Consider the following 114,020-nt stretch of genomic DNA (forward strand, 5'->3'; position numbering starts at 1 on the left):
ACGTGGTCAAGGAGATCGCCGCCGACTGTGACGTGGTGATCGTGGTCGGCTCGCGCAACTCGTCCAACTCGGTGCGGCTGGTCGAGGTGGCGGTGGACGCGGGCGCCCGGGCCGGCTACCTGGTCGACTACGCCTCGGAGATCTCCGACGATTGGCTGGCCGGGGCCAGCACGGTCGGCCTGACCTCCGGAGCGAGCGTCCCCGACGACCTGGTGATGGAGGTGCTCGACCATCTCGCCGCGCGGGGCTTCACCGACGTGACCGAGGTGACCACGGCCGACGAGCGGCTGACCTTCTCGCTGCCGCAGGACCTCAGGCGCGACATGAAGGCCGCGGCGGCCAAGGCGGCGGCCGAGCAGGCGAGCCCGCTCGCGGCGAGCGCCGCCAACGGCTGACCGGCCGGGCGGCGTGGCGCGGAACGGGCGGCCCGGCGTACGCGTCGAATCTGCCATGACGACGCGGTGGATGGTCGGTGCGGTGCTGGCTGCCGGGCTGACCTTCGGGGCGTGCGCGGACTCCGGCTCGACGCCGCCGAACGGATCGGGAGGAAGTCCGGTGACCGTGTCCCCCTCGCCAGACCCGGCCTCGTCAGGCCCGTCAGGCCCGTCAGGCCCGTCCGGTCCGTCCGGCCCTGGTCCGACCAGCCCCGGCGGTCCGAGCGCGGATCCGACCGCTCCGACCAGACCACCGCGCGGCGGGGCGGCGCCGGGCGGTACGACCACGCTGCGCGGGACGGTCCAGGCCGGGGTCGAACCCAACTGCCTGCTGCTGGACGGCTATCTGCTGGTCGGTGGCCCGCGGGACGTGCTCACCGCCGGAGCCCGGGTGACGGTCGTCGGCGAGGTACGCCCCAATCTGATGACCACCTGCCAGCAGGGCACCCCGTTCCAGGTCCAGAGCGCCACCCGGGGCTGACCGCCCGGAGGGGCTGACCGCCAGGAAATGGACGGGAGCCGCATGGGAGGTACGGCGGCCGTTCCGGCTCGGAGGCATATGCCCGGTGAGCGTGATACCACCATGTCATCACGATGACTCGGTGGTATCACGCTCGAGCGAGATACCGGTCCTGGGCGGGCCGACGCCGGATGTCCGGGAGGCCGGATGTCCGGGAGGCCGGTCAGCGGCGGCGGGGTACCCAGTAGAGGATCTGGCCCGCGAGCAATGCGGGGTGGACGTCGGGCAGTTCCCGCAGGGCACGGGCGAGCTGGGCACCGAGGTACACCATCAGGCCGACCCGGTCATTCCGGAAGGCGGTCACGAGCGCCAGTCGCGCTGCTGGCACGGCCAGGGAATCCCGCAGGCGCGACAGCGGTACGACGGGTGCGCCGGGACATGCCGGCGCCAACGCTCCTGCGGCCCGATCACGCCTACCCCCGACCGACCCGCTCGCCACGTCGGGCGCGGTACTCCCCGGCCCGGGTCAGGCTGCCCGCCCGCATGTTGGACAGCCGCGGGTGCGACCCGACCTGGGCGTCCGGATCGTGGGCTGTTACTACCCCGCCATGGGCAGTAACAGCCCACGGTCGGGCGGGCCGGCGGTTGCGCATCCGCTCCCTGGCCGGCGTGGACGTGTCGACGTGCACCGGCCCGGGTGCCTTCGCACGGACTGCCGCCCGGTACTCCGCATTGGACAGCGGCGGCGTGGGCGGTGGCTGGTAGGGCATCGGGACGAGTTCGACCGAGTCGGGACAGCGCCAACGCGACCCGCATCGGCAGTACCGCCAGAACCGGCGCCAGCCCGACGGTGACGCTGGAGTACGAGCAACACGCCACCATGGTCCGAAGCTTCGAGCTGACGGTGGTTCCTGGGCTGCTCCAGACAGCAAGGACCGGCAGGGGCCAGCGCTGGCGTTCGGGCCGATCGCCTGGCGCGCGTTCCTCGACGGGGTGGCCCGGCGACGGTAGTAACCCCAGACGTCGAACGGGGTCCGTCCCGGGCTGGGACGGACCCCGTTCGGTGCAGTGGATCGTCGAGGTCAGTTCACCGCGTCGACCTTCACCAGGGCGTTGCCGACCACGGCACCGTCCACGGTGACGACCTTCATCTCGCCGGAGAGCTGCCGGCCGGCGGCCGGAACCGTCAGCGCGGTCACCGAACCGGTGATGGTCGTCGTGTCCTGGTACGCCAGCGATTCGTAGGTCGCCGGCACGGACAGGTTGCCGAGGGCGGGGGAGAAGAACACGTCCCGGTAGTCGAGCTGGGTGGTACCGGCCGGCACCGAGTACCCCTCGACCTCGATCTCGTAGGTCCCGGCCGCCGGATTGGCCAGCGAGACGGACTCCTCCGAGTCACCGTCGGCGTCGAACGCCACCCGTACGCCGTCCTTGTAGACGTAGAGGTCGAGGTCGGCACCGGGGTCACTGGTGTTGCCGATCGCCACGTCGAGCCGGCTGGCCCCAGCCGGCACCGCCACCTCGTAGCTCAGCACCTCGTGGTGCCCGATGCTCGGCCGCGCCTCCACGGTGCTGCCGAGCGGCCCGCCCGAGCCGGTGACGACGACCGGACCGAACTGGTTGGTCAGCTCCCAGTCGACCGGGGTGGGCTCCCCGGCCTGCACGCTGAGCAGCTCGGTCTCGTCCGGGGTGACCTCGACGCCCTGCACCCGGGCCTGGATCTGGTACGGGTTGCCGAGCAGCGGCGACGTACGCCGGGACTCGACTTCGATCTCCCAGACGCCCGGGATCGGGTTGTCGTACGACCGCTCGTCCGGCTTGCAGGCGGCCACATCGGAGAAGTTGGTGAAGCAGGCCGTGCTCACGGTGTTGTCCACCGGGATGCCCCACGGGTTGATCGCGATGAACCGGGTCTGCGAGCCGGGGGCGATGCCGGTCAGGTTTACCTGCAACGATCCGGCACCCTCCGGCACCGTGACGAAGTACGTCTTGAACAGGTTGCGGTCCACGTTGCCGCCGGCCGAGAAGGAGAAGTTCTTCTTCTTCGGCACCTCGGCGACCGTCACGACGTTCATGAACTCGAAGTCCACCGCCGGGGTCGCCGGGTCGTCGACCTCGACGATCGCGCTGTGCGCCCCGACGCCCGCCTTCGCCTCGACGCTGAACGTCACCGTCTTGCCCAGCGGCAGGTCCAGGTGCTCCGGCAGGTTGCCGAAGACGTTGCCGGTGTCGCCGACCAGCCGCAGGTCGTGCCGGACGGTCCCCTTCGGCCCGCTGTTCCGGGTCACCTTCACCTTGTAGGTCTTCGCCGCGTTCGGCTTCTGCCCGCCGGCGCCGACGGCGCACCGGTTGTAGATGCCGGTGCCCCGGTACGGGGTGGCCAGCAGGTCCGCCAGCGGCGTGCAGACCGGGGCGTCGACCGTGTAGCCCCGGGTCTCCAGCGCGGCACCCGCCAGCAGTTGCCAGGCGGCCGGTACGTTGAGCTGCCCGTTGCCCTGGCCGTGCGCCGGTACCCCGTCGATCCAGGATGCCGACGAGTAGATCGCCCGGCGCAGCGCGGCGGTGGTGACCAGCTTGCGGTTCGCCTTGGCGGCCGAGAGCAACAGCGCGATGCCGCCGGTCACCTGCGGGGCGGACATCGACGTACCGTTGATCATCTGGTAGCCCGGCGGCAGCGGGTAGCCCGCCTCGGCCACCGGGTTGCCCGGCAGCCAGAGCGGGGTGGTGGAGATCGCCGACCCCGGTGCGGTGATGTTCGGCTTGAACCCGCCGTCCTCACGCGGGCCGCGCGCGGAGAAGTAGAGGAGCTGGTACGGCGTGCGGGTCTCCGAGCCGTAGTTGGCCAGGTAGCTCTCCTGGCTGATCCCGGCGGCGACGCTGACGATGTCGCTGACCGTGGAGGGGTCGCCGATGGTGTTGATGCCGGGGCCGTCGTTGCCGGCCGAGAAGACGAGCTGCACCCCGAGTTCGTTGACGATCCGGTTGTAGAGTTCTGCGCGCAGGTCGCTGCCGTCGTTCATCGACCCGAGGCCGCCGATCGAGATGTTGACCACGTCCACGTCGCGGTTGACCACCAACTCGACCATGCCGTCGGTGAGCGCGGCGAAGGTGCAGCCGCCGCCCCAGGTGCAGGCGCGGGCGGAGACCAGCTTCGCGCCGGGCGCCCCACCGTCCAGGTTGGCGTTGCCGAACATGTCGTTCGCGGCGGTGATGCCGGCGACGTGCGAGCCGTGCGAGTCCTCGACCACCCCGATGTTGACGAAGTCGTACGCCCCCGGCAGGCCGGCCGGGGTGGTGTCCACGTCCTCGCGGAACTCGACCACGAACGGGGTCTGGTCGCGTACCGGGGTGTCCGGCTTGTCGGTGCCGAAGTGGCCCACGTCGTAGCGCTCGGCGTACGGGCGCATCACCGCGTCGTCGGTGAAGTCCCGGTTTCCGTTGGCGTCGACCCGGATGTCGTGGCTCGTCGGGTCGTAGAGGATGCCGAACAGGTCCGTGGTGTCGCCGTCCCGGTTGATGTCACCGGCCGGGGCGCTCCCGGCGGTGATGGACTCGGCGAACCGGTTGATCCGGTACGTCCCGGCCGGCGCCGTCCAGGCGGCACCCGCGTAGCTGAAGCTCGGGCCGGTCACCTGGTCACGCATGATCCGCCAGGTGGCGTCCCCGTCGAAGATGGGGTCGGTGGCGGTGAACCAGTCGACGATCTTGCGCTCGCCGGTCGAGGTGGTCTGCAACGACGGGTGGTCCAGGTCGACCCCGGTGTCCATGATGCCGATCGTGACGCCCCGGCCGTCCCAGCTCGGATGCGCGGCCTTGAAGTCCACCGCCCCGATCTCGTGGGTCGGCATGTACGGGTTCCGGGCCGGCGTGTCGGCTCCGGGACCGGACACCGCCGCCTTGGCCCGCGCCTGTGCCCGGGCCGGCGTGGGGGTCGGCTCGGGCTCCGGCAGCTTGACCTTGTCGTCCAGGTCCGCCGCCGCGACGCCGGGCAGCGCCGCGGCGGCCGGCACGGCCGAGGTGGGTACGCTGGCGCGGACGTAACCGACCTGGTCGGCCCGCTTGGCGATGATGCCGCCGAGCTTGCGCAGCCCGGCGACGACGGCGGCCGACCGGCCCTTGTCGGCCGCGATGAGCAGCGTCACCCGGGATTCCTTGCGGGACTTCGCCTCGGCGAGCAGTTCCAGGTCGCGCGGGCCCAGGGTGTCGGTGGGACCGGACTTCAGGGTTTCGGGGGCGGCGGTCGGATCGGCGCTCGCCGGGGTGGCACCGGTGGCCAGGGTCAGGCCGCTCAGGACCACGACCGAGGCGAGTACCCCGGCGGAGGTCCGTCGGCGCCAGGCACGGGATCTACTCACGTTCATGTCCTTCGGGAGAACAGGCCCTACAGCGCAGGGCACACGTGACCGGAATCCTCGGTCGCCGTGCACATGCCTGTCACTATCGCGCTCCGCGTTGTGACCACCCCGTGATCTGAGTGGACCGATCGGCGCGGTAGCTGGGCGGATCGGCGTCGATGACCGGCTGAACGCCGGTTCCGATTCGGACGGTCAGAGCTGGGTCGGCCGGGGAATCTCCAGGTGCCGCGCGCTCGGCGGATCGACCAGCTCGGGCGCCTGCGGCTGGCGTGGCGCGGTCTCCACCTGCGGCGGCGCCGGCAGGTCGTCGCCGGCCACGCCCAGCTCGGCGAGCTTGCGCGCGCTGACGAGTACCCGGGCCTCCAGCGAACCCACCGCCCGGTTGTACGCGGTCACCGCCCCGCCGAGCGCCCCGCCCAGCTTGGCGACGTGCTCGCCGAGGGTGCCGAGCCGGCCGTACAGCTCGCGGGCCAGCGCGTGCACCGCCACCGCGTTGCGGGCCAGCGCCTCCTGCCGCCACGAGTAGGCGACGGTACGCAGCAGCGCCACCAGGGTCGCCGGGGTGGCCAGCACCACGTTGCGGGCGAACGCGTGCTCCAGCAGCGTCGGGTCGCGTTGCAGCGCCACGTCGAGGAACGGGTCCGCCGGCACGAAGAGCACCACGAACTCCGGGGACTGGTCGAAGGCGGCCCAGTAGGACTTGGCGGCCAGCGCGTCGACGTGTGCCCGCAGGTGCCGGGCGTGCGCGTCCAGGTGCCGGTCCCGGCCCTGCTCGTCCCGGGCCTCCATGGCGGTCAGGTACGCGTCGAACGGTGCCTTCGCGTCCACCACCACCGAGCGGCCGCCGTGCAGCCGGACCACCAGGTCGGGGCGGACCACCTGGTGCTCGGTCGCCGCGGTCACCTGCTCGGCGAAGTCGCAGTGCTCCAGCATGCCGGCCGCCTCCACCACCCGGCGGAGCTGGTGCTCGCCCCAGCGGCCGCGTACCTGCGGGGCGCGCAGCGCGGCGACGAGCTGCTTGGTCTCGGTACGCAGCTCGCCGGAGACCGCCGTCATCGCGCGGACCTGCTCGCGCAGCTCGGCGTACGCGTCGACCCGGTCGTGCTCCAGCTCGGCGACCCGCTGCTCGTAGCGGCGCAGGGTCTCGTGCAGCGGCGCCACCGCCCGGGCCACCGCCTCCTGGGACTGGGCGGTCGCCTCGTAGGAGAGCGCCCGCATCGACTGCTCCAGCCGGCCCTCGCCCTCCCGGGTGGCCCGCAGGGTCGCGTCCAGCCGGGCGATCTCGGCGGTCGACCGTGCGGTCGCGGCCAGCCAGCCGATCGCCCCGCCCGCGACGAGGCAGACGATCACCACGGCCACGGTCGAGAGGTCCACCTCACAGAGCATGCCAGGCGCCCGGCGCAGCGGCGCGAGTACTCGCCGGTGGTGGTGGGTACCGTGGGGTGATGGGCGAGGTGTTCTGGTTCCTGCTGCTGGTGGTGCTGCTCGGCGGTGCTGTCCTCTGGTGGCGTCGCGAGCGCGCCGCCCGGCAGGCCCGGGAACTCGCCGACGCGCGGGCCGAGGCCGGTCGCTGGTACGAGCGGCTGGGCGGGCAGTTGATGAACCTGCACGGCACCGAACCGGCGGTCCGGCAGGCGCTGGCCGACGCCGGGGAGCGCTACAACGCCGCCGGTGCCCAGCTCGAACAGGCGCGCAGCGTCCGGCAGTACGAGCTGGCTCGGGAGACCGCCCTGGAGGGGCTGGCGTACGTCCGGGCGGCCCGGGTGGCGCTCGGCATCGATCCGGGGCCGGAACTGCCGCCGCTGGCCGCCGCCCGGGGCGTCGGTGCGGTCACCGTGCCCAGGGAGGTGCAGGTCCAGGGCGAGACGTTCCGGGCCGGGCCGGACCCCGGGGCGGGGACGCCCTACTACTACCCCGGTGGGCGGATGCAGGGCCGGCCGGTGCCGGCCGGCTGGTATTCGACGCCGTGGTGGAAGACCGGCCTGGCGGCCGGTGCCGGGGTGCTCGGCGGCGTGCTGATCGCCGACGCCCTCTTCTCACCCGCCTTCGCCGATCCGGGGTACGGCTCCGATGCCGGCTACCAGGAGGGCGTCGCCGACGGCGCGGATGACGGCGGCGCGGGCGGGGCGGCGGATCCCGGTGCCGGTGATTTCGGCGGCGGGGATTTCGGCGGCGGAGACTTCGGCGGCGGTGGAGACTTTTAGCGGTACGACCGGATTGTCCCGGGGGTCTGTCCGGTCTTCGGGCTAACCGTCCGGCGGATGGTAGGGCTGACGGGATGGTCCTTGCGAGGGCCAGCCGGCAGAGTCGTCAACTGTGAGCGTTGACGTGGAGACCGTAGGGAGGCGCCGGCTGGTGATTGCCGGACGCTGGCTGACCAGCCTGGCTGTGGCGGGACTCGGGGTCGTGGTGGTGACCGTGACCGCACAGTCGATCGACCGGTTCCACTGGTGGGCCGGCTTCGTGCTGGTACCCGGAGCCCTGATCGCGGCGTCCGGCGGACCCCTGCTGGCCCGCGGCGGCGGGCGCGCGTTCGTCGGATACCTGCTGGCCTGCGTCGGCGGACTGGTCTTCGCGGTCGGCGCGATGCTGATGCTGGGGGTGATGGGGCGCGGCTGGCCGTTCATGATCACCCTTCCGGCGCTGGCCGTCGCCGGCACCTATCACTGGCGGTCGCCGGATCCGCTGCCCCGGGCGTTCCACCGCACGGTCGCGATGCTGGCGCTGAACACCGCCGCGCTCGGGATCACGTTCCTGCTGCTGGTCAACGACGCGGTGGACTTCGGCTCGACCGGCTGGTGGGGCGGCTTCATGATGGTCGGCGGCGTGATCATCCTGGCCAACGGGCTGGAACTGCTCCGGCACCGGATCCAGTACCGGGCCCAGGCCGTCACCCTGGCCGTCGGCCCGGCGGTGATCGCCTTCCTGCTCGGCCTGCGCTTCCTGCGCGACTGGCCGTTCCAGTTCTGAGCCGGGCGCCGTCCTCCAGCGGACCGGTCAGCGCTCGTCACCCGGGCGTACGATGCCCGCCTCGTAGGCGAAGACCACCACCTGGACCCGGTCCCGCAGGCCGAGCTTGCCGAGGATCCGCCCGACATGGGTCTTCACGGTCGCCTCGGAGACGGTGAGCAGCCCGGCGATCTCGGCGTTGGACCGGCCCCGGGCCACCTCCACCAGCACCTCCCGTTCCCGGTCGGTCAGCCGGTGCAGCCGCTCGTCGACCGGGGACCGCCCGGTGGACGGGTCCGGCAGGTGTGCGGCGAAGGCGTCGATCAGCCGCCGGGTCACGCTGGGCGCCACCACCGCGTCGCCGGCCGCCACCGCCCGGATCCCGGTGAGCAGGTCCGGCGGGGGTACGTCCTTGAGCAGGAACCCGCTCGCCCCGGCCCGCAGCGCGGCGAAGACGTACTCGTCGAGGTTGAACGTGGTGAGCACGAGGATCCGGGCCGGGGCGCCGGACTCGATGATCTGCCGGGTCGCCTCGATGCCGTCCAGCACCGGCATCCGGACGTCCATCAGCACCACGTCCGGGCGGAGCGTACGGGTCATCGAGACGCCCTGCGCACCGTCGCCGGCCTCGCCGACCACCGCCAGGTCGGGCTGGCTCTCCAGCACCATCCGGAAGCCCAGCCGGAGTAGCGGCTGGTCGTCGACGAGCAGCACCCGGATGGTCACGCCGCCTCCCCACCCCGCCCGGTCAGCTCGGCCGCCCGGGTCACGTCGTCTCCTCGTCGTCGAGCCGCAGCCGGGCCCGTACCCGCCAGCCGGGGCCGTCGGACCGGGGCCCGGCCTCGACCTCCCCGCCGTACGCGGCGGCCCGCTCGATCATCCCAGCCAACCCGTGCCCACCGCTCGACGCCTCGGCGGTACGCCCGGCGCCGTCGTCGAGGATCTCCAGGTGCAGGCCGTCCGGCCGGGAGTACAGCCGGATCTGCACCTCGGCGGCCGGGCCGGCGTGCTTGAGGGTGTTGGTGAGCGCCTCCTGGACGATCCGGTAGACGGCGAGCCCGGCGCCCGGACCGCAGGCCAGCGGCGCGTCGTGCACGGTCAGCCCGACCCGGAGCCCGGCGGTGCGGACCTGCGCGACCAGCGAATCCAGGTCGCCGAGGCCCGGCTGTGGCGCCCGGCCGACCGCCTCGTCGCGGAGCAGCCCCAGCAGCCGGCGCATCTCGCCGAGCGCCTGCCGACCGGTCGCCGACACCTGGGCCATGGTCTCGGCGGCCCGCTGTGGAGCCGTACCGGCGGCGTAGCTGGCGCCGTCGGCCAGCGCCACCATCACGGCGAGGTTGTGCGCCACGATGTCGTGCAGGTCCCGGGCGATCCGGGCCCGCTCGGCGGCGACGGCGAGCCGGGCCCGCTGGTCCCGTTCCCGTTCCAGCCGGCGGGCCCGCTCCTCCAGTTCGGCCAGGTAGGCCCGGCGGATCCGCACCGTCACCCCGAGCAGCACGGTCGCGGCGAGCCCGCAGGTGATGAAGCCGAGTGAGGTCCAGTTCGGCCCGCCCGGCAGCAGGAGTACGACCGCCGGGATCTCGGTCGCCGCGACGATCGGCCAGACGTGGCGCTGCGGGCGGTACCGGGCGACGGTGTAGATCGCCACCGCGACGACGAGTTCCGGGTGGACCCCGTTGACCCGGATGCCGACCAGCACCGCCGAGACGATCGCGAGGCCGTACACCGCCCAGCAGACCAGGACCGGGGCCTGCCGGCGCCAGACCAGCGGGGCGTGCACGGCGACGAACCAGAGCCAGGCGTCCACTCCGGTGCCGGCCAGCGCCACCGGTCCGCTGGCCAGCCCGAGCAGCAGGACCAGGCCGGCGTCGACCCACCGGGGATGCCGCCGGAGCAGGTCAGACATCCACGCCGGGGTCGTCCGTGCCAGCGGGAGCGTGCCGGGCACGGCGAGCTATCCGTCCCGCCGACGCAGCACGGCGACCCCGCCGAGCAGCAGCAGGCCGGCCCAGCCCACCAGCACCGCGCTGGCCGGGGCGGGCGCCAGCATCTCGATCGGGCTGCCGTCACCGTGCAGGCTGTACATCGCCTGACCGGCGAGGGCCGGTACGTATTTCAACACCGCCTCCTCCCGGTCGCCCGGCAGCACCGGCCCGAGCAGTGCCGGTACGACCATCAGTAGTACCACCAGCGCGGTGATCGCCCCGGCGGTGTGCCGAAGCATCGCACCGAGGCCGAGCCCGAGCAGCCCCATCAGCACCGCCGATCCGGCCGCTCCGGCGATCGCGCGGGGAACCCCGGGATCGCCCAGCGATGCGCCGTCCGGCCCCAGCCCGGCCTGGCAGGTCAGGAACGCGGCGAGGCAGGTGACCGCGAGAACCGGTGCGGTGACCCCGGTCAGGGCGACCGCCTTGGCGGCGAGCACCGGCCAGCGCCGGGGTACGGCGGTCAGGGTGGCCCGGATCGCGCCGGTGCCGTACTCGCCGGAGATCTGTAGCACCCCGAAGACGCCGATCACCAGCATCAGGAAGTCCATCGGCAGGAACGCCATCGCGACCGCGTCGGCCACGGACGGGGCCGGCTCGCCGGACTGCACCGAGCGGCGTACGCCGTAGCCGATCGCGCCGGCCAGCCCCACCGCGAGCAGCAGCACCGTACCCAGGGTCAGCCAGGTGGAGCGGAGCGAGCGGAGCTTCGTCCACTCCGACCGGACCACCCTGGTGAACGTGATCCTCACCGGTACTCCACCGCCTCCCGGGTCAACTCCATGTACGCCTCCTCCAGCGACGCCCGGCGCGGGGTCAGCTCGTGCACGGCCAGCCCGCCGGCCAGGGCCAGGTCGCCGATCCGCTCGGCGGCCAGCCCGGCGGCCTGGAACACGCCCGGCTCGACCCCGGTCAGCGCGGCACCGTGCGCGGTGAGCAGTTCAGCCAGCTCGGTGGCGTGCGGCGAGCGCACCAGCACGCTGCCGACGGCGACCCGGGCGATCAGGTCCGCGACCGTGGTGTCGGCGAGCAGTCGCCCCCGACCGATGATCACCAGGTGTTCGGCGGTGACCGCCATCTCGCTCATCAGGTGGCTGGAGACCAGCACGGTACGTCCCTCGGCGGCCAGCCCCTTGAGCAGGTTGCGTACCCAGAGCACCCCGTCCGGGTCGAGCCCGTTGACCGGCTCGTCCAGCATCACCACCGCCGGGTCGCCGAGCAGTGCGGTGGCGATCCCGAGCCGCTGGCCCATCCCGAGCGAGAAGCCGCCGGCCCGCCGGTCCGCCACGACGGTCAGCCCGACCGTCTCCAGCACCTCGTCGACCCGCCGCCGGCCGATCCCGTGGGTCTGGGCCAGCGCCAGCAGGTGGTTGCGGGCACTCCGTCCCCGGTGCACCGCTTTGGCGTCGAGCAGCGTACCGACCTGGCACAGCGGCGCGGGGTGGTCGCGGTAGGGGCGACCGGCCACCGTCACCGTCCCGCCGGTCGGCCGGTCCAGCCCCACGATCATCCGCATGGTGGTGGACTTGCCGGCTCCGTTCGGCCCGAGGAACCCGGTGACCTGGCCGGGTTTCACGGCGAACGACAGTTCGTCGACGGCGAGGGTTCCGCCGTAGCGCTTGGTCAGCGCCTGCACCTCAATCATGACTCCGACGCTAGGCGCGGCCGGGCCGCCCGCCGACCGCCGCGAGGCTGGTCGTCGACGCCCCGACCGTACGCCGGAAGTCGTATGTGATGCTGCTAGCGGCGGAGCCGCCAGGTGAGGCCGTGGCCGTACGGGTAGCGGACCGTCGCCGGGTCGGCCGGGTCCGGCACGCTGACCGGGAGCTTGCCGCGCGGTGCGACCTCTCCGGCGAGTACCCGGGTCAGCGCCTCCATCGACGCCAACGTGTAGCCGAACGTGACGAGCTGGGTCGGCACGTCGGGGAAGTGCCCGACGTCGTACGCGTCCCGCACCGCGACCACCACCACTGGCTTGCCGGTGGCGGCCAGCGCGTGCACCAGCTTCTGCTGCCGGGCGTTCGGGTCGGTGACCGTGGTGTCGAAGGCCTTCTGGGTCAGCACGATCGTCAGGTCGTTGGCCTGGGCCGCCGCCACCGCCTCGGCGATCTTCGCGTCGTTCGGCAGCCCGGTCGGCAGCACGCTGGTCCGGTTGCCCCGGGCGGCCAGCCCGGCGGCGAGGGTGCCGACGTTGTCGAAGGCGCTGGAGTTCCAGCCGGTGACCAGCACCGACCGGTCGGCCCTCGGCAGCGGCAGCAGCTTGGCGTCGTTGCGCACCGCGGTCACGGTACGGTCGGTGATCTTCCGCAGCTCGGCCTGGTGGGCAGGCTGCCCGACCACCCGAACGGCGGCGTCCGGGTCGACCGGCGGCACCCCGTCGAGTACGCCCCGGCGCTGCTTGAGGGTGAGGAGCCGGCGTACCGACTGGTCGATCCGGGCCTCGGTGAGTTCACCGGAGGCGACGGCGGCGAGTACGGAGTTGACCGCCAGGTCGAGGTTCGGCGGCATCAGCAGCAGGTCGGCACCGGCCTTGAGGGCGAGTACCGGGACGCGGTCGTCGCCGTACTGCTGGCGTACCCCGGCCATGCCGAGCGAGTCGGTCACCACCACGCCCCGGAAGCCGAGCCGCTCCCGGAGCAGCCCGGTGAGGATCGGCGCGGAGAGCGTGGCCGGGTTGCCGGAGTCGTCCAGCGACGGTACGACGATGTGCGCCGTCATGATCGTGTCGACTCCGGCCGCGATGGCGGCCCGGAACGGCGGTTCGTCGAGCCGCTGCCACTCGTCCCGGGTGTGGTGGATCACCGGCAGCGCGGTGTGGCTGTCGTCCCGGGTGTCGCCGTGCCCGGGGAAGTGCTTGGCGGCCACGCTGACCCCGGCACCGGCCTGGAAGCCGACCACCTGGGCGGCGGTCATCCCGGCCACCAGCAGCGGGTCGGAGCCGAAGGAGCGTACCCCGATCACCGGGTTGGCCGGGTTGACGTTGACGTCGGCCGACGGCGCCCACGCCTGCTGGATGCCGACGGCCGCCAGCTCCCGCCCGGTGATCCGGGCGGCGGTGTACGCGTCGACCAGGCTGCGCCCGGCGCCGAGCGCCATGTTGCCGGGGAAGAGGGTGGCCGGAGCCGGCAGCCGCTGCACGATGCCGTGCTCCTGGTCGGTGGAGATGAGCAGCGGGATCCGGGGGCCGTTGGCGGCGGCGCTCGCCTGGAGCCCGTTGGAGAGCGTGGCGATCTGCCGGGGTGAGTCGAGATTGTGCGACCAGGAGAAGTAGATGACCCCGCCGAGGTGGTATTTCGCGACCACCTCGGCACCGGTCTCCACTCCGTACGCCTGGCGGTTGGCGGTGGCGTCGGCCGCGCTCGGCGCGGTGGCGGAGCCGCCGTAGACGTAGGTGGCGAAGAGCTGGCCGACCTTCTCCGGGAGGCTCATCCGGGCGATCAGCCGGTCCACCGGGGACGGTGTGCCCCGGGTGGACGGTGCGGCCTGGGCGGGCGGGCTGGCGCCGCCGGCGACGAGCAGGGCGATCGCGGCGCTTGCTGCCAGTAGCCGGGTCCGCATGGCACCTCCAGGTGATTCATCCGACTCTGTAAATTAGTCGCCCCCACGGTGAAGGGCAAGAAGCTTCTGTGTTATTGCCAATGGCGAAGGAAACCTTCATTCTGGTCGTGCTCGATGACCGGCACGGAGGTGGTGGCGATGCGTCGTCGGAGGATCGGCACCGGACTCCTCGGTGCCGGAGTCGGCACGGTGGTCCTTTTCGCGGCCCTGGCCGTACCGCCCCCGGCGACCGCCGGACCGAAAGTCGGCCAGGCGGTGACCGGTCCCAAGGTGGGCCAGGCAGTGCCCGGGGGCCGCAGCGGAGGATGGCAGAGCGGGCCGCCGACCGTCGAGCCCGGCGATGTCCGGTTCGCCCGGCGCACGCTGCGGGCCGGCCGGCCGCAGGAGGTCGGCCTGCTGCCCGAGTACGTCGACCGGCTGCGCACCGACGCCGAGGCGTACCTGACGCCGACCCCGGACCACCCCACCTTCCCGACGTACGCCGGAGCCGTGCTGCTGGCCGCCAAGGACGGGGTGGTGGTCCGGCACGAGGCGGTCGGCACGGCGGTGAAGTACAGCGAGGTCGGGCCGGCACCCGGGCGGATCGGTGTCGAGTTGCCGGCCGACCAGCAGATCCCGATGCGCAAGGACACCATCTTCGACCTCGCCTCGATCTCCAAGCTCTTCACCACCGTGGTGGCGCTGCGCCAGGTCGAGCGCGGCACCGTCGAGCTGGACGCGCCGGTGGTGCGCTACCTGCCGGAGTTCGCCGCCGGTGGCAAGGAGGCGGTGACCGTACGGATGCTGCTCACCCACACCGGCGGGCTGCCCGCGTTCGCGCCACTGTGGAGCAGCTACCCGACCCCGGAGGAGCGGGAGGCGGCCGCCCTGGCCACCCCGTTCGCCGCCGGTGCCAGCCCCGGCAACCAGTACGTCTACTCCGACCTCGGGCTGATCGCGCTCGGCGTACTCGTGGAGCGGGCGACCGGCCGCCCGCTGGAGCAGCTCGTCGCCAGCGAGGTGACCGGGCCGCTGCGGATGGTCGACACCGGCTACAACCCGGCACCGGCGCTCCGGCACCGGATCGCGGCCACCGAATACCAGCCGTACGCGAACCGTGGCATGGTCTGGGGCGAGGTGCACGACGAGAACGCCTGGGCACTCGGCGGGGTGGCCGGGCACGCCGGCCTCTTCTCCACCGCCGCCGACCTGGCCATCTTCTGCCAGATGTTGCTGAACGGCGGCGAATACCGGGGTGCCCGGATCCTCCGCGAGTCCACGGTCCGGGACATGCTGGTCAACTACAACGCACGCCTGGAGAGCCGCTATCCGGAGAGCGACCGGGGGCTCGGGGTCGAGCTGCACAAGCACTGGTACATGTCCGGGCTCGCCTCGCCGGTCGCGTTCGGGCACACCGGGTTCACCGGCACCTCGATCGTGATCGACCCGCTGTCGCACACCTTCCTGATCCTGCTGACCAACCGGGTACACCCGGATCGGAACTGGGGCAGCAACAACGTCGCCCGGCGGGCGCTGGCCCGCGACCTGGCGTACGCGACTCCGGTCCGGCCGCCGATGGGCGGCACCGCCTGGCGCGCGGACGACCTCGACGGCGGCAGCGTCACCCTCAGCGCGCCGCTGCGCCGCGCCGCCGGCCGCGCGGCGGTGGCCAGCTTCCAACTCTGGTACGACACCGAGCCGCGCTACGACCTGCTGCACTTCCAGACCTCGGCCGACGGCGGCGAGACCTGGGCACCGGTCGACGTGACCCTGGTCGGCCCGACCGGGCGGTGGACCGCCGAGGGCTCGGTCACCGGCTACGGCGGCCGGCGCTGGTGGCAGGCGTTCGCGGAACTGCCGGCCGGCACCACCGACCTGCGCTGGAGCTACACCACGGACGGCACTTCCCGAGGCCGCGGCGTGTACGTCGACGGCCTGCTCGTGGTCGGCACCAACGGCCTGCTCTTCTCCGGTGAGGGCAGCGACGCGACCCGCTTCACCGCCACGGGCTGGACCCCGTCGAGTCGTTAGTCAGGGGGCCGGCCTCGCCGAGGGTCAGATCGGGATTACGGGCAGTTCGGCGCCGCCCTTGTCGCCGTAACGCTCGGGCTCGGCGGTGAGCACGTAGGCGCGTGGGGTTGGGATATCCGCCGGCGGGACTGTCGAGCTGCCCCGCCTGTGCGCCCACCGTCCCGGGCTGTCCGAGCCCCGACCCCCGCCGGCCGGTCGACCCGGACCGCCTCGCCATGCGCCGTCTCGGCCCAACCCGACTCTCCGTGCCCCGTCTGTGCACCCAGCTCGACAGTCCGCGCACCAGCTACCCCCTGGTCGGCCGTCGGTCGTCCATCCTGGTCGGCCGCCCGGCGGTGCCGGCGCTAGGGCGCGGAGACAGCCTGCCGGCTCAGACTGGTGGCGTCCCGGTTCAGAGCCGGGCGGCAACCTGCTTGCCGAGTGCGGCGAACTTGCTCTGCGGAATGACCGACGGGCCGGAGAGCACCACCAACCGCAGCTCCTGCTGGTACGGCACGGCGAAGGCCAGCACCCGGGCGCCGTCGACCGTGTACGCCACCGCGTCCGCCCCGACGCCGTCGACCCGGGTCGTCTTGGCCTGGCTGCCCTCGCCGATGGCGTCGATCGTCTCGGTCACGGTGTCGGCGCGGTCGGGGAACGCCGTCGCGACCAGCGACAGCGCCTCGCGGTTGCCGTCCTGGTAGGCGCAGGTGTAGCGGGTGGTTTCGTCCTCGACGGGCGGCGCTTCGGTGGCCTTGAGCTTGGTCTGGTCGGAGCCGCCCAGGGTTTTCACCACCGCATCGGCCGGAAGCAGTTCGCAGGCCGAGGTGATCTCTTTGAGCCGGGCCGGCGCGCTGGCGGTTGCCTTCGCGCCGGGCGAGGAGGCCGCGTCGACCGGACCGCCGAACGTGGCGGGTTCGCCGTCGCCACCGCAGCCGCTGGCGGAGAGCACGGCCAGCGCGGCGATGGTCAGCGAGACGGAACGGCGGGCATTCTTCGCGGAGGGCAACGGTTTCTCCTTACAAATTCATTGCGGTTGAGCGGACGTCTGGAAAGGCCGTGCCGGGATTCTGGCGACGCCGGCCTGCCCCATGTGATGCGTGAGGAGTTGACGTTTCTGCTTCCATTGGCCAGGCAACGGTGTCGGCTCCGGATGTGCCGGTCCGAGTGGCGAGCCTAGCCTCTGACCTGCTAGTGGGTGAGATGCCGTGGCCGACGGTGATGGATCCTCGATAGGTGGCGACCCGCTGCGGACGCCGGCGGTTTCGACTCGCGTCTCCGATTTTCAAGCCGGGGAACACATTCGCAGCGAAATTTGGCCGGCTTTTGTTACATCGACTTGCCGTACGGCACGGCGGACATTTCTCACTGTTTCCGTCGGCCCCGGCCGCGGCTCGGTGCAGCAAGATCAATCTGTGTCCGACACGACCGCGTCACGCCGGACCCCCACCCCACCGGAGGTACAGCGCATGTCATCGAGGTTGTCCCGCCACAGCAGTCAGCCAGCCACCACCCGATCCGGCACGGCTGGTGCCGCCGCGTCAACGTCCGGACCCGACGCCGCCGTCAGCCAGCTCAAGCGCCGCCTCGCGGTGGCCGCCGCCCTGCTCGTCGGCGTACCAGGGGCGGTCGCGATGACCAGCGGGCCGGTCGCCGCCCAGCCCCTCCAGTCGCACTGTGGGACGGAGACCGGCAACAAGCCCGTCGAGGGCTTCATCAGCCACGACGAACTGCGGCGCAGCCTTGCGCAGATCGAGCAGACCAGCGGGGGCAAGGTCGCCGTCGACGTCGCCGGTCTGTCCAACCAGGGGCGGGAGATCTGGACCGCCCGGGTCGGCGAGGGCGACACCGTGGTCCTGATCCAGAGCCAGATCCACGGCAACGAGATGAACGGCACCGTCGCGCTGCTGGAGACGCTCAAGAAGCTGGGCGACAGCTCCGCCCGCTCCGCGGAGATCCGCAAGGCCGTCACCGTGGTCGCCGTGCCGAGGCTCAACGCCGACGGCGGCGAGCTGGACACCCGGCAGAACGCGACGAGCTGGGACGATGTCGTCGCCGACTTCCCGCAGTTGGCGGGGGTCCAGCCGGCGTGGAACTACAACTCCCGGCTCGGCGGGTTCGACGTGAACCGCGACTTCAACCCGGACCTCGACTACGTTCCCCAGCCGGGCGACTTCCCCGGCAACAGCGCCTCGGTCGGCTGGTACGTGACCCCCGAGGCGCAGACCGTCCGCGAGGTCTACCGTGGCCTGGAGCGGGAGTTCGGCACCGTGGACGTCTTCGTCGACCTGCACAACCAGGCGCCCTGCTACACCGGTGAGGGGATGGACGACTTCACCACGCTCTCCATCTCGGGGCGTTTCATCACCGACCCGGCACAGCACGGCAACTGGCCCAAGTTCGACTACGACGCGTCCCGGCGGATCAACGTCGCCGCGTACGACGCCATGCAGGGCGGGAACTCGCCGCAGAGCAAGGTGACGCGCTATCCGCAGGACACGAACCTGCCCGGTACCGCACTGGGCTCGTTCGCCCTCCGGGGCAGCGCGACCATCCTGTTCGAGACGCGGGGCCAGACCCAGTCCTGGAGCCAGAAGCAGAACGGCATGTTGAACAAGCAGATCGAGGTCGGGATGTTCGGCATCATCGACGCCGTCACCGACGGCACGCTGGCCGGCCTCGACCCGGCGCGCTACGAGTCGATTCCGGAGCGGATGAACGTCCCGCAGGACTGACGAGGCGGAGCTGACGACCGGAACGAACTGGCGTCCCGGCCTCCCGTGGGGGCGGCGCCGGACGCGGCTGGTCGCCCGAGCGCGTCGAACGCTGGTGGACCGAGCTGCTCACCCGGGAACTGCTCGGCTAGAAGGCGCAGGCGATGACGAGTTCCGGGGTGCGGTCGGGGAGGAAGTCGAGCTTGCCGATCCGGCCCGCCGCCTTCAGGTCACCGGCGATGCTGGCCAACTGCTCCAGCATCGCCGCCGGCCCGAGCGCCTCGGCCAGCGGCACCTCGGTACGCATCGACACCTTCCGTTCCGACTTCGCCCGGCGTACCTGGGTCAGCGCCGCGCCGGCCAGCTCCAGCAGGTCCGGGTCGCCGTCGGCGGCCACCCGCTGGATCTCGTACGTCGTCGGCCACGGCGAGCGGTGCACCGAGCCGTACCGCCACCAGGACCAGACCTCCTCGGTGACGTACGGCAGGAACGGGGCGAACAGCCGCAGCAGCGTGGAGAGGGCGGCCGCCAGCGCGGCCCGGGCCGACTCGGCACCCGGACCCTCGCCGTAGGCCCGCTCCTTCACCAACTCGATGTAGTCGTCGCAGAACCGCCAGAAGAACGCCTCGGTGACCTGCATCGCCTCGGTGTGGTCGTACCGGTCGAAGGCGGCGGTGGCGGTGGCGACCACAGTGGAGAGTCCGGCGAGCATCGACCGGTCCAGCGGCTCGGTCGCCGGCGCCCGCAGGGCGTCGCCGGCACCGAGGCCGAGTGCGAACCTGGACGCGTTGAGCAGCTTGGTGGCGAGCCGCCGGCCGATCCGGATCTGGCCCGGGTCGAACGCCAGGTCGGTGCCGGGCCGCCCGTTCGCCGCCCAGTAGCGGACCGCGTCCGGGCCGTGCTCCTCCAGCAGCCCCATCGGAGTCTGCACGTTCCCCTTGGACTTGGACATCTTCTTGCGGTCCGGGTCGAGGATCCAGCCGGAGAGCACCGCGTCCCGCCAGGGCAGCACCCCGGCCTCCAGGTGCGCGCGCACGACGGTCGCGAACAACCAGGTACGGATGATCTCCTGCCCCTGCGGCCGCAGATCCATCGGGAAGACCCGGGCGTACAGGTCGGGATCGTCGAGCCAGCCGCCGACGATCTGCGGGGTCAGCGACGAGGTGGCCCAGGTGTCCATCACGTCCGGGTCGGCCATGAAACCGCCCGGCCGGCCGCGCTGCGACTCGGTGTATCCGGCCGGGGTGTCGGAGGTCGGATCGACGGGCAGCACGGCCTCGTCCGGCGTGAGAGGCTGGTCGTAATCCGGCTCGCCAGCGTCGTCGAGCCGGTACCAGATCGGGAACGGCACGCCGAAATAGCGCTGCCGGCTGATCAGCCAGTCCCCGGTCAGCCCGCTCACCCAGTGCTCGTAGCGGTGCCGCATGTGGGCCGGCACCCAGTTCAGCTCGTGTCCACGATCGAGCAGTGCGGCCCGCAGTTCGGCGTCCCGACCACCGTTGCGCAGATACCACTGCCGGGTGGAGATGATCTCCAGCGGGCTGTCGCCCTTCTCGTAGAACTTCACCGGATGCGTGACCGGCCTCGGCTCGCCGACCAGGTCGCCGGAGGCGGCCAGCAGTTCGACCATCCGCCGCCGGGCCGCGTTGACCTTCAGGCCGGCGAGTCCGGCGTACGGGTCCGGGTCGACCCCTAGCGGTGGCTCGGGCAGCAGCCGGCCGTCCCGGCCGATCACCACCCGGGTCGGCAGCCGCAACTCCCGCCACCAGGTCACGTCGGCCAGGTCACCGAAGGTGCAGGTCATCACCAGACCGGTGCCCTTGGCCGGATCCGCCAGCGGGTGGGCGTAGACGGTCACCTCGGTGCCGAACAGCGGGGTGCGGACGGTGCCGCCGACCAGGTCGGCGTACCGCTCGTCGTCGGGGTGGCAGACCAGCGCCACGCAGGCCGGCAGCAGCTCGGGGCGGGTGGTCTCGATGTGGACGTACGGGTCGTCGCGGCCGGGGCCGGGACCGATCGGGGTACCGGCGCTGCCCGGCCCGGACGCCAGCACCTCGAACCGGATCCGGTGGTACGCCCCCGGCCGCTCCCGGTCCTCCAGCTCCGCCTGGGCCACCGCCGTGCCGAAGCCGACGTCCCAGAGCGCGGGCGCCTCGGCGGAGTACGCCTCACCCCTGGCCAGGTTCCGCAGGAACGCCCGCTGCGCGGTGGCCCGGGCGGTCGGGCCGATCGTGGTGTACGTCAGCGACCAGTCCACCGACAGCCCGAGGCGCCGCCACAGCTCCTCGTAGACCTGCTCGTCCTCGGCGGTCAGCGTGGCGCACAGCTCCACGAAGTTGCGCCGTGAGATCGCCACCGGGTTTTTCCGGGCCTCCTCGCCGACCGGCCGCCCGGGCGGCTGCCACTGCGGGTCGTACGGCAGGCTCGGGTCACAGGCGACGCCGTAGACGTTCTGCACCCGGCGCTCGGTGGGTAGGCCGTTGTCGTCCCAGCCCATCGGATAGAAGACCGTCCGGCCGCGCATCCGCTGGAACCGGGCCACCGTGTCGGTGTGGGTGTACGAGAAGACGTGCCCCATGTGCAGTTCGCCGGATACGGTCGGCGGGGGAGTGTCGATCGCGTACACGTCCGACCGGCTCTTCGTCCGGTCGAAGGCGTACGTCCCCTCCTCCTGCCACCGGTGGGCCCACTTCTCGGCCAGCCCGTCCAGGCTCGGCCGCTCCGGGACGCCGGTGCGCTGGTGCCGCTCCGTATCCGTCATCTGGCCGATGGTACGGGAGACGGCCGGCCGGACGACCGGGATTTCCACACCGCCGGCCCGCTGCCGGACTGTTATTCCGCGGCCCCGCCGGACAGTGCCCCGGCCGGCTCGCCCGGCGGTGATTCCGCCGGCCACTCCCCGGACACGAACGACCGGACCAGGGCGGCGTGCGACAGCGGGGTGCCCAGGTCGGCGACGTCGGCGTTGGTGGTGTAGTCCAGCAGCACCAGATCCCGGTCGGCGGAGAGCCGACGCAGCTCGGCGACCAGGTCGGCCGCGGGATGCTCCAGCACCCACCGGTACGCCGGCAGGTAGATCAGGCGCCGGGCCTCCGCGTAGCCCAGCAGTCGGTCGCCGGTCAGCCCGGCCCGGTGCCCCCGCACCGGCCCGTAGCGGCGCACCGTCCGCTTCAGGCCCTTCATCGTGGTCACGCCGAGCCGGCCCGGATCGACGTCGGCACCGGCGAAGACCTTGAGCGCCTGCCAGATCCCCTCCACGGACTCGCCGGAAACGCCGGGCGAGAACGGCACCGGGATGCCGCCGTGCGGATAGAACGGGCTCAGCCGCACCCAAGGGTCGGGCCCGCGCGAGGTCACGTCGAGCACCAACGCGCCTGGCGCCGCCGCCTCGATGGTCGCGGCGGAGCGCCGCCGGCTCAGCACCCCTATCGCCATGGACTCTCCCTCCGGCCGATGGCACGCCGCCGGCCCGACGTGACCACGAACTCTGGTCGCCCCGCATCCTGCCGCCCGGGTACGACATCCCGCCCTGCCGATCCGCCGGATACCGTGGACGCCGTGATTCCCGACGCGCTGGCCCGCAACGTACGGCAGGTGTGGGGGTCGGACGGCGTCCGCTGGCTCGCCGAACTGCCCCGGGTGCTCGCCGAGGTGGCCGCCGACTGGGAGTTGACCGTCGGCGAGCCGTACGACCTGTCGTTCCACTACGTCACCGGGGTGACCTGTGCCGACGGCCGGCCGGCGGTGCTGAAGCTGGGTGTACCGAGCGGGGAGTCGCTGCGTACCGAGGCACCGGCGCTGGCCGCGTTCGCCGGCCGGGGCGCCGTACGCCTGCTCCGCGCCGACCTCGACCGGGGTGCCCTGCTGCTGGAGCGGGCCGAGCCCGGCTGGCGGCTGCGTGACCTGGTGCCCGGCCGGGACGCCGAGGCGACCTCGGTGGCGGCGGAGGTGCTGCGCCGGCTCGCCGTACCGCCGCCGGCCGACTGCCCGCTGCCCGACCTTTCGACCTATGGCGCCGGCTTCGACGAGTACCTGGCGGTGCACGGCGACGGCGGGCCGCTGCCGGCCGACCTCGTCGCCCGAGCCGGCGGCCTGATGCGCGAGCTGTGCGCCTCGGCGACCGGACGGGTGGTGCTGCACGGCGACCTGCACCACGACAACATCCTGCGCGCGGAGCGCGAACCGTGGCTCGCCATCGACCCGCACGGGCTGGTCGGCGATCCCGGGTTCGAGGTCGGCGCGCTGCTCTACAACCCCGAGCCGGACGACCGGGACCCGGCGTTGACCGCCCTGGTGCCGGCCCGGGTCGAACAGCTCGCCGACCTGCTGGCGATGCCGGTGGACCGGGTGGTCGGCTGGGGCTTCGTCATGGCGGTGCTCTCGGACGTCTGGACGGCCGAGGAGTGGAAACCGGGCGACCCGTCGCCGGCCAGCCGGGCCCTGGACGTCGCCCGCCTACTGCTGCCCCGGCTGAGCTGAGCACGCTGCTGTCCCGGCTGAGCCGGGTACGGCGTCAGCGGCGCAGGCTGAGGCGGAACTCGCAACCGTCGCCGTCGGGTCCCGGTGAGCGCAGCGTGAGGTCGCCGCCGTGCGCCAGTGCGATCTGCCGGGCGATCGCCAGGCCGAGACCGGTGCCGGGGACATCCCGCCGGCCACGCCAGAAACGCTGGAAGACGTGCTCCTGCTCGTCGGCCGGGACGCCCGGGCCGTGGTCGGTGACCAGTACGGCCACTTCGGAGTCGGTGGCCTCGACGTCGACCCGTACCGTCGAGCCGGCCGGGGCGTACCGGATCGCGTTGTCGACGAGGTTGGTGACGGCACGCCGTACCGTCGGTTCGTCCACCGCGCAGCTCGCGTCCGGCGGCCCGCCGGCCGAGAGCCGGATCCCCCGCTTCGCGGCCAGTACGCCGGCGTCCTCCAGTACCCGGCCGACGATGGCGGTCAGTTCGGCCGGCTGCCGGTCGAGGACGCGGGCCCGGCCGCGGGCATCCACCAGGAGTTCGTCGAGAGTCGCCCGCAGCCGTACCGCCGCGGTCCGGGACCGTTCGAGTCCCTTCCGGTACACCTCGACGGTGGGCTCTGGATGGGTGAGCAGCACCTCGGCATTGGTGACCAGGACGGCCAGCGGGATCCGCAGTTCGTGGCTGGTCTCCTCGATGAGCTGCCGCTGGGTGTCGGCGGCCCGCTCCAGCCGGTCGAGCATCGCGTCGAAGCTCGCGGCGAGCGACACCAGCTCGGTCGGGCCCTGGTCGAGCCCGGTACGCCGGCTCAGGTCCGCTCCCTCGATCTCCTCGACGACCCGCCGGATCCGGTCGATCGGGCCGACCGCCCGGCCGGCCCACCACCAGGCCAGTCCGGCGGCGACCGGGGCGAGGGCGAGAACCGTCCAGGTGACCCAGCCGGACCGGTCGGTGGTGGTGTGCTCGACGGGTTCCGCACCGATCAGCGCCTGCGTCGTCGTCTCGGTGTCGGTCACCAGGGTCACGCCGAACAGCAGCAGGACCGGTACGTAACTGGCCAGGAAGCCGAGCACCGCGAGTCGTACCCGCAGCGAGCGCCAGCCGCGGCTCACGACGGTTCCGCCAGCTGGTAACCGACGCCGGTGATGGTGACGATCGGCGCCGGCTCGCCGAGTTTCCGGCGCAACCGGCTGAGGATCACCCGGACCGACGAGGTGAACGGGTTGGCGTGCGCGTCCCAGACGTGTTCCAGCAGCTCCTCGGCGGAGAGCACCCGGCCGGGATGGTGCATGAAGTAGCGCAGCAGCGAGAACTCCCGGGCGGTCAGCCCGAGTTCGGTGCCGGCCCGCCACGCCCGGTGCGCGGCCAGGTCCAGGGTCAGGTCGCCGACCCGCAGCGTCGAGCCGGGTACGTCGCCCCGGCGCCCGAGCGCCCGCAGCCGGGCAACCAGTTCGGCGAAGTGGAACGGCTTCACCAGGTAGTCGTCCGCACCCGCGTCGAGCCCGGCTACCCGGTCCGTCACCGAGTCCCGGGCGGTCAGCACCAGGCAGCGCCGGGGCCGGTGCAGCTCCGGATCCCGGCCGAGCCGCCGGACGAGGTCGAGCCCGTCCCCGTCCGGCAGCCCCAGGTCGAGACAGGCGACGTCGTAGCCGGTGATCCGGAGCAGCTCCTCGGCGTCGGCGTAGCTGGTCGCCAGGTCGACCGCGTACGACTCGTTGCGCAGGCCGAGGGCGACCACCTCGGCGAGATCGGGGTCGTCCTCGACCAGCAGGATGCGCATGGCGTGGCTCCTCGGAGCGGGACCGGGGCCGGTCAGCCGGCCAGCTTGGCGACGTACGGGCCGCCCGGTCCGGTGACGGTCAGCCGGCCTGCGGCGAACTCGACGACCACCTCCGGGCCGCTGCCGGTCGGGTCGTCGGGACGGTAGCGGCCGGCACCGGCCGAGGTGAGGGTGAGGGTCGGCGGTCCGGTGTCCACCTCGGCGGCCTCGACCCCGCCCTCCTGGTTGACCGCGAACCACCCGAGGACCGTCCGGGAGTCAGTGCTGACGGAGACATAGCTGTGCAGCTCGCCGTCCCGGACGACGGTGCCGCCGGGAGTGATGCCGGTGATCCGCCCGAACGCGGCCTCCAGTGCCTTGCGTTCCTTGCGGCCCTCCTGAGTCTTCCCGTCGAGTAGCCCCAGCACCCGCTCCTCGTGCCGCCGCAGCTCGTCGGCGGAGACGCCGCGCGGCGGGAAGAGCGCGGCAACGGCGTCGGCACCGCTCGCGGAGATCGAGATCTGGTTGCCGGCGGCGGTCACCTCGAACCCACCTCCCGTCTCCAGCCGGTACTTCCCGACGGTAGTGGCCGGGGCGGTGCCGCCGGAGGGCGGGCTGGGCGTCGGCAGCGGAGCGCCGGCGAGCAGGGCCGGGCCCACCTTTTCGAGCAGCTTCTCGGCGCTCACCTCGGGCCGGTTGGACGCCATCGCGATCACCCGCTCGCCCTCGGGTACCCACACCACCACGGCGTTGTGGCCGATGTCGCCACCCCCACCCGCGGTGGTCAGGAACGGCTTGCCGTACACGGAGGCGCCGTACGCCACCCAGCCGGGCGTCTCCGATCGGCCCTTGCCCAGGTCGTACCCCGGGGTGCCGATCGCCTGCACCGACGCGGCCGAGACGAGCCGGCCGGTGAAGAGCGCGTGGGTCCAGGCCGCCAGGTCCCGAGTGGTCATCGCCAGCCCGCCGTTGCCGTCGACCGCCCAGTGCGGTCCGGAGAAATCTCCCGACTCACCGGTCTGGCCGCCGTCGAGCCGGCCGACAGCGCGAGGACCCGGCGCGGCCGGCTGGCCATCCCAGAATCCGCCGGCGACCCGGCCGTCGGGCAGCGGCAGGATCTCCGCCATGGTGTAGTCCCGGTAGCTCCGGCCGGAGACCTTCTCGATCACGAGGGCCAGCAGGGTGTAGCCGGCGTTCGAGTAGACGTAACCGGTGCCCGGCGCGAACGCCAGCTTCAGGCCGCCGATCGCCGACAGCGCTCCGGCCCGGTCCAGCGGCTTGTGGTCGGTGCCGTGCGTGCCGTTCAGCCCACTGGTGTGCAGCAGGAGTTGCCGGACGGTCACCCCGGCCACCGGACCGGTCAGCTCCGGCAGGATGCTGCCGACCCGGTCGTCGAGCGCCAGCTTGCGGTCGTCCGCCAGTCGGAACACGGTGGCGGCGGTGAACGCCTTGGTGACCGAGCCGATGCTGAAGACGGTATCGACCGTGTTCGGGGTGCCGGCGGCCTCGTCCGCCGATCCGTAGCTGGCCAGGCAGTCGAAGCGCCCACCGGTCGAAATCGCGATCGAGCCGCTGAACCCGGCCCGAGCCCATGCGCCGAAGGCGGCGTCGATGCGGCCGTCGCAGCGGGCACCGGTGGCAGCCGGAGAACCCGGCTCGAACTCCGGCGGACCGCTCTTGGCAGTGCAGGCGGCCAGCGACACCGCGATCATCGCCACCGCGATGAACCTGAAGTGCTTGGTCATGGGCCGAAGCTAGGAGTACCGGTGCGAACCTGAGGTAAACGAGGTGGCCGGGATCGCCCCGCCACAGCGGCGGGACCGCCCGGCCGGCGGTCGGGAGGTCCGGCGGCGGTCAGCGTCGGACCGTGGCGTCCGCCGGACTGCGACGGGCCGGGTCGGAGGCTCACTGGAGCAGCGAGTCGCACCACTGCCGGTGCAGCGCCGCGTACCGGCCGCCTCGGGCGATCAGCGACTCCGGCGGACCGTCCTCGACCACCCGGCCGCCGTCCAGCACCAGCACCCGGTCCGCGATTTCCACTGTGGATAACCGGTGGGCGATGACGATCGCGGTCCGGTCGGCGAGGATGGTCCGCAGGGCCCGCTGCACCAGCCGCTCGCTCGGGATGTCCAGCGACGAGGTGGCCTCGTCCAGGATCAGCACCGCCGGGTCGGCGAGGAACGCCCGGGCGAACGCGACGAGCTGCCGCTGCCCGGCGGAGAGCCGGCCGCCGCGCCGGTGCACGTCGGTTGCGTACCCGGCAGGCAGCGCGGCGATGAAGTCGTGCGCGCCGATCGCGTCCGCCGCCGCGACCACGTCCTCGTCGTCCGCACCCGGCCGGCCGAACCGGATGTTGTCCGCCACCGATCCGGCGAAGAGATGGTTCTCCTGAGTGACCATGACGACCGCCCGGCGCAGGTCGGCGTCGGCCACGTCGCGCAGGTCGACGCCGTCCAGGGTGACGGTGCCCCGGGTCGGGTCGTAGAACCGGGCGACCAGCTTCGCCACCGTCGACTTCCCGGCCCCGGTCGCGCCGACCAGCGCCACCGTCTGGCCGGCCGGGATCGACAGGCTCAGCTCCGGCAGGACCGGCGTGTCGGCGCGGTAGCCGAAGGTCACCGTGTCCAGTTCGACCGCACCCCGGACCGGGCCGGTCGGCAACGGGCGGGGAGCGGCCGGTTCCGGTACGCCGGGCCGCTCGTCGAGCACCCCGGCCAGCTTCTCCAGCGCTGCCGTGGCGGACTGGAGCGCGTTGTAGAACTGGCTCAACTCCTGCATCGGCTCGAAGAACCGGCGAAGGTAGAGCAGGAACGCGGCGAGTACGCCGATCTCGGCGTGCCCGCCCAGCACCCGCATGCCGCCGTACGCCAGCACCACCGCGATGGTCACGTTGCCGATCACCTTGATCGCCGGGGAGTAGGTGGCGATCAGCCGGAATGCCCGCAGGTTCGCCCGCCGGTGGTCGTCGTTGACGGTGGCGAAGATCTGCTGGTTGCGCGGCTCCCGCCGGAACGCCTGCACCGCCCGGATCCCGCCGAGCGACTCGACGAAGTGGACGATCACCAGCGCGACCGTCTCCCGGGTACGCCGGTAGGCGGACGCGGAGGCGCGGGCGAACCAGCGGGACAGCCAGAGCAGGAACGGGAAGGCGAGCAGGGTCACCGCGGCCAGCGGCAGGTCCAGCCAGAGCAGGACGCCGGCCACCGAGACGATGGAGAGCACGGCGAGCACCAGGTCGTCGATGCCGCCGTCGACCAGCTCGGCGATCGAGTCCATGTCACTGGTCAGCCGGGCCACCAGCCGGCCCGAGGTGTAGCGCTCGTGGAAGCTGACCGACAGCCGCAGGAAGTGGTCGTACACCCGGCGGCGCAGGTCGAGCAGGATGGCCTGGCCGATCCGGGTGGAGAGGGTGAGGAAGCCGCGCTTGCCGGCGTACTCGGCTCCGGCGGCCAGCCCGAACGCGGTCGCCACCGCGACGAGCGGACCGGGGTCACCGGCCCGGAGCGGCCCGATCGCCCGGTCGATACCGAGCATCACCAGGTACGGCCCGGCCATCCCGGCCGCGTTCTGGAGCAGCAGCAGGGCCACCGCCACGCCGATCAACCTGCGGTGCGGCCGGATCAGCGAGCCGAGCAGGACCCGGCTGCGGCTGCGGAGCCTGGCGATGCCCTGCGCGGTGCCGGTCTCGGCGGCGGTCCGGTCCGCCTCCGGGTCGGCGGCGATGCCCCGCCACCGGGCCAGGTCCGGGGTGGTGGCCGTCGTCGGGTCGTCGGCGGACTCCGCCGCCGTCGCGCCGTCGACCGGACCGGCTGCCGTCATGACCTGACGAGTCCCAGGTCGTCGGTGTCCTCGGCCGCCTCGGTGCGGCGGCTGTCCTCGGCCGCCTCGGTGCGGCGGCTGTCGTGGGCGGCTTCGGCGCGACGGGTGGCGGTGGAAGCCTCGGCGGGTCGGCCGTCGCGGGCCGCCTCGGCGGGGCCGGTGTCCTCGGCGGGGCCGGTGTCCTCGGCGGAGAGCACTGCCCGGTACGCGGGCACCTCGCGCAGCAGTTCGGCGTGGGTACCGACGGCGGTGATCCGGCCGTCGGCGAGCAGTGCCACCCGGTCGGCGAGGGCGACGGTCGAGGGCCGGTGCACCACCACCAGTGCGGTGGTGTCCCGGAGCACCCGGGCCAGCGCCCGCTCGACCAGCGCCTCGGTGTGTACGTCCAGCGCCGACAGCGGATCGTCGAGCACCAGCACCCCGGGCCGGCCGAGTACCGCCCGGGCCAGGGCCAACCGTTGCCGTTGCCCGCCGGAGAGGGAGAGCCCCTGCTCGCCGATCCGGGTGTCCAGCCCCCACGGCAGGTCGTACACGAAGTCGGCCTGGGCCACGGCGAGCGCGGCGCGTACCTCGTCGTCGCCCGCGTCGGCCCGGCCCAGGGTGAGGTTCTCCCGGACGGACATCGAGAAGAGCGTGGGCTCCTCGAACGCGATCCCGACCCGGCTGCGCAGCGAGTCGAGCCGGATGTCCCGGATGTCCCGGCCGTCCAGGGTGACCTGGCCGGCGGTGACGTCGTAGAGGCGCGGTACCAGTGACAGCAGGCTGGTCTTGCCGCAGCCGGTGGCGCCGACGATGGCCAGCGTCTCGCCGGGCTGGACCGCCAGGTCGACACCGCGCAGCACCGGAGGCCCCTCTGGATAGCCGAACCACACCCCGTCGAAGCGGAGCGCGCCGCCCCGACCGGCGCCGTCCGGCCCGGCCAGCGCCACCGCGTCCGGCCGGTCGACGACGGTCGGCGGGGTGTCCAGCACCTCGTAGATCCGGTCGGCGGCGGTCATCGCCTCCTGGGCGTTGGCGATGATCCAGGCGAGCGACTCGATCGGCCAGATCAGCATCAGTTGCAGGCTGACGAAGGCGACCAGTCCGCCGATGGTCAGCGAACCCTCCGCGACGGCGACCGCACCAGCCACCAGCACCGCCGCCAGGGTCAGGTTGGGAATCAGGTCGAACTGTGCGGAGGTACGGGCGAGCAGTCGGCCCTTGCCGGTCGCGGTGTCGTGCAGCGTACGGCTGCCGGCCGCGAACCGCCGGGTCATCTCCGGGCGCCGGCCGAACGCCTTGACCGTGCGGATGCCCTGCGCGGACTCCTCGATCAGGGTGGCCAGGTCGCCCTGCTCGTCCTGGAGCCGCCGGGCCGCCAGCAGGTAGGCCCGGGTGAACCGGCGACTCGCCAGGAACAGCGGCACCGCGCCGGCCGCCACCAGCAGCCCGAGGCCCGGGTGCAAGGTGATCAGCAGTGTCACCACGGCGAGGTAGGTGGTGACGTTCACGACGAGGAAGAGCAGCCCGAAGGAGAGGAAGCGCCGGATCACCGAGAGGTCGCTGGTGACCCGGGACAGCAACTGGCCGGACTGCCAGCGGTCGTGGAAGCCGATGTGCAGCCGTTGCAGGTGGGCGTAGATCTCGTGTCCCGGATGGTGGCCTCCATCCCGACCGCCGAGGAGGACTGGGCCCACCGCCGGATGAAGATCAACGCCGCTTCGGCGAGCCCGAGCAGCAGCGCCAGCCCGCCGAGCCGGAGCAGGCCGCCGGGGTCGCGGTGCGCGATCGGGCCGTCCACCGCCCGTTGCACGACCAGCGGTACGGCGATGCTCGCCCCGGTCGCCGCGAACGCCGCGAGCAGCAGCCAGACCAGTTGCACCCGGTACGGGCGGAGGTAGCGCCGCAGCCGCCAGAGGTTGCGGGGCAACGGATTGCCGGGCAGCCGGAGCCGGCGCCGCAACGGTGGCTCAGTGGTGCGCTGCGACGGTTGGTCGGTGGTGTGCCGGGGCGGCGGGTCGGCGGTGCGCTGCGACGGCTGCCCCCTCCGGCGAAGCCCCAGCCGGGCGGGCAGCCGGAAGCCCGGCCGGCCCCGGACCGTGGGCTCGTCGTCACGATCCGGCGCCATGCCATGACGTTAATGGCAAATCCAGCTTCCGGATGAGTCGTGTTGTTGTCACCTGGCGTCGCCGGAACGGGTCCGGCGGGCACCGGTCGGCGGATCGGCGCTGGTCGACGGCTCAGGTGGCGCCCCGCTGCAAAGCGGCGCTCGCGACACACCTGCCGGGCGCGGTGCGCCGCCCGGTCGGTGCTGATCGGCGGCTCAGTGCTGGTGGGCGTACCGGTCGGCGTCGCTCCGCCAGCCGCTCGGCCTGCACCCGGAGGCGTTCGGGGTCGAACCCGGCGGGCGGCGGTGCGGCCAGCACCAGTGTGCGGAGCAGTTCGGCGTACCGCGCGGCGAGCCAGGAGCGGGCCGCGTCGACCCGGTCCGGCTCCGCCGACGGCATCTCCTCCGGTGCCAGGCCGTGCGGCCGGGACCGGCACGGTCCCTGATCGGTGGCCGTCAGTATATTCCGCCGCGACACCCGCATCCGGATGTCGCGGCGGTCGAGCCGGCCTGCTCGGAAACCCTCCGGCTGGTTTCCTTGCGGACGTCCGCCGAGCGCTCGGGCTGACCTGCTGGAGGGACTGCCAGCTGCCTTCTAAGGGACGTCCGCCCGGCGCTCGTGCGCGAGCAGCCAGGTCTTCACCGGCAGCCCCCACCGGAAGCCGCCGAGCCCGCCGTCGGTGCGCAGCACCCGGTGACACGGTACGAAGAGCGCCGCCGCGTTCCGGGCGCAGGCCATCGCCGCGGCCCGGACCGCCCGGGGCCGGCCGGAGAGCTCGGCGAATTCGGTGTAGGTGATCGGCTCGCCCGGCTTGACCTGTCGCAACGTGTTCCAGGCGTGGGCCATGAACTCGCCGTCGGTGTGCTGCACGACCGGTACCGCGTCGATCGCGGTCAGGTCCCCGTCCAAATAGGACCGCACGGCCGCGCTGACCGGGCCGAGTTCGGACCGCTCCCGGACCTCCCGACGCAGTCGGGGGTGCACCAGGCCGAGCAGGTTGGCGCTGTCCGTGGTGAAGCCGGCGGCGTGCACCACGCCCTCCGGGTCGGCGAGGACGGTCAGTGGTCCGGCCGGCGTCTCGATCCGGCCGCTGTACATCTCGTTCACTCTGCTCTCCATAGTCTGATCACCGCGTACGAGCGCCAGGGCCGCCAGCGGCCGGCGTACGCGTCGAGGCTCAACGGGTCGTCGGGGAGGCCGAGCGCCGCGGCGCCCCGGCGTACCCCGAGGTCGGTGGGGAGGAAGACGTCCGGGTCGCCGATCGCCCGCATCGCGACGTAGCCGGCGGTCCAGGCGCCGATGCCGGGCAGCGCGGTCAGCCGGTCGACCAGTTCGGCCCGGTCCGCGCCGGGGTCCAGGTCCAGGTCGCCGGCGGCGACCGCCTCGGCCAGCGCCCGGATCGTCGCCCGCCGGGCGGCCGGCATGCCGAACGCGGAGTCCGGCAGCGCCAGCACCTCCTCGGCGGTCGGAAACGCGCGCAGTCCGGCGGGTCCGGCTGCCTCGGCGGTCGATCCCGCCGGCCCGGCGGTCGATCCCGCCGGCTTGACAGCCGAGTCCGTGGGGACGGCGGTCGGGTCGAGCCGGTCCACCCGGCCGGGCGGGTCAGCGTCCCGGGCCGGGGCGGCCGGCGCGCCGGTGTCGACGGCGGCGGCGAGCCGGGCCAGCACGGTACGCGCTCCGGCGACCGAGACCTGCTGGCCGACGATCGCCCGGACGGCCATCTCGAAGCCGTCCACCGCACGCGGCACCCGGATGCCCGGCTCCTTCGCCACCGCCTCGGCGAACGCCGGATCCGCGCCGAGCACCCCGTCCACCGCCTCCGGGTCGGCGTCCAGGTCGAAGAGGCGGCGGCAGCGGGCCACCGCCGGGGCCAGGTCACGGACGTCGGCGAGCCGGAGGGTGGCGGCGACGTACCCGGGCATCGGGGTCATGGCGATCTCGGCCGGCCCGTTCGGCAGCCGCAGGCCGCGGCGGTACGACCCGGCCTCGACCTCCTCGATCCCCGGTACCGCCCGCAGGGCGAGAAAGTCCAGCAGCGCGTCGGCGTGCAGCGGTGCCCGGTAGGCGAGCCGCAGTGCGATCGTCCCCGGCGTGCCGTTCGAGCCGCCGGGGACCGCCGACGCCGTCGGACCGGAGACGCCGCCCCCGACCGTCGTCCCGGAAGCGCGGCGGGAGCCGGTACCGGCCGAGCGGCGGGCGGCGTCGCGCAGTTGGGACGGTGCCACCGCATACACCTCGCGGATCGTGTCGTTGAACTGCCGTACGCTGCCGAAGCCGGCGGCGAAGGCGATCTCGGCCAACCCGAGGTCGGTCGTCTCGACCAGGATCCGGGCGGTCTGCGCCCGCTGGGCCCGGGCCAGGGCGAGCGGCCCGGCGCCGACCTCCGCGACCAGCATCCGGTGCAGGTGCCGTTCGGTGTAGCCGAGCCGGCCGGCCAGCCCCGGCACCCCCGCCCGGTCGACCACACCGTCGGCGATCAGTCGCATCGCCCGTCCGACGATGTCGGCCCGGACGTTCCACTCCGGCGATCCGGGGGCGGCGTCCGGCCGGCAGCGCCGGCAGGCGCGCAGCCCGGCGCGCTGGGCGGCGGCGGCCGACGGATAGAACCGGACGTTCTGCCGTTTCGGGGTCGTCGCCGGGCAGGACGGCCGGCAGTAGATGCCGGTGGTGGTGACGCCGGTGTAGAACCAGCCGTCGAACCGCTGGTCCCGGCTGTCGACCGCCCGATAGCACCGTTCGAAGTCCAGTTCCATGCCTTCGATGGTGCCGCGTGCCGGGCTCGTTGACTCGCGGGAATCGGACCTGGCCGTGCGTACCCGACCGCCTGGTGGCCGAGGTCACCGTCCGGAGCGGCCGGCGCGCTCCGGACGGTCGGTCAGCGGTGGCCCGGCCGCCGGGTCTCGCCCGTCGCGGTACCGGTCCGGCAGCGTCCGTAGACTTCATCCCGGGCCGGGCCGGTGGACCACACCGGGTCGCCGGAGGCTACGAGAGAGGCAGTCGCGTTCGCATGACTTCACTGACCATCGGCATCGTCGGCCTGCCCAACGTCGGCAAGAGCACCCTGTTCAACGCGCTGACCAAGAACGACGTACTCGCCGCGAACTACCCGTTCGCCACCATCGAGCCGAACGTCGGGGTGGTCGGCCTGCCGGACGAGCGGCTGGACAAGCTCGCCGAGATCCACGGTTCGCAGAAGATCATCCCCGCGCCGGTCTCCTTCGTCGACATCGCCGGCCTGGTCCGGGGCGCGTCGAAGGGCCAGGGCCGGGGCAACGCCTTCCTGGCCAACATCCGGGACGCCGCCGCGATCTGCCAGGTCGTCCGGGTCTTCTCCGACCCCAACGTGGTGCACGTCGACGGCAAGGTCTCGCCCGGCGACGACATCGAGACGATCAACACCGAGCTGATCCTGGCCGACCTCCAGACCATCGAGAAGGCCCTGCCCCGGCTGGAGAAGGAGGCGAAGGTCCGCAAGGACCGGGCCGCCGCCGTCACCGCCGCGAAGAAGGCGGCCGAGCTGCTCGACACCGGAGTCACCCTCTACGCGGGCGCGGCCAACGCCGGGATCGAGGTGGCCGAGCTGCGCGAGCTGCACCTGCTGACCACCAAGCCCTTCCTGTACGTCTTCAACGTCGACGAGGCGGAACTCAACAACGCCGACCTGCTCGACGAGCTGCGACTGCTGGTCGCACCGGCCGAGGCGATCTTCATGGACGCCAAGGTCGAGTCGGAGCTGACCGACCTGCCTCCGGACGAGGCGCGGGAACTGCTGGAGTCGATCGGGCAGTCCGAGCCCGGTCTCGACCAGCTCATCCGGGTCGGCTTCCGCACCCTGGGGTTGCAGACGTATTTGACCGCCGGGCCGAAGGAGGCCCGGGCCTGGACCGTCCCGATCGGGGCAACCGCGCCGGAGGCGGCCGGTGTGATCCACTCCGACTTCCAGCGCGGCTTCATCAAGGCCGAGATCGTCTCGTACGACGACCTGGTCGCCGCCGGCTCGATGGCAGCCGCCAAGGCCGCCGGCCGGGTCCGGATCGAGGGCAAGGACTACGTCATGCAGGACGGCGACGTGGTGGAATTCAGGTTCAACGTCTGACGGGCATTGTCGCCTCGTAACAACACAATTTCCCGGTTACAGGTCCTTCACGAAGCCGAACACGTCGGTGAACGACGACGGCGAGCCGACGATTAGCGAGCCGATGGCCGCCCAAACAGAATGGCGCTACGCCGGTGCTCCCGCTCCCCCGGGATGAGTGCCGGGATCGCGACGGATGCTGCTCCCAGCTGCGTGGATGGCTGGGGTGCTCGCGGGACTTGTCGAGGCAGGCATGATTGCGGATTCACGTTAGAGGCACGGCGTGTCGCCGACTGTCCTTGATTCGACAGTTCCGATGGTTGGTTGGGATCCGGCCGCGATCTCCGTTGTATACCAGATGTCGCGCCCGGGGCCACCGAGTGCGCTGCCGGCGGGGAGAAGATGCCCGCTCATGCGAACGGCCCAGACCTGCCGCTGCGCCGCCGGGGCGATCCGGTCGTAGTGGTAGGCGCCGACGAACCACGGCTCCCGGGGCTGGAGGCGTCGGTGGAGGGTGTGGTGACATGGGTGTCCCACCGCAGGCGGCTTGCGTTCCCAGCCGGTGGCCGATGGCTCGGTCGCCGGGAGAGGCTTATCCCTTGCAGAAAAAGACGCGCAGATCGTAGATAGCTGTCGAGCCTTCGCCGGTGTCCCGTACGGAGAGCATGAGGTGTTCGGCGCAGACCTCGATGTTCTGACCTGATCCGCTGCCGGAGTCGACCCAGACCCTCACCCGGCCGTCCGCCGGCAGTTCTCGCGGCCCGACTACCAGAATCTCCGTCGGTCCGAATGTGGCCACCTGGTCCTCCTCTTCACCTCGGCCCCCGACGCTCGGCGGGGCCACCTTGCGGTGAGTCCGACGTTAACCCAACCTGTTCACCCTGTCCACTGAACGAACAGCATGGACAGGCTGGCCTAGCTGAACAGGTGGAAGCCTGAGTGCGTGATCGATCCGTGGGCGCCACGCTCGTTCGCTGAGCAGGTGGCTGACGCGCTGCGGGCGAAGATAGACAGCGGTGAGTGGCTACCTGGGCACAAGCTTCCGGGTGAGGTGACGTTGGCGCAGACGTACGCCGTTGCGCGCGGCACCGTACGTGCCGCACTCGATGTGCTACGCGAGGAGGGTCGGGTGGTGACCTTCACTGGTCGTGGCACGTTTGTCACGCCCAAGTCAGATTCTTGACGGGTCCAAACCCAGCTCGGCGTCGGGCCGGACGTGCCGAGGATCAGATCCCGCGTACGACCGGATCCAACACCGCGACCAGCAGCTTTGTATCGGCGGTCAAAGACGTCCCGGAAGAGCGCATGGTGGAAGAGCTTTAGGTGTGCGAGGTTGTGGTCGCCCGGGATGGTCTCCTGGGCGATCTCTACCTTACGGATGCTGACGGTCTTGGTTGGACGACGTCCTCACGGCCCGGAAGGCGTACGACGCGGCACGGGAGGCCTGAGCGTCGGCGAGTTCACCCCTGGGTGCCTCCGCTCCGCCAGGCGACCGGTCACGAGATGTAGTGCAGGATCACGTTGTGTACGTGGTGACTCTTCTGGTCGCCACGGAACTCCACCTCGTAGGTGTGGGTGCCGACGTTGATCGCGATGGCGCCGGTGGAGAAGAACGAACCACCCCAGGACTTGTTGCTCACCACGCTCACGCTGGTGATCTTCGAGTACGGGATGCTGGTGATCGCGAACTTCTTGCCGACGAACGACTTGTCCTGGATGATCACGCGTCGGTCGGTCAGCCCGATGAACCCGGTGCCCGTGCCGATGGCGTCGTAGACGGCGATGACCTGTTCCCCGTCGAGCAGGCCGCTCTCGATCTGCTTGAGCTGCTCACGACGGTCATAGGTGACGTTGGCCATGATCCGAGGGTAGGAGGGGCCCGCCACCACCGCACCGCGCCGCTGGCCGCCGCGTCCGAGGAGGACAGGCCGGGCCTCGGCCGGTCAGTTCGGAGCGGTCACCGCGCGGTAGACGTCCTCGATCCGGGCGGCGAGGGTGACCTCACCCTCGGTGATCTCGCTGTCGTCGCGGGGACCGATCCTGATCTGGGTGTGCCCGTCCAGCCGCCGGACCTCCGGGCGGAGATGCAGCGCGTCCGCGATGACCTTTATCCGCTCGGTGAGGGCCGCGTGCTGGGTGTCGTCGAGGATGAGGGTCCTCTTGATCTGCTGTCCCTCGCGGGTCCAGTCGCCCAGTAGGGTGAGTGCGTCGCTCAGGTAGTCGCGGTCCATCCGGCCACCCCACAGAGCACGCATCGCCAAACCTCCCAGGCGTCGTTGCCGGCTTGTGGCCAAATCGTCGCCATCCCGTGTCTCGGTCGGTGCTCCCTAGTCTGTCGCTGGCCGGCTGGTGTGTCCACGTCCACCCTTCCGTCTTCTATTGGCCGGTGGGTCCGGCGCAGCTACCCGAATTCCCGATTGATCTGGCACGCTGGACGCCCGTGCGGACCGATTGGGCGAACGGTAACGACCGGGATGGGCCGACTGGGGGACATTCCGGGCGCGGACGGCGGGAGCCGAAAGTCGTGGTGGGGGCAGCCATCGTGGTTGCCGGCCGGGTACTCGCCTGTGCGCGATCTCACCCGCCGGAGGTGGCCGGCCGGTGGGAGTTCCCGGGCGGCAAGGTCGAGCCGGGCGAGTCCGAGGTCGCCGCGCTGGTCCGGGAGTGTGCCGAGGAGCTGGGCGTACGGGTCGAGATCGGTGACCGGGTCGGCCGGGATGTCCGGATGGGTCATGGCCGCTCGGTGCTCCGGGTCTATCTGGCCGCACTCGTCGACGGGGACCAGCCGCAGCCCCTGGAGCACTCCGAACTGCGCTGGCTGCGCCCGGAAGAGCTGGACAGCGTGCCGTGGCTGCCGGCGGACGTACCGATCGTGGCGGCGCTGCGCCCTGTGCTGGCCGCGTCCTGACCGACCGGCTGGTGCTGAACACCGTCGTCCCGTCGGCCGTCGCCGGACCGGCCCCGGGCGCGGGCCGAACTCACCCTCCGGTGACCTCGGCCCGCGCCACGAGACGGGTCAGTCCTTGTCGCGCGGCTGTGCCGGGTGGCTGTAGTTGAGCCCCTCGGCCGGCAGCGGGAAGGTCACGTCGTCACCGAACGGTGAGGGCGCGGCCGCCTTGTCGAAGGTGAACTCGCTGATCGCCAACCGACCCCGGGAGTCCAGCGGGGGCGCGGTCGGGTGCGGGACCTGCCGGCCCCAGTGCACGCCGTGCTCCGCGCCGGCCTCGGCCTCGGGCTCGTGCGAACCGCCCGCGTGCGAGTGCACCGAGCCGAGTTCGTCCGGGTCGCGCGGGGGCTGGCCCTGCGCGACCTCGTTCTGCTTGCCACGGCGGAAGATCTTGCTACCGAGCCACACAACTGGATCGTACCGTCGGTCGACGACGCGTTCCTTCATTGGGATGATCGCGTTGTCAGTGATCTTGATGTGCTCGGGGCAGACCTCGGTGCAGCACTTGGTGATGTTGCAGTAGCCGAGACCCTGCGACGCCTGGGCGTACTCCTTGCGGTCCGTCTTCGCGTCCAGCGGGTGCATGTCCAGCTCGGCGGCGCGGATGAAGTAGCGCGGCCCGGAGAAGGCGACCTTGTTCTCCTCGTGGTCCCGGACCACGTGGCAGGTGTTCTGGCACAGGAAGCACTCGATGCACTTGCGGAACTCCTGCGACCGCTCGACGTCGACCTGCTGCATCCGGTAGTCACCCGGCTTCAACTCGGTCGGCGGGGCGAACGCCGGGGTCTCCCGGGCCTTCTCGTAGTTGTACGAGACGTCGGTGACCAGGTCCCGGATCACCGGGAAGGTCCGCAGCGGGGTGATGGTGACCGTCTCGTTCTCCTCGAACGTCGACATCCGGGTCATGCAGCCCAGCCGGGGCATGCCGTTGATCTCCATCGAGCAGGAACCGCACTTGCCGGCCTTGCAGTTCCACCGGCAGGCCAGGTCCGGCGCCTCGGTCGCCTGCAACCGGTGAATGACGTCGAGGACCACCTCACCCTCGTTCACCTGCACCTGGTAGTCGGTCAGCTCCCCGCCCGACTCGTCCCCGCGCCAGACCTTGAAGTGGCGGGTGGCGCCGGCCTTGCCGGTGCCACCCGGCGCGTTCTGTGTCGCCATTACTTGGCCGCCTCCTCAGCGTGCGCCTCTGTGGTGAGGGCGTCGAAGTCCGCCAGCTCCTCTTCGGTCAGGTACTTGGCCAGCTCGGTGCGGTCGAAGAGCTGGATCAGCTCGCCCCGCATCTTCGGCAGCGGCTTGTGCTCCAGGCGTACCTTGTCGCCGTCGAGCGAGCAGACCAGGTTGACCGTGCGCCACTGCGGCGCCATGGTCGGGAAGTCCTCCCGGGTGTGGCCACCCCGGGACTCCTCGCGCTCCAGCGCCGCCCGGGCGGTGCACTCCGAGACCACCAGCATGTTGCGCAGGTCCAGCGCCAGGTGCCAGCCGGGGTTGTAGCGGCGACCGCCGGCCGCCGACACCCGGGTCACCCGGTCCCGCAGGTCGGCCAGCTTGACCAGCGACTCCTCCAGCTCGCCCTTGCGCCGGATGATGCCGACCAGGTCGCCCATCACCGCCTGGAGGTCCTGCTGCAACGTGTACGGGTTCTCCCCGCCCTCGCGCTCCAGCGGAGCCAGCGCCCGGTCCACCGCGGCCTCGACGTCCGCCGCCGACACCTTCGGCCGGGCGGCCAGCCCTCCGGCGTACGACGAGGCGTGCTCGCCGGCCCGCTTGCCGAAGACCAGCAGGTCGGAGAGGGAGTTGCCGCCGAGCCGGTTGGAGCCGTGCATGCCGCCGGAGACCTCACCGGCGGCGAAGAGCCCCTGCACGTGTCCGGCCGCCGCGCCGCTGTCCGGGTCGACCTCGACGCCACCCATCACGTAGTGGCAGGTCGGCCCGACCTCCATCGGCTCGGCCGTGATGTCGACGTCGGCCAGCTCCTTGAACTGGTGGTACATCGAGGGCAGCCGGCGGCGTACCTCCTCGGCCGGCAGCCGGCTGGCGATGTCCAGGTAGACGCCGCCGGCCGGCGTACCCCGACCGGCCTTGACCTCGGCGTTGATCGCCCGGGCGACCTCGTCCCGGGGCAGCAGCTCCGGCGGGCGCCGGTTGTTGTCCGGGTCGGTGTACCAGCGGTCCGCCTCCTCCTCGGTCTCCGCGTACTGCTTCCGGAAGACGTCGGGGACGTAGTTGAACATGAACCGCTTGCCCTCGGAGTTCTTCAGCACCCCGCCGTCGCCCCGGACCGACTCGGTGACCAGGATGCCCTTCACCGAGGGCGGCCAGACCATGCCGGTCGGGTGGAACTGGAGGAACTCCATGTTGATCAGCGTGGCGCCGGCCCGCAGCGCCAGCGCGTGCCCGTCCCCGGTGTACTCCCAGGAGTTCGAGGTGACCTTGTAGGACCGGCCGACCCCGCCGGTGGCCAGCACCACGGCCGGGGCCTCGAAGAGGACGAACTCGCCGGACTCCCGGTAGTAGCCGAACGCGCCGGCGATCCGGTCCCCGTCGAGCAGCAGCTCGGTGATGGTGGTCTCGGCGAAGACCTTGATCCGGGCTTCGTAGTCGCCGTGCGCCTTCTTGTCCTCCTGCTGCAACGAGACGATCTTCTGTTGCAGGGTGCGGATCAGCTCCAGGCCGGTCCGGTCGCCGACGTGCGCCAGCCGCGGGTACTCGTGGCCGCCGAAGTTGCGCTGCGAGATCTTCCCGTCCTTGGTGCGGTCGAAGAGCGCACCGTACGTCTCCAGCTCCCAGATCCGCTGCGGCGACTCCTTGGCGTGCAGCTCGGCCATCCGGAAGTTGTTCAGGAACTTGCCGCCCCGCATGGTGTCCCGGAAGTGCACCTGCCAGTTGTCCCGGCTGTTCACGTTCCCCATCGCGGCGGCGGCGCCGCCCTCGGCCATCACGGTGTGGGCCTTGCCGAACAGCGACTTCGAGATGATCGCGGTGCGCTTCCCGGCCAGCCGGGCCTCGATCGCCGCGCGGAGGCCGGCACCACCGGCACCGATGACGACGACGTCGTAGTGGTGTCGTTCGATTCGGGTAGTCATGTCAGAGGCCCTTTAGTTGATGAACCGCAGGTCGTCGAACCAGTTGGCGGAGAGCGCCATGACGTAGAAGTCGGTCAGCGCCAGGGTGCCCAGGGTGATCCAGGCGAGCTGCATGTGCCGGACGTTGAGCTTGGAGACGAACGTCCAGAACCGGTACCGCACCGGGTGCTGGGAGAAGTGCTTCAACCGGCCGCCCGCGATGTGCCGGCAGGAGTGGCAGGAGAGCGTGTACGCCCAGAGCATCACCACGTTGCCGAGCAGGACCAGGTTGCCGAGGCCGAAGCCGAAGCCCTTCGGGCTGTGGAAGGCGAGGACCGCGTCCCAGCTGTTGATCAGCGAGATGATCACGGCAGCGTAGAAGGTGTAGCGGTGCAGGTTCTGGCCGAGCAGCGGGAAGCGGGTCTCGCCGGTGTAGGTCTTGTGCCCGTCCGGGACCGCGCAGGCCGGCGGCGAGAGCCAGAACGACCGGTAGTACGCCTTGCGGTAGTAGTAGCAGGTGAGCCGGAACAGCAGCAGGAACGGCAGGGTCAGCGCGGCGTCTGGGATGATCCACCAGCCGGGGAGCACCCGGCCGAAGTGCGCCGCCTCGGGGATGCAGGCTTCCGTCACGCACGGCGAGTAGAACGGGGTCAGGTAGTGGTAGTCCGCGACCCAGTAGAAGTCGTGCATGAATACCCGCACCGTGGCGTACGTGACCCAGGCGCCGAGTCCGATCACCGTGATCAGTGGAGCGAACCACCAGCGGTCGGTACGCAGGGTTTTTGCCGTGATGGCCGCGCGCTGGCGCACGCTCCCCGGCAGTCCGGCCGGAGGTGGGGCCGTCCTCGTAGTCATCTATGTCTCCCTGACGGGGCCCGGTCTGGCTGACGGGCACGGATGGTGTTCCGGCGGGGCGCGCGGGGGCAGGGGAGGACCCGCAGCCGCGCTACCTGCGTCCGCGTCGGTGCACACGTTACGCCGCACGTTGACGAGCACATGCGCAAGGGAGTCTCGCGGGTTTCCCGCCGATTACGAAAGTCCTGTTCCCGGATCCGGGCGCGGTTGTGCATAACTTCACTCGGTGACGCCCACCGTGCCGGGTACGGCCGGATCGGTGCGGCCGAGCGGGGCGCGGACGATTCGGTTCAGCGGCGGAACGCGAACTGCTGACAGGTCTGGTGCGCTGCCTACAGGTCGGGCGCGCCGAGTCTGCGGGCGGCCGAGGCGCACTCCTCGGGCCCGTGCTGCAACCGGTCCACCACAGGCCGGCCCGCCGGATCGCGCGGCGCGATGAAGAACGCCGGCTCGCCGTTGGTCACCTGCCGGTCTAGTGCGTCCGCGTAACTGGCCCGGGCGTCGACCAGCCGCTGCCAGGACTCGCCACGACCGTCCCGGTCGTCGTCCGGGTCGTCGTCGCGGTCCTCGTTCCACCAGCCGCGTAGTCGCTCGATTTCGGACAGGAACGGCCGTACCGCGGCGTTCTCGTCCCGGATCGCCGCCGCCCGCTCGCCCGGACTTCCGGTGGCACCGGGCGGGGTCAACCGGTTGAGCCGCCTCTCCAGCTCGCGGCAGGCATCCTCGCCCCGGGCCTGGGCCGTCCGCTCGTGGTCGGACTCCCGGGCGAATCGGCCCAGGCCGGCCGCGAACGCGCCGAGGCAGCCGCAGACCAGCAGTACCAGGACCGCCGCACCGGCGATTCCGGCGATGGTCAGCCGGCGGCGCCGCCGGGCGGCCGGGTCGGGCGGACGTCGCTGCCCGGCCGGCTGGTCGGTGCCGGCCGGCGCACCCGGGGGTACGTCGCCGGCCCTGCCCGCCGGCTCGGCCCGGCCCGGGCTGTCAGGCCCGTACCGGGAGCCGGTGCCCGCGTCGTCGGCGGCAGGGGTGGTCGCGTCGTCCGTCACGCCACACAGTGAAGCACCGTGACGCGATCCGGGCATCCCCGCGCGGGGCGACGGGGAGGTTCCGCCGTCCCGGAGACCGGTCAGCCGGAGGCGCCGCCGGTGAAGTTCCACGAGGCCAGCCGGAGTGGCGGCGCCGACCACCACGCGCTGCTGAAGGTCTGGGACTGCAACACCGAGTGCCGGCCGATCCCGAGTACGGCGCCGGGGGCGAGCGCCTGCGGATAGGACTGGGTGAACCGGAAGTTCTGCACTGCGGCGGCCACCTCACCGTCCTCGATCAGCCACACGCCGTTGCGGGTGAGCCCGGTGACGACCAGACTCCTCGGGTCGAGGACCCGGGTGTACCAGAGGTCGGTGACCAGCAGCCCGCGCCGTACCTGGGCGACCAGCGCGGCGGTGTCCGCGTCGACCACCGGCCCGGAGACCTCGCCCGGCCTGGTCACACCGTTCGGCGACGCGGCCGGTGCCAGCCCGAGGTGCAGCGGGACCGCCCCGGTGGCCGCGCCGCCCGGCACGGCGTGCCCGGTCGAGGAGGTGCCGGCCTCGGCGGCGGTCCGCCGATCGTGCGCGACCGTCCGGGTGACGCCGTGCTCGACCAGCGCGACCGGAGTCCGGGGGCTGCCCTCGGCGTCGAACGGCAGCGCCGGTCCGGCCAGCGCGTCGTCCAGCAGCGTGATCGACCGGTCGAACTGTTCCTCCCCCGGCACAGCGAACGAGCGCTGCTCGTTGTACGCCTTTCCGTTGAAGCCGTAGGTCGACAAGTTCTGTAGCAGGTCGGCGACGGCGGTCGGCTCCAGCACCACCTCGTACCGCCCGGGGGGCAGTTCGACGGGGGCGACCCCGGCCCGCGCCTTCACCGACGCCCGCGCGCCGAGTACGCCGCCGGCCAGGTCGGCGAGGCGGAACGAGCCCAGCCGGGCCACCCCGTCCGCGCCACCGCACCGGGCGATCCCGTCCATCGCCGCCTCGGTGCTCCGCCCGGTCACCGCGTGCCCGGCCGTGTTGGCGAACGCCCCGGTCCGCTGCCCGGTACGGCAGTAGCCGGCCGCCTCCAGCCCACCGGCCGTCTCGACGAACTCGCGTACCCGCTCGGCCCGCTGCTCCGGCCCGGCCACGGCGGTGGCCTCGTCCCAGTTGCCGCTCCCGTCCACCGTGGTCGGTGGGGTGAGCCCCGGCCAGCCCGGGTCGGGCGGGCAGTGCCGGACCGCCGCGACGGTACGTTCGACCAGGTCACGCACTCCCTCGGCGCTCACCACCGTGGACGACCCGGTGGCGGTACGCCCGTCGAGGTGCAGCCGCAGCCGCACGGTTGTGACGGCGTCGGCCATGTTCTGGTGGATGAAGGAGTTCGCGAACCTGGTCAGCGCCAGCTCGGCGTGCTCGGTGCCGGCCTCCGCCTCGGCACCCGGCCCGGCGACCTGCCGGACGAGTTCGACGACCTGGCCGGCGAGGTCGAGTGGGGATGTCATCAAGAGCCGCCCGAGAAACCGCTGGCTTCGGCCATGGGGAGGTAAGGGTGGTCCGGTGTGCTGTTGGTTTTTGGCATGGCGTCGACTCCTCTGCGGGGCCGGAACTGTCGGATGGGGCTGGGATGCTCGCGGGTGTGGAAGAGGTGGTGCGGTACACCTTCCGGTTGCGTCCTGGCGCGACTGCGGAGGCCGCGCTGCTTGGCGAGTGGGGGCGGTGTCGTTGGCTGTGGAACGAGGCTGTCCACCAGTACAGAACCGGCCGCAGACCCACCTTTGGCAGGTTGTCGAGGTTGTTGACCGAGGCGCGGGCCCGCTCGTCGTGGCTGCGCGAAGGGTCTCAGGTCGCGCAGCAGCAGACGTTGCGTAGCTACGCTCTGGCCCTTCAGCACTCGTTCAGGGTGAAGGGACGGGGTCGGCCTAGGGTCAAACGGCGTAAGGACGCCGTGCCCAGTCTGGAATACACCAGGCGTGGGTTTTCGGTTCGCGACCGTCGGCTGCGGCTGCCCGGCGGCGTCACCGTTCCGGTCGTCTGGTCTCGCGAGTTGCCGTCCGATCCGAGCAGTGTCCGGGTCTACCGGGACACGCTCGGGCACTGGTACGCCTCCTTCGTCGTGCGCCGTTACATCGTGCCCGCCCCCGATGCCGAGGGTGCGATCGGTGTCGACCGGGGTGTCACCACGACCGCGACAACGACGGACGCGGCCTACGACCTGCCGTACCTCGGCCACCGGAAACGGTGCGCCGCCGAACTCGCCAAACTCCAACGCCGGATGGCCCGCCGCCGGCGGCCCAGGGGTGTGAAGCCGTCGAACGGCTACCTGCGCGCCAAGCGTCAGGCCGCGAAGCTGGCGAAGAAGGCGGCCCGGCAGAACACCCACGACGCCCGCGTCTGGGCGAAGAAAATCGTCGACAACCACGCGACGATCGCGGTCGAGGATTTCAAGCCGACGTTCCTGGCCAGGTCCCGGATGGCGGGCAAGGCTGCTGACGCGGCGATCGGCGCGGCGAAACGGGAACTGGTCGACCGTGGCACGCGGGCGGGCCGGAAGGTGGTGCTGGTGCCGCCCGCCTACACCACGATGACCTGCTCGCAGTACGGTACGAGAGCCAAGCACCGCCTCGGGCTGGGTGTCAGAGTCTTCCGGTGCGACACCTGCGGACACACCGCGGGTCGGGACCGGAACGCCGCGAGGACGATCCTCGCCACGGCAGAACGCGGCCGTGCTGGTGCCGACGACGTGAGACATGCGATCACCTCCTTCCGAGACGGTGCTCGGGTGCGGTCCGAGCCAGAAATCCACCGGCTTCCAGCCAAGGGGAAGCGTTAACGCTGCCTCCATAGCCGCTCACGCTCACGCCGCAGGCTCACCTGTGCTTGTCGTTCGTTCGCGACTGCGGGGCTCGCAGACCCGGCTCACTCCTCGCGCTCACCCGCGTACTCCGACCCGCACGTTCGTGAACCGGGCGGGAGCGGCGGGGTGGCCGGTGTGGCCGATCTGGCCCGGCTGCCCCTTGCCGCAGTTCGGGGTACCCCAGGCGACGGTCTCCGAGGAGAGCATGTCCATCGACCGCCAGAACTGCGGCCCGATCCCGGTGTATGTCGGGTTGCGCAGCATCCGGCCCCGCCGGCCGTTCTTGACCTCCCAGCCGATCTCGCAGCCGAACTGGAAGTTCAGCCGCTTGTCGTCGATCGACCAGGAGCGGTTGAGGTCCATCAGCACGCCGTCGTCGGTGGCCGCGATGATCTCGTCCAGGGTGTGCGGGCCGGGTTCCAGCCCGACGTTCGTCATCCGGACCATCGGCAGTCGGGCCCAGCCGTCGGCCCGGACGCTGCCGGCGTAGTCCAGCCCGGCGATCGCCGCCGAGTCCCGGCCGGCGAGCGTGCCGACCCAGCGCCCCTCCCGGACCGCGTCGCGCTTGGCCGCCGGGGTCCCCTCGTCGTCGAAGCCGAAGCTGCCCAGCGCACCGGGGATGGTCGGGTCGATGGTGACGTTCATCAGCTCGGAGCCGTACCGCAGCGCGCCGAGCTGGTCGAGGTCCAGCCAGGACGTGCCGGCGAAGGCGGCCTCCCAGCCGAGGATCCGGTCGAGTTCGATGGCGTGCCCGACCGACTCGTGGATCTGCAAGGCCATCTGCTCGCCACCGAGGATCAGCGTGGTCTCGCCGGCCGGGCAGAGCGGCGCGGTCACCAGTTCCCGGGCCTCCTCGGCGATCCGGGCGGCGTGCGCGGTCAGGTCGAGCGAGTCGACCAGCTCCCAGCCCTGCGCGCCGTACTGGCCGCGATAGCTGGGGTAGGAGCGGCGCTGCGTCTCGCCGTCGCCGATCACCGTGGCCGAGATCCCCGCCCCGGACTCCCGGACGTGCTGGTCGATCCGGTGGCCCTCGCTGGAGACGAACCACTTGCGGGTGTCCCAGATCTGGTAGAGCCCCTCGGCCAGGTCGGCGCCGTGTTCCCGGGACGTCCCGGTGGCCCGGACCAGCAGGTCGCCCTTGTCCGACAGCGGCACCGAGAGCGGGTCGACCGCGCAGGGCGAACTCCACGACCCGGTGCTGGCCGGCACCGGCAGCAGACTGCTGCCGGGACCGGCGACCCGGCCACTCGCGGCGGCGATCCGCGCGGCCCGCTCACCCGCCGCCCGGGCCGCCGGCTCCGAGAGATCGGGTACGGCGTAGAAGCCCCATCCCGAGCCGACGAGTGCGCGTACCCCGATCCCGGCGCTCTCGTCCTGGGTGACGGACTCGATCTCGCCGTTGCGGGCGGACATCGACTCGTACCGGCGGTGCATCACCCGCGCGTCGGCGTACCGGGCCCCGGCGTCGAGGGCGGCCTGCACCGCCGCCGTCGCCACGTCGAACTCGGCCATCGGCATCTCCTCGCTGGTTCGCCCGTTCGGTGATCCGGCCGGAGCCGAATCCGATCATGGATGACCTTATGCGAGGAGGTGGGGTCAGCGCCCGGTTGACATCCTCTCCGCCCTAAAGGACGGAGATTCCCTCCACGCTGCGCGTGGAACACGCGGCGTCCGGGTGGGTTACCGCTTCCCTGCGGGCCGCCGGGACGAGTCCCGGTCTTACGTGCGCTCCACGGTCGTTTAGGCTCTCCGCCTGTCCGGCGGCGAGCACGTTGATGGCGGCGTTGACGTCCCGGTCGTGGGTGGTCCCGCAGGGGCAGTCCCACCACCGGACGTTCAAGGCCATCTTGTCGTTGATGCGGCCACACTGCGAGCACATGCGGGTGGATGGGAAGAATCGGTCCACCCGGCCGAATGTCCTGCCGTACTTCGCGGCCTTGTACTCCAGCATGGCGGTGAAGCTGGCCCAGCCCGCATCGTGCACGGATTTCGCCAGCCGGGTCCGGCCGAGTCCGGCAACGGCAAGGTCCTCGACGTACACCGCTTGGTTCTCGCGGATGATCGTCGTGGACAGCTTGTGCTGCCAGTCCCGCCGGGTGTCGGCCACGCGGGCGTGCGCCCTGGCGACCAACACGGCGGCCTTCTTGCGGTTCTGACTCCCGCGCCGCTTGCGGGAGAGGGCTTGTTGCAACCGCTTAAGCTTGCGGGCCGCACGGCGCAGAAACCTGGGCGCGGCCACCTTCGTGCCGTCGGACAGGACCGCGAAGTGCGTCAAGCCCAAATCGATGCCGACTTCCGAGTCCAGTTCGGGCAACGGCTCGTCGGTGGTCGAAACGACGAACGAGGCGAAGTACCGCCCGGCGGCGTCGGTGATGATCGCCACGCTCGACGGGTCCGATGGCAACGACCGTGACCAGCGCACCACCACGTCGCCGATCTTCGGCAGTCGTAGGTGGCCGTTGTCGAGGACCTTGAACCGGGAGTTCTTGGTGAAGCGGATCGCCTGCCGGTTGTCCTTGCGGGACCGGAAGCGGGGCGGGGCGACCTTGCGGCCCTTGCGCTTGCCGGTGACCGAGGCGAAGAAGTTACGGTACGCGGTGTTCAGATCGGCCAGGGCCTGCTGCAACACCACGGCCGACACCTCGCCCAGCCACGTCCGCTCCGGGGTCGCCTTGGCTTGCGTGATGACCTGCTTGGACAGCTCGGCGTCCGACACGTACGGCAAGCCCGCCTCGCGGGCCTGCCAGCGCAGCTTGAGACCGTCGTTGAACACCACCCGCGCGCACCCGAAAGCCCGAGCCAGGTCGATCCGCTGGCCGGGAGTCGGGTACACGCGGAACTGGTAACGGAGCTGCACGGGAAGCACCGTACCATGTTGGTCTATGGCTGAGCTTCAAGGCATCCGAACCGGCAGGCACTGCGTTTTCGCGATGCATGTCCACTTGGTTTTCGTGACGAAGTTCCGGCATAAGGTGTTCGCCGACCGGCACCTGACCCGGATGGAGGCGATCATGCGAGACGTGTGCGCCGACTTCGAGGCCGAGCTGGTCGAGTTCAACGGCGAGAACAACCACGTACACCTGCTGGTCAACTTCCCCCCAAAGGTAGCCGTGGCCCGCCTGGTCAACTCACTCAAGGGCGTGTCCTCGCGGCGGCTACGGCAGGAGTTCCCTGACCTGGTACGCCACTACTACCGGGCCAACAAACTCTGGTCCGGTTCGTACTTCGCAGGCTCCGTCGGCGGCGCACCGCGCAGCGTCGTGAAGCAGTACATCGAGCAGCAGAACCGTCCCGGTTAAGGCACTGCTCGGGCCTGGCGGCCCTCCCAGCGCGGGCCTTCACCCCCGGCCTGAAGGCCGGAGCACTGGCCCGCATTCCGGTAGCAGCTCCTCCGGCCGGATTTCCGCCACGACCGGCTCGGCGAGCCGCAGGACGTCACCGGGCTTGGCCACCGCGTGCTCGACGTAGTGCGTGCCGTCTAGACGGTGCAGCCGCAGAGTGCCGGTGTCCTGCTCGACCAGCAGATACCACGGGATCCGGGCGGTGGCGTAGTAGTGCATCTTCAGCACCTTGTCGGTGGCGGCGTTGCTGGGCGAGCTGATCTCGCAGACCAGCCGTACCGCCGTACCGTCAACGACCAGCTCGTCGAAGTCGATCTCGCCGGTGACCACCAGGTCGGGGATCGGAATCCGGCCCGGCTGCAGTCGTACGTTCACCGCCTCCAGCACATGTAGTCCGACGGCACGCACGGCCGGCCGGAGCGCCGCGCGGATCTCGCCGGAAATGTGCTGGTGGCGAGGGGTGGGGGCAGGTGTCACGTGGAGGCTCCCGTCGAAGAGTTCGACGCGATCCCGGGTCTCGCCGAGGGCGAGGTACTCCGCTTCGGTCCACGGCCCGCCGTGCTCGAACACCGCTGCGGTCATGGTCACCTCCGGTCCGTCGTCGCGGTCTTGTCGGTTCGCCTCCCGTACGGCGCCAGTCTGGCACAGCGGTCGGACACGCAGGAGGTGCATCGGGTCACCGTACGTGAGATCGGGGACCTCCTGTCAGCGCGCCTGTCCCGGCATGATGGTGTGGTGGTTGACGGGCCCTTGACCGGCGGGCACAACGCCCGGGAGGTCGTGCGGATCGGCGACACCGTCCGGCGCAGCCGTGGCTCCGGGGCGGGGTTCGCCGCGCAGGTGCTGACCCACCTGGAAGCGGTCGGGTTTCCCTACGCGCCCCGTCACCTGGGGGTCGACGAGTTCGGCAGGGACATTCTCAGCTTCATCCCAGGAGTCACCACCGACCACCCGAGCCAGCGAGCCCCGGGCGCGTACGCGCAGGGCGGGCGGATGCTGCGCGCGTTGCACGACGCCACCGCCGGCCACGCCCTGGCCGGCGCACACGAGTGCGTGATCCACGGCGACCCCGGCCCGTTCAACACCATTTTCCAGTGTGGGCGCCCGGCGGCCTTCATCGACTGGGATTCCTGCCGCCCGGGCCAGCGGCTCGACGATCTCGCCTATCTGGCGTGGACCTGGTGCATCCAGTCACTCGGCAACGTTCCCATCGAGCAGCAGGCGAAGCACCTGCGGGAACTGCGGGACGCGTACGGCCCGGTCGAACCCGAGCAGTTGCTCGACATGATCGTTACGAGGCAGACCCAGATCGCGGAGACGGAGACCGTGAACGCGAGCAACCCCGCGCTCACGCCCACCCGCCGCCACCACGCCACCGCGGCCGTCACCTGGGCGACAAACGACCGCGCCCTCGTGCACCGATACAGGCAAACGCTCCTAACGGCGCTCTCCTAGCCTCCACCCGTCCTCCCGCTAGTTCAGCGAAATAGTCCCTTCCGGCCTGTGCTGAAGGCACTCTTTCCCTGTAACAGTGCGATTCACGGCAGCTAAACGTCTGCTCGCTGCTGGCTCAGTCCGGCGGTCGGTTGTAGTGGTCCATCGTGGCCTTGTTGGTCGAGGCGTCCTGGAAGACCAACTCCCAGGGGCCAGTGTTGATGTCCATGTCCTTGCCGAATCCGACCCACTTGCCGGTCATCCGCCGACCGGTCGGCTCGACCAGCATCTGGATCGCCCCGTGATAGCGCCCGCCACGGTAATAGCCACTCGGGTCGGTCTGCTCGATCCAGGTACCCGTGACGACGCTGCCGTCGATCGTCATGTCGATGGTGAGCGAACCCTCTGCGGTGTTCGGCAGGCTGCGTACCGTCAGTCGGTCGCCGTGCTGCAACACGACCACGTAGTGCTGGCCGACGAACGCCTCGTCCCGTCCGCTGGAGAAGTACTCGTACCGGCTCAGCCAGATGCCTGAGTAGTTGCGGTAGGGACTGCCCTGTGAGGCCGGTGCGGCGGCGGGCATCACCGGAGCGCCGGTCGGCGATGCGAGATCGTGTCCGCCCTGACCGTCTGGCGTCACGCTGGCGTACGCGGCGGCAGTGAAGCCCAGAGACTCGATGGGCAACCCGGTGACCACCTCCAGCGCACGTGCGTAGACGGGCCGGGGGGCAGTGATCGAGCCCGACTCCCAGCGCTGTACAAGTCGCTTGTTGGCGTCGTTGGGCTGGCCGGCTCGACGGCCGGCGTCCTGGAGAGCGCGGGCGAAGTCGTCCTGACTCATCCGCATGCCCAGTCGGACGGCTCGAAGAGCACTGTTCGGCGCGGTCATACGGTCACCGTAACGCCAATGTCGCCGGAATGTCGCCCCAAATGACGCTGGTTCGTCGCTGCCACTGTCGTCGCGCATGGTGATGCAGTGGCCACATTCTGTGTTTGCTGCTGCGTCGGGTGTCCTGCCCGGCGCGAGGTTTGGTGTGGCTCTAGGGCAGGAAGGAGAGGAAGGATGCTGAAGCGAACCCGAGGATGGATCTGGTTGCGGCAGCGCAGAGTGCGTGACTATCGGTGGGACGGGCGTCGGTGGGTACGGGTGCCGGGGCCGAAGCGATGACGACGAAGCCCCCGCACATCAGCCCGCCCGAGATCCCCGAACTGCCCGCCGGGACGCTGCTGCGGCTCCGGTCCGGGGACTGGTACCACATCCACGATCTGCCCTGCACCGCGTACTGCGACATGACGGTGACCAAGGTCCATGCCGGGGTGACCCGGGAGGACGGCGGTCATCTCTGGGTGTGGGTCACCGGCCATGACCATCCGACCTGCTCGTGGTCGTCGGTGGAGCCGCACGCGCCATGCATCGAGTTGATGGTCCGCCTCGACGTGCTCTGCCGACATGCCAGGTGAGCGTCCCTCGCCGGCCGACATCCTGGATGCCGCGCGGCGCGTCATCAGGGCACACCAGAACAACGCGTGTCCGCGCTGCATACCGGGCGGCTGCCCGGCGGACGAGTGGGCGGCGGTGACGCTGTTCGAGGATGCGGTGGCGGCGGGGCCGCGTGGCCCGAAGAGTCTTGACGACGTACGCCGGATCGCCGACCGGATCCGGAGAGACATCGACGGTGCCGAGGTGGCGGGCGGGGTCGACAGGATTGGATCGGACCCATTTGAATAGGGCGATGCACCGGTCCTCCGGCCGAGGAAGCCCGGCGTACCGGGAAGATCGGCACCTGTAGCTTATTTTCGCCCTCTGGACTCTGCTGTAGGTTACCTTCACGCTCCCCGGGGTCGGCGTGGCTCGGGCCGGGCGAGCGGCGGAACGGGTGACCGAGCAGGAAGAGGGAGGGCGCTGGTGGGAACGCCGGCATCAACAGCGTCGTCCGCGCCCCCGACGGACGAGGCGTACCTGCGGGTGCGGGATCTGCGGGTGCGGTTCCGCACCGAGGACGGGGTGGTGCGGGCGGTCGACGGGCTCTCGTTCGCCGTGCAACGGGGTCGCACCCTGGGCATCGTCGGTGAGTCCGGCTCGGGCAAGAGCGTCACCAGCCTCGCCGTGCTCGGGCTGCACGACCCGAGGCGTACGGAGATCAGCGGCGAGATCCTGGTCGGTGGGCGGGACATCGTCGGGTTGCCCGACGCCGAGTGCCGCAAACTGCGCGGCCGGGACATGGCGATGGTCTTTCAGGATCCGCTCTCCGCACTGCATCCCTACTATCCAGTGGGGCGGCAGATCGCCGAGGCGTACCGGGTGCACCATCCCGGTGCCGGCCGCCAAGCCGCCCGGCGACGTGCGGTTGACATGCTGGGCCGGGTCGGCATCCCACAGCCGGAGCGCCGGGTCGACGACTACCCGCACGAGTTTTCCGGCGGGATGCGCCAGCGGGTGATGATCGCGATGGCGCTGGTCAACGACCCCGATCTGCTGGTCGCCGACGAGCCGACCACCGCGCTGGACGTCACCGTGCAGGCGCAGATCCTCGACCTGCTGGCCGACCTGCAGGCCGAGTTCAACTCGGCGATCGTGCTGATCACCCACGACCTCGGGGTGGTCAGCCAGGTCGCCGACGACGTACTCGTGATGTACGCCGGCCGGGCCGTCGAACACGGCAGCGTCGAGCAGGTGCTCCGCCGGCCGCAGCACCCGTACACCTGGGGGTTGCTCTCCAGCGTGCCGTCGTTGCACGGCGACGCGGACGCGGACCTGGTGCCGATCCGGGGCAACCCGCCGAGCCTGATCCACCTGCCGCCCGGCTGCGCGTTCCACCCCCGCTGCCGGTACGCCGACCGGACCGGCGGTCGCTCCTCGACCGAGGTACCCGAGCTGCTGCCGGTGGCCGAGGCCGGTCACCTGGTCGCCTGCCACCTGTCCGAGGCCGACCGGCAGCGGTACTACGCCGACGAGATCGCCCAGGTGGGGGTGGCACCGTGAGCGCGCGGACAGAGGTGGCCTCGGGGCAGCCGGCCGGGGCCGTGGGCGATCCGCTGCTGACCGTGACCGGGCTGACCAAGCACTTCCCGGTGCGCTCCGGGTTGCGCCGTCGTAGCCTGGTGCGCGCGGTCGACGGGCTGGACTTCGAGGTACGGGCGGGGGAGACCCTCGGCCTGGTCGGCGAGTCGGGCTGCGGCAAGACCACCACCGGCCGGCTGCTGGTCCGGCTGCTGGAGCCGACCGCCGGCAAGATCGTCTTCGAGGGGCGGGACATCACGCACGCCTCCCGGGGCGAACTCCGGCCGCTCCGCCAGGACCTCCAGATCATCTTCCAGGACCCGTACGCCTCGCTGAACCCCCGGCACACCGTCGGGCGGATCGTGGCAATGCCGTTGCAGGTCAACGGAGTCGTCCCGCCCGGCGGGGTGCAGCAGCGGGTACGCGAGCTGCTCGAACTGGTCGGGCTGAACCCCGAGCACTACAACCGCTATCCGCACGAGTTCTCGGGCGGCCAGCGGCAGCGGATCGGGATCGCCCGTGCGCTGGCCCTGCGGCCGAAGCTCGTCGTCGCCGACGAGCCGGTCTCCGCGCTGGACGTGTCGATCCAGGCGCAGGTGGTCAACCTGCTCCGCGACCTGCAACGGGAGCTGGATCTCGCCTTCGTCTTCATCGCACACGACCTCGCCGTGGTCCGGCACTTCTGCCAGCGGATCGCCGTGATGTACCTCGGGAAGATCGTCGAGACCGGGGACCGGGTGGAGATCTACCAGCGGCCACGGCATCCGTACACCCGGGCGCTGCTCTCCGCCGTACCGGACGTGACGAAGTTGGGGCCGGCGGGGCGGATCCGGCTCACCGGGGACGTACCGACGCCACTGGATCCGCCGTCCGGCTGCCGGTTCCGGACCCGCTGCTGGAAGGCCCAGGAGATCTGCGCGGCCCAGGAGCCGCCGCTCACCCCGTACCCGGGCGGTGGCGGCGCGGTGGCCTGCCACTTCCCGGAGGAGGGCGATCTTCCGTGAGCGCGAGGAATGAGCCGGGTTTGCGAGTCCCGCAGCGCGAACGAAGGCGAGTACCGTGAGTGAACAGCAGATCGCGGCGCAGGTCGGGGCGGTCGCGGCCGGGGTCGGCCCGGTGCCGCCGGTTCCGGAGGGCGTACCGGACGGCACGCCGCCCGACGGGAGCGTCACCAAGGCGGTCGAGCCGGACGGGTTCGTCGGCCGGTCGCCGGGGCAGCTCGCCTGGCGGCGGTTGCGCCGGGACAGGGTGGCGCTGGTCAGCGGGGTGGTGCTGGTCTTCTTCGTGCTGCTGGCGGCGGCCGCGCCACTGGTGGCCCGGCTCTACGGCAAGGGGCCACAGGAGCGGTTCCCGGAACGCCTGGACCGCAACGGGTTCCCGCTCGGCTACGCCGGGGTCTCCGGTGAGCACTGGTTCGGCATCCAGCCCGGGATCGGCCGGGACATCTTCATCCAGGTGGTCTACGGGCTGCGTACCTCGCTGATGATCGCCTTCACCGCCGCCGTGTTGACGATCGCGCTCGGCGTGGTGATCGGCATCGTCGCCGGGTACGTCGGCGGCTGGGTCGACGCCGTGATCACCTGGATCATCGACCTGGCGCTGGCCTTCCCGTTCTACATCTTCTGCTTCGCGTTCGTGCCGCTGGCGGTCAACCAGTTCTACGGGCCGCGCGACGAGGTGGCGTCCTGGTTCCGACCCGCGCTGCTGGTGTTGATCTTCGTACTCTTCAACTGGACCATCTCCGCCCGGCTGGTCCGGGGACAGGTGCTCTCGCTGCGCGAGCGCGAGTTCGTGGAGGCGGCCCGCGCCTCCGGGGCGGGACTGGGGCACATCCTGTTCCGGCAGCTCCTGCCGAACCTCTGGGCCCCGATCCTGGTGACCTTCTCGCTGAACGTGCCGGCCCTGATCACGGCGGAGGCGGCGCTGTCGTTCCTCGGCATCGGGGTGCTGGAGCCGACTCCCGACCTGGGCCGGCTGATCAACGACAGCGTGCGCTACATCCGGGACGTACCGAGTTTCACCATCGTGGGCGGGACCACGCTGTTCCTGCTGGTGCTGGCGTTCAACCTCTTCGGCGACTCGCTGCGCGACGCGCTCGACCCGAAGTCGAGCAGGTAGGAGGCGTCCGTGCTGCGATTCGTGGTCAAGAAGGTACTGCTGGCGCTGAGCACCCTGCTCGCGGTCAGCGTGATCACCTTCGGGATGTTCTTCGCGGTGCCCAACAACCCGGCCGAGCTGATGTGCGGGGACAGCAAGAACGTGTGCAGCCCGGAGCGGATCGAGATGATCGAACGCCGGATGGGGCTGGACAGGCCGATCCCGGCGCAGTACGGCGAGTTCATGCGGGGCATCTTCGTCGGCCGTACCATCGGCGCCGGCGAGACCGCCCGGGACTGCCCCGCGCCCTGCCTCGGCTTCTCGTTCCGCAACGACGAGCCGGTGACCGGGATCGTCGGGCGTACCCTGCCGGTGACCCTCAGCATCGTCTTCGGCGCGGCCCTGGTCTGGCTGGTGCTGGGCGTCTCGATCGGGATGGTCTCGGCGTTGCGCCGGGGGACCGCCTTCGACAAGCTGGCGGTCGGCACGTCGCTGATCGGCGCCTCCATGCCGATCCTGCTCTTCGGGCCGCTGCTGCTGATCGGCCTAGTCTACGAGACCGGCATCCTGAGCTATCCGCGCTACACCCCGCTGACCGAGAATCCGGTGGCCTGGGCGTCGGCGATGCTGCTGCCCTGGTTCGCGCTCGGCTTCCTCAACTCCGCCACCTACGCCCGACTCTCCCGGGCACAGATGCTCGAGACCCTCTCCGAGGACTTCGTCCGGACCGCGCGGGCCAAGGGACTGTCCAAAATCACCGTGTACGGCCGGCACGCGCTGCGCGCCGCGATCACCCCGATCATCACCATCGCCGGGCTGGACCTCGGCGCCTACCTCGGCGGCACGGTCATCACCGAGACGGTCTTCGGGTTCACCGGGCTCGGCCGGACGGCGCTGAACGCGGCGCTCAACCTGGACATGCCGATCGTGATGGCGACGGTCCTGCTCGCCGCCGTCTTCGTGGTCGCCGCCAACGTCCTGGTCGACGTGCTGTACGCGGTGGTCGACCCCCGGGTCCGACTCGGATGAGCCCAAACGTTGTCCCATCGTTACTGCTATGAAACTTACCTTCAAGTCTGCTTGAGTGAATATTTCCTTCAACAGATCGACGCCGATCCGACCTGCGGGAACGAGACCAGGAGGAATTCCTATGCGACCCAGGCTCGCGGTGGCCGCGACGAGCGCCGCGCTCGTGCTCGCGACCAGTGCGCTGGCCGCCTGCTCGGAGAACACCGGCGAGAACGGTGACTCCGACAACGGCGGCGGCAAGCAGTTCACCAGCTCGATCGCGACCGACCCGAAGGACTCTCAGGGGCCGGCGGCCGAGGTGCCCGGGGCGAAGCCTGGCGGCACCTTGAAGATCATCCAGGAGCAGGATTTCGAGCACCTGGACCCGCAGCGCACCTACACCTTCGCCGGGATGTCGATCCAGCAGATGTTCGTCCGGACGCTGACCGTCTTCAGGGAGGACAGCAACGGCAACGTGCTGCTGGTCGGGGACCTCGCCACCGACGCCGGCAAGGACGTGAACAAGGACTGCAAGACCTGGGAGTACACCCTCAAGGAGGGGGTGAAGTTCGAGGACGGTGCGCCGATCAAGGCGGCCGACGTGGCGTACGGGATCGCCCGCTCCTTCGAGGAGAGCATCGACGGCGGGCCGACGTACATCCAGGAGTGGCTGGCGGACAACCCGACGTACAACGCGACCTACAAGGGGCCGTACACCTCGGGCACCGACAGCGTCCCCGGGCTGACCGTCAAGGATGACCGGACGCTGGTCTTCACCTTCGCCAAGCCGCACTGCGACCTGCCGTTCGCGCTGTCGCTGCCGACCTCGGTGCCGGTGCCGAAGGCCCAGGACACCCGGACCGAGTACGACCGCCGGGTGGTCTCCTCGGGGCCGTACAAGATCAAGGAGTACGTCAAGGACACCCGGTTCGTCCTGGAGCGCAACCCGAACTGGGACCCGAAGACCGACCCGCTGCGGCACGCCTACCCGGACGGCATCGAGGTCGAGATCGGCCCGAACGACACCGCCGCGACCGAGCGGGCGCTCGCCAGCCAGGGCGCCGACCAGTTCGCCGTGGCCTGGGAGGAGGTCCCGCAGGCGCTGGTCAACCAGGTGCTGGGCGACTCCTCGCTCGGTGAGCGGACGCTGCGCAAGACCGCCCCGTCGGTCTGGTACCTGAGCATCAACAACGACCGGATCAAGGACGTCAAGGTCCGCCAGGCCATCGCGTACGCGATCGACAAGCAGGGCATCCTCGCCACCCAGGGCGGCGACGCCGCCGGCAAGCTGACCCACACCCTGCTGGCCGACACCACCATCGGCCGGACGGAATACCCGAACCCGTACGACGGCGGGCCGACCGGCAACCCGGAGAAGGCCAAGGAGCTGCTCGGCGGGCAGAAGCCCAAGCTGGTCTTCATGTCCCGGAGCACGGCCTTCGGTCAGCAGACCGCGCCGATCGTGGAGCAGAGCCTGGAGCGGGCGGGCTTCGACGTCACCGTGCAGTACGTCGAGGACCACAACCCGACCGCCCGGACCCGGGGCAACCCGTACGACATCTACCTGTCGAACTGGGCGGCGGACTGGCCGAGCGCGGTGTCGACCATCCCGGTGCTCTGGGACGGCCGCAAGCTCGGGCCGCAGGGCAACTCCAACGTGTCGTACTTCAACGCCGACGACGTGAACGCCGAGATCGACCGGGTGAGCAACCTGCCGGCCGGCGAGGCGGGTCCGGAGTGGGCCAAGCTCGACCAGATGATCATGGAGAAGTACGTCCCGGTCGTGCCGATCTACCAGGACAACGCCTTCCTGGTGACCGGCGCCAAGGTCGGTGGCCTGATCATCTCAGAGCAGTTCGGCATCCCGGTCTTCTACAACAGCCACATCAAGCAGTAGCCGGGTCCGTGTGGGCCCTCTCCGGTCAAGACCGGAGAGGGCCCGCACGTCTCTGCCCACCGGGCCGACGGCGATTCCGTGGCTGGCGACAGCCGGGAATCGGGGCGGTGGGTCAGCGCCAGCCGTACTTGGCGCGGAGGGCTCGGCCGACCAGGTCGAAGCGGGCCCGGTCCAGCACCGCGCCCTCCCGCCGGATGCTGTCCTCGCGCATCGTCAGGACCCGGTCGAGCCGGATCCAGCTCGGCCGGTTGTCCCGGTCCCACTCGCCGGGGCCGAGGGCGAGCCAGTGCCGCTGGCCGTCCCGCTCGCTCTTGCTGGAGAGCATCAACCCGAAGAGGGTCCGGCTGACCCGCCCGACCACCAGCACCGGGCGGTCCTTGCCCTGGCGCGGATCGTCCTCGTACGACACCCAGGTCCAGACGATCTCGCCCGGATCGGCCTGCCCGTCCAGCTCGGGGGCGTAGACCAGCTCTCGACGCTGCAACGCGGAGACCTGGCGGCGCCGCGCGGGCTGGGCCGGGATGGGACCAGTGGTGCGAGCGGGGGTACGCCGAGCCACCCGGCTGACGGTCGCCGTCACGCCCTTCCAGAGATTCGCCACGGCGGAACCCTACCCGGCGTCGTCACGCCGGTCCGGTCCGCCTCAGCGGGTCGGTGGTGTCCAGTCGGGATCGCGGCCGGCGAAGCCCAGCGCCCGGTCGAACGGCGGTGCGTCCGCCGGCACCGGCACCACCGGCCCGAACAGCCCGTCGCGGCCGGCGACGGGGGTGCCCGGTCAGCCGATCCGCAGCACCAGGTCGCGGAGCCAGACCGACCACCGTGGACTGTCGTGTACCCGTTCCGGCACGAGGTAGCGCTCGTGGTCCACCCGGCGGATCACCTCGTCGCGTACCGGCAGCAGCACGATCTCGACGCTGAACGGGCGTATCGACCGGCCCAGCGACGCTTCGACCTGGCGTACCACGTCGGTGGTGGTCGACGTACCCGGCCCGGGCCGGCCGAACGAGTCGCGTTGCCGGGCGATGTGCCAGTCACGGGCCTCCGGCCAGCGTTCCGCGACCACCCGGCGCAGTGCCGGCCACGGTGCCAGGCCGAGCGGATCCGGAGTGTCGTCGGCGGGCTCCAGGTCGGCGCGCGGTTGCGGACGCTGTCCCGCCGGGTCGACCAGCGAGAGCCACCAGCCGAGCCATTCCGCGCCGGGGACGAAGCCGAGCGAGCTGGCCGGCGCCGGAAGCTCGTCGAGATCCAGCGGGCCGGGCACCAACCGGTGTGCCGGCACCTCGATGCGCTCGCTCGCCCGGATCCACAATGCGCAGTCGACCAGGTAATCCCACCTGCGGATGCCGATCCGCCAGGAGAGCGGGCCTCGCAGTTCCACCGGCGTCTCCTCCCGTCAGCGGCGCCACTGACCAGGGTAGTGAGCCGAACGGGGGATAGGCGGAGGCAAATGAGTGGATGTCGGATCGGCCGATAGGTGGGAGGCGGTGCTGGATCACTGCTCGGGGTCGTACCCCAGATTGGGGCGGAGCCAGCGCTCGATCTCGGCGACCGGCAGACCCCGCCGTGCCGCGTACTCCTCGACCTGGTCCCGCCCGAGCCGGCCGACGGTGAAGTACCGCGACGACGGGTGCGCGAAGAGCAGGCCACTGACGCTGGCGGCCGGGGTCATCGCGTACGACTCGGTCAGGCCCATCCCGAGCGCCTCGGCGTCGAGCAGGTCGAACAGCTCCCGCTTCAGGCTGTGGTCGGGGCTGGCCGGGTAGCCGAGGGCGGGACGGATCCCCCGGAACCGCTCGGCGTGCAGGTCCTCGATCGCCGGGTCGGCGTCCGGCTCGTACCAGTCCCGCCGGGCCCGCAGGTGCAGGTACTCCGCGAACGCCTCGGCGAGCCGGTCGGCCAGCGCCTTGACCATGATCGCCCGGTAGTCGTCGTGCCGTGCCTCGAAGCCGGCGGCCAGCTCCTCGGCGCCGTGGATCGTCACCGCGAAGCCGCCGAGGTGGTCACCGGCCGGGGCGAGATAGTCGGCGAGGCAGCGGTTCGGCCGGCCGGCCGGCTTGGTGGTCTGCTGGCGCAGCATCGGGAAGCGGGCCCCGGCCTCGCCGGTCAGCACGATGTCGTCCCCGTCGGCGTGCGCCGGCCAGAAGCCGTACGACCCGACGGCGGTCAGCGAGCCGTCCGCGATGATCTGGTCGAGCAGGGTGTTGGCGTCGTCGTAGAGTTCCCGGGCCACCGGCTGGTCGAGGATCGCCGGGAACTTCCCCTTCAACTCCCAGGCGAGGAAGAGGAACTGCCAGTCGATCATCTCGCGCAGCGCGGTCAGCTCGGGCCGGACCACGCGTACGCCGGTGAAGGCCGGCACCGGCAGGTCGTCGAAGCCGACCTGTTCGCGGTTGTCCCGGGCCTGGGCGAGGGTGAGCAGGGGTACCCGGTCCCGTCCCTCGTGCTGCTCGCGCAGGCGCTGCTGCTCGGCCCGGTTGCGTACGTCCAGCTCGGCGGCCCGCTCCGGATTGAGCAGGTCGGAGACGACCCCGACCACCCGGGACGCGTCGAGCACGTGCACGGTACTGCCGTCGTACGCCGGGGCGATCCGGACCGCGGTGTGCTGTCGTGAGGTGGTCGCCCCGCCGATCAGCAGCGGCAGGTTCATGCCCCTCCGCCGCATCTCGGTGGCGACCGCCACCATCTCGTCCAGGGACGGGGTGATCAGCCCGGAGAGCCCGATCGCGTCGGCGCCCTCGGCGATCGCGGTGTCGAGGATCTTGGCGGCCGGCACCATCACGCCGAGGTCGACCACGTCGTAGTTGTTGCAGCCCAGCACCACGCCGACGATGTTCTTGCCGATGTCGTGCACGTCGCCCTTGACCGTCGCCAGCACCACCTTGCCCTGGCCGCGGTTGGTGTCGAGCCGGCCCTCCGCCCGGGCCTGCTCCTTCTCCGCCTCCATGTACGGCTCCAGGTAGGCGACCGAGCGCTTCATCACCCGGGCGCTCTTGACCACCTGGGGCAGGAACATCTTGCCGGAGCCGAAGAGGTCGCCGACGATCTTCATGCCGTCCATCAGCGGCCCCTCGATCACGTCGAGCGGGCGGTCGGCCTGCTTGCGCGCCTCCTCGGTGTCGGCCTCGATGAAGTCGACGATGCCGTGCACGAGCGCGTACGACAGGCGCTCGGAGACCGGCGCCTCCCGCCAGGCGAGGTCGACGGTGCGCCGGGTGCCGGAGCCGCTGACCGTGGAGGCGAAGCTGACCAGCCGGTCGGTCGCGTCCGGTCGCCGGTCGAAGAGCACGTCCTCGACGAGTTCCAGCAGGTCGGCGGGGATGTCCTGATAGACGGCGAGCTGACCCGCGTTGACGATGCCCATGTCCAGCCCGGCGCGTACGGCGTGCAGCAGGAACGCCGAGTGCATCGCCTCGCGTACGACGTCGTTGCCGCGGAACGAGAACGACAGGTTGGAGATGCCGCCGCTGGTCCGCGCCCCCGGGCAGCGCTCCTTGATCTGCGGGAGCGCGTCGATGAAGGCTTTGGCGTAGCCGTTGTGCTCGCTGATGCCGGTCGCCACGGCCAGTACGTTCGGGTCGAAGACGATGTCGGAGGGCGCGAACCCGGCCCGCTGGGTGAGCAGGTCGTACGCCCGGGCACAGATCGACACCTTGCGTTCGGCGGTGTCGGCCTGGCCGAGCTCGTCGAAGGCCATCACCACCACCCCGGCGCCGTAGTCGCGGATCCGCCGGGCCTGCTCCAGGAACGCCTCCTCACCCTCCTTGAGGCTGATCGAGTTGACGATCCCCTTGCCCTGTACGCACTTCAGCCCGGCCTCCAGCACGCTCCACCGCGAGCTGTCGATCATGATCGGAATCCGGGCGACCTCGGGCTCGGTGGCGATCAGGTTGAGGAAGGTGGTCATCGCCCGCTCGCTGTCGAGCAGGTCGGCGTCCATGTTCACGTCGAGGATGTTGGCGCCGCCGCGTACCTGCTCCAGCGCCACGTCGACGGCGGCCTGGTAGTCGTCGGCCTCGATCAGCCGGCGGAACCGGGCCGAGCCGGTGACGTTGGTCCGCTCGCCGATCATCACGAAGCCGGTGTCGGGGCCGATGGTGAACGGCTCCAGCCCGCTGAACCGGGTGGCGCTCGGCACCGCCGGCACCGGCCGGGGCGGTTGGCCGGCGACGGCCTCGGCGATCCGGGCGATGTGCTCGGGGCCGGTGCCGCAGCAGCCGCCGACGATGTTGACCATGCCGGCGTCGGCGAACTCCCGGAGCAGCCGGCCGGTCTCCTCGGGCTGCTGGTCGTAGCCGCCGAACGCGTTCGGCAGCCCGGCGTTGGGGTGGCAGGCGACGTAGGTGTCGGCCAGCCGGGCCAGGTCGGCGACGTGCGGGCGCATCTCGGCGGCGCCGAGCGAGCAGTTCACCCCGACCGCCAGCGGCTCGGCGTGCGCGATCGAACTCCAGAACGCCTCGACGGTCTGCCCGGAGAGGGTCCGGCCGCTCAGGTCGACGATGGTTACCGAGATCCACAGCGGCAGGTCCGGCGCGACCTCCCGGGCGGCCGCGATCGCGGCCTTCGCGTTCAGCGTGTCGAAGATCGTCTCGATCAGCAGGATGTCGACGCCGCCGTCGGCCAGCGCCCGGATCTGCTCCGCGTACGCCTCCCGGACGGTGTCGAAGGAGACCGTCCGGAAGGCCGGGTCGTCGACCCGGGGCGAGAGCGAGAGGGTCACGTTCAGCGGCCCGACCGAGCCGGCGACGAACTTGCCGCCCGCCTCGTCGGCCGCCTGCCGGGCGAGTTGGGCGCCGCGCAGGTTCATCTCCGGGACCAGCGCCGCCAGGCCGTAGTCGGCCTGCGCGATGCTCGTCGCGGTGAAGGTGTTCGTCGAGGTGATGTCCGCGCCGGCCGCCAGGTAGCGCCGGTGTACGTCGAGGATGACGTCCGGCCGGGTCAGGTTGAGCAGGTCCGGGTCGCCGGTCACGTCGTGCGAGTGGTTGGCCAGCAGGTCGCCCCGGTAGTCGGCGGGGGTGAGCCCAGCGCCCTGGAGCATCGTGCCCCAGGCGCCGTCCAGCACCACGATCCGCTCGGCGAGCAGGTCCCGCAGTGCTCGGGTGCGCGCCGCCCGCGTGCCGGTGCCGCTCGAAGTCGTACCCGTACCCATTGGCCACCTCCGTCGTGGAACGGAGGCGCCCTTGGAGAAGATCAGTCCTCGGGTCGAGCGTGGCGGGCGTCACCACCCGTTGCAGCGCCTCTCGACCCGGGGATCGAGACTACCGGAAAGGACCCGACGAGGCCGAAATCTTCGCGCAGTGTGGGACGGCGGCGCCGGACCCGGTCTTGACCTGAAGCGCGGTTCAGCTTGCAGGCTTGATCGTCCAACCGGAAGGAGTTTCTCTTGACGATCGACCCGAAAGCCCACCTCCGGCTCGCCCGGCCGACCGGGGATTCCGCCGCGATCGAACGCTTCTACGTCGCCGGGCTCGGCCTGGAGGTGCTGTACCGGGGCTTCGGCAACGGTCCCGGGGAGCACGACCTGGTGATGTTGGGCTGGCCCGGAGCGGGATGGCACCTGGAGATCGTCGGCGGGACCCACCTCACCGTGGCCCCGGCGCCGACCGCCGAGGACCTGCTGGTGCTCTATCTCGCCGGGCCGGTCGACGACGCCCTGGTCGCCCGCCTCGAAGCGGCCGGCGGCCGGCGGGTCTCCCAGGGTCCGTACTGGGATCACTGGGGGGTCACCTTCGAGGACCCGGACGGCTACCGCCTGGTGCTCTGCACCCGCTCCTGGGCGAACGCCGGTGATGGTCGCACTACTTCCGCAAAATAGTGCCCTCGCCGACTCACCTGGCTCACTACTTCGCGGAAACAGCACGATCTTCGCCATCGGGGAGGCGACCCGGACGGACCGGTGCGGGTCAGCGGTCGCCGGTGAGGCGGTCGGCGCGGCCGTTCAGGTAGCGCTGCTGGGCCAGCCCGGTCGCCCGGCGGGCCGCCGCCCGGTACGCCTCGCGGGCCGCGGCCCGGTCTCCGGCCAGCTCCAGCAGGTGTGCCCGGACCGCGTACATCCGGTGGTCGTCGGCGATCCGGTCGTCGGCGGCGAGCCGGTCCAGCAGGTCGAGCCCGGCGCGCGGCCCGGAGGCCATCGCCACCGCCACGGCGTGGTTGAGCGCCACCACCGGATTGGCGGCGATCCGCAGCAGCACCTCGTAGAGCGCGACGATCTGTGGCCAGTCGGTCGCCTCGGCACTGGGCGCCTCGTCGTGCAGGGCCGCGATCGCCGCCTGCACCTGGTACGGCCCGGCCGGCCCGTTCGGCAGCGCCGCGCTGACCAGGGCCACCCCCTCGGCGATCAGCCCGGCGTCCCACCGGCCCCGGTCCTGCTCCGCCATCGGGATCAGCGCGCCGTCCGGACCGGTACGCGCCGGCCGCCGGGCGTCGGTGAGCAGCATCAGTGCCAGCAGCCCGGTCACCTCGGCGTCGTCGGGCAGCATCCGGTGCAGCATCCGGGCCAGCCGGATCGCCTCGGCGGAGAGCTCGGTGCGGTAGAGGGTCGGGCCGGACGTGGTGACGTACCCCTCATTGAAGATCAGGTAGAGCACGTGCAGCACCGCGTCGAGCCGCCCGGCGCGCTCGGCCGCCGGCGGCATCCCGAACGGGATGCCGCTGTCCCTGATCCGCTCTTTGGCCCGGCTGATCCGCCGGGTCATGGTCGACTCCGGCACCAGGAACGCCCGGGCGATCTCCGTGGTGCTCAGGCCGCCGACCGCGCGCAGGGTCAGCGCGATCTGCGAGGCCGCCGAGAGCGCGGGATGGCAGCAGAGGAAGAGGAGTACCAGCGTGTCGTCGGAGTCCGACGGCGCCCGGTCGGCGGCCGGCGCCAGCCACTGCTCGGGGAGTGCCCAGCGTGCCACCCTGTCCTCCCGACGCTGCCGGGCCTGCTCGGCGCGGAGCAGGTCGGTGAGCCGGCGTGCCGCGACGGTGATCAACCACGCCCGGGGATTCTCCGGTACGCCCTCGCCCGGCCACTGCGTGGCGGCGGCGAGCAGCGCCTCCTGCACCGCGTCCTCGGCGGTGTCGAAGTGCCCGTACCGGCGGACCAGCGCGCCGAGGACCTGCGGCGCCAGGTGACGCAGCAGGTCCTCGACGTCGTTTCCCGGCACGCTGCGGCCGCCCTACAGATCCTCGATGCCCTCGGCGATCGGCCGGATGTCGACGTACCACTCGTTGGTCAGGGTCGCGTCCTCCGGGTGCGGCGTTCTCGCCAGCTTCGCCGCGATCTCGGTCGCCCGGTCGAAGCTGTCGCACTCCACGATCGTGTAGCCGGCCAGCACCTCCTGGGTCTCCGGGTACGGCCCGTCGGTCACCACCGGCACCCCGTCGCGCAGTGCGATCCGTCGGGTGTGCACCGGTGCGGTCAGCCCCCGGGCGTCGACGAACTCGCCCGACTCCACCAGGTCGTTGTTCCAGGCCGCCATGAACTCGTGCAGCGCGGCCATGTCCTCCGGCGACCAGGCCGGCGAGCCGTCGCTGCCCTTGCCCGCCATCGCGTCGTAGTCGCGCTGGGATCCGCTCATCATGATCATGTACTTCACGGTGACTCCCTCTCCGGTCGGCACCGCCTCCGGTGCCTGCTCGCTGGAGACGTCGGGGCCGGCGGACGGTTCCGGACATCCGCCCGGGCGGGTTTTCGCTACGCCGGTCCGCCGCTCTGCAGGCCGTCCCAGGACCAGCGGGGGACCGGCAGCTCGGCCGGCACCCGGCTGCCCGGCGGCCCGTACTCGAAGACCTCGTCCACGGCCCACCGCAGATAGCCCAGCAGGCTGGCCCGGAACTCCGGATCCTCGGGAAGCCCCGCGTCCTCGACCGCCTGGGCGAAGCAGCGGACGAACCGGTCGCCCAACTCCGGCTCCATGCCCTGTTCGGCGTGGATGCCGAGCATCGCCGAGTGGCCGCCGTACGACTCCGAATAGCGGGGCGGCCCGCCGAAGACCTCGACCCAGTAGCTGGCCAGCCGGGCCACGTGCTCCGGGTTGCGGTCGGCGTGCGAGAAGGGGTGGTTGAGCACCGGGTCCTGGAGGCAGCGCCGGTGATGCGCGGCGGCAAGTGCCAGGAAGGCCGGCTCGCCGCCGGCGTACTCGTAGATCGAGGGCCGAATCATGGGCGGATTCTCGCACCTCAGCCCGCCGGAACACCGTCCTCGGCCAGGCTGCGCCGCCGGGTACGGGACACCGCGCTCCAGCACCGCCCGGTGGGAACCCGGGCGCCCGCACCGGCCGTCTCAGCGGGATGCGCTCACTGATCCGGGTTACCGGCGGCCTCGCCCCGGCCGTCGCGGCGGTCTGCCTGCTCGGCCTGCTCACCGGCTCGGCACCCGGGTTCCACCCGGGTACGGTGCCGGAGCCGCCGGCCGACCCGGGCACGCTGGTGCTCCAGTTGCGGGAGTGGCGGAGCATGACCGCACCGTACGAGCGGGCGGAACCGCCGGAGTTCACCCTCTACGGTGGCGGCCGGGTGATCGCCGGAGGCCACTGGGAGGGCTCGGTGTACCAGGCCCGCGAGTACGTCCTCGCCCCGGACCGCTACCGGCAGATCTACCGGCTGGCACACGCCGCCGGTCTGGCCCAGGCCCGCCATCTCGACGAGCCGGTGCCCGCCACCGACGGCTCGTTGCTGGTCGTCTCGTTGCGCTCGGCCGGACGGTCGCACACCACCACCATGGTGTCGCCGTCCGAGCGGGACACGGGGGCACGGCGCCGGATAGTGGAGTTCCGCCGGAACGTGCGGGTCCTCGCGCTGCCGGCGGACCGGACCCACGGCGCCGGCTACCGCCCGACCCGGCTGGCCGTACTCGCCACGGGTGGCTGGGGTGCGCCGGGGGACACCAGCCGGTCGCGGCCGTGGCCGGGCCCTGATCTCCTGGCCGGGCTCCGTACCCGGGTCGGTCTCTGCACGCTCCTCGACCCGGCCGGCCCCGACGCCGAGACGGCGACGCTGGTCCGGGCCGCACCGCTGGCGACCCGCTGGCGCAGCGGCGGGCAACTGCTCAGCGTCGCGATCCGCCCGTTGCTGCCCGACGAGTACGACTGCGTCGACCTCGACCGCCGCACCCCGTGACCGACGGCCGGGTGGCCGCAGTGCTCCGGCTCTCGGGCCGTTCCGGTTCCCGGGCCGTTCCGGCTGTTCCGGTTCCCGGGCCGTTCCGGCTGTTCCGGTTCCCGGGCCGTTCCGGCTGTTCCGGTTCCCGGGCCGTTCCGGCTGTTCCGGTTCCCGGGCCGTTCCGGCAGAGGATCCTGCGGTAGGAACCGGCGGGAGCTGCTGCCGTAAGGACCGGCAGGAGGTGCCCCCGGAGGAACCGGCTACAGGTGCTGCCGGAGGAAGTGGAGTTCGAGGGCGAGCAGCCGCTCGGCGGTGCCACCGGCGGCCATGTGGGTGGCACCGGTCAGCGGGATCACCGAGTGCGGGCGGCCGGCGGCCAGCAGCGCGGCGGAGAGCCGCAGGGTGTGCGCGGCCACCACGTTGTCGTCGGCCAGCCCGTGCACCAGCAGGATCGGCCGGACCTCGTCGGGGGTCCGTACCGGCTCGGCGGCGAGTTCCAGCAGCGAGTGGTGGGCGTACACCTCGGGGCTGTCGGACGGTGTCCCGAGATAGCGCTCGGTGTAGGCGGTGTCGTACAGGCTCCAGTCGGTGACCGGCGCGCCGGCGATGGCGCACCGGAACAGGTCGGGCCGGCGCAGTACCGCCAGCGCGGCCAGCCAGCCCCCGAACGACCAGCCCCGGATCGCCACCCGGCCGAGGTCCAGGTCGGGGTGCTTGCCGGCCAGCGCGGTCAGCGCGTCCGCCTGGTCGGCCAGGATCACGTCGGCCAGCCGCCGGTGCACCACCTTCTCGAAGGACGGCGCCACGCCGGGGGTACCCCGGTTGTCGATGGTGACCACGGCGTAGCCGGCGTCGGCCCACCACTGCCGCTCCAGCCACGCCGACCGGGCGGCCACCACCTCCTGATGGCCGGGGCCGCCGTAGACGTCGAGCAGCACCGGCAGCCGGCGGCCGGCGACGTGGTTGCCGGGATAGACCACCGCGGCCGGCAGCCGGCGGTCGGTGACCCGTTCCAGCGCGGGCCGGGGCGCGTACGGCGGGGTCGCGGCGAGCGAGCGCAGCGTGCCCACCTCACGGTCGCCCTGCCACACCGTCCAGGTGCTGCCGGCCGCGTCGAGCGAGCGGGACTGCACCACGAGTACGTCGCCGCCGACCGTCCCGCTGTGCCAGCCCGGGTCGCCGGTCAGCCGCCGGGCGTCGATCCCGCCGGCCCCGATCGCGGTACGCACCCGGAACAGGTGCTGCTGGCTCGGCTCGCCGTCGCTCCCCTCGACCAGCAGGTCGGGGCTGCCGTTGCGGTTCGGCAGCCAGCCGACCACGCGGCGGACGTAGAGCGACGGCGGGGTGAGCAGGGTGCCGTCGGCGAAGAGGCAGCGGGCGTCGTACCCGTCGTGCGCGAGTTCGCCGCCGACCAGTACCCGGCCGTCGGGCAGGTGCCGGGGGGTGCCGGCGACCGGGTCGACCCAGCGCGGGTCGGCGAGTTCGGCGTGCACCTGCGTCTCGCCGGTACGCGGGTCCACCGCCAGCACCAGGCCGTGCTGCTGCAACCGGCGCAGTACGGTGATCAGCGGCCCGGTCTCGGCCCACTCCACCGAGACCAGGTAGGGATAGGTCTCCCGGTCCCAGTGCACGTCGACCCAGCCGCCGTCCAGGTCGAGCAGGTGCAGGCTCACCTCGGCGTTCGGCCCGCCGGAGCGCGGGTACGCCACCGAGCGCGGCGGGCTGGCCGGGTCACCGGGGTCGTGCAGGTGCCAGCGGGGCAGCCGGGACTCGTCGACCCGGGCGGCGAGGATGGAGCGCCCGTCCGGCGCCCACCAGTAGCCCCGGAACCGGTCGAACTCCTCGGCCGCGACGAACTCGGCCAGCCCCCAGGTGACCCCGGCGTCCTCGCCGGCCAGCAGGGTGTCGGTGCCGTCGGAGTCGACCACCCGCAACTGCCCGACCCGGTCACCGTCACCGGCGGCGTCGGTGACGTAGGCCAGCCGCTGGCCGGTCGGGTCGGGTCGGGGGTCGACCACCAGGCCGGCCACGGCGACCTCGACCACGTCGCCGTGCACCAGGTCGGCCCGGAACAGCCGGCCGTCGAGGGCGAAGACCGCGACCCGGGCGGCCGGGTCGGTGGCGTAGGAGGCGATGCCGGAGGCGCTCAGCCGGAGCCGTTCGCGCAGCGCCCGCTCGGTCGAGTTCGGCGCGCCGGCCAGGTCGGTGCCGACGGCCGGCCCGGCACCGGCGGCGCCGGCCGGGTGGGCGCCGGCGGCGGCCGCCGCCAGGTCGGTGGGGTCGGCGACCGGACCGGTCCCGGTCGGGTCGGTGTCGGCCGCCGGGTCGGCGAGCAGGTCGGCGGGGTCGGCGACCAGCCGTTCGGTGCCGTCGGCGACGTCCAGCATCCAGAGCGCGTCGACCGGGTCGGTGGGGCCGCCGGAGCGGAGGAAGACCACCCGCGAGCCGTCGCTCGCCACCGTCACGGCGCGCGGCGCGCCGCGGCTGAACCGGCGGGTACGGGCGGCCAACTCCGGGTAGTCCACATCGTGATCGTAGAGCCGGGCGGTCGGTGATGTGGCGGAGCCGCGCATCGCCGCCCGGTCGGGTACCGGTAGCGGGGTGATCACTCTTCGGAGGCGACGACTAACTCCCTGAGTAGGGTGAGCCGGCCCGGCCGCGTAGAGTTGCCCGGGTGACGAACCCGAACGAGGTGGCCGTCCCGGCCGAGGAAGCCGAGCCGTTCGGTTCCGCCGATCCGGCCCGGCCGGCCCGGCGGCTGCTGCTGGTGCACGCGCATCCCGACGACGAGGCGATCGGCACCGGCGCCACGATGGCGTACTACGCGGCGGCCGGCGCCGGGGTCACCCTGGTCACCTGCACCCTCGGCGAGGAGGGCGAGATCCACGTACCGGCGCTTCACGGGTTGGCCGCCACCGAGGCCGACCAGCTCGGCGGGTACCGGATCACCGAGCTGGCCGCCGCGTGCGCCGCGCTCGGCGTACGGGACCACCGGTTCCTCGGCGGCGCCGGGCGGTACCGCGACTCGGGCATGATGGGGCTGCCCACCAACGACCACCCGCGGGCCTTCTGGCGGGCCGATCTCGACGAGGCGGCCGGCCACCTGGTCGAAATCATGCGCGAGGTGCGCCCGCAGGTAGTGATCACTTACGACCCGAACGGCTTCTACGGGCACCCCGACCACATCCAGGCGCATCGGGTGGCGATGCGGGCGGCCGAACTCGCCACCGCCGGCGGCTTCGGACCGGACAAGATCTACTGGACGGCGATGCCGAGGAGCGTGCTGGAGGCGGGTCTGGCCGCCTTCGCCGACGCCGCCGACAACCCGTTCGCCAGCACCGAGCAGGTCGACGACCTCCCGTTCGGTACTCCGGACGAGCAGATCGCGGCCCGGATCGACGGCACCGACCAGCACGCCGCGAAGGAGGCGGCGATGCGGGCGCACGCCACGCAGATCCCGGACGACTCGTGGCTCTACTCGATCGCCAGCAACTTCGGCGGCGAGTTCATGGGTGTGGAGTACTACACCCTGGCCGTCGGCTCCCGGGGCCCGGGCTTCGGCCCGTACGGCTGGGAGGACGACCTCTTCGCCGGGCTACCGGCGGCGGAGGCGACTGCACCGGTCCCGGCCGGCGATGTCCGGCCCGGTGCGACCGCCGTGGTCCCGACGCCCCCGACCGGTACGCCGGCGGAGGCGGGCGCGCGGTGAGTCTGCCGAGCCCGTCCGTGTCCACCCCGCCGGAGCTGGAGCCCGTCCCCCCGCCGCCCGCCGAGCCGTCGGCGGCGCACCGGGCGGTCGACATGGTGCTGCGGGTGGTCGGTGGCGTGGTCGCGGTGGTGGCCGCGGCGGTCACCGTCGTGCTGGAGCTGATCCTGTCGACGCTCCGGGTGGGCGGTGTGCTGATCGGGGTGTCGGTGCTGGTCACCGTGCTGGCGAACGTGGCGCTGGGCTGGTTCGCGCCCCGGGTGGTGGGGCGGCGCTGGGCGCTCGCGCTGCCCGCCGTCGTCTGGTTCGCCCTGATGGTGGTCGCCGTCGGCGGCACCTCCGAGGGTGACGTGTTGATCGCCGCCAACAACTGGGTCGGGCTGGTGATGATCTTCGCTGGCTCGGTGACCTTCGCGGTCATGGGTTTCCGCATAATCATGAATCCGCGCGGCTCCGAGTCCCCGCAGCTCCGGCTCTGACCCCCGGGGCCGCAACGGCTCCTCCCCGCTCCGATCCGCGCCCGCTCGCACCATGGATCCACTCAGCCACGGGTGGTAGAAATCTGTGGCAGGAAGCCCCCGGACGGGTGGGGGCCCGAGGCCAGAGGACGTGCGATGAAGGAGCGTTGGCTGCCGGTCGGAGTACTCGCGGGCGTGCTGTTCGGGATCAACGTCGTGGCCCGTCTGGTGGCCCGGTTCGGGTTCGGTGACAACACCGAGATACAGGACCGGATCTCGTTGGGCATGTTCGCCGCGATCGGGCTGGTCCTGGCGACCCTCGCGTTCCTCCGGGGGCAGCGCCGTCCGCTGCCCGACTGGAGCGGGGAGATGGCACTCGCCGTACTGGTCGCGATGGTGCTGACCATCTTCGTCGGGCCGTTCATCAGCGGCAGCCAGCCGTTCGCCTCGGGGGCCGGGGCGTTCTTCTCGCAGATCTGGCTCTACGCCGGCTTCACCCTCGGCGGCGCACTCGTCGGCTACCTGCTGCTCACCGCGTTCGGCCGGGACTACCGGTCCCAGTCGCTCAAGCGGTACGCCGAGGCCAAGCAGTCCAAGCCCCGCCGGGTCGTACGCCGCTGACTGGTCAGTGCGGCGCGACCCGGGTCTGGTAGGTGTGGTGCGTGCTGAAGCCGAGCCGCCGGTAGAGCGAGACGGCGGCCTCGTTGCGCTCCTCGACCTGGAGGAACGCCCGGGTCGCACCGAGCCCCGCCGCCCACTCCGCCAGCGCCCGGATCAGGTGCTGGGCCAGCCCCTGCCGCCGGGCCGACGGGACCACCTCGATCAGGCTCAACCCGAGCCAGCGGTGCTGGCCGGTGACCGTGCCCCGGGCCACCGCGATCAACTCCGGCCCGTCGCCCGCGTGGCCGGCGGGCGGCGTGGCGTGGCCGGCGGGTGGGGTGGCGTACAGGTGGGCGAAGCGGACCTGGCGCACGGCGGTGAGGATGTGCCGGGCGGCGGCGGGCAGCTCGGCCGGAGCTCCGGGGTCCGGGGAGCGTCCCGAGCCGCCCGGCGGTCCGGTGCCGGCCGCGTCGAGCCGGGCGTACTGCCGACGCTGTTTCGCCTTGCGCTGGGCGGCCAGGGCGAACCACTCCGGCGAGGGTGTCCCGGCCAGCTCCGGCGCGGGCAGGTCCGGCCGGGCGGGGACGGCGTCCAGGATCGTCGCCAGCGGCGCGGTCTGCACGAGTACCAGCGGCCGGGCCGACCAGCCGCGCTCGTCCAGCGCCGCCCCGACCGGCGCGGCCAGCGGGAGCGGCACGTTGACCATCGCCGGCCGGCCGCGTTCGGCGTACCAGCGCTGCACCGCGTCGATCGCCTCGTCGAGCGGCCGGTCCGGGTCACCCACCGGCAGCGCGGTGTTCGCCCGCCCGGACCAGCCGTCGGCGGTACGCAGCAGCCAGTCGCCGAGCCGTTCGCGTACCGGGGCCGGCCAGGCCTCGTCCGAGGCGAGTTCGAGTTCGACCACCGCCGCCGCGTTCGGGCGCCGGGCCGGCGGCACCCGCTTGGCCCGGTGCACCTCGCGCAGCGGCACCCGGAGCGGCCCGGTCGCGGTGGCCAGAGTGAGATGGGTCTCGGTCAGGTCGACCAGCTCGCCGAGCGCGTCGCTGAACAGGGTGCGTCCGCTCTGATTTCCGACAATCCGGCGAACGACGATCCGGTGTCCCACATCGCGGCGTCCGAGCACGATCGACCCCCTCCCCGGCGACATACTAGGCTCTTACCGTCGCGGTCGATCGCGGCGTGGCTTGCGGAGGAGAAGATCGGTGACCTACATCATCGCCGAGCCGTGCGTGGATGTGCTCGACAAAGCGTGCATCGAGGAGTGCCCGGTCGACTGCATCTACGAAGGCAACCGGATGCTCTACATCCACCCCGACGAGTGCGTGGACTGCGGGGCGTGCGAGCCGGTCTGCCCGGTGGAAGCGATCTTCTACGAAGACGACGTGCCGGAGCAGTGGAAGGACTACACCACCGCCAACTACGAGTTCTTCGAGGACCTCGGCTCGCCCGGTGGCGCCTCCAAGACCGGCAAGATCGAGAAGGACACCCCCTTCGTCGCGGCGCAGCCGCCGCGAGGTGAGCACTGAGCGGCACGACGCCGGTTGCCGGCCGTACGCCCGACGGGGCACGCTCCGGCCGCACCGGCAATCTGCCCGACTTTCCCTGGGACCTGCTCGAACCGGCGAAGGCGCTGGCCGGGCGGCATCCGGACGGGATCGTCGACCTCTCCGTGGGTACCCCGGTCGACCCGGTGCCCGGTGCGATCCGGGCCGCGCTGGCGGCGGCCTCGGACGCGCCCGGCTATCCGCTGACCGCCGGCTCGCAGGCTTTGCGTGCCGCGCTCGCCGAATGGGTGGCCCGGTCCTGCGGGGCCGACCCGGAGACGGTCGGCGTGCTGCCGACCATCGGCTCGAAGGAGCTGGTCGCCTGGCTGCCCACCCTGCTCGGGCTCGGTCCCGGCGACGTGGTGGTGATCCCTCAGGTCTGCTACCCGACGTACGAGGTCGGGGCGTGGCTGGCCGGCGCCGAGGTGGTCCGGGCCGACGCCCTGACCGCGCTCGGCCCGGACCCCCGGGTACGCCTGCTCTGGGTCAACTCGCCGTCCAACCCGACCGGCCGGGTCCTGCCGCCGGAACATCTCCGCAAGGTGGTGGACTGGGCCCGCGAACGCGGCGTCGTGCTGGCCAGCGACGAGTGCTACCTCTCGCTGGGCTGGGAGGAGACGCCGACCTCGATCCTCGACCCGGCGGTCTCCGGCGGCGACCACACCAACCTGCTGGCCGTGCACTCGCTCTCCAAACGTTCCAACCTGGCGGGCTACCGGGCCGGCTTCGTCGCCGGTGACCGGAACATCATCGGCACTCTGCTGGCGGTGCGGAAACATGCCGGGATGATCGTGCCGGCTCCGGTGCAGGCGGCGATGGTCGCGGCGCTCGGCGACGAGACGCACGTGGTCGAGCAGCGCGCCCGATACTCCGCCCGCCGCAAGGTGCTGCGAGACGCGCTGGTCAAGGCCGGTTTCGAGATCACGTACTCCACGGCCGGGCTCTATCTGTGGGCCAGCCGGGGCGAGGACTGCTGGGCCACGGTGGACTGGCTCGCCCGACGGGGCATCCTGGTCGTGCCCGGCGAGCTCTACGGCCCGACCGGCAACCGGCACGTCCGGGTCGCGCTCACCGCGACGGACGAGCGGGTGGCCGCCGCCGCGGACCGGCTGCTCTCCTGATCGACCCCGTCCGGCGAGCGGAGAGCGCTCTCGGAAATGTGCTCGGCACCGCTTGACGGCACGGCAACACGCTCGTAACGATGTATGCACATCTTTCGCGCCTCCGGTGATCGCCGGTGGCGCGAGCCAGAGGGCGTGACACGGCGGACCGCCCGGTCGACGAAGGGACCGGTCCGTGCGTGGGATAACACGATCCTGGCTCGGCGCTGCGCTGAGCCTGCTTCTCGTACTCGTCGGAGTGGCGGTGACACCGCCGGTGGCGAGCGCCGCCCCGGCCTTCACCGTGCTGGTCTTCTCCAAGACCGCCGGCTTCCGGCACGGCTCGATCGGCCCCGGCATCGCGGCCATCCAGCAACTCGGCGCGGCCAACAACTTCGCCGTCGAGGCGACCGAGGACGCCGGGGCGTTCACCGACGCCAACCTGGCCCGGTTCGACGCGGTGGTCTGGCTCTCCACCACCGGGGACGTACTCGACAGCGCGCAGCAGGGCGCCTTCCAGCGCTACATCCAGGCCGGCGGGGGGTACGTCGGGGTGCACGCCGCCTCCGACACCGAGTACGACTGGCCGTGGTACGGCGGGCTGGTCGGGGCGTACTTCGCCTCGCATCCGGCACCGCAGCCGGCCACCCTCAAGGTCGCCGACCGGGTGCACCCGTCCACCCGGACGCTGCCGCTGCGCTGGAACCGCAGCGACGAGTGGTACAACTTCCGGGCCAACCCGCGTGGCAAGGTGCACGTGCTGGCCACGCTGGACGAGACGACGTACACCGGCGGGGGCAACGGGCACGACCACCCGATCGCCTGGTGCCACAACTACGACGGCGGGCGGTCCTGGTACACCGGCGGCGGGCACACCGACGAGTCCTTCGCCGAGCCGCTGTTCCGGACCCACCTGCTCGGCGGGCTGCGCAGCGCGGCCGGGGTCGAGCCCGGGGTCTGCGGTGGCACCGTGGAGAGCAGCTTCCAGCAGGTGACCCTGGCCAAGGGGGTGGCCGAGGTCGGCGAGCCGATGAGCCTGACCGTGCTGCCGGACCGGGGCGTGCTGCACACCGCCCGGGACGGCACGATCCGGCACACCGACGCGGTCGGCAACACCAAGGTCGCCGGCCGGCTCGCCGTCTACACCTCGGACGAGGAGGGTTTGCAGGGCATCAAGGCCGACCCCAACTTCGCCACCAACCGCTGGGTGTACCTCTTCTACGCGCCGCCGTTGAACACCCCGGGCGGCGGCGCCCCGGCCACCGGTACGCCGGCCGACTTCGCGCCGTTCAACGGCGTCAACCGGCTCTCCCGGTTCACCGTACGGGCCGACAACACCCTGGACATGGCGAGCGAGACGCTGGTGCTGGACGTGCCGACCAGCCGGGGGATGTGCTGCCACGTCGGCGGGGACATCGACTTCGACGCCGCCGGAAACCTCTATCTCTCCACCGGCGACGACACCAACCCGTTCGACTCGGCCGGGTTCAGCCCGATCGACGAGCGGCCCGGCCGCAACCCGGCGTTCGACGCCCAGCGGACCTCGGCGAACAGCAACGACCTGCGCGGCAAGGTGCTGCGGATCAAGCCGAACGCGGGCGGTGGCTACACCGTGCCGGCCGGCAACATGTTCGCGCCCGGCACCCCGAACACCCGGCCGGAGATCTACGCGATGGGCTTCCGCAACCCGTTCCGGATGAGCGTCGACAAGGCCACCGGCGCGGTCTACCTCGGTGACTACGGCCCGGACGCGGGCACCGCCGACCCGAACCGGGGACCGGCCGGGCAGGTGGAGTTCGCCCGGATCACCTCGCCCGGCTTCTACGGCTGGCCGTACTGCACTGGCGACAACGACGCGTACAACGAGTTCACCTTCCCGTCCGGGCCGTCGGGGCCGAAGTACAACTGCGCGGGCGGGCCGACCAACGACTCGCCGAACAACACCGGCATCCGCAATCTGCCGGCGGCGGTGCCGGCCTGGCTGCCGTACACCGGGTCGCAGCCGCCGGAGTTCCCGGGTGGTGGGCTCTCCCCGATGGCCGGGCCGGTCTACCGGTACGACCCGAACTCCACCTCCGAGGTGGCCTTCCCGGAGTACTACCACGGCACGTTCTTCGCCGGTGAGTTCGGCCGGCGCTGGATCAGGAACATCGTGCTGGACGAGGCGGGCAAGCCATTCAAGATCAATCCGTTCCCGTGGTCCGGTACCCAGGTGATGGACCTGGAGTTCGGCCCGGACGGTGCGCTCTACGTGCTCGACTACGGCACCGGCTTCTTCAACGGCGACGAGCACTCGGCGGTCTACCGGATCGAGTACGCCCGCAGCGGCCGCGCCCCGAAGCCGGTGGTGGCGGCGACCCCGACCTCCGGGGTGGCGCCGCTGACCGTCAGCTTCTCCTCGGCCGGCACCCTCGACCCGGACGGCGACCCGATCAGCTACGCCTGGGACTTCGACGGCAACGGCAGCACCGACTCCACGGCACCGAACCCGACCTTCACCTACACCACCAACGGCACCCGGAGCGCGACGCTGACCGTCCGGGACTCGACCGGCAAGACCGCCACCGGCAGCGTGGTGATCACGGTTGGCAACACCGCCCCGACGGTCCGGCTGGAGTTGCCGGGCAACGGCCAGACCTTCACCTTCGGCGACACGGTGCCGTTCCGGGTGCTGGTCACCGATCCGCAGGACGGCACCATCGACTGCTCCCGGGTCAAGGTCAGCTATCTGCTCGGGCACGACGCGCACGCACACCTGCTGACCAGCGCACAGGGCTGCACCGGCACGCTGCGTACCGTCGCCGACGGCGAGCATGACACCGCCGCGAACATCTTCGGGGTGGTGGACGCGGAATACACCGACAGCGGTGGGGGCGGGCAGGCGCCGCTGACCACGCACGCGCAGAGCATCCTGCAACCCCGGGTACGCCAGGCCGAGCACTACTCGTCGGCGAACGGCGTACAGACCAGCGCCCCGGGCCAGGCGCACGGCGGCCGGGCGGTCGGCTACATCGACAACGGGGACTGGATCGCGTTCACCCCGTACGACCTGACCGGGGTGCGGTCGTTCTCCGCCCGGGTCGGCGCCAACGTGGGCGGGCACACCCTGGAGTTCCGGATCGGCTCGCCGACCGGACAGGTGATCGGCTCGGCGACGGTTCCCGCCACCGGCGGCTACGGCGAGTTCCGCGACGTCACCGGCGGCATCACCGCACCGGCCGGCACGCACGAGCTGTACCTCGTGTTCCGGGGCACCGGCGGCGGGCTCTACGACATCGACGAGTTCACCCTGCTCGGCGAGGGCGGCGGGCCGGGGCCGGACCCCGAGCCGACCGGCAACCTGGCACTGAACCGGCCGGCGACCGCGTCGAGCGTGCAGGGTGCCGACGTGCCCGCGTCGGCGGCGGTGGACGGCAACCCGGCCACCCGGTGGTCGTCGGCGTTCGCCGACCCGCAGTGGATCACCGTTGACCTCGGGGCGTCGTACCAGCTCAGCCGGGTACGGCTGAACTGGGAGGCGGCGTACGGCAGCGCGTACCAGATCCAGACCTCGACCGACGGCAACGCCTGGACCACCGTGAAGTCGGTGACCGGGGCGGACGGCGGGGTCGACGACCACCCGGGGCTGACCGGCACCGGCCGGTACGTCCGGATCCACGGCACCGCCCGGGGGACCGGCTTCGGCTACTCGCTCTGGGAGGTCGAGGTCTACGGCACCCCGTCCGGCCCGAGCGGCGGCGGCAACCTGCTGCTGAACAAGCCGGCGACCGCGTCCAGCGCGGAAGGTGCCGACGTGCCCGCCTCGGCGGCGGTGGACGGCAACCCGGCCACCCGCTGGTCGTCCGCCTTCACCGATCCACAGTGGATCCGCGTCGACCTCGGCTCGGCGCAGCCGATCGGCCGGGTGAGGCTGCTCTGGGAGGCGGCGTACGGCAGCGCGTACCAGATCCAGACCTCGACCGACGGCAACGCCTGGACCACCGTGAAGTCGGTGACCGGCGGCGACGGCGGCACCGACGAGCACACCGGGCTCGGCGCCACCGGCCGCTACCTGCGGATCAACGGCACCGTCCGGGGCACCGGCTACGGCTACTCGCTCTGGGAACTGGAGGCGTATCCGAGTTGACGGTTCGAGTGTTCGCGTAGCCGCTGACGGGTTCCGGCGGGGCGCCGGATCGCCCGGCCACATCGAGACCTCCCAGGTCTGTGGACCGGCACGGTGCTACCGTCCGGAACCCCTCGGCAGGCATCCACGCACCAACCGCCCGCCGTGCCACTCGACGACCTCGCGCTGTCAGCGGCCGTACGCCTCCAGCAGGCGCAGCCACACCTCGCTGACCGTGGGGAACGCGGGAACGGCGTGCCACAACCGATCCAGCGGCACCTCGCCGACGACCGCGATCGTCGCCGCATGCAGCAGTTCCGCGACGTCCGGACCGACGAGGGTGCAGCCGACGATCACCTGCCGGTCCTCGTCGACGACCATCCGGGCGTTTCCCTGGTAGCCCTCGGCGTGTAGGGCGGATCCCGCGACGGCGGCCAGGTCGTAGTCGACGACCCGGATCCGCAGCCCGGCGGCCTCGGCGGCGGCTGCGGTCAGCCCCACCGACGCGATCTCCGGGTCGGTGAAGACGACCTGCGGCACGGCGCGCTCGTCGGCGGTGGCGACGTGCCGGCCCCACCGGCCGTCCTCGACCGCCTCGCCCCTGGCCCGCGCCACGATGACGTCGCCCACCGCCCGAGCCTGGTACTTGCCCTGATGGGTCAGTAGGGTGCGCCGGTTGACGTCACCGGCGGCGTACAGCCATCCGTCGCCGAGCAACGCCCCGTCGTCGTCGACGACCCGCAACGTGTCGTCGACCGTGAGCCAGGCACCGGGCTTCAGACCGATCCTGTCGAGGCCGATGTCCTGGGTGTTCGGCGTACGGCCGGTCGCGACCAGGATCTCGTCGGCTTCGACCTGCTCGCCGTCGGTGAGCGTGATGTGCACCGCGCCGTCGCCGTCCCGGATCACCGACCCGGCCTCGGCACCGAGGCGCACGACCACACCGGCTTCCCGCAACGACTGCGTGACCCGCTCGCCGACGAACGGCTCCGCCAGGGGCAGCACACCGTCACGGGCCAGCACCGTCACCGTGGATCCGAGACCTGCGAACGCGGTCGCCATCTCCGACGCCACCACGCCACCCCCGATGATGGCGAGCCGACCGGGAATTCCGGTCGCGGCGGCTGCCTCCCGGCTGGTCCAGGGTGCCGCCTCGCGGAGGCCGGGGAGATCCGGGATCAGGGCGCTGCTGCCGGTCGCGACGACGACCGCATGCCGAGCGGTGAGCGAGACGGTCGGGTCGTCCCCGCCGGCCCAGACCTCGACGACCCGGTCGGACCTGATCCGTCCCTGGCCGCGATACAGCGCGATGCCGGCCGAGTCGAGCCAGGACACCTGCCCGCTGTCCGACCAGTTGGAGGTGAAGGAGTCGCGACGGCGCAGCACGGCTGCCGCGTCCAGGTCGCCCGTCACCGCCTCACGCGCTCCGGGCAGCCGACGCGCCGCCCGGAGCGCCGTCGCGCTGCGCAGCAACGCCTTGGTCGGCATGCAGGCCCAGTATGAGCATTCACCACCGACCAGTTCTCGCTCGACGACGGCGGCGGTCAGGCCACCCCGCACGACCCGATCGGCGACGTTCTCCCCGACCGGCCCCGCGCCGATGACGACGACGTCATAGGTAGCGTTTTCCATGTCAGTGCGCCTTGGCGGCGCGGCCGAGGCGGATGGCCGAGATGAGGAAGAAGATGGCGCCGGGGATGGCGTAGCCGATCGCGTTGGTCAGCATCGGGTTCTCTGCGGAGGCACCGGCGATGAACGACCCGCCGGCGAGTACGGAGATGCCACCGCTGATGATCATCGGCCACTGGCCACCCATCCCGCGGCGGGTGACCGCCACGATCAACTGAACCAGTCCGGCCACGATCGCCCAGGCGCCCCACACGCGCAGGACCGCCGGTATGCCGGACGCGCCGGCGATGGCCAGGCCGACCGCGGCGAGCAGGCTGACCGCGACGTTCACGTACAGCAGGGTGGGCGATCCGGTGGCGCGCGACGCGCGGGCGTCGACGACGGCGGCGGCCACGTCGAACAGCGGGTAGAGCACGAGCAGCGCCACGGTGAGCGGGCCGAGGTGCTTGGCGAGCGGGAACATCACGAGGGCCCAGACGATGGCGAACGCGAAGCGGACGAAGTACAGCCGCCGCAGGGTGGACGCCGTCGTCGAGACGGCGGGTGCGGTAACGGTGGTCATGGTGATCCTTTCGGTGGTTACCGAGGGAAACCGCAACTAAGCGGGCACCGCAGTTGAAAACACCACTAGAACGAACGTTCTGTCTCGCTAACCATAGCGACTTCGTGTCGACGTGGCAAGACCGAACGTTCTATCCCTACTATCGGCTCATGGCACCTAGCGAGACCGGCACCCGGCCGTCCGAGGCGCGGCAACGGCTCCTCGACACGGCGACCAGGATCTTCTACGGGGAGGGAATCCACTCGGTTGGCGTCGACCGGATCATCAACGAGGCGAAGGTGACCCGGGCCACTTTCTATCGGCACTTCCCCGGCAAGGAGGACCTTGTCCTTGCCTATCTGCACGCGGCCGATCACGCCATCCGCAGCCAGGTGGAGACGGCCATCACCGCCGGCCTCCCGGCGCCCGACGCCCTCCGGGCCGTCGCAGAGTCGATTGCCCAGAGCATCCAGTCCGCCGGCTTTCGCGGCTGCGCCTTCCTGAACGCCGTGGCCGAGTACCCCGATCCCGACCACCCGGTGCACCAGGCCGTCCTCGCGCATCGGCAGTGGTTCCTCGACACGGTCAACACCTTGATGGCGAACATCCAGGAAACCGAGGCCGAGCCCGCCGCGCAGCACTTCGTGATGCTCCGCGATGGCGCGATGGCGGCCGGCTGCCTGTTCGACCGGGCACTGATCTGCGAGACCTTCCTCCGCGGCGTCGAGGGACTCATCCGGACCCACTCCGCACGCCAGCCGAGCAGGTAGCGGCTCGCCGCGTACCGAGCCGAACCGACTGTGCCGGACTAGGGTGGATAGATGACGGCGCAACCCTTCGTGCTGGTCCGCGGCGAGGTGGTCCGGGAGGTTCCCCCGGAGATCGCCCGCTTCTCGGTGACGGTCGCCGCCCGGGACAAGAACCGCCCGGCGGCACTGTCCCGGCTGGCCGAGCGGTCCGAGGCGGTCCGAGCGCTGGTCGACGAGTACGGCGACGCCATCGAGCGCCGGGAGACCGGCGACCTGTGGGTACGCCCCGAGCTGAAGCGCTCCGGCGAGAAGGTCACCGGGTACGCCGGCAGCGCCACCACCGTCGTCACGGTGACCGACTTCGGGGTGCTCGGCGAGTTGATGCTCCGGCTGGCCGACCAGGACCAGACCAGCGTCGCCGGCCCGTGGTGGGAGCTGCGCCCGGGCAGCCCGGTGCACCGGGAGGCACGGCGGGCCGCCGTCGCCGAGGCGATCGCCCGGGCCCGGGAGTACGCCGACGCGCTCGGCGCCGAGGTGACCGCCCTGCTGCACCTCTCCGACGCCGGCCTGACCGCGCAGCCGCTGATGATGACCCGGGCCGCGCACACCATGGGCTACCGGGCGGCCGGCGGAGCGCCGCCGGAACTCGAACTCGACCCGCAGGTGCAGACCGTGCACGCCACCGTCGAGGCCCGGTTCGCCATCACCCCGCCCCGACTCGCACCGGAATAATGCCGGTGCGCGACGGCGGCGTGCCGCACTAGCCTGCCGCCATGACCGCCGCGACCCGTACCCGAGTCATGCGCCTGCCCCGGAGGGGCCGGAGCTAGGTCGCGCGCCAACCGCCCGCGTCGACGGGCCTCTCGATTCTTCGAGGGGCCCGTTTCGGATGTGTCGGGCCCCTCCCGAGCACCTCTGGAGGAGCGCCATGACCTACCTGACGACACCGATCTACTACGTCAACGACCTGCCGCACGTCGGGCACGCGTACACGACGGTGCTGGCCGACGCGCTGGCGCGCTGGGAGGGGCTCTGCGGCCGGCCGGTCCGGCTGGTCACCGGCACCGACGAGCATGGCGCCAAGGTGCGCCGGGCGGCGGCGGAGGCCGGAATCGCGCCGGCCACGCTCGCCGACCGCACCGCCGGCCGGTTCCGGGCCACCTGGGACCGGCTCGGCATCGGGTACGACGAGTTCGTCCGGACCACCTCGGCCCGGCACCGGGAGACAGTGACCGCACTGCTGACCCGGGTGCACGACGCCGGTCACCTCCGCCCCGGCCGGTACGACGGGCGGTACTGCGTCGGCTGTGAGGCGTACACGACGGAGCCGGTCTGCCCGGTGCACGGCCGGCCGACCGAACTGGTCGGCGAGGAGAACTGGTTCTTCCGGCTCGCCGAGTTCGCCCGGCCGCTGGCCGAGTGGTTCGAGCGGTGTCCGGACGCGGTCCGGCCGGCCAGCCGCCGCAACGAGGCGCTCGGCTGGCTGCGCCGGGGACTTGCCGACTTCTCGATCAGCCGGGCCAACCTGGACTGGGGCATTCCGCTGCCCTGGGACCCGACCCAGGTGACGTACGTCTGGTTCGACGCCCTCGGCAGCTATCTCACCGCCGCCGGCTGGCCGGCGCCGGAGTTCTCCCGCTGGTGGCCGGCCCGGCACGTCATCGGCAAGGACATCCTGCGATTCCACGCGATCTACTGGCCGGCGATCCTGCTCGCCGCCGACCTGCCACTGCCGGAGCGGATCACCGTGCACGGTTTCCTGCTGCAACGCGGCAGCAAGATCGCGAAATCCGGGCAGCGCACCGTCGCCCTGGACGACCTGCTCGACCGGTTCGGCCCGGAGGGGCTCCGCTACCACCTGCTCCGGGACAACCCGGTCGGCCCGGACGGGGAGTTCTCGCCGGCCTCGGTCGAGGCGCGCTACAACGCCGACCTGGCCAACACGCTCGGCAACCTGCTCTCCCGGGTGACCGCGCTGGTGGTGTCCAGGTGCGCCGGGACCGGCCCGGCGCCGAGCCGGCGCTCCCCGCTCGCCCCGGCCGCCGCCCGTGCCGCCGAGGCCAGCGCCCAGGGCTGGGCGGCCGGGCAGCCGTCCGACGCGCTGGCCGCCGCGTGGCGGCTGGTGGCGGCGACCAATTCGTACCTGGTCTCGGCGCAGCCGTGGCGGTTGCCGGCCGACTCGCCCGAGGCGGCCACGGTACTCGGGGACGCGCTGGAGGCGCTGCGGATCGTCGCCGTACTGGCCGCCCCGGCGGTGCCGGAGACCGCCGCGCGGATCTGGCGGCAGATCGGGCTCGACGGGTACGCCCCGCAGGTCCCCGACGACCTGGCCTGGGGCGGATATCCGGGCGGCCACCGGGTCAACCGGGCCGCGCCGCTCTTCCCCCGGCTCGCGGCAGGGGTGCGGTTGCCGGCCGGCGGGGTGGGATAGTTCCCGGGTGCGCCCCGAACCGTTCCGCCACACCCTGGACCAGTTGGTCGCCCGGGCCCGCACGCTGGCGTCGACCGGGCCGCGCCGGCTGCTCGGCATCACCGGCGCGCCCGCGGCGGGCAAGTCGACCCTGGCCGGACTGCTGGTGACGGCGCTGCACGGCATCGCCGAGCTGGTGCCGATGGACGGCTTCCACCTGGCCGAGGCCGAACTGCACCGGCTCGGCCGGCACGCCCGCAAGGGCGCGCCCGACACCTTCGACGGGGCCGGGTTCGTCGCGCTGCTGCGCCGGCTGCGGGCCGGTACCGAGACGGTGTACGCGCCCGAGTTCCGCCGCGAACTGGAGGAGCCGGTCGCCGGGGCGATCCCGGTCCCGCCGTCGGTGCCGCTGGTGGTGGTGGAGGGCAACTACCTGCTGGTGCCCGACCAGCCCTGGGGCGAGGTGCGCGAACTCCTCGACGAGGTGTGGTTCCTCGACCTCGACGAGACCGAGCGGCTGCACCGGCTGACCGAGCGGCACATCGCGTTCGGCCGGGAACCGCTGGAGGCGGCGGCCCGGGCCCGGGGTACCGACCAGCGCAACGCCGAACTCATCGCCGGCACGATCGACCGGGCCGACCTCGTCGTCCGGATGGCACCGTCCAATCCGGCCTGACGCCGCAGGTCCGTTCCGACCTGTCGACATAGGTCCCGGATTGCTCACTGCCCATCGGTCGGTACCACTACCCGGCGGGGTGATGGCGAAGCGCATCGAGGACTGGTAGACCGATCGGCGAAACTGTTTCGACCAGGGGTGTGCAGCCGCCGGCGACGATCGGCAGGGGAGCGACGATCGGCAGGAGAGCCGTGTCAGTTCGGAAACTGTTGGCCGGGTACGCCGGGGTGTACGCCGCGCTGGTGGTCGGCTTCTTCGCCCTGCCGGTGCCGCGTCCGGTGGTGACCGCCGCGTTCGGACTGACCAGCATGGCGGCCGTCGCCATCGGAGTCCGCCGCTACCGGCCGGAGCGCGGGTACGCCTGGTGGCTCTTTGCCGCGGCACTCGGGGTCTTCGCGGCCGGCGACACCGTCTACCTGCTCGCCGCGAACCTGCCGCTCGGCGACTCCCCGGCCGACTCCGGGCTCGTCTCCGACCTCTTCTATCTGGTGATGGTGCCGCTGATCGGCGCCGGGCTGCTCGGGCTGACCCGCTCCACCACCGGGGCCCGGGACCGGTCCGGACTGCTCGACTTCCTGATCTTCACCACCGCCGGTGCCTTCCTGCTCTGGGTACTGGTGATCCGGCCCTACCTGGTCGGTCCGGGGCCGAGCACGTTCGAGCAGTCGGTGCTGGCCGCGTACGCGCTGCTCGACGTGCTGCTGCTGGCCACCACCGTGCGGGTGGCGGTCACCTCGCGGGGCAGCGTCGCCGGGCTGCTGCTGGTCGCGGGCGCGGCCGGGATGCTGGTCTCGGACATCGGCTACGGCGCCGCGCTGCTGCACGGCGAGTGGCAGCCGGGCGGCCCGAACGAGCTGGGCTGGCTCGCCTTCTACGTCGCCTGGGGCGCCGCCGCGCTGCATCCGTCGATGGCGCGGCTGACCGAGCCGGCCGCGCCGCCGGACAGCGAGATCGACAAGACTCACCTGGTCCTGTTGGGCATCGCCGCGACGCTCGCCCCGGCGGTGCTGCTCTTCGAGGTGGTGAACGGGGACGTCCGGGACGGCGCGGTGATCGCCGTGGTCGGCGGGGTGGTCTTCGCCCTGGTGCTGAGCCGGCTCGGCGACGCGGTGGACGGGCACCGGCAGGCGGTGGCCCGGGAGCGGAGCCTGCGGCAGTCCGGCGCCGAACTGGTGGCCGCGACCGACACCGCCGAGGTGCGCCGGGCGGTACGGACCGCGGTGGCCCGGCTGGTGCCCCGGCAGTCCTCGCACCGGATGGTCTTCACGATCAACCACGCGGACGGGGTGCCGGCGGCCGCGGTGAGCATCTGGGGCCCGGGGCTGGCCACACCGGCACCCTTCTATCCGGCCCCGACCGCCGCCGCTGCCCGGCGCAGCCGGCTGCTCCGGATCCGGACCCTGCAACCGGCGCTGGCCGAGCAGCTCCGCGGCTTCGAGACCGTCGTGCTCTGCCCGCTGGTCGGTGACGGCCGGGTCGACGGCGGGGCCAGCGGTGCGCCCCGGGTCGGTGCGCTGCTGGTGGCCACCGACAGCCGGCTGCTGCCGGCGCTGCGGGACTCGCTGGAGGTGCTGGCCGCGCAGGCGGCGATGGCGCTGGAACGGATCAGCCTGGCCCAGGAGATCAACCGCCGGGACAGCGAGGCGTACTTCCGCAGCCTGGTGCAGAACGCGGCGGACGTGATCCTGATCGTCGACGACGACCACCGGGTCCGGTACGCCAGCCCGTCGCTGCGGACCGTGCTCGGGGTCGAGCCGGCCGACTGCACCGACCTGGGCACCGTGCTCTCCCCCGAGGACCAGCTCTCGGTCCCCGCCCTGCTCGACACGGCGCTCGCCGAATCGGACCGCCGAGGGGTCGGCTGGAGCGTACGGCGGCCCGACGGACAGCGGGTGCAGCTCGAGGTGACCTGTCGGGACCTGCGCCGGGACCGGACCGTACGCGGCTTCGTGCTGACGCTGCGGGACATCACCGAGCGGGTCCGGCTGGAGCAGGAGCTGACCCACCGGTCGGTGCACGACGCGCTGACCGGGCTGGCCAACCGGGCCTCCTACCAGGACCAGGTGTACGAGGCGGTGGAGAAGGCCCGGGACGCTGACCGTACCGTCGGCACGCTCTCCATCGACCTCGACGAGTTCACCGCGGTCAACGACACCCATGGGCACGCGATCGGGGACGCGCTGCTGATCGCCGCCGGGCAGCGGCTGCGGGAGATCGTCGGGCCGACCGACCTGGTGGCCCGGCTCGGCGGTGACGAGTTCGCCGTACTGATCCCGGACGCGGACGACCCGGAGCAGGTCGAGCAGGTCGCCGACCACCTGGTCCGGGCGCTCGCCGAACCGCTGGGGGTCGGCGACACCGTGGTCAACGGGTCGGTCAGCGTCGGGGTGGCCACCACCGCCGACGCGAGCGATGCGGGGGAGCTGCTGCAACGCGCCGACCTGGCGCTCTATGTCGCCAAGGGGGCCGGCAAGGGGCGCTGGTGCCGCTACCAGTCGGAGCTGCACACCGCGATCGTGGAGCGGCTGGAGCTGCGGGCCGCGCTGACCGAGGCGGTGCAGAAGCTCAGCTTCTCGGTCGACTACCAGCCGATCGTCGACATGCGGACCGGGGCGGCGGTCGGCTTCGAGGCGCTGGCCCGGTGGCACCATCCGGCTCGGGGGCCGGTGCCGCCGGAGCTCTTCATCGGGCTGGCCGAGGAGACCGGGCTGATCGAGCCGATCGGCGACTACGTGCTGCGCCAGGCGGCCGGTGCGGTGGCCCGGTGGCGCGCCGAGCGGGGCGCGACGGATGCGCCGTACGTGAGCATCAACGTCTCGGCCCGGCAACTGCGTACCCCGGGCTTCGTCGGCACCGTACGCGGGGCGCTGGCCGCCGCCGACGTACCGCCGGACCGGGTGATGCTGGAGATCACCGAGAGCCTGCTGCTGCGGGACCAGGAGCCGGTCTGGGCGGAGCTGTCCGAGCTGCGCTCCCTCGGCCTGCGGGTCGCCATCGACGACTTCGGCACCGGCTTCTCGTCGTTGAGCTACCTCCAGCAGATGCCGGCCGACGTACTCAAGATCGACCGGTCGTTCACCGAGACGGTGGCGTCGTCGCGGCGGCAGCGGCTGCTGGTGGAGGGGATCATCCGGCTGGCCGGCACCCTGGGCCTGGACATCATCGCCGAGGGGGTGGAGACGGAGGCGGTCCGGACCATCCTGCTGGACATGGGCTGCGCCTCCGGGCAGGGCTACCTCTTCGCCCGGCCGTTGCAGGACCACGACGTGCTGCGCTGGCTCGGCGAGGCACCCGCACCCGGCACGGTCCCGAAGCCCCGCCCGTCCGCCGAGTGACGCCGGCCTTCCGCGCCGCGGCGGAGGCGACGGTCAGCCGGCCAGCGGTCGGAGGACCCTGGCCGGGTTGCCGACGGCCAGTACGCCGGCCGGCAGGTCCCGGGTGACCACGCTGCCGGCGCCGACCACGGTGTCCGGGCCGATGGTGACCCCGCCGAGCACGATCACCCCGCCGCCGAGCCAGGCGTTGTCGCCGATGGTGATCGGCCGGGCCGCCTCCCAGCCGGTCCGGCGCTGCTCCGGGTCGAGCGGGTGGTGCGGGGTCAGCAGTTGCACGTTCGGCCCGATCTGCACGTCGGCACCGATCTCGATCGCGGCGACATCCAGTAGTACGGCGTTGACGTTCAGGTACGACCGGTCGCCGACCCGAATCTGGCTGCCGTAGTCGCAGTAGAACGGTGGCCGGACCACCACCTGCTCGCCGACCGCGCCGAGCAGCTCGCGCAGCAGCGCCTCGTGCTGCTCCGGCCGGTCTGCGGCGGTCGAGTTGTAGCGCTGCACGAGCAGGGCGGCGCGCCGGGCCAGTGCGACCAGTTCAGGGTCGTCGGCCCGGTAGAGGTCACCGGCGAGCATCCGCTCCCGCTGCGAGCGTGGATCCGCGCCGACGTCCATTCGGCGGCTCAGTCGTTGGCGTGCAGGGCGGCGTTCAGCTCGATGCCCCGGCCGGTGCGCGGTTTCGCCTCCAGGGCGCCGGTCACCGAGTTGCGCCAGAACAGCAGCCCGTCGACCCCGGACAGCTCGCGGGCCTTGACCACCCGGCCGTCCGGCAGGGTCACCTTCGAGCCGGCCGTGATGTAGCAACCCGCCTCGACCACGCAGTCGTCGCCGAGCGAGATCCCGATCCCGGCGTTGGCGCCGAGCAGGCTCCGCTCGCCGATCCGGACCTTCTCCTTGCCGCCGCCGGAGAGGGTACCCATGATCGAGGCGCCGGCACCGACGTCGGAGCCGTCCCCGACCACCACCCCGGCGACGATCCGGCCCTCCACCATCGAGGCGCCCAGCGTGCCGGCGTTGAAGTTGCAGAAGCCCTCGTGCATCACCGTGGTGCCGCTGGCCAGGTGCGCGCCGAGGCGTACCCGGTCGGCGTCGGCGATCCGGACCCCGGACGGGACCACGTAGTCGGTCATCCGGGGGAACTTGTCGACCCCGTAGACCGCCAGGTGCCGGCCGGCGGCCCGCTCCAGCACCCGCAGCTCGTCGACCCGCTCCGGCGGGCACGGGCCGGCCGAGGTCCAGGCGACGTTGGCCAGCACCCCGAAGATGCCGTCGAGGTTCAGCTCGTTGGGCCGGACCAGGCGGTGGGAGAGGAGGTGCAACCGGAGGTACGCGTCGGAAGCGTCCTTGATCGGGTCGGCCAGCGAGCCGATCTCGGTGACCACCACGGCGGTACGCAGCCCCGGCAGCGCCCGGTCGCCGATCGCGCCCGGCGGCAGGTCGAGTACGTCGGCGCCCTCGCCCGCGACCAGCGGCGACGAACCGAGGCCGAGCTTGCCGGTCGGATACCACGTGTCGAGCACCTGGTCTCCGGCGAGCGTGGCCACTCCGATCCCCCAGGCGGGCTGTGCGGTCGTCACCCGGTTTACCTCTCCGTCATCCGTCTGGCACCTCGGCTCAGCCGTGAGTGTGGAACGTCATTTCCGAGCCTTGGACGCGTCCCGCCGATACGACCTTGACGGTACCGTCTCCCACCATGGAGAACCCGCTCACCCCCGAGGTGTTGGCCGATCCGGTCGCGTTGACCCGCGCCCTGGTCGACATCGAGTCCGTCTCGCGGAACGAGAAGGAGATCGCGGACTGCGTCGAGGAGGTGCTCAGGAACGTCCCGCACCTGACCGTGGCGCGACACAGCAACACGATCATGGCCCGTACGGACCTGGGCCGGGCCCAGCGGGTGGTGCTGGCCGGGCACCTGGACACCGTGCCGTTGAACAACAACTTCCCGTCCAGCGTGCAGGGCGACCTGATCTACGGCTGCGGCACCTCGGACATGAAGTCCGGGGTGGCGTACGCGCTGCACCTGGCGGTGAGCGTGCCCGAGCCCCGGTACGACGTCACCTACTTCTTCTACGAGGCCGAGGAGATCGAGTCCCGCTACAACGGGCTGACCCTGGTCGCGCAGGCGCATCCGGAGTGGCTGACCGCCGACTTCGCGGTGCTGCTGGAGCCGACGCACGGGGTGGTCGAGGCGGGCTGCCAGGGCACCATGCGGGCGATCGTCAGCGCCACCGGCCGGCGGGCGCACTCGGCCCGCTCCTGGAACGGGGTGAACGCGATCCACGGGATCGGCGGGGCGATCAACCGGCTGGCGGCGTACCAGGCCCGGATGGTCACCATCGACGGCTGCGTGTACCGCGAGGGGATGAACGCGGTCCGGATCAGCGGCGGGGTGGCCGGCAACGTGGTACCGGACCTCTGCGAGATGGAGGTGAACTACCGGTTCGCCCCGGACCGGACGGCCGAGCAGGCGGAGGCGCACGTACGCGAGGTCTTCGACGGCTATCAGGTCCGGGTGACGGATTCGGCGCCCGGTGCGCTGCCCGGGCTGACCGCGGCACCGGCCCGGGAGTTCCTGACGGCGGTCGGGGCGGACCCGATCGGCAAGCTCGGCTGGACGGACGTGTCGCGGTTCGCCGCGCTGGGCATCCCGGCGCTCAACTTCGGGCCGGGCGACCCCAACCTGGCGCACGCCCCGGACGAGCACGTCGAGATCGGCAAGATCCGGGACGGCGCGGCCACCCTGCACCGCTGGCTCGCCTCGCACTGACCTCCGCGTCGCGTCGCACGGAGTTTCGGCGTCGCGTCGAAGGTTTGATCCGGTGCCGGCCGGCGGTGGCCCCTTTGCCGCCGGCCGGCACCGGTTTCCCCGTGATATTCGGTCGGCGGACTACCCGTCGACGTGTTGCTGCGTACGCGATTCCTGGTCCGGCCCCGGATCGTCGATGGCGCCGATCGGCGCGGCGTTGCGCGCCATCCGGCGCTCCGCAACCACCGCCCGGATCCGGCGCTGCATCTGCCGTCGAAGTCGGATGATCTCCCCGCTGGTCATCACCGTTGCCCCCCGAAGGTGCGCGGCCGTGATGTGGGCGCCGCGCGTTCCCCCTTGTGAATGGTAAGACGCCCGCCAGCCCCGTTCGGTTGCGTCGACGCTGGATGTTTGTCCCGTGACGTACCGGATCACGCCACCCCGTTCGCGGTCCACCGGATTACCGTGGACCCCATGAACCACAACGAGGGGCGAAACGGCGGCCGGGGTCGGGGACCGGAACGGCATCGGGGTGCGGTCACCCTGCGCCGCGAGGCCATCCCGTTGAGTACGGCCGACCAGCGGCTGCTCGACTCGCGCAGCCGGGGCGACTGGAAGACCAAGGACGCCTGGCGGGCACTGCGCATCCTCTCCGAGTTCGTGGAGGGCTTCGACACCCTGGCCGACCTGCCCCCGGCGGTCAGCGTCTTCGGCTCGGCCCGCAGCAAGCCGGACAGCCCGGAGTGCGTACTCGCCGAAGAGCTGGGCGCGGCGCTCGCCGCCGCCGGCTATGCGGTGATCACCGGCGGCGGGCCGGGTGTGATGGAGGCCGCCAACCGGGGCGCCACCGAGGCGGGCGGGCTGTCGGTCGGGCTCGGTATCGAGTTGCCGTTCGAGCAGGGCATCAACGACTGGGTCGACATGGCAATCGACTTCCGGTACTTCTTCGCCCGCAAGACCATGTTCGTCAAGTACGCCCAGGCGTTCGTGGTGCTGCCCGGCGGCTTCGGCACCCTGGACGAGCTCTTCGAGGCGCTCACCCTGGTGCAGACCGGCAAGGTGACCCGGTTCCCGGTGGTCCTGATGGGCACGGCGTACTGGAGCGGCCTGCTCGACTGGCTCCGGGACACGCTCGCCGCCGACGGCAAGATCGGCCTGGCCGACCTCGAACTGATCATCGTCACGGACGACGTGAACGCGGCCGTCCGGCACATCGTGGAGGCGGACGCGGCGCTCGCGGCCGAGCAGGAGGCGCTCCAGGAGACCGCGATCGCCCAGGCCGAGGCGGCCCAGCAGTCGGCCGCCGGAGGACGCAACTCCCGCTGAACGATCGATCTCCCGGACACGTCCGGCGCGGTGCGGCCCGCCCCCCGGTCCCAATGGGGGCGGGCCGCCGGTCTCTCCGGTTACGACAGGACCCGGATGCTCCCCGGGGAGAAAACCGTGGAGTCGCCGGGCGGCAGGGCGAGCGACGGGAAGCCGGTGCAGAATCCTCCGGTGTAGACCACGATCGTGGCGTCGGTCTGGTTCCGCACGATCGTGTCGGGCGGGAGCGCCCCGTTGATGCTGTGGCAGCCGGCGGGCGGGTTGACCAGGATGGTGCTCGGGCCGGTCGGGCTGCTGATGATGACCCGGCCGGTGGCGGCGAGGCTGGGCGAGGCGGCGAGCCCGAGCGCCGCGCCCGCCACCGCACCGACCACGGCCACCCGGGCCGCCCGGCGCCAGCCGCCTGAGCGACGGGTCGTCGTACGGGACCGCGTCGGTGCCGCTTCCATGGTTTCCATACGGATCCTCCCCAGGGATCGAAGTGCTGCTCGGTGCCCGGCCTTCGCCTATGTGTCAGCTCCGAAGCCGGAGCATCGGCGGTCTTCGTCGGCCGGTCGGCTGGAACGCTACGGCCCGGCGACTTCATTTCGCTTTCAGGTCGCCGACGCCGAGGTGGCGCGGGGGAGCGCGGCGGGCTCGCCGGCGCAAGGCCGGCGGCTCTCGCTTGACAGGCAAGTGACCACTTGCCTATAACTGTGCTCATGGACGCGAACTCCGACCTGTTCAAGGCCATCGGTGACGCGACGCGACGCACCATCCTGGATGAGCTGGCTGACAAGGACGGTCAGACGCTGTTCGAGATCTGCAGCCGGCTCACCATGAAGCACGGCCTGGGCTCCTCGCGCCAGGCCATCTCGCAGCACCTCGCGGTGCTCGAACAGGCCGGGCTGGTGCGCACCCGGCGGCAGGGCCGGTACAAGTTCCACCACCTCGACACGAGCCCGCTGCGCTCGATCGTTGAGCGGTGGCCCATCGACCGAGAGGAACCAAATCCGTGATACGTATCAACCTCACCAGCGTGCTCGTCGACGACCAGGCCAAGGCGCTTGCCTTCTACACCGAGAAGCTGGGGTTCATCAAGAAGACCGACGAGCCCGCCGGCGAGGCCCGCTGGCTCACCGTGGTGTCCCCGGCCAACCCGGACGGTGTCGAGTTGCTGCTGGAGCCGGACGGCCACCCGGCGGCGGGTCCGTTCAAGAGTGCCCTGGTCGCCGACGGTATCCCGTTCACCCAGTTCGCCGTCGACGACGTGTACGCCGAGGTCGAGCGGCTCAAGGGGCTGGGCGTCGAGTTCACCCAGGAGGCGACCGACCTGGGGCCGGTGGTCACCGCCGTCTTCGACGACACCTGTGGAAATCTGATCCAGATCGCCGCCATGAAGTAGTCGCGCACGCCTGCCGCCCCTGCTGCCCGCCCGATTCGGCTTGGAGGGGCCGGGCGGGCGGCCGAGGTTCGGAGGTGGCGATCGCGGCTACTGGTCAGGGAGTCAGGTCGGCCGCTGCCCGCAGGGCCGCGTGCAGGTCGTGGTACCCCGGGCCGAGTGGCTGGGACTGCTCGCGCGGGTACGACCGTCGGGCGTCGGCGGGGCGACGGCGACCTCCGGCACCGGTGAGGGCCGGGAGCTGCTGCGTGCCGTGGGCTAAGGGTGAACGGATCCGGCTGGCCCCCTCGTCCCGGCACCTACGGCCCTTGTCGGGCGAGGCTGTGGTGTTCGCCGGCGGTGACGTCAACGGCCGGGGCGGCGAGGGGCTGGGTCGTCGGCACCGGGACCTGGCTGCTGACCGGTACGTTGACGTTGCCGAGTTGGCCGTAGTTGTTGCGCCCCCAGCCGAGGACCAGGCCGGTGGAGGTGGCGGCGAGGCTGTGGACACTGCCACCGGCGAGCGCCGTGACGGTGGTGCCGGCGGGCAGTGACACGAGCACGGGCGTGCTGCGGTTGGTGATGGTGCCGTCACCGAGCTGGCCGACAATGTTGCTCCCCCAGGCAAGCGCCTGCCCGGTGGAGGTGACCGCCAGACTGTGCAGGAGGCCGGCGGCGAGGCTCGTGACGGTGGTGCCGCCCGGCAGTGACACGGGTACGGGCGTGCTGCGGTTGGTCGTGCTGCCGTCGCCGAGTTGGCCAACGCTGTTGTATCCCCAGGCCAGCACCGGGCCGGCGGCGGTCCGGGCAAGGCTGTGGAACCCGCCGGCGGCCAGGCCGGTCACGGTGGTGCCCGCCGGCAGCGACACCGGCACCGGAATGGGACGGGAGATGGTGGTGCCGTCACCGAGCTGACCGTAGGCGTTGTTCCCCCAGGCGTACACCTGACCGGTGCCGGTCAACCCGAGGCTGTGCACGTTGTAGGCGGCGATGGCGGTGATCGTGACGCCGGCGGGGAGTGACACCGGCACCGGGGTCGTGCGGGAGATGGTCGTGCCGTCGCCGAGCTGTCCCGCGCCGTTGCGTCCCCAGGCGTAGATCTGCCCGGTGTCGGTCAGGGCGAGGCTGTGCGCGAGTCCGGCGGCGACAGCGGTGACCACCGTCCCGGCGGGGAGTGACACCGGCACCGGGGTGGCGCGGGCGGTGGTCGTACCGTCGCCGAGTTGACCGTTACCGTTGGCCCCCCAGCCGAGCACACCGCCGGTGGAGGTGGCCACCAGGCCGTGGTGGTGGCCGGCGGCGACGTCGCCGACCGTGGTGCCGGCCGGCAGCGCGACCCGGCCCGGGGCCCGGTAGTCGAAACTGGAGCCGTTGCCCAGCTGAAAGGATCCGTTTCTTCCCCAGCCCGCCACCGGCGACGGCAGCCGCGACCCGAGCGTCACGTTGAAGGAAGCCCCGGCGGCGATGGCCGTCACCGAGAGGTCGACCGGGAGCGGCGCCACCGTCGGTGTGGAGCTGTCGTCGGTGCCCCAGACGAGCACCTGTCCGGTCGAGGTGAGGCCGAGGCTGTGGCCCCCGGCAGCAACGGCGGTAACGGTGGTGCCGGCCGGGAACGGCACCGGCACCGGCACCGTACGGCCGCTCCCCCACGTCAGTACCTGCCCTGTCGAGGTGAGGGCCAGGCTGTGCGCGTAACTGGCGGCGATCTTGGTGACCGTTGTCCCCGCAGGAAGCGATACCGGCACCGGTGTGGTCCGTTGGGTGGTGGTGCCGTCACCGAGCCGGCCACCGCCGTTGCTGCCCCAGGCCCACAACTGGCCGGTGGAGGTCAGCGCGAGACTGTGTGCGTTCCCGGCCGCGATGGCGACGACCGTCGTGCCGGCGGGTAGCGACACTGGTACCGGCAGGTGGCTTCGCTCGGTGGTGCCGTTGCCGAGTTCGCCGGCGTCGTTGACGCCCCAGGCGTACACCTGCCCGGTGGAGGTCAATGCCAGGCTGTGCCCACCTCCGGCCGAGATGGCGACGACCGTGGTGCCGGCCGGCATGGCCGTCGGAACGGGCCAGGGTTGCGAATCTTCCGCCATGCCGTTGCCGAGTTGCCCGTACTCGTTCGCTCCCCACGCGTATACCTGCCCGGACGAGGTCAGCCCCAAGCTGTGGCGCTCAGCGGCAGAGACCGCGACCGCACTGCCGGCGGGCATGAACGTCAACACCGGAGTGGTCCGTACGAAGTCGCTGCCGTCGCCGAGTTGGCCGAAGGCGTTCTGCCCCCAGCCGTACACCTTCCCGTCGCTGGTGATTGCCAGGCTGTGGGCCCCACCCGAGCTGATCTGGGTGTATGTGGTGCCCGTCGGCAGCAACACGCGCACCGGCAGCGGGCGCGGCGTATCGGTACCGTCGCCCAGTTGGAAGTACTGGTTGGCGCCCCAGGCGAGAACCTCCGCGCCGGTGACCTCCGCTGCGGCCGGTGCCGGCACCGCGATCACCAACCCCACCGCCAGCAGGACCATGCCGAGGTATGGGCCGGCACGCCGGCCAGTCCGGCGGAATCCGATGGTCAGGATGGTGCTGGCACCGGACATGGCACAACTCCCTGCCGAGGCCGTGGCCCAGAGGCGGATCTCTCGGCGGCCTGACCGCCGCGGTTCATGGCATCGAGTCCACGGTCGTCGATGCCCACCCCGAAGCTACTCTGCGCAGTCGCAAGGTCGCAGTCCGTCTAGCAGCCGGCGGTGCACCTCGATCGGCCAACCTCCACAGGCAGACGTCCGGCCCACGGCAGCGGAACGGCGGACAGCGCGCCGCCGCAAACCCTCAGAGGCTGAGCTGCGGACATACGGAGCCGAAGACCCTGGTACGGGACGGTGGTGCGCGCCGACATCCTCGACGCGGCTGGTCGAGAGGCGACAGCTTCGGTTACGCCGGTCGGGCTGCTACGTCGGTGACGAACGCCTGCCAGGCAGTGGGGGTGAAGGTGAGGGTGCCGTTGTCGCGGTGTTTGCTGTCCCGGACGAGTACCCGGCCGGGCAGGTTGTCGGCCACCTCGACACAGTCGCCGCCGTTGGAACTGCTGCGGGTGCTGGTGCGCCACTGGGCGCCGGTCAGGTCAACCATTCTCGTGCCCTCAGGTGTGCAATCGACAGGTCGCGCGGCAGCGCCACCGACCTCAGAGTGTCCCAGGTGCGCCAGAGCGCGGCAACGTCGCTGGTCATCCGCCCCTCCGCCTGGTCGTCCAGGTAGGCGACGTCCGGTCGGTCGTCCAGGCTGGCGATGACGAACGCCCCGGCCTGGCCAGGATGCAGGCCGGCGTGCAGCGGCAGCACGTGCACCATCACGAACGGGCGCCGGGCCATCTCGACCAGATGGTCGAGCTGCGGATGCATGATCTCCGGGGCACCCCGGCGCAGCGCCGCCTCGTCCACCACGAAGACGGCCAGCGGTGGCTTGGGCCGGTCGAAGACCGCCGCCTGGCGTTTGAGCCGGGCCGCCACGTGCAGGTCGAGTTCGTCGCCGCCAAGCGGTCCGCTGCCGAGCACCGCCCGGGCGTACGCCTCGGTCTGGAGCAGTCCCGGCAGCACCGACGCCTGGAATGACCGCAGCGAGGTTGCCTCCCGTTCGAGGTCGGCCCACGGGCGGAACCATTCGAGTTCCCGGCGACGGAGGACGTCCGGCCAGAGTTCGCCGACGTCCCGGCCGAGCAACTCGGCCACCGCCGTCCGGTGACGCGGCTGTGGTATCCGGCCCGGCGTCAACCACCGTCCGGCGGTCTTGGGGTCGACACCGACCTTCTCGGCGAGCGACTCGGCGGTCTCGCCGACCTCGGCCATCGCGATTCGCAGGGTCTCGTTCACGTGCCCTCCGCAGTGGACGTCCAGGATTTCCCCGGAACCTACAACTACGTTGTGTGTTTGTCTCGCGACGCCGAGCAGGCTTCAGATAGCGGAACTGTTCGGTGGCGGCAACCACCCCGGACGGGACCGCGCGGGGACCGCCCGGACTGCCTCCCCCGGAAGTCGGGGCGGTCCCCGCTTCCACCTTGACCGCGAAGCGGCACGACGGAAGGGAGCAGCGGGATGCGCTGGAGAAGGCGGCAACCGGAACGTCACCGTCGGGACTGGCGCCGGCTGTGGCGCTACTGCCGGTGCGGGCTGCGCTGGGGCTGCCCGGACGACGTACCCATGACGCGGATGCCGTGGCCTCCAGCACCGCCACCGGCCGGGGTGTCGGTGCCGGTCGGACCGGAGCCGGGTCCGCGACCGACCTCGGGCGCGGCCCGGAACACCAACCGGGGCCCGGCCTGGACCGCGCCCGCCGGCCGGAACGACCGGCCGACCTCGGCCAGCGCCAGGCACAGGGCCGGACAGCCGACCGGGTAACCGGACTGAGCCATGAATCCGCCGCTCGCGCGCCGCCGGCCGCACGTGCCGACCCGGCCGAGGTACCTCTGCCGCACCTGCGCCGCCCCCTGGCCGTGTCAACCGGCCCGACTGAACCTGCTGCACGCCTACCGTGGGGCAAGGGAAAAGCTCCTGGTCCACCTCGCCGGGCACCTGCACCGGGCGCTGTGCGACCTCCTCGCCACCTCACCCAACCTCGACCCGGTGGCCGTGTGCGTACGCTTCCTCGGCTGGGTGCCGAATCCGCACGTGACAGGTGACCCGACACGGTCGGTGGACGTACCCGGAGTGCGACCGGGGCGTGGCGCGGGGCGTACCTGAGGGGGGCTCGTCGGGGCGGCGTGGTGTGATGGGCGGCGTGCAGGCGTACCGGCTGGTCCGTCGGCCGGCCGAGGCCGCGCCGGCGCGACACGACGACCCCGTGCAGCGGGAGGTGGTCGGACACACCGACGGCCCGCTGCTGGTCCTGGGTGGACCGGGTACCGGTAAGACCAGCACCCTGGTCGAGGCGGTGGTGGCCCGGGTCGCCGAGGGTGTCGACCCGGAACGCATCCTGGTGCTCACGTTCAGTCGCCGCTCGGCCAGCGCGCTGCGGCACCGGATCGAGGCCCGGATCGCCGAGGCCACCAACCGGGTACTGCACGAGCCGCTGGTCCGGACCTTCCCGGCGTACGCGTTCGGGCTGCTGCGCAGGTCGGCGGCGGAACGCGGCGAGCCGTCCCCACGATTGCTCACCGGTCCCGAGCAGGATCTGATCATCCGTGAGCTGCTCGGCGTGATCGGGCTCGAGGACACCGAACCCGAGAGCGGGGACGAGATCGAGGACCCGGTCGGCTGGCCGGCGGAGTTGCGGCCGGCGCTGCGTACCCGGGCCTTCGCCGAGCAGCTCCGCGACCTGCTGATGCGGGCCGCCGAGCGGGGCGTCGGGCCGGTCGAGCTGGCCCAACTCGGCGAGAAGCTCGGCCGGGCCGACTGGCCGGCCGCCGCCCGGTTCCTCCGGCAGTACGTCGCCGTGCTCGCCCTGCGCGACGTCACCACTCGGGGCTCGGTCGCCTACGACCCCGCCGAACTCGTCCGGGCCGCCTCCGGCCTGCTCACCGACGACCCCGACCTGCTCGACGCAGAACGGGCCCGGCTCGCGCACGTCTACGTCGACGAGCTGGCCGACACCGACCCGGCCCAGGTGGACCTGCTGCACCTGGTGGCCGGTGGCGGCAAGCCACTGGTGGCGTTCGCCGACCCGGACTCGTCCACGTACGCCTTCCGGGGCGCCGACCCGGAGATCGTGCACAGCTTCCCGCACCGGTTCCGTACCGTCTCCGGGGCAGTGGCCCGGACGCTGGTGCTGCACACGTCGTACCGGGCCGGGCCGGGACTGCTGGACGCGACCCGGCGGTTGGCGCGGCGGCTGCGCGGGCCGGTGGCCCACCGTGACCTGCACCCGGTGCCGGACGCCGAGCCGGGGACGGTGGAGATCCGTACCTTCCGCTCCGGCACCAGCGAGGCGGCCTACCTCGCGCACGCGCTGCGCTCCGCGCACCTGCTCGACAGGGTGCCCTGGTCGCGGATGGCGGTGTTGCTCCGCTCCACCACGCTGCAACTTCCGCCGTTGCAGCGCGCGCTGCACACCGTCGGGGTGCCGACGGTGGTGCACGCCGAGGACCTGCCGCTGCACCTGCAACCGGCGGTGGCCCCGTTCCTGCTGCTGTTGCGCTGTGCCCTCGAACCGGAGCGGCTGGACGAGGAGGCGGCGGTGACGCTGCTGCACTCACCGCTGGGCGGCGCCGACCCGCTGGCCGAGCGGCGGCTCCGGCAAGGGCTACGCGCACTGGCGCTGGCCGGCGGAGACCGGCGTCCCTCCGGCGACCTGCTGGTGGAGGCGCTGCGGGATCCGCGCGACCTGCTCACCATCGAACGCCGCTGGGCGGCCCCGGCCCAGGCGGTCGCCAACCTGCTGGCCGCGGCCCGGGAGGCCGGCGCCGTGCCCGGGGCGACCGCCGAGGACGTGCTCTGGGCGGTGTGGCGGGCCAGCGGGCTCGCCGAGCGCTGGTCCGGCGCGCTGGCCCGGTCCGGTACCAGTGCCGGGGCGCAGGACAGCGGGCTGCGCTGGCGGGCCGCGGCGGCCGACCGGGACCTGGACGCGATCGTCGTACTCTTCGACGCGGCGGCCCGATTCGTCGACCGGCTGCCGGGGGCACGTACCGAGGTCTTCCTCGACCACGTGCTCGGGCAGCAGTTGCCGGCCGACACCCTCGCGCCGAGCGCCGACCGGGGCGAGGCGGTACGCCTGCTCACCGCGCACGCGGCCAAGGGGCTGGAGTGGGACCTGGTGGCGGTGGCCGGCGTACAGGAGGGGATCTGGCCGGACCTGCGGCTGCGCGGCAGCCTGCTCGGCTCGGAACGGCTGGTCGACCTGCTCGCCGGCCGGGGCGAGGGGGCCGGGATCGCGGCCACGCTGGTCGGGCAGAGTTCGGCGATGCTGGACGAGGAGCGGCGGCTCTTCTACGTCGCCGCCACCCGGGCCCGGCGCAGGCTGCTGGTCAGCGCGGTCGCCTCGGCGGCGGTCGGGGTCGCCGACCACGAGGAGCAGCCGAGCCGGTTCCTCTACGAACTCGGCCCGAGCGTCGAGCGCCCGGACGACGGCGACGGCCCGGCCGGCAGGGGCGGGCCGAACGGTACGGGTGGCCCGAACGGCACGGGTGGCCCGGAGGGCGGTGCCGGGGCGACCCTGGACGGGAACGAAGAGGAGAACGGGACCGCGGCGCCGGTCGAGGAGGTGGACGGGGTGCCCGACGACGTACCGGCGCTGCCCGTCGGCCGGCCGCCCCGGGCGTTGACGCTGTCGGCGCTGGTCGCCGAGTTGCGTACCGCCGTCACCGACCCGGAGGCGTCGCCGGCCCGGCGGCGCGCGGCGGCGGAGGAGTTGGCCCGGCTGGCCGTCGCCGGGGTGCCGGGGGCGCATCCCGACGACTGGTGGGGGCTGCGACCGCTCTCCGACGACCGGCCGCTGGTCGACGAGGGCGAACCGGTCCGGGTCACCCCGTCCGGGATGGAGAGCGCGCTGCGGTGCAGCCTGCGCTGGCTGCTGGAACGGCACGGCGGCAAGGCACCGGCCAGCTCGGCCCAGGGGGTGGGCAACCTGGTGCACGCCGCCGCGATGCTCGCCGAGGACGCCAGCGCCGACCGGGGCAAACTGCTGGAGTACGTCGCCGCCCGCTTCGACGTGATCGAACTCGCCGCCCGCTGGATGGCCGGCACCGAACGGGCCCGCGCCGAGGTGATGGTGGACAAGCTGCTGCGCTGGCTGGCCGGCAACCCGCGCCGGCTGCTCGCCATCGAACACGAGTTCGCGGTACGCCTCGACGACCCGTCGCGGCCGATCGAGCTGACCGGCCGGGTGGACCGGTTGGAGGTGGACGCCGACGGCCGGCTCGTGGTGATCGACCTCAAGACCGGCAAGTCGACGGCGGTGACCGCGTCGGAACTGGCCGAGCATCCGCAGCTCGGCGCGTACCAGGCGGCGGTGGAGGCGGGCGCCTTCGCCGACCTCGGTGCCGGGTCGGAGTCCGGCGGGGCCGCGCTGGTGCAGCTCGGTACGCCGACCCAGGACGCCAAGGAGCAGGTCCAACCGCCGGCCGGCGCGGCCGAGGAGGCGGGTAGCTGGGCCCGGGCGATGGTCCGGCGTACCGCAGACACGATGGCCGCGGCCACCTTCTCCGCCGTCGCCAACTCGAAGTGCCGGGTCTGCCCGGTCCGCAGCAGTTGCCCGATCTCGGGGCAGGGCCGCCAGGTCGTCGAGCCGCCCACCCGACGCCGTCCGGACACCGCCGCACCGAAACCGCCGGACGGGCGCGGAGCCGGTCCGGACACACCACCCAAACCGCCCGGACAGCGTGGCGGCGGGGAGCGCCGGTGACCCAACCGTCCCTGTTCACCTCGACTCCGACCCAGCGGGTCGCCGACGCCGGACCCCGCTACACCCCGGTCGAGCTGGCCAAGCTGCTCCGGCTGCCGGCACCCACCCTGGAGCAGGCCGCGATCATCTCGGCACCGGTCGAGCCGCTGCTGGTGGTCGCCGGGGCCGGCTCCGGAAAGACCGAGACGATGGCCGCCCGGGTGGTCTGGCTGGTCGCCAACGGGTACGTCGAACCGGGGCACGTCCTCGGCCTCACCTTCACCCGGAAGGCGGCCGGGGAACTCGGCACCCGGATCCGGACGAGGCTCGGCCAACTCGTGCGCCGGCTCGGCCGCAACAGCCGCAACAGCGACGACGACCCGTTCGGCGGCGAGCCGACCGTGGCGACGTACCACTCGTACGCGGCCCGGATCGTCACCGAGCACGGCCTGCGCGGCGGGTACGAGCCGTCCACCCGGCTGCTCACCGAGGCGTCCCGCTGGCAGATCGTCGACTCGCTGGTCCGCAACCACGACGGGGACATGTCCGAGGTGGAGCGGCAGCCGAGCACGGTCACCGACGCCGTGCTGGCGCTCGCCGCCGACCTGGCCGAGCACCTGGTCACCCCGGACGACCTGGCCGCCTGGACCGGCCGGTTCTTCGCCGAGGTGCAGTCCCGACCCGGCCGGGTCTACGCCGACGTACGCAAGGCGCTGCACGTCCAGCAGCTCCGGCTCCGGCTGCTGCCGCTGGTCCGGGCGTACGCCCAGCGCAAGGACGACTTCGAGGCGATGGACTTCGGCGACCAACTCGCCCGGGCGGCGCTGGTGGCCCGGGACCACCCGGAGGTCGGCGCGATCGAGCGCGGGCGCTACCGGGTGGTGCTGCTCGACGAATACCAGGACACCAGCCACGCCCAGGTGGTGCTGCTCCGCTCGCTCTACGGCGGCGGCCACCCGGTCACCGCGGTCGGCGACCCGTGCCAGTCGATCTACGGCTGGCGGGGCGCCAGCGCCGGCACCCTGGACCGGTTCCCGACCGAGTTCGCCCAGCCGGACGGCACTCCGGCCCAGGTGCGCACCCTCACCACGAGCTGGCGCAACCGGCCGCAGATCCTGGACGTCGCCAACGGGCTCGCCGCGCCGCTGCGGGCCGCCGGAGCACAGGTCGCCGAGCTGGCCGCCGCGTTCCGGGTGGACGAGGAGATCCCGGGCCGCACCGGCCGGGGGTACCCGGGCGGCACGGTGCACTGCGCGCTGCTCGACACGTACGCCGACGAGGCCGACTGGATCGCGGACAGCATCCTCGCCGCCTGGCGGGGCGCGGCCCGGATGCCGGACGCGCTGCCGGAGCAGATTCCGGTGGTGGCCCGGCCGACGACGGCTGTCCTGGTCCGGCTGCGCAGCCAGATCCCGGCGATCGAGGCGGCGCTGCGGGACCGGGGACTGCCGGTCGAGGTGGTCGGGCTCGGCGGACTGCTGGACACCCCCGAGGTGCGGGACGTGGTCTGCACCCTGCGGGTGCTCTCCGATCCGACCGACGGTGCCGCGCTGCTCCGGCTGCTGACCGGGGCCCGCTGGCGGATCGGCCCCCGTGACCTGGTCGCCCTGCACCGCCGGGCCACCGCGATCGCCCGCGCTCGCCGGGAACTACCCCGGTCCGACGACGACGCCGAGCCGGAGATCGTCACCGACCGGCTGGACGAGGCGACCCTGGTCGAGGCGCTGGCCGACCTCGGGCCGGCGCAGGCGTACTCGGCGGAGGGCTATGCCCGGCTGCGGGCGTACAGCAGGGAACTCGGCCTGCTCCGGCACCGCCTGGACCAGCCGTTGCCGGACCTGCTCGCCGACGTCGAGCGGACCATCGGCCTCGACGTCGAGGTGGCGGTACGCGCCGGCAGCGACGGCCGGGGCGGTGACGCCGGTCTGGCCCGGGGGCACCTGGACGCGCTCGGCGACGTGGCGGCCCGGTTCGCCGGTGACTCGGCCGGTGCGCCGCTGCACGCCTTCCTGGCCTTCCTCGCCGCCGCCGAGGACGAGGAGCGGGGACTCTCCCCGGGCGAGGTCGAGGTGGTCGAGGGCGCGGTGCAGATCCTCACCGCGCACGCCGCCAAGGGCCTGGAGTGGGACGTGGTCTCGGTGGCCGGGCTGAGCAAGGGCGTCTGGCCGGGTACGGCCCGGGGCTCGGACCACTATCTGCTCGGCCTCGGGGTGCTGCCGTTCCCGCTGCGCGGCGACGCGGACGGGCTGCCCGAGCTGGCCCTGGACGACGCCGACGACCAGAAGGCGGTGGCCCGGGCACTGGCCACCTTCACCGACGACTGGCGGGCGCACGACGAGCGGGAGGAACGCCGGCTGGCGTACGTCGCGGTCACCCGGCCGCGCCGGCTGCTGCTCTGCTCCGGGTACTGGTGGGGCGAGGGGACGAAGCGACCACGCGGCCCGTCGACGTTCCTCTCCGAGGTGTACGAGTGGTGCCTGACCACGCCCGAGGCCGGCGAGAGCGGCTTCGTGGTCGACGCCTGGGCAGCCGAGCCGGCGGCCGACGCCACCAACCCGACCACCGAGGTGGTGCTCCGGGCCGAGTGGCCGGCCGACCCGCTGGGCGCCCGACGCCCGGTACTCGCCGAGGCCGCCGCCCTGGTCCGCCGCCTGATGTCCGAGCAACCACCCGAAGCGGAGCCGTCGCAGGAGGCCGCCGCCCCCGGCGACGGTGACCTTCCCGGGGGAGACCGGGCCGGCGACGGCGACCCCGTCCCGGGAGACGACGCGGCCGGCGGGGAGTTGCCGCCGGTCGACCCGGAGGCGGCGGCCGCCGCGGCGGCCTGGCGGCGCGAGGCCGACCTGCTGCTCGCCGAGCGGGACATGCTCGCCCACCGCTCCGGGCCGGTCGAGGTGGCGCTTCCCGGCCACCTGTCGGTCTCGCAGCTCGTGACGCTGCGCCGGGACCCGGCGGCGCTGGCCCGCGCGTTGCGCCGGCCGATGCCCCGGCGCCCCGAGCCGTACGCCCGGCGGGGCACCGCGTTCCACGCCTGGCTGGAGCAGCGGTACGGGATCAGCCGGCTGCTCGACGTCGACGAACTGCCCGGGGCGGCCGACTCGGACGCGGCGCCGGACGAGGCGCTGGCCGAGTTGCAGGAGCGGTTCCTGGCCAGCGAGTGGGCCGAGCGCACTCCGGTCGAGGTGGAGGTGCCGTTCGCCACGTCCATCGGCGGGCTGCTGGTCCGGGGCCGGATGGACGCCGTCTTCACCCTCCCCGGCGGCCGGTACGACGTGGTCGACTGGAAGACCGGCCGGCAACCGACCGGGGTCGAGGCGGACGCCGCCGCGGTGCAGTTGGCGGCGTACCGGCTGGCCTGGGCGGAACTGGCGGGTGTGCCGGTGGACCGGGTCCGGGCGGCCTTCCACTACGTACGGGACAACCTGACCGTACGCCCGGCGGACCTGCTCGACGCCGACGGCCTGGCCGCGCTGCTGGCGCGGGTGCCGGAGGCGGCGGTGGGCGGTTGAGCCTGCCCAGGACAGGGTCATCCAGTTAATCTTCCGGAATCCGGGTCGACGGGGCCGGTGGTGTGCTAACGTTGCAGCGTTGCAGTTTTGGTTCCCAGAGACTCTGTGTGCGCCTGCGGGATTGTGACCGTAGGCGCTCTTTGTTATGTCCGGAGTTCTCCGGGCGGGGCGACCAGAGCGACAGCGGCCCACCGGCCACGGTGGGCAACTATTCGGTCCGCAACAGGTGCGGACCGAACGTTCCGTCAGGAGACGAAACACATGGCAATTGGCACCGTGAAGTGGTTCAACGCCGACAAGGGCTTCGGCTTCATCACCCCGGACGGCGGCGGCGCTGACGTCTTCGCCCACTTCTCCGCGATCCAGAGCTCCGGCTACCGCAGCCTGGACGAGAACCAGCGGGTGGAGTTCGAGGTCACCCAGGGCCAGAAGGGCCCGCAGGCGGAGAACATCCGCCCGATCTGACCCAGCGCCCTCTGCGGCGTCAGCCCAGAGACGAAGTTCGACCACCGCGCCCAGACCGGCGTGGTGACGCGGCCAGCCCGCGCCCGACGGCACGGGCTGGCTCCCGCGTATCTCCCGGTCCGTGGCTGCGGTCGCCGGGCGTACCGCCACCGGTGGCTGAGCCGCCGGTGGCGGTCGCCGGTGACCTTCCTCGACACGTACCGCATCGAGGAAGGCCCGTAATGACCCGCACCATCCATTCTTTCGCCGACGCGCCGCTGGCCGCCGGACTGCACGCCGCGCTGACCGAGAACGGCATCCTCACGCCGTTCCCGATCCAGGCGGCAACACTGCCCGACTCGCTGGCCGGTCGGGACGTACTCGGTCGGGGCCGTACCGGCTCCGGCAAGACGCTCGCGTTCGGCCTGCCCCTGCTGACCCGTACCGCCGGGCGTCGGGCCCGGCCGGGCCGCCCGCTCGGGCTGGTCCTGGTCCCGACCCGCGAACTGGCGCAGCAGGTGACCACCGCCCTCGCCCCGTACGCCCGCACGCTCGGGCTGCGCTGCGCCACGGTGGTCGGCGGGCTCTCGCTGAGCCGGCAGGCGGCGGCGCTGCGGGCCGGCGCGGAGGTGGTGATCGCCACGCCGGGTCGGCTCGCCGACCTGGTCGACCGGGGCGACTGCCGGCTGGACGAGGTCGCCATCACGGTGCTCGACGAGGCCGACCAGATGGCCGACATGGGCTTCCTCCCGCAGGTCACCGACCTGCTGCGTCAGGTGGCGCCGAACGGGCAGCGGATGCTCTTCTCGGCCACCCTGGACCGGGGCGTCGACCGGCTGGTCCGCCGGTTCCTCACCGACCCGGTGTCGCACTCCGTCGACCCGACGACCGCAACCGTCACCGCGATGACCCATCACGTCCTCCAGGTGGACGCCGAGGACAAGACGACGGCGGCGGCGCAGATCGCGGCCCGGGACGGTCGGGTCATCATGTTCGTCGGTACCAAGCACCGCGCCGACCGGCTGGCCCGGCAGTTGCTGACCAGGGGCGTACGGGCGGCAGCCCTGCACGGCGGCAAGTCGCAGCCGCAGCGGACCCGTACCCTGGAGCAGTTCAAGTCCGGTCAGGTGAACGCCCTGGTGGCGACCGACGTGGCGGCCCGGGGCATCCACGTCGACGGGCTCGACCTGGTGGTGAACGTCGACCCGCCCACCGACTCGAAGGACTACCTGCACCGGGGCGGCCGGACGGCCCGGGCGGGCGAGTCCGGCCGGGTGGTCACCCTGGTGCTACCCGAACAGCGCCGCGAGGTGGCGCGACTCCTCAGCGACGCCGGGATCAGGCCCGAAACCCTGGTGGTCCGCCCCGGTGACCAGGCACTGGTGCAGCTCACCGGAGCGCGGGTCCCGTCCGGAATTCCGCTCTCGGCGACGTCGGCCCGGCCGGCACCCGCGACGTCGGCCCCGGCGACGGTGCCGAAGCCCCGCTCCGCGAACGGTGGGACTCGCCGGGCGCCGCGCTCGCGCCGGCTTCGCCGGGCCGCCTGACCGCCCCGGCCTCGCCCGCTCGCCCTCCCGGATCGTCGTGGAAATCCCGCTGTGGTGACACGGCGTGAGGCCGGGTTGACCCTTGTCGGCGTGTTCCGAGCCGGCGGCGCGGTCGGTGCTCCGATCGGTCAGGGCAACTATGCCCGCGAATACACCTGATCGGGTCCGATGGGCGACTGCGGAGTAACCATCGACGGGCCATCCTGTCCTGGGGAACCAGCGACCACGGGGGCGGGTCGCGATGGGGGAGGTTGCGATGACCGTGCGTGTCGGTCAGGGCTCGACGCGGGAGATCCTGGTGGTGCTCGCGCTCGCGGTCAGCGGTCTGCTCCTCGCCACGCTCGTCGCGTTCACCCCGTGGTACGGCTTTGCCGCCGGGGCGCCCGAGGTCGAGGTGGTCGAGATGCACTCGACGGTGGGGACGTCGCCCGGGGACGAGATCGGGATGACGGTCGCCGGGAACGGCTGAGCTTTCAGGATCGCTGACCTGAAGGTTGGACACGGACGCCGACCAGGTCGGGTTGGGGGCCGGATCGCCCGCGTCGGGATCACGCCTGACCGCCCAGAGCGGGTGATCCGGCCCCCAACCCCCGTTCACGCGAACCCGGCACAGCCCGAACCCCCGCACCCGCCCTCCCGCCGGGTCGGCTGATCGGGCGGCCGGTGGTGTTCACTAGTGGAATGCCGGTTAACGTTCCGCGTGCGACCGACGGTACCGAGGCCCGGCCCGGAGCCGCCTGGGCGGCGGGTGCGGTCACCCGGATCGGCCTGCCCGCACCGGAACCGGAGCGACCCGAACCACCCCGGGGTGCGGGCGGTCGGGACCGTCGGCTGTGGTGGTTCGCCGGGGCGGCCGGCAGCGTACTGGTGGTCGGCCTGGTGGTGGTGCTGGGGCTGACCATGTCCGGCGGAGTCGACCCGCTGTGGAGCCGGCCGGAAGCGCCGACGGACGTGCGGCCACCGCTGGCCCGGAAGTGCCCACTGCCCGGCTCGTCGGGCCAGGCCGCCCCGGGTACACCGTCGCCGGGCGTACCCGGATCGCCCGGGCCGACGGCGCCCGGGTCGACGACACCCGGGCCGGATCCCGTTGTCCCGCCAGCCGGGCCGGGGCAGCCGTTGAGCGGGGAGCGGACCGTCGACCCGGAGGCGGGGATCTCGTACGCCAGCTACGGCGCACCCTGGCAGCCGTGGCTGACGGTGTGGAGTGCCGGGACGCTGGAGGTGCCGTACAAGGTCGGGCAGCACTTCGTCACCGAGCGGGAGTACGACGGGTTCAGCGACTACCACGCCTCGATCCTGTCGGCGGCTGTCCCGGCGGCCGAGAACGACGCCCTGACGTTCGACCTGGAGTGCGTGGGTCGGCAGGTGGCGACCGACGTGCGGACCGAGTACTACCCGCAGCCGAACCGGATGGAGTCGATCCGGGACGGCCAGACCACGCTGGGCGGGCGGCCGGCCTGGGTCTCCGTGTTCCGGCTGCACTTCAAGCGGCCGCAGTTGCGGGCCACCGACGAGTTGGCCGCCGTGGCCTGCATCGACGTGGGGCGGTCCACCGCCGCGGTCCTCTACATCTCGATACCCGGCACCCATCGGGAGTTCGACTGGGTGGTCGAGCACGCTCTCGCCTCGGTCCGCCCCGCCTGAGCCGGGTGCGGGTACGCCGAGCCCCGCCACCGGTGGTGACCGGACGCGCTAGGGTCGGTTCGTGGCGGCGGGAAGATCGAGAATTCCAGCGACGAAGCATTCGGTCGAGCGGTTCACCCTCGACAACGGCCTGCGGGTGGTGCTGGCCCCGGATCGCAGCGCCCCGGTGGTCGGCGTGGCGGTCCTCTACGACGTGGGCATCCGGTCGGAACCGGAGGGCCGGACGGGTTTCGCGCACCTCTTCGAGCACCTGATGTTCCAGGGCTCGGAAAACCTGGAGAAGCTGGCGCACTTCCGGCACGTCCAGGGCGCCGGCGGGACCTTCAACGGCTCCACCCACCTCGACTACACCGACTACTGGGCGACGTTGCCGAGCAACGCGCTGGAGCGGGCCCTCTTCCTGGAGGCGGACCGGATGCGCGGGCCGCGGCTGACCGAGGAGAACCTCCGCAACCAGGTCGACGTGGTGAAGGAGGAGATCCGGGTCAACGTGCTGAACCGGCCGTACGGCGGCTTTCCGTGGCTGCGGCTCCCGCCGGTCATGTTCGACACGTTCGCCAACGCGCACGACGGGTACGGCTCCTTCGACGACCTGGAGAGCGCCAGCATCGCCGACGCGACCGACTTCTTCGACCGGTACTACGCCTGCGGCAACGCCGTGCTCGCGGTCGGTGGGGACCTGGACGTGGCGGAGGCGACGGCGCTGATCGAGCGGCACTTCGGGGACGTGCCGGCCCGGCCCGCCCCGGCCCGGCCGGACTTCGCCGAGCCGGACCTGACCGGGGAGCGGCGCCAGGCGTACACCGACAAGCTGGCGCCGCTGCCGGCGGTGGCGGCGGCCTGGCGGGTACCGGACCCGATCGGCGACTTCGCCGGCTACCTGCCGTACGTGGTGCTGGCCGAGGTGCTCACCGACGGCGACGCGTCCCGGCTGGTGGAGCGGCTGGTGTTGCGGGACCGCACGGTGACCAGCGTCGGCGGCTACCTCGGGCTGATGGGCGACCCGTTCGACGTACGGGATCCGACCGCGCTGGTGCTGCAGGCCCATCTGCCGCCGGGCGGCGCGGTGGAGAAGGTGCTGCAGACCATCGACGAGGAACTCGACCGGCTCGCCACCGACGGGCTGGCCGCCGACGAGCTGGCCCGGACCCAGGCCCGGATGGCCACCCACCTGCTCCGGGAGACCGACGCGGTGCTCGGCCGGACGCTCCAGATGGCGGTACTGGAGCAGCAGCGGGGTGATCCGGAGCTGCTGGGCGAGCTGCCCCGGCTGGTCGGCGAGGTCACCGAGGAGCAGGTGCGGGCAGCGGCCGCCACCCTGCGACCGCAGCGCCGGGCCGCCGTCGAGGTCGTTCCCGGTGGAGGTGTCAGGTGACCGTCCGTACGCTGCCCCCGCTCGGGCCGAACCGCAAGCTCAAGCTGCCCCGCGAGGTCGAGCACACCCTGCCCAACGGGCTGACCGTGATCGTGCTGCGCCGGCCGGCGGTGCCGCTGGTGGAGCTGCGGCTCTGGGTGCCGTTCGGCCGGGCCCACCTGGCCCGGGGCCTGATGATGTCCCAGACGCTGCTCTCCGGTACCGAGACGATGACCTCGGTGCAGCTCGCCGCCGAGTTGCAGAAGGTGGGCGGCGGGCTCTCCGCCGGGGTCGACGCAGACCGCCTGATGATCTCCGGCACCGGCCTCTCCACCGGACTGAACCGGATTCTGGAGCTGCTCGCCGAGGTGGTTACCGGGGCGACCTACCCGAACGACGAGGTCGCCACCGAGCGGGCCCGGCTGATCGACGGGATCCGGATGGCGCAGAGCCAGCCGACCCACCTGGTCCGCAAGGCGCTGCTGAAGCGGATGTACGGCAAGCACCCGTACGCGGTGCAGACCCCGGAGCCGGAGCAGGTCGAGGCGGTCCGGCCGGCGGCGTTGCGCAGCCTGCACGCCGCCCGGGTACGGCCGACCGGGGCGATCCTGCTGCTGGTCGGCGATGTGCAGCCGGCGAGGGCGCTGGACGCGGCGGAGCGGGCGCTCGGCGGCTGGACCGGGGACGGCGCCCCGGGTGAGCTGCCGCCGACCCCGCCGCTGGAGCCGGGGCCGCTGCTGCTGATGGACCGGCCCGGCTCGGTGCAGTCGTCGGTCCGGCTGGCGCTGCCGGCGGTGCCGCGTACCCATCCCGACCACGCCGCGCTGCAACTGGCCAACCTGGTCTTCGGCGGCTACTTCTCGTCCCGGTGGGTGGAGAACATCCGCGAGGACAAGGGCTACACGTACGGGCCGCACTCCACGATCGAGCACTCGGTCGCCGGGTCGACGCTGGTGGTCTCGGCCGAGGTCGCCACCGAGGTGACCGGGCCGGCCCTGCTGGAGACGATCTACGAGCTGGGCCGGCTGGCCTCGCTGCCGCCGAAGGAGGACGAGCTGGAGCAGGCCCGCCAGTACGCCCTCGGCACCCTCCAGCTCGGCATCTCGACCCAGGCCGGGCTGGCGGCGGTGGCCAGCGCGTACGCCGGTTCCGGGCTGCGGCTGGAGTTCCTGGCCGAGCACGCGGCCCGGCTGGCGAAGGCAACCCGGGACGACGTCGCCACGGCGGCGGCGAAATATCTGGCTCCGGCCCGGGCGGTCACGGTGGTGCTCGGCGACGCCGGCCAGGTCGAGGCGCCGCTCGGCGTGCTGGGACCGGTCCGGACCGAGGCCGCGGGATCGTGACCTCTGGCCTACCGCCGACGGACCTGCCGGCCGGTCATCCACCGCTGGCCCGGTCCACGCTCGACCGCGCCGCGCACCGGCGTACCGACCCGCGGTGGCTGGCCGACGCCTGGCAGCGGGCCCGGGTGCTGCTGGTGGATGTGGCGAACGGCGGCCGGACCCTGGTCGGCTCGGTCGGCGACAAGCCGGAGCTGATCCTGCTCGGCCCGGACGCGGCCCGGGACAGCGCCCCGGGCGCCCGGCTCTTCCTCGGCGTCGAGCCGGACGGGGTACCGGTCTTCGCGGTCGACGCGCCGCTGCCGGAACTGGCCGGCACCCGGCCGGCGAACCTGCGCGAGGTCGGCCACCTGCTCAGTGACCGGGACGCCGGCCTCTTCACCACCGCCGTGGCGCTGGCGAACTGGCACGCCCGGCACCTGTACTCGTCGCTGACCGGGCTGCCCACGGTGGTCGGGGACGCGGGCTGGTCCCGGCGGGACGAGGCGGGCAATCAGCTCTGGCCGCGTACTGATCCGGCGATGATCGTGCTGGTGCACGACGGGGTCTCCGGCCCCGGCGGGCGGTGCCTGCTCGGCAACAACGCGGCCTGGCGGTCCGAGCGGGACCTGCGCCGGTACTCCTGCCTCGCCGGCTACGTGGAGCCGGGCGAGTCGGCCGAGGACGCGGTGGTCCGGGAGGTCACCGAGGAGGTCGGCCTGGTCCCGCACCACATCGGGTACGTCGCCAGCCAGTCCTGGCCGTTCCCGGGCTCGCTGATGCTGGGCTTTTTCGCCCTCGCCGACCCGGAGCGGCCGATCCGGCTGGATCCGGCGGAGATCGCGCACGCGGGCTGGTTCAGCCGCCGGGACATCGCCGCGGTGCTGGCCGGGCAGGCGGTCGAGGTCGGTGACGGGCTCCGGTTGGCGTTGCCACCGCCGTCGTCGATCGCGCTGTTCCTGATCCGCAGTTGGCTGGAGGACGGCCGGTAGTCGGGCCGGGCCGTGCCCAAAATCTTGGCCCGCGACCGTCGTTGCCGCGACGATCACGGGCCAAGATCATAGGCCGTCGCTGCCGGGCCAGGCATGGTACGTGGCGGGGGACGCCACCCGGACGACGACGGTCGTCTAACCGAACCTCGACTGCGGGCCGAGGTTTCTGGGTTGCGGGTCCCCGTCGGCCGGCGGGCCGAACTCGGCCGGTCTGTGGGGGTCGCCCGGCAGGACCCGGTCACCGGCCTGGTCCCGGAACGGGCTGTTCCGCTGCCGCCGGTCGGGCTCGCCCACCGGCACCACCTTGACCCGCTGGCGTCCGGACCGGACCGCGCCCACACTGGACAGCGCCCGGGCGAGCAGCAGGGCGGCGTCCCGGTCCTCGGCGCGGACGATCTGACGGCGCTGCTCCGGGGAGGTCTGCTCGTCGCGGAGGCGCTCCCCCTGCGCCCAGGCAGCGGCCAACTCGTCGTCAGCGGCAGCACGGATGTCCGTGCGAACGATTAGAAACCGCATGGGTGTCTCCGAAGGCCGGTGACGGACGATGATCCTGCGATTACCTAACGAAGCCATTACGTGGAACTTCCACGTCCCCCTTCGGCTATGTTCACCCATTCTTGGCCGGTGGGCAAGTGAAACGCGCCGATTGGAGTAGTTGCTCGTCCGATCAGGTGACGCTGGGTCAACGCCTTGCCGGTGAAACGCGAGGTCAGCACGTGGTTGACCGGAGCAGTCCGGCGATGCGACGGCGAGCCCGGGTCGGCGCCGTCGCGGGTACGGCGAAGCCGCCGGCTCCCGGAGCGGGAGCCGGCGGCTTGTGACTCGTGTGTGTACGGTTGCTGGCCCGGATCGGCCGGCGCCCGAGGCGAGCTCGGCCGGGACTACTGTTCGGTCAGCCGGCCGGAGCGGCGACTCCGCTGGGTGGGCGGCATCCCCGGGTCGCGGCTGGCCGGCTTCCGGGGGGCCGACGAGCGCTGCCCCGCCATGTCGGTCAACCAGGTGATCGTCTCGTCCGGACTGAGCGCCGCCTCCTGGAGCCACTCGAAGACCATCGAATAGGTGGCGATCTCCTTGGGGTCGGTCACCATCAGGTTGGTGGCCAGCCCCTCGATCGCCAGGGTCTCCGGATCCTGCGGCTCGGCGAAGCGGTAGAGCGAGAACCCGGTGTGCGGCAGGTACCAGTCCGCGATGGTCTGGTCGGTGAGCAGCACCTGGAGCGTCACGTTGGGCAGCCCGGCGAGCTTGCGCAACTGGATCAGTTGGGCGCGCAGCACCTCGCGCGGGCCGGCCCGGCCGCCGAGCGCGGCCTCCTCGATCACCGCCGAATAGCGGGGCGGCTCGGGCTCGCGGGTGAGCAGCGACTGCCGGGCAAGCCGGGCCGCCACCTCGGTCTCGGCGTC

General features: G+C 72.1%; 97 protein-coding genes, 4 pseudogenes and 1 riboswitch (2 of these 102 cut by a window edge). Of the genes and pseudogenes, 49 read left to right on the forward strand and 52 right to left on the reverse strand.

Annotated elements, in window-relative coordinates; all coding sequences use genetic code 11:
- Nucleotides 1-395, forward strand: the 3' end of a protein-coding gene (locus tag ACSMXO_RS04930) for a 4-hydroxy-3-methylbut-2-enyl diphosphate reductase (RefSeq protein WP_346260387.1). The gene continues 637 nt to the left of window position 1, outside the view; 395 of the gene's 1,032 nt are visible here — the last part of the coding sequence; its start codon lies beyond the left edge, outside the window; it ends in the stop codon at nucleotides 393-395.
- 55 nt (nucleotides 396-450) lie between these two features.
- A complete protein-coding gene (locus ACSMXO_RS04935) occupies nucleotides 451-915 on the forward strand; it encodes a hypothetical protein (RefSeq protein ID WP_455416845.1) in 465 nt (154 codons plus the stop codon).
- Between the two features lie 202 nt (nucleotides 916-1,117).
- Here the strand turns inward: ACSMXO_RS04935 and ACSMXO_RS04940 are convergent, their stop codons facing one another.
- Nucleotides 1,118-1,282: a flavin reductase gene (locus ACSMXO_RS04940; RefSeq protein WP_455416846.1), complete on the reverse strand. Its 165-nt coding sequence runs from the start codon at nucleotides 1,280-1,282 to the stop codon at nucleotides 1,118-1,120.
- 380 nt (nucleotides 1,283-1,662) lie between these two features.
- Between ACSMXO_RS04940 and ACSMXO_RS04945 the strand changes: the two genes are divergently transcribed.
- Entirely contained in the window at nucleotides 1,663-1,905 is a 243-nt protein-coding gene (locus tag ACSMXO_RS04945) for a DUF397 domain-containing protein (protein ID WP_346260429.1), read from the forward strand.
- Nucleotides 1,906-1,976: 71 nt separating this feature from the next.
- Here the strand turns inward: ACSMXO_RS04945 and ACSMXO_RS04950 are convergent, their stop codons facing one another.
- Together ACSMXO_RS04950 and ACSMXO_RS04955 are read right to left on the reverse strand one after the other, a co-directional pair.
- Nucleotides 1,977-5,249 carry a S8 family serine peptidase gene (locus tag ACSMXO_RS04950; RefSeq protein WP_455416847.1) on the reverse strand — a complete coding sequence of 1,091 codons (3,273 nt, stop codon included), beginning with the start codon at nucleotides 5,247-5,249 and terminating at the stop codon, nucleotides 1,977-1,979.
- 192 nt (nucleotides 5,250-5,441) lie between these two features.
- Nucleotides 5,442-6,623: a DNA recombination protein RmuC gene (locus tag ACSMXO_RS04955; RefSeq protein ID WP_455416848.1), complete on the reverse strand. Its 1,182-nt coding sequence runs from the start codon at nucleotides 6,621-6,623 to the stop codon at nucleotides 5,442-5,444.
- A gap of 71 nt (nucleotides 6,624-6,694) precedes the next feature.
- On the opposite strand from ACSMXO_RS04955, the gene ACSMXO_RS04960 reads away from it, so the two are divergent.
- Nucleotides 6,695-7,453, forward strand: coding sequence for a hypothetical protein (locus ACSMXO_RS04960; protein WP_455416849.1), 759 nt, complete (start codon nucleotides 6,695-6,697; stop codon nucleotides 7,451-7,453).
- Between the two features lie 151 nt (nucleotides 7,454-7,604).
- Nucleotides 7,605-8,219: a hypothetical protein gene (locus ACSMXO_RS04965; RefSeq protein WP_346260392.1), complete on the forward strand. Its 615-nt coding sequence runs from the start codon at nucleotides 7,605-7,607 to the stop codon at nucleotides 8,217-8,219.
- Nucleotides 8,220-8,246: 27 nt separating this feature from the next.
- On the opposite strand, the gene ACSMXO_RS04970 is transcribed toward ACSMXO_RS04965, so the two are convergent.
- The 5 genes from ACSMXO_RS04970 to ACSMXO_RS04990 all read right to left on the reverse strand — a co-directional run bounded on the left by ACSMXO_RS04970 (nucleotide 8,247) and on the right by ACSMXO_RS04990 (nucleotide 13,741).
- Nucleotides 8,247-8,924 carry a response regulator gene (locus ACSMXO_RS04970; RefSeq protein WP_455416850.1) on the reverse strand — a complete coding sequence of 226 codons (678 nt, stop codon included), beginning with the start codon at nucleotides 8,922-8,924 and terminating at the stop codon, nucleotides 8,247-8,249.
- Nucleotides 8,925-8,964: 40 nt separating this feature from the next.
- The gene (locus ACSMXO_RS04975) at nucleotides 8,965-10,104 is read right to left on the reverse strand and encodes a sensor histidine kinase (RefSeq protein ID WP_455416851.1); all 1,140 of its coding nucleotides are present in this window, start codon (nucleotides 10,102-10,104) and stop codon (nucleotides 8,965-8,967) included.
- Between the two features lie 48 nt (nucleotides 10,105-10,152).
- On the reverse strand, nucleotides 10,153-10,935 hold the full coding sequence (locus tag ACSMXO_RS04980; RefSeq protein ID WP_346260395.1) for an ABC transporter permease: 783 nt from the start codon (nucleotides 10,933-10,935) through the stop codon (nucleotides 10,153-10,155).
- A complete protein-coding gene (locus ACSMXO_RS04985) occupies nucleotides 10,932-11,828 on the reverse strand; it encodes an ATP-binding cassette domain-containing protein (RefSeq protein WP_455416852.1) in 897 nt (298 codons plus the stop codon). The genes ACSMXO_RS04980 and ACSMXO_RS04985 overlap by 4 nt, the downstream gene beginning before the upstream one ends.
- A 95-nt stretch (nucleotides 11,829-11,923) precedes the next feature.
- Nucleotides 11,924-13,741 carry a glycoside hydrolase family 3 protein gene (locus ACSMXO_RS04990; RefSeq protein ID WP_455416853.1) on the reverse strand — a complete coding sequence of 606 codons (1,818 nt, stop codon included), beginning with the start codon at nucleotides 13,739-13,741 and terminating at the stop codon, nucleotides 11,924-11,926.
- A 114-nt stretch (nucleotides 13,742-13,855) separates the two neighbouring features.
- Between ACSMXO_RS04990 and ACSMXO_RS04995 the strand changes: the two genes are divergently transcribed.
- Nucleotides 13,856-15,751: a serine hydrolase gene (locus tag ACSMXO_RS04995; protein ID WP_455416854.1), complete on the forward strand. Its 1,896-nt coding sequence runs from the start codon at nucleotides 13,856-13,858 to the stop codon at nucleotides 15,749-15,751.
- A 391-nt stretch (nucleotides 15,752-16,142) separates the two neighbouring features.
- Here ACSMXO_RS04995 and ACSMXO_RS05000 read toward each other — a convergent pair whose 3' ends face one another.
- Nucleotides 16,143-16,739, reverse strand: coding sequence for a hypothetical protein (locus ACSMXO_RS05000; RefSeq protein ID WP_455416855.1), 597 nt, complete (start codon nucleotides 16,737-16,739; stop codon nucleotides 16,143-16,145).
- A gap of 460 nt (nucleotides 16,740-17,199) precedes the next feature.
- On the opposite strand from ACSMXO_RS05000, the gene ACSMXO_RS05005 reads away from it, so the two are divergent.
- On the forward strand, nucleotides 17,200-18,465 hold the full coding sequence (locus ACSMXO_RS05005; protein ID WP_455416856.1) for a M14 family zinc carboxypeptidase: 1,266 nt from the start codon (nucleotides 17,200-17,202) through the stop codon (nucleotides 18,463-18,465).
- A 127-nt stretch (nucleotides 18,466-18,592) separates the two neighbouring features.
- Here ACSMXO_RS05005 and valS read toward each other — a convergent pair whose 3' ends face one another.
- The gene (valS, locus tag ACSMXO_RS05010; protein WP_455416857.1) at nucleotides 18,593-21,205 is read right to left on the reverse strand and encodes a valine--tRNA ligase; all 2,613 of its coding nucleotides are present in this window, start codon (nucleotides 21,203-21,205) and stop codon (nucleotides 18,593-18,595) included.
- 71 nt (nucleotides 21,206-21,276) lie between these two features.
- The gene (locus ACSMXO_RS05015; protein WP_455416858.1) at nucleotides 21,277-21,879 is read right to left on the reverse strand and encodes a DUF6939 family protein; all 603 of its coding nucleotides are present in this window, start codon (nucleotides 21,877-21,879) and stop codon (nucleotides 21,277-21,279) included.
- 123 nt (nucleotides 21,880-22,002) lie between these two features.
- Here ACSMXO_RS05015 and ACSMXO_RS05020 point away from each other — a divergent pair, with 123 nt between their 5' ends.
- Nucleotides 22,003-22,923: an aminoglycoside phosphotransferase family protein gene (locus tag ACSMXO_RS05020; RefSeq protein ID WP_455416859.1), complete on the forward strand. Its 921-nt coding sequence runs from the start codon at nucleotides 22,003-22,005 to the stop codon at nucleotides 22,921-22,923.
- A gap of 34 nt (nucleotides 22,924-22,957) precedes the next feature.
- On the opposite strand, the gene ACSMXO_RS05025 is transcribed toward ACSMXO_RS05020, so the two are convergent.
- The 8 genes and pseudogenes from ACSMXO_RS05025 to ACSMXO_RS05060 form a co-directional block, all read right to left on the reverse strand.
- Nucleotides 22,958-24,016, reverse strand: a complete 1,059-nt coding sequence (locus tag ACSMXO_RS05025; RefSeq protein ID WP_455416860.1) for a HAMP domain-containing sensor histidine kinase — start codon at nucleotides 24,014-24,016, stop codon at nucleotides 22,958-22,960.
- Nucleotides 24,013-24,684, reverse strand: a complete 672-nt coding sequence (locus ACSMXO_RS05030; RefSeq protein ID WP_455416861.1) for a response regulator transcription factor — start codon at nucleotides 24,682-24,684, stop codon at nucleotides 24,013-24,015. Before ACSMXO_RS05030 ends, ACSMXO_RS05025 begins: the two co-directional genes overlap by 4 nt.
- A 32-nt stretch (nucleotides 24,685-24,716) precedes the next feature.
- Complete coding sequence (locus ACSMXO_RS05035) at nucleotides 24,717-26,408, reverse strand: serine hydrolase domain-containing protein (RefSeq protein WP_455416862.1); 1,692 nt, start codon at nucleotides 26,406-26,408, stop codon at nucleotides 24,717-24,719.
- 160 nt (nucleotides 26,409-26,568) lie between these two features.
- Entirely contained in the window at nucleotides 26,569-28,482 is a 1,914-nt protein-coding gene (locus tag ACSMXO_RS05040) for an ABC transporter ATP-binding protein (RefSeq protein ID WP_455416863.1), read from the reverse strand.
- A 152-nt stretch (nucleotides 28,483-28,634) separates the two neighbouring features.
- Nucleotides 28,635-30,424 (reverse strand): annotated as a pseudogene (locus ACSMXO_RS05045) (ABC transporter ATP-binding protein); the annotation flags it as partial.
- 277 nt (nucleotides 30,425-30,701) lie between these two features.
- Nucleotides 30,702-30,968 carry a hypothetical protein gene (locus ACSMXO_RS05050; RefSeq protein WP_455416864.1) on the reverse strand — a complete coding sequence of 89 codons (267 nt, stop codon included), beginning with the start codon at nucleotides 30,966-30,968 and terminating at the stop codon, nucleotides 30,702-30,704.
- Between the two features lie 195 nt (nucleotides 30,969-31,163).
- On the reverse strand, nucleotides 31,164-31,667 hold the full coding sequence (locus tag ACSMXO_RS05055) for a methylated-DNA--[protein]-cysteine S-methyltransferase (RefSeq protein WP_455419170.1): 504 nt from the start codon (nucleotides 31,665-31,667) through the stop codon (nucleotides 31,164-31,166).
- Nucleotides 31,668-31,672: 5 nt separating this feature from the next.
- Entirely contained in the window at nucleotides 31,673-33,322 is a 1,650-nt protein-coding gene (locus ACSMXO_RS05060) for a DNA-3-methyladenine glycosylase 2 family protein (RefSeq protein ID WP_455416865.1), read from the reverse strand.
- Between the two features lie 254 nt (nucleotides 33,323-33,576).
- On the opposite strand from ACSMXO_RS05060, the gene ychF reads away from it, so the two are divergent.
- Entirely contained in the window at nucleotides 33,577-34,665 is a 1,089-nt protein-coding gene (gene ychF, locus ACSMXO_RS05065) for a redox-regulated ATPase YchF (RefSeq protein WP_318397572.1), read from the forward strand.
- 571 nt (nucleotides 34,666-35,236) lie between these two features.
- Here ychF and ACSMXO_RS05070 read toward each other — a convergent pair.
- Nucleotides 35,237-35,443 carry a hypothetical protein gene (locus ACSMXO_RS05070; protein ID WP_455416866.1) on the reverse strand — a complete coding sequence of 69 codons (207 nt, stop codon included), beginning with the start codon at nucleotides 35,441-35,443 and terminating at the stop codon, nucleotides 35,237-35,239.
- A 144-nt stretch (nucleotides 35,444-35,587) separates the two neighbouring features.
- On the opposite strand from ACSMXO_RS05070, the gene ACSMXO_RS05075 reads away from it, so the two are divergent.
- Complete coding sequence (locus ACSMXO_RS05075; protein WP_455416867.1) at nucleotides 35,588-35,827, forward strand: GntR family transcriptional regulator; 240 nt, start codon at nucleotides 35,588-35,590, stop codon at nucleotides 35,825-35,827.
- A 313-nt stretch (nucleotides 35,828-36,140) separates the two neighbouring features.
- On the opposite strand, the gene ACSMXO_RS05080 is transcribed toward ACSMXO_RS05075, so the two are convergent.
- On the reverse strand, nucleotides 36,141-36,503 hold the full coding sequence (locus tag ACSMXO_RS05080) for a PH domain-containing protein (protein ID WP_346260414.1): 363 nt from the start codon (nucleotides 36,501-36,503) through the stop codon (nucleotides 36,141-36,143).
- Between the two features lie 84 nt (nucleotides 36,504-36,587).
- Nucleotides 36,588-36,899: a 4a-hydroxytetrahydrobiopterin dehydratase gene (locus ACSMXO_RS05085; protein ID WP_346260415.1), complete on the reverse strand. Its 312-nt coding sequence runs from the start codon at nucleotides 36,897-36,899 to the stop codon at nucleotides 36,588-36,590.
- 269 nt (nucleotides 36,900-37,168) lie between these two features.
- Here ACSMXO_RS05085 and ACSMXO_RS05090 point away from each other — a divergent pair, with 269 nt between their 5' ends.
- Complete coding sequence (locus tag ACSMXO_RS05090; RefSeq protein ID WP_346260416.1) at nucleotides 37,169-37,552, forward strand: (deoxy)nucleoside triphosphate pyrophosphohydrolase; 384 nt, start codon at nucleotides 37,169-37,171, stop codon at nucleotides 37,550-37,552.
- Between the two features lie 108 nt (nucleotides 37,553-37,660).
- On the opposite strand, the gene ACSMXO_RS05095 is transcribed toward ACSMXO_RS05090, so the two are convergent.
- The 5 genes from ACSMXO_RS05095 to ACSMXO_RS05115 all read right to left on the reverse strand — a co-directional run bounded on the left by ACSMXO_RS05095 (nucleotide 37,661) and on the right by ACSMXO_RS05115 (nucleotide 44,026).
- Nucleotides 37,661-38,752 (reverse strand): succinate dehydrogenase/fumarate reductase iron-sulfur subunit, encoded by a 1,092-nt coding sequence (locus ACSMXO_RS05095; protein WP_346260417.1) that lies wholly within the window; start codon nucleotides 38,750-38,752, stop codon nucleotides 37,661-37,663.
- Nucleotides 38,752-40,677 carry a fumarate reductase/succinate dehydrogenase flavoprotein subunit gene (locus tag ACSMXO_RS05100; protein WP_455416868.1) on the reverse strand — a complete coding sequence of 642 codons (1,926 nt, stop codon included), beginning with the start codon at nucleotides 40,675-40,677 and terminating at the stop codon, nucleotides 38,752-38,754. Before ACSMXO_RS05100 ends, ACSMXO_RS05095 begins: the two co-directional genes overlap by 1 nt.
- A gap of 12 nt (nucleotides 40,678-40,689) precedes the next feature.
- Complete coding sequence (locus tag ACSMXO_RS05105) at nucleotides 40,690-41,511, reverse strand: hypothetical protein (RefSeq protein ID WP_346260419.1); 822 nt, start codon at nucleotides 41,509-41,511, stop codon at nucleotides 40,690-40,692.
- 332 nt (nucleotides 41,512-41,843) lie between these two features.
- On the reverse strand, nucleotides 41,844-42,557 hold the full coding sequence (locus tag ACSMXO_RS05110; RefSeq protein WP_455416869.1) for a hypothetical protein: 714 nt from the start codon (nucleotides 42,555-42,557) through the stop codon (nucleotides 41,844-41,846).
- Nucleotides 42,558-42,637: 80 nt separating this feature from the next.
- Nucleotides 42,638-44,026: a TldD/PmbA family protein gene (locus ACSMXO_RS05115; protein WP_455416870.1), complete on the reverse strand. Its 1,389-nt coding sequence runs from the start codon at nucleotides 44,024-44,026 to the stop codon at nucleotides 42,638-42,640.
- Between ACSMXO_RS05115 and ACSMXO_RS05120 the strand changes: the two genes are divergently transcribed.
- Entirely contained in the window at nucleotides 44,020-45,354 is a 1,335-nt protein-coding gene (locus ACSMXO_RS05120; RefSeq protein ID WP_455419171.1) for an RNA-guided endonuclease InsQ/TnpB family protein, read from the forward strand. The genes ACSMXO_RS05115 and ACSMXO_RS05120 overlap by 7 nt on opposite strands.
- 99 nt (nucleotides 45,355-45,453) lie before the next feature.
- Here the strand turns inward: ACSMXO_RS05120 and ACSMXO_RS05125 are convergent, their stop codons facing one another.
- Complete coding sequence (locus ACSMXO_RS05125) at nucleotides 45,454-46,890, reverse strand: TldD/PmbA family protein (RefSeq protein WP_455416871.1); 1,437 nt, start codon at nucleotides 46,888-46,890, stop codon at nucleotides 45,454-45,456.
- A gap of 112 nt (nucleotides 46,891-47,002) precedes the next feature.
- Nucleotides 47,003-48,235 carry an RNA-guided endonuclease InsQ/TnpB family protein gene (locus ACSMXO_RS05130; protein WP_455416872.1) on the reverse strand — a complete coding sequence of 411 codons (1,233 nt, stop codon included), beginning with the start codon at nucleotides 48,233-48,235 and terminating at the stop codon, nucleotides 47,003-47,005.
- A gap of 25 nt (nucleotides 48,236-48,260) precedes the next feature.
- Between ACSMXO_RS05130 and tnpA the strand changes: the two genes are divergently transcribed.
- Nucleotides 48,261-48,677, forward strand: coding sequence for an IS200/IS605 family transposase (tnpA, locus tag ACSMXO_RS05135; protein ID WP_455416873.1), 417 nt, complete (start codon nucleotides 48,261-48,263; stop codon nucleotides 48,675-48,677).
- Between the two features lie 39 nt (nucleotides 48,678-48,716).
- Here tnpA and ACSMXO_RS05140 read toward each other — a convergent pair whose 3' ends face one another.
- Nucleotides 48,717-49,301, reverse strand: a complete 585-nt coding sequence (locus ACSMXO_RS05140) for a Uma2 family endonuclease (protein ID WP_455416874.1) — start codon at nucleotides 49,299-49,301, stop codon at nucleotides 48,717-48,719.
- A gap of 153 nt (nucleotides 49,302-49,454) precedes the next feature.
- On the opposite strand from ACSMXO_RS05140, the gene ACSMXO_RS05145 reads away from it, so the two are divergent.
- Nucleotides 49,455-50,174 carry an aminoglycoside phosphotransferase family protein gene (locus tag ACSMXO_RS05145; RefSeq protein ID WP_455416875.1) on the forward strand — a complete coding sequence of 240 codons (720 nt, stop codon included), beginning with the start codon at nucleotides 49,455-49,457 and terminating at the stop codon, nucleotides 50,172-50,174.
- A 115-nt stretch (nucleotides 50,175-50,289) separates the two neighbouring features.
- Here the strand turns inward: ACSMXO_RS05145 and ACSMXO_RS05150 are convergent, their stop codons facing one another.
- Nucleotides 50,290-51,042, reverse strand: a complete 753-nt coding sequence (locus ACSMXO_RS05150) for a helix-turn-helix domain-containing protein (protein ID WP_455416876.1) — start codon at nucleotides 51,040-51,042, stop codon at nucleotides 50,290-50,292.
- A gap of 275 nt (nucleotides 51,043-51,317) precedes the next feature.
- On the opposite strand from ACSMXO_RS05150, the gene ACSMXO_RS05155 reads away from it, so the two are divergent.
- From ACSMXO_RS05155 to ACSMXO_RS05185, 7 genes are all read left to right on the forward strand, one after another.
- Nucleotides 51,318-51,614: a hypothetical protein gene (locus tag ACSMXO_RS05155; RefSeq protein ID WP_346262101.1), complete on the forward strand. Its 297-nt coding sequence runs from the start codon at nucleotides 51,318-51,320 to the stop codon at nucleotides 51,612-51,614.
- Nucleotides 51,604-51,882 (forward strand): hypothetical protein, encoded by a 279-nt coding sequence (locus tag ACSMXO_RS05160; RefSeq protein WP_455416877.1) that lies wholly within the window; start codon nucleotides 51,604-51,606, stop codon nucleotides 51,880-51,882. Before ACSMXO_RS05155 ends, ACSMXO_RS05160 begins: the two co-directional genes overlap by 11 nt.
- Nucleotides 51,883-52,059: 177 nt before the next feature.
- Nucleotides 52,060-53,136, forward strand: coding sequence for an ABC transporter ATP-binding protein (locus ACSMXO_RS05165; protein WP_455416878.1), 1,077 nt, complete (start codon nucleotides 52,060-52,062; stop codon nucleotides 53,134-53,136).
- A complete protein-coding gene (locus ACSMXO_RS05170; RefSeq protein ID WP_455416879.1) occupies nucleotides 53,133-54,158 on the forward strand; it encodes an ABC transporter ATP-binding protein in 1,026 nt (341 codons plus the stop codon). The genes ACSMXO_RS05165 and ACSMXO_RS05170 overlap by 4 nt, the downstream gene beginning before the upstream one ends.
- Nucleotides 54,159-54,213: 55 nt before the next feature.
- Nucleotides 54,214-55,272, forward strand: coding sequence for an ABC transporter permease (locus ACSMXO_RS05175; RefSeq protein ID WP_455416880.1), 1,059 nt, complete (start codon nucleotides 54,214-54,216; stop codon nucleotides 55,270-55,272).
- A 9-nt stretch (nucleotides 55,273-55,281) separates the two neighbouring features.
- Nucleotides 55,282-56,280 carry an ABC transporter permease gene (locus ACSMXO_RS05180; protein ID WP_455416881.1) on the forward strand — a complete coding sequence of 333 codons (999 nt, stop codon included), beginning with the start codon at nucleotides 55,282-55,284 and terminating at the stop codon, nucleotides 56,278-56,280.
- 121 nt (nucleotides 56,281-56,401) lie between these two features.
- On the forward strand, nucleotides 56,402-58,156 hold the full coding sequence (locus ACSMXO_RS05185) for an ABC transporter substrate-binding protein (protein WP_455416882.1): 1,755 nt from the start codon (nucleotides 56,402-56,404) through the stop codon (nucleotides 58,154-58,156).
- Between the two features lie 112 nt (nucleotides 58,157-58,268).
- On the opposite strand, the gene ACSMXO_RS05190 is transcribed toward ACSMXO_RS05185, so the two are convergent.
- The 3 genes from ACSMXO_RS05190 to metH all read right to left on the reverse strand — a co-directional run bounded on the left by ACSMXO_RS05190 (nucleotide 58,269) and on the right by metH (nucleotide 63,302).
- Nucleotides 58,269-58,757 carry a type II toxin-antitoxin system PemK/MazF family toxin gene (locus ACSMXO_RS05190; RefSeq protein ID WP_455416883.1) on the reverse strand — a complete coding sequence of 163 codons (489 nt, stop codon included), beginning with the start codon at nucleotides 58,755-58,757 and terminating at the stop codon, nucleotides 58,269-58,271.
- A 174-nt stretch (nucleotides 58,758-58,931) separates the two neighbouring features.
- Entirely contained in the window at nucleotides 58,932-59,534 is a 603-nt protein-coding gene (locus ACSMXO_RS05195; protein ID WP_455416884.1) for a hypothetical protein, read from the reverse strand.
- Nucleotides 59,535-59,648: 114 nt separating this feature from the next.
- Nucleotides 59,649-63,302 carry a methionine synthase gene (gene metH, locus ACSMXO_RS05200; protein ID WP_455416885.1) on the reverse strand — a complete coding sequence of 1,218 codons (3,654 nt, stop codon included), beginning with the start codon at nucleotides 63,300-63,302 and terminating at the stop codon, nucleotides 59,649-59,651.
- Between the two features lie 16 nt (nucleotides 63,303-63,318).
- Nucleotides 63,319-63,401: riboswitch (S-adenosyl-L-homocysteine riboswitch) on the reverse strand.
- 141 nt (nucleotides 63,402-63,542) lie between these two features.
- On the opposite strand from metH, the gene ACSMXO_RS05205 reads away from it, so the two are divergent.
- Nucleotides 63,543-63,968, forward strand: coding sequence for a VOC family protein (locus tag ACSMXO_RS05205; RefSeq protein ID WP_455419172.1), 426 nt, complete (start codon nucleotides 63,543-63,545; stop codon nucleotides 63,966-63,968).
- 88 nt (nucleotides 63,969-64,056) lie between these two features.
- On the opposite strand, the gene ACSMXO_RS05210 is transcribed toward ACSMXO_RS05205, so the two are convergent.
- The 3 genes from ACSMXO_RS05210 to ACSMXO_RS05220 form a co-directional block, all read right to left on the reverse strand.
- On the reverse strand, nucleotides 64,057-65,301 hold the full coding sequence (locus tag ACSMXO_RS05210; protein WP_455416886.1) for an RNA polymerase sigma factor: 1,245 nt from the start codon (nucleotides 65,299-65,301) through the stop codon (nucleotides 64,057-64,059).
- Between the two features lie 12 nt (nucleotides 65,302-65,313).
- Complete coding sequence (locus tag ACSMXO_RS05215; RefSeq protein WP_455419173.1) at nucleotides 65,314-65,724, reverse strand: YciI family protein; 411 nt, start codon at nucleotides 65,722-65,724, stop codon at nucleotides 65,314-65,316.
- Nucleotides 65,725-65,831: 107 nt separating this feature from the next.
- The gene (locus tag ACSMXO_RS05220; RefSeq protein WP_455416887.1) at nucleotides 65,832-66,299 is read right to left on the reverse strand and encodes a group II truncated hemoglobin; all 468 of its coding nucleotides are present in this window, start codon (nucleotides 66,297-66,299) and stop codon (nucleotides 65,832-65,834) included.
- Between the two features lie 128 nt (nucleotides 66,300-66,427).
- On the opposite strand from ACSMXO_RS05220, the gene ACSMXO_RS05225 reads away from it, so the two are divergent.
- Nucleotides 66,428-67,255 carry a hypothetical protein gene (locus ACSMXO_RS05225; protein WP_455416888.1) on the forward strand — a complete coding sequence of 276 codons (828 nt, stop codon included), beginning with the start codon at nucleotides 66,428-66,430 and terminating at the stop codon, nucleotides 67,253-67,255.
- Between the two features lie 242 nt (nucleotides 67,256-67,497).
- Here ACSMXO_RS05225 and ACSMXO_RS05230 read toward each other — a convergent pair.
- Nucleotides 67,498-69,417, reverse strand: a pseudogene (locus ACSMXO_RS05230) (prolyl oligopeptidase family serine peptidase); the annotation flags it as partial.
- A 123-nt stretch (nucleotides 69,418-69,540) separates the two neighbouring features.
- Nucleotides 69,541-69,762 (reverse strand): annotated as a pseudogene (locus tag ACSMXO_RS05235) (peptidase S9); the annotation flags it as partial.
- 167 nt (nucleotides 69,763-69,929) lie between these two features.
- On the opposite strand from ACSMXO_RS05235, the gene mshB reads away from it, so the two are divergent.
- From mshB to ACSMXO_RS05250, 3 genes are all read left to right on the forward strand, one after another.
- The gene (gene mshB, locus ACSMXO_RS05240) at nucleotides 69,930-70,946 is read left to right on the forward strand and encodes an N-acetyl-1-D-myo-inositol-2-amino-2-deoxy-alpha-D-glucopyranoside deacetylase (RefSeq protein WP_455419174.1); all 1,017 of its coding nucleotides are present in this window, start codon (nucleotides 69,930-69,932) and stop codon (nucleotides 70,944-70,946) included.
- 92 nt (nucleotides 70,947-71,038) lie between these two features.
- Nucleotides 71,039-71,422, forward strand: coding sequence for a hypothetical protein (locus ACSMXO_RS05245; protein WP_455419175.1), 384 nt, complete (start codon nucleotides 71,039-71,041; stop codon nucleotides 71,420-71,422).
- A 135-nt stretch (nucleotides 71,423-71,557) separates the two neighbouring features.
- Nucleotides 71,558-72,022 (forward strand): hypothetical protein, encoded by a 465-nt coding sequence (locus ACSMXO_RS05250; RefSeq protein ID WP_346262087.1) that lies wholly within the window; start codon nucleotides 71,558-71,560, stop codon nucleotides 72,020-72,022.
- A gap of 4 nt (nucleotides 72,023-72,026) precedes the next feature.
- Here the strand turns inward: ACSMXO_RS05250 and ACSMXO_RS05255 are convergent, their stop codons facing one another.
- Complete coding sequence (locus ACSMXO_RS05255) at nucleotides 72,027-73,124, reverse strand: GNAT family N-acetyltransferase (protein ID WP_455416889.1); 1,098 nt, start codon at nucleotides 73,122-73,124, stop codon at nucleotides 72,027-72,029.
- Between the two features lie 79 nt (nucleotides 73,125-73,203).
- On the opposite strand from ACSMXO_RS05255, the gene fdxA reads away from it, so the two are divergent.
- The 3 genes from fdxA (at nucleotide 73,204) to ACSMXO_RS05270 (ending at nucleotide 78,771) form a co-directional block, all read left to right on the forward strand.
- Nucleotides 73,204-73,527 carry a ferredoxin gene (fdxA, locus tag ACSMXO_RS05260; protein ID WP_203864497.1) on the forward strand — a complete coding sequence of 108 codons (324 nt, stop codon included), beginning with the start codon at nucleotides 73,204-73,206 and terminating at the stop codon, nucleotides 73,525-73,527.
- Between the two features lie 62 nt (nucleotides 73,528-73,589).
- The gene (gene dapC, locus ACSMXO_RS05265; RefSeq protein ID WP_455419176.1) at nucleotides 73,590-74,666 is read left to right on the forward strand and encodes a succinyldiaminopimelate transaminase; all 1,077 of its coding nucleotides are present in this window, start codon (nucleotides 73,590-73,592) and stop codon (nucleotides 74,664-74,666) included.
- Between the two features lie 175 nt (nucleotides 74,667-74,841).
- Nucleotides 74,842-78,771, forward strand: a complete 3,930-nt coding sequence (locus ACSMXO_RS05270; RefSeq protein ID WP_455416890.1) for a ThuA domain-containing protein — start codon at nucleotides 74,842-74,844, stop codon at nucleotides 78,769-78,771.
- Between the two features lie 168 nt (nucleotides 78,772-78,939).
- Here ACSMXO_RS05270 and ACSMXO_RS05275 read toward each other — a convergent pair whose 3' ends face one another.
- Both ACSMXO_RS05275 and ACSMXO_RS05280 read right to left on the reverse strand, forming a co-directional pair.
- Entirely contained in the window at nucleotides 78,940-80,382 is a 1,443-nt protein-coding gene (locus tag ACSMXO_RS05275; protein WP_455416891.1) for a dihydrolipoyl dehydrogenase family protein, read from the reverse strand.
- A 1-nt stretch (nucleotide 80,383) separates the two neighbouring features.
- The gene (locus ACSMXO_RS05280) at nucleotides 80,384-80,941 is read right to left on the reverse strand and encodes a hypothetical protein (RefSeq protein ID WP_455416892.1); all 558 of its coding nucleotides are present in this window, start codon (nucleotides 80,939-80,941) and stop codon (nucleotides 80,384-80,386) included.
- 149 nt (nucleotides 80,942-81,090) lie between these two features.
- Between ACSMXO_RS05280 and ACSMXO_RS05285 the strand changes: the two genes are divergently transcribed.
- From ACSMXO_RS05285 to ACSMXO_RS05305, 5 genes are all read left to right on the forward strand, one after another.
- Nucleotides 81,091-81,690, forward strand: a complete 600-nt coding sequence (locus ACSMXO_RS05285; RefSeq protein WP_455416893.1) for a TetR/AcrR family transcriptional regulator — start codon at nucleotides 81,091-81,093, stop codon at nucleotides 81,688-81,690.
- 51 nt (nucleotides 81,691-81,741) lie between these two features.
- Nucleotides 81,742-82,401, forward strand: a complete 660-nt coding sequence (locus tag ACSMXO_RS05290; RefSeq protein WP_455416894.1) for an SIMPL domain-containing protein — start codon at nucleotides 81,742-81,744, stop codon at nucleotides 82,399-82,401.
- Between the two features lie 196 nt (nucleotides 82,402-82,597).
- Nucleotides 82,598-84,100, forward strand: a complete 1,503-nt coding sequence (locus tag ACSMXO_RS05295) for a class I tRNA ligase family protein (protein ID WP_455416895.1) — start codon at nucleotides 82,598-82,600, stop codon at nucleotides 84,098-84,100.
- A gap of 7 nt (nucleotides 84,101-84,107) precedes the next feature.
- Nucleotides 84,108-84,755 carry a nucleoside/nucleotide kinase family protein gene (locus ACSMXO_RS05300; protein WP_455416896.1) on the forward strand — a complete coding sequence of 216 codons (648 nt, stop codon included), beginning with the start codon at nucleotides 84,108-84,110 and terminating at the stop codon, nucleotides 84,753-84,755.
- Nucleotides 84,756-84,946: 191 nt separating this feature from the next.
- Nucleotides 84,947-88,090, forward strand: a complete 3,144-nt coding sequence (locus ACSMXO_RS05305) for a putative bifunctional diguanylate cyclase/phosphodiesterase (protein WP_455416897.1) — start codon at nucleotides 84,947-84,949, stop codon at nucleotides 88,088-88,090.
- Between the two features lie 33 nt (nucleotides 88,091-88,123).
- On the opposite strand, the gene ACSMXO_RS05310 is transcribed toward ACSMXO_RS05305, so the two are convergent.
- Together ACSMXO_RS05310 and dapD are read right to left on the reverse strand one after the other, a co-directional pair.
- Nucleotides 88,124-88,702, reverse strand: a complete 579-nt coding sequence (locus ACSMXO_RS05310) for a sugar O-acetyltransferase (RefSeq protein ID WP_455416898.1) — start codon at nucleotides 88,700-88,702, stop codon at nucleotides 88,124-88,126.
- An 8-nt stretch (nucleotides 88,703-88,710) separates the two neighbouring features.
- Complete coding sequence (dapD, locus tag ACSMXO_RS05315; protein ID WP_455416899.1) at nucleotides 88,711-89,664, reverse strand: 2,3,4,5-tetrahydropyridine-2,6-dicarboxylate N-succinyltransferase; 954 nt, start codon at nucleotides 89,662-89,664, stop codon at nucleotides 88,711-88,713.
- Between the two features lie 116 nt (nucleotides 89,665-89,780).
- Here dapD and dapE point away from each other — a divergent pair, with 116 nt between their 5' ends.
- Nucleotides 89,781-90,854, forward strand: a complete 1,074-nt coding sequence (gene dapE, locus ACSMXO_RS05320) for a succinyl-diaminopimelate desuccinylase (protein ID WP_346262075.1) — start codon at nucleotides 89,781-89,783, stop codon at nucleotides 90,852-90,854.
- Between the two features lie 120 nt (nucleotides 90,855-90,974).
- On the opposite strand, the gene ACSMXO_RS05325 is transcribed toward dapE, so the two are convergent.
- Nucleotides 90,975-91,289, reverse strand: a complete 315-nt coding sequence (locus ACSMXO_RS05325; protein WP_455416900.1) for a hypothetical protein — start codon at nucleotides 91,287-91,289, stop codon at nucleotides 90,975-90,977.
- Between the two features lie 18 nt (nucleotides 91,290-91,307).
- Here ACSMXO_RS05325 and ACSMXO_RS05330 point away from each other — a divergent pair, with 18 nt between their 5' ends.
- On the forward strand, nucleotides 91,308-92,159 hold the full coding sequence (locus ACSMXO_RS05330; protein WP_346262073.1) for an LOG family protein: 852 nt from the start codon (nucleotides 91,308-91,310) through the stop codon (nucleotides 92,157-92,159).
- 80 nt (nucleotides 92,160-92,239) lie between these two features.
- Here the strand turns inward: ACSMXO_RS05330 and ACSMXO_RS05335 are convergent, their stop codons facing one another.
- Nucleotides 92,240-92,617: a hypothetical protein gene (locus tag ACSMXO_RS05335; protein WP_455416901.1), complete on the reverse strand. Its 378-nt coding sequence runs from the start codon at nucleotides 92,615-92,617 to the stop codon at nucleotides 92,240-92,242.
- A gap of 243 nt (nucleotides 92,618-92,860) precedes the next feature.
- Here ACSMXO_RS05335 and ACSMXO_RS05340 point away from each other — a divergent pair, with 243 nt between their 5' ends.
- From ACSMXO_RS05340 to ACSMXO_RS05350, 3 genes are all read left to right on the forward strand, one after another.
- Nucleotides 92,861-93,157 carry an ArsR/SmtB family transcription factor gene (locus ACSMXO_RS05340; protein ID WP_346262071.1) on the forward strand — a complete coding sequence of 99 codons (297 nt, stop codon included), beginning with the start codon at nucleotides 92,861-92,863 and terminating at the stop codon, nucleotides 93,155-93,157.
- On the forward strand, nucleotides 93,157-93,543 hold the full coding sequence (locus tag ACSMXO_RS05345; RefSeq protein ID WP_346262108.1) for a VOC family protein: 387 nt from the start codon (nucleotides 93,157-93,159) through the stop codon (nucleotides 93,541-93,543). The genes ACSMXO_RS05340 and ACSMXO_RS05345 overlap by 1 nt, the downstream gene beginning before the upstream one ends.
- 130 nt (nucleotides 93,544-93,673) lie before the next feature.
- Complete coding sequence (locus ACSMXO_RS05350) at nucleotides 93,674-93,802, forward strand: hypothetical protein (protein WP_455416902.1); 129 nt, start codon at nucleotides 93,674-93,676, stop codon at nucleotides 93,800-93,802.
- A gap of 37 nt (nucleotides 93,803-93,839) precedes the next feature.
- Here the strand turns inward: ACSMXO_RS05350 and ACSMXO_RS05355 are convergent, their stop codons facing one another.
- The 4 genes from ACSMXO_RS05355 to ACSMXO_RS05370 form a co-directional block, all read right to left on the reverse strand.
- Complete coding sequence (locus ACSMXO_RS05355) at nucleotides 93,840-96,101, reverse strand: RCC1 domain-containing protein (protein ID WP_455416903.1); 2,262 nt, start codon at nucleotides 96,099-96,101, stop codon at nucleotides 93,840-93,842.
- Between the two features lie 334 nt (nucleotides 96,102-96,435).
- Nucleotides 96,436-96,624, reverse strand: coding sequence for a DUF397 domain-containing protein (locus ACSMXO_RS05360; RefSeq protein ID WP_455419177.1), 189 nt, complete (start codon nucleotides 96,622-96,624; stop codon nucleotides 96,436-96,438).
- Nucleotides 96,621-97,346: a DUF5753 domain-containing protein gene (locus ACSMXO_RS05365; RefSeq protein ID WP_455419178.1), complete on the reverse strand. Its 726-nt coding sequence runs from the start codon at nucleotides 97,344-97,346 to the stop codon at nucleotides 96,621-96,623. Before ACSMXO_RS05365 ends, ACSMXO_RS05360 begins: the two co-directional genes overlap by 4 nt.
- Nucleotides 97,347-97,651: 305 nt before the next feature.
- Nucleotides 97,652-97,909 (reverse strand): hypothetical protein, encoded by a 258-nt coding sequence (locus tag ACSMXO_RS05370; RefSeq protein ID WP_455416904.1) that lies wholly within the window; start codon nucleotides 97,907-97,909, stop codon nucleotides 97,652-97,654.
- Here ACSMXO_RS05370 and ACSMXO_RS05375 point away from each other — a divergent pair.
- The 10 genes from ACSMXO_RS05375 (at nucleotide 97,908) to nudC (ending at nucleotide 112,620) form a co-directional block, all read left to right on the forward strand.
- Nucleotides 97,908-98,237 carry a hypothetical protein gene (locus ACSMXO_RS05375; RefSeq protein ID WP_455416905.1) on the forward strand — a complete coding sequence of 110 codons (330 nt, stop codon included), beginning with the start codon at nucleotides 97,908-97,910 and terminating at the stop codon, nucleotides 98,235-98,237. The genes ACSMXO_RS05370 and ACSMXO_RS05375 overlap by 2 nt on opposite strands.
- Nucleotides 98,238-98,265: 28 nt before the next feature.
- On the forward strand, nucleotides 98,266-101,832 hold the full coding sequence (locus ACSMXO_RS05380; RefSeq protein WP_455416906.1) for an ATP-dependent helicase: 3,567 nt from the start codon (nucleotides 98,266-98,268) through the stop codon (nucleotides 101,830-101,832).
- Nucleotides 101,829-105,320: an ATP-dependent helicase gene (locus ACSMXO_RS05385; protein ID WP_455416907.1), complete on the forward strand. Its 3,492-nt coding sequence runs from the start codon at nucleotides 101,829-101,831 to the stop codon at nucleotides 105,318-105,320. Before ACSMXO_RS05380 ends, ACSMXO_RS05385 begins: the two co-directional genes overlap by 4 nt.
- Before the next feature lie 261 nt (nucleotides 105,321-105,581).
- Nucleotides 105,582-105,785, forward strand: a complete 204-nt coding sequence (gene cspE, locus ACSMXO_RS05390; protein ID WP_101369720.1) for a transcription antiterminator/RNA stability regulator CspE — start codon at nucleotides 105,582-105,584, stop codon at nucleotides 105,783-105,785.
- A gap of 221 nt (nucleotides 105,786-106,006) precedes the next feature.
- Nucleotides 106,007-107,311, forward strand: coding sequence for a DEAD/DEAH box helicase (locus tag ACSMXO_RS05395; protein ID WP_346262063.1), 1,305 nt, complete (start codon nucleotides 106,007-106,009; stop codon nucleotides 107,309-107,311).
- A gap of 256 nt (nucleotides 107,312-107,567) precedes the next feature.
- Nucleotides 107,568-107,780, forward strand: coding sequence for a hypothetical protein (locus ACSMXO_RS05400; RefSeq protein ID WP_346262062.1), 213 nt, complete (start codon nucleotides 107,568-107,570; stop codon nucleotides 107,778-107,780).
- Between the two features lie 212 nt (nucleotides 107,781-107,992).
- Complete coding sequence (locus ACSMXO_RS05405; protein WP_455416908.1) at nucleotides 107,993-108,955, forward strand: hypothetical protein; 963 nt, start codon at nucleotides 107,993-107,995, stop codon at nucleotides 108,953-108,955.
- 61 nt (nucleotides 108,956-109,016) lie between these two features.
- On the forward strand, nucleotides 109,017-110,330 hold the full coding sequence (locus ACSMXO_RS05410; RefSeq protein WP_455416909.1) for a M16 family metallopeptidase: 1,314 nt from the start codon (nucleotides 109,017-109,019) through the stop codon (nucleotides 110,328-110,330).
- On the forward strand, nucleotides 110,327-111,652 hold the full coding sequence (locus ACSMXO_RS05415) for a M16 family metallopeptidase (RefSeq protein ID WP_455416910.1): 1,326 nt from the start codon (nucleotides 110,327-110,329) through the stop codon (nucleotides 111,650-111,652). Before ACSMXO_RS05410 ends, ACSMXO_RS05415 begins: the two co-directional genes overlap by 4 nt.
- Nucleotides 111,649-112,620: an NAD(+) diphosphatase gene (gene nudC, locus ACSMXO_RS05420; protein WP_346262058.1), complete on the forward strand. Its 972-nt coding sequence runs from the start codon at nucleotides 111,649-111,651 to the stop codon at nucleotides 112,618-112,620. Before ACSMXO_RS05415 ends, nudC begins: the two co-directional genes overlap by 4 nt.
- A 282-nt stretch (nucleotides 112,621-112,902) precedes the next feature.
- On the opposite strand, the pseudogene ACSMXO_RS05425 reads toward nudC, so the two are convergent.
- Nucleotides 112,903-113,136 (reverse strand): annotated as a pseudogene (locus ACSMXO_RS05425) (hypothetical protein); the annotation flags it as partial.
- Between the two features lie 365 nt (nucleotides 113,137-113,501).
- Nucleotides 113,502-114,020 carry the 3' portion of a helix-turn-helix domain-containing protein gene (locus ACSMXO_RS05430; protein ID WP_346262057.1) on the reverse strand. The gene runs 456 nt beyond the window's last position, so the window shows 519 of its 975 coding nt (coding positions 457-975); the start codon falls outside the window, past its right edge; it ends in the stop codon at nucleotides 113,502-113,504.

The organism is Plantactinospora sp. DSM 117369 (assembly GCF_053764795.1).

Excerpts from the sequence above, each read along its gene's own strand:
- ACSMXO_RS04935 (WP_455416845.1), top strand. The coding sequence starts at position 451 with ATGACGACGCGGTGGATGGTCGGTGCGGTGCTGGCTGCCGGGCTGACC.
- ACSMXO_RS04960 (WP_455416849.1), top strand. The coding sequence starts at position 6,695 with ATGGGCGAGGTGTTCTGGTTCCTGCTGCTGGTGGTGCTGCTCGGCGGT.
- ACSMXO_RS04975 (WP_455416851.1), bottom strand. The coding sequence starts at position 10,104 with ATGTCTGACCTGCTCCGGCGGCATCCCCGGTGGGTCGACGCCGGCCTG.
- ACSMXO_RS04985 (WP_455416852.1), bottom strand. The coding sequence starts at position 11,828 with ATGATTGAGGTGCAGGCGCTGACCAAGCGCTACGGCGGAACCCTCGCC.
- ACSMXO_RS04990 (WP_455416853.1), bottom strand. The coding sequence starts at position 13,741 with ATGCGGACCCGGCTACTGGCAGCAAGCGCCGCGATCGCCCTGCTCGTC.
- ACSMXO_RS04995 (WP_455416854.1), top strand. The coding sequence starts at position 13,856 with ATGACCGGCACGGAGGTGGTGGCGATGCGTCGTCGGAGGATCGGCACC.
- ACSMXO_RS05005 (WP_455416856.1), top strand. The coding sequence starts at position 17,200 with ATGTCATCGAGGTTGTCCCGCCACAGCAGTCAGCCAGCCACCACCCGA.
- valS (WP_455416857.1), bottom strand. The coding sequence starts at position 21,205 with ATGACGGATACGGAGCGGCACCAGCGCACCGGCGTCCCGGAGCGGCCG.
- ACSMXO_RS05015 (WP_455416858.1), bottom strand. The coding sequence starts at position 21,879 with ATGGCGATAGGGGTGCTGAGCCGGCGGCGCTCCGCCGCGACCATCGAG.
- ACSMXO_RS05030 (WP_455416861.1), bottom strand. The coding sequence starts at position 24,684 with ATGCGCATCCTGCTGGTCGAGGACGACCCCGATCTCGCCGAGGTGGTC.
- ACSMXO_RS05035 (WP_455416862.1), bottom strand. The coding sequence starts at position 26,408 with ATGACCAAGCACTTCAGGTTCATCGCGGTGGCGATGATCGCGGTGTCG.
- ACSMXO_RS05040 (WP_455416863.1), bottom strand. The coding sequence starts at position 28,482 with ATGACGGCAGCCGGTCCGGTCGACGGCGCGACGGCGGCGGAGTCCGCC.
- ACSMXO_RS05050 (WP_455416864.1), bottom strand. The coding sequence starts at position 30,968 with ATGCCGTCGGCGGAGCCGGACCGGGTCGACGCGGCCCGCTCCTGGCTC.
- ACSMXO_RS05055 (WP_455419170.1), bottom strand. The coding sequence starts at position 31,667 with ATGTACAGCGGCCGGATCGAGACGCCGGCCGGACCACTGACCGTCCTC.
- ACSMXO_RS05060 (WP_455416865.1), bottom strand. The coding sequence starts at position 33,322 with ATGGAACTGGACTTCGAACGGTGCTATCGGGCGGTCGACAGCCGGGAC.
- ychF (WP_318397572.1), top strand. The coding sequence starts at position 33,577 with ATGACTTCACTGACCATCGGCATCGTCGGCCTGCCCAACGTCGGCAAG.
- ACSMXO_RS05080 (WP_346260414.1), bottom strand. The coding sequence starts at position 36,503 with ATGGCCAACGTCACCTATGACCGTCGTGAGCAGCTCAAGCAGATCGAG.
- ACSMXO_RS05085 (WP_346260415.1), bottom strand. The coding sequence starts at position 36,899 with ATGCGTGCTCTGTGGGGTGGCCGGATGGACCGCGACTACCTGAGCGAC.
- ACSMXO_RS05095 (WP_346260417.1), bottom strand. The coding sequence starts at position 38,752 with ATGGCGACACAGAACGCGCCGGGTGGCACCGGCAAGGCCGGCGCCACC.
- ACSMXO_RS05100 (WP_455416868.1), bottom strand. The coding sequence starts at position 40,677 with ATGACTACCCGAATCGAACGACACCACTACGACGTCGTCGTCATCGGT.
- ACSMXO_RS05105 (WP_346260419.1), bottom strand. The coding sequence starts at position 41,511 with ATGACTACGAGGACGGCCCCACCTCCGGCCGGACTGCCGGGGAGCGTG.
- ACSMXO_RS05120 (WP_455419171.1), top strand. The coding sequence starts at position 44,020 with ATGTCATCAAGAGCCGCCCGAGAAACCGCTGGCTTCGGCCATGGGGAG.
- ACSMXO_RS05115 (WP_455416870.1), bottom strand. The coding sequence starts at position 44,026 with ATGACATCCCCACTCGACCTCGCCGGCCAGGTCGTCGAACTCGTCCGG.
- ACSMXO_RS05125 (WP_455416871.1), bottom strand. The coding sequence starts at position 46,890 with ATGGCCGAGTTCGACGTGGCGACGGCGGCGGTGCAGGCCGCCCTCGAC.
- tnpA (WP_455416873.1), top strand. The coding sequence starts at position 48,261 with ATGGCTGAGCTTCAAGGCATCCGAACCGGCAGGCACTGCGTTTTCGCG.
- ACSMXO_RS05140 (WP_455416874.1), bottom strand. The coding sequence starts at position 49,301 with ATGACCGCAGCGGTGTTCGAGCACGGCGGGCCGTGGACCGAAGCGGAG.
- ACSMXO_RS05150 (WP_455416876.1), bottom strand. The coding sequence starts at position 51,042 with ATGACCGCGCCGAACAGTGCTCTTCGAGCCGTCCGACTGGGCATGCGG.
- ACSMXO_RS05155 (WP_346262101.1), top strand. The coding sequence starts at position 51,318 with ATGACGACGAAGCCCCCGCACATCAGCCCGCCCGAGATCCCCGAACTG.
- ACSMXO_RS05160 (WP_455416877.1), top strand. The coding sequence starts at position 51,604 with ATGCCAGGTGAGCGTCCCTCGCCGGCCGACATCCTGGATGCCGCGCGG.
- ACSMXO_RS05185 (WP_455416882.1), top strand. The coding sequence starts at position 56,402 with ATGCGACCCAGGCTCGCGGTGGCCGCGACGAGCGCCGCGCTCGTGCTC.
- metH (WP_455416885.1), bottom strand. The coding sequence starts at position 63,302 with ATGGGTACGGGTACGACTTCGAGCGGCACCGGCACGCGGGCGGCGCGC.
- ACSMXO_RS05215 (WP_455419173.1), bottom strand. The coding sequence starts at position 65,724 with ATGATCATGATGAGCGGATCCCAGCGCGACTACGACGCGATGGCGGGC.
- ACSMXO_RS05220 (WP_455416887.1), bottom strand. The coding sequence starts at position 66,299 with ATGATTCGGCCCTCGATCTACGAGTACGCCGGCGGCGAGCCGGCCTTC.
- ACSMXO_RS05225 (WP_455416888.1), top strand. The coding sequence starts at position 66,428 with ATGCGCTCACTGATCCGGGTTACCGGCGGCCTCGCCCCGGCCGTCGCG.
- ACSMXO_RS05245 (WP_455419175.1), top strand. The coding sequence starts at position 71,039 with ATGGTGCTGCGGGTGGTCGGTGGCGTGGTCGCGGTGGTGGCCGCGGCG.
- ACSMXO_RS05250 (WP_346262087.1), top strand. The coding sequence starts at position 71,558 with ATGAAGGAGCGTTGGCTGCCGGTCGGAGTACTCGCGGGCGTGCTGTTC.
- ACSMXO_RS05275 (WP_455416891.1), bottom strand. The coding sequence starts at position 80,382 with ATGGAAAACGCTACCTATGACGTCGTCGTCATCGGCGCGGGGCCGGTC.
- ACSMXO_RS05280 (WP_455416892.1), bottom strand. The coding sequence starts at position 80,941 with ATGACCACCGTTACCGCACCCGCCGTCTCGACGACGGCGTCCACCCTG.
- ACSMXO_RS05285 (WP_455416893.1), top strand. The coding sequence starts at position 81,091 with ATGGCACCTAGCGAGACCGGCACCCGGCCGTCCGAGGCGCGGCAACGG.
- ACSMXO_RS05290 (WP_455416894.1), top strand. The coding sequence starts at position 81,742 with ATGACGGCGCAACCCTTCGTGCTGGTCCGCGGCGAGGTGGTCCGGGAG.
- ACSMXO_RS05295 (WP_455416895.1), top strand. The coding sequence starts at position 82,598 with ATGACCTACCTGACGACACCGATCTACTACGTCAACGACCTGCCGCAC.
- ACSMXO_RS05310 (WP_455416898.1), bottom strand. The coding sequence starts at position 88,702 with ATGGACGTCGGCGCGGATCCACGCTCGCAGCGGGAGCGGATGCTCGCC.
- dapE (WP_346262075.1), top strand. The coding sequence starts at position 89,781 with ATGGAGAACCCGCTCACCCCCGAGGTGTTGGCCGATCCGGTCGCGTTG.
- ACSMXO_RS05330 (WP_346262073.1), top strand. The coding sequence starts at position 91,308 with ATGAACCACAACGAGGGGCGAAACGGCGGCCGGGGTCGGGGACCGGAA.
- ACSMXO_RS05335 (WP_455416901.1), bottom strand. The coding sequence starts at position 92,617 with ATGGAAACCATGGAAGCGGCACCGACGCGGTCCCGTACGACGACCCGT.
- ACSMXO_RS05340 (WP_346262071.1), top strand. The coding sequence starts at position 92,861 with ATGGACGCGAACTCCGACCTGTTCAAGGCCATCGGTGACGCGACGCGA.
- ACSMXO_RS05355 (WP_455416903.1), bottom strand. The coding sequence starts at position 96,101 with ATGTCCGGTGCCAGCACCATCCTGACCATCGGATTCCGCCGGACTGGC.
- ACSMXO_RS05365 (WP_455419178.1), bottom strand. The coding sequence starts at position 97,346 with ATGGCCGAGGTCGGCGAGACCGCCGAGTCGCTCGCCGAGAAGGTCGGT.
- ACSMXO_RS05375 (WP_455416905.1), top strand. The coding sequence starts at position 97,908 with ATGAATCCGCCGCTCGCGCGCCGCCGGCCGCACGTGCCGACCCGGCCG.
- ACSMXO_RS05370 (WP_455416904.1), bottom strand. The coding sequence starts at position 97,909 with ATGGCTCAGTCCGGTTACCCGGTCGGCTGTCCGGCCCTGTGCCTGGCG.
- ACSMXO_RS05380 (WP_455416906.1), top strand. The coding sequence starts at position 98,266 with ATGGGCGGCGTGCAGGCGTACCGGCTGGTCCGTCGGCCGGCCGAGGCC.
- cspE (WP_101369720.1), top strand. The coding sequence starts at position 105,582 with ATGGCAATTGGCACCGTGAAGTGGTTCAACGCCGACAAGGGCTTCGGC.
- ACSMXO_RS05395 (WP_346262063.1), top strand. The coding sequence starts at position 106,007 with ATGACCCGCACCATCCATTCTTTCGCCGACGCGCCGCTGGCCGCCGGA.
- ACSMXO_RS05400 (WP_346262062.1), top strand. The coding sequence starts at position 107,568 with ATGACCGTGCGTGTCGGTCAGGGCTCGACGCGGGAGATCCTGGTGGTG.
- ACSMXO_RS05405 (WP_455416908.1), top strand. The coding sequence starts at position 107,993 with ATGCCGGTTAACGTTCCGCGTGCGACCGACGGTACCGAGGCCCGGCCC.